General features: G+C 72.5%; 97 protein-coding genes, 1 rRNA gene and 4 pseudogenes. 38 read left to right on the plus strand and 64 right to left on the minus strand.

Features of this window, described 5'->3' with window-relative positions:
• Positions 1-226: 226 nt before the first annotated feature.
• The 7 genes from ACWCRJ_RS24885 to ACWCRJ_RS24915 all read right to left on the minus strand — a co-directional run bounded on the left by ACWCRJ_RS24885 (position 227) and on the right by ACWCRJ_RS24915 (position 8589).
• Positions 227-694 carry a DUF3574 domain-containing protein gene (locus ACWCRJ_RS24885; RefSeq protein ID WP_450941353.1) on the minus strand — a complete coding sequence of 156 codons (468 nt, stop codon included), beginning with the start codon at positions 692-694 and terminating at the stop codon, positions 227-229.
• Positions 695-898: 204 nt separating this feature from the next.
• Entirely contained in the window at positions 899-1732 is an 834-nt protein-coding gene (locus tag ACWCRJ_RS24890; RefSeq protein WP_450941354.1) for a class F sortase, read from the minus strand.
• 58 nt (positions 1733-1790) lie between these two features.
• Complete coding sequence (locus ACWCRJ_RS24895) at positions 1791-2384, minus strand: hypothetical protein (RefSeq protein ID WP_450941435.1); 594 nt, start codon at positions 2382-2384, stop codon at positions 1791-1793.
• 202 nt (positions 2385-2586) lie between these two features.
• Complete coding sequence (locus ACWCRJ_RS24900) at positions 2587-3786, minus strand: MFS transporter (protein ID WP_450941355.1); 1200 nt, start codon at positions 3784-3786, stop codon at positions 2587-2589.
• A gap of 94 nt (positions 3787-3880) precedes the next feature.
• Positions 3881-5359: a CitMHS family transporter gene (locus ACWCRJ_RS24905; RefSeq protein WP_450941356.1), complete on the minus strand. Its 1479-nt coding sequence runs from the start codon at positions 5357-5359 to the stop codon at positions 3881-3883.
• Positions 5360-5480: 121 nt separating this feature from the next.
• Positions 5481-7736, minus strand: a complete 2256-nt coding sequence (locus ACWCRJ_RS24910) for a molybdopterin oxidoreductase family protein (RefSeq protein ID WP_450941357.1) — start codon at positions 7734-7736, stop codon at positions 5481-5483.
• 235 nt (positions 7737-7971) lie between these two features.
• Positions 7972-8589: a TetR family transcriptional regulator gene (locus ACWCRJ_RS24915; protein WP_450941358.1), complete on the minus strand. Its 618-nt coding sequence runs from the start codon at positions 8587-8589 to the stop codon at positions 7972-7974.
• 311 nt (positions 8590-8900) lie between these two features.
• Between ACWCRJ_RS24915 and hmgA the strand changes: the two genes are divergently transcribed.
• Genes hmgA through ACWCRJ_RS24930 form a run of 3 tightly spaced genes read left to right on the plus strand, consistent with a single transcriptional unit; the run spans position 8901 to position 12210 of the window.
• Complete coding sequence (hmgA, locus tag ACWCRJ_RS24920) at positions 8901-10217, plus strand: homogentisate 1,2-dioxygenase (protein WP_450941359.1); 1317 nt, start codon at positions 8901-8903, stop codon at positions 10215-10217.
• Positions 10218-10245: 28 nt separating this feature from the next.
• Positions 10246-10995 (plus strand): GntR family transcriptional regulator, encoded by a 750-nt coding sequence (locus tag ACWCRJ_RS24925; protein ID WP_450941360.1) that lies wholly within the window; start codon positions 10246-10248, stop codon positions 10993-10995.
• 21 nt (positions 10996-11016) lie between these two features.
• On the plus strand, positions 11017-12210 hold the full coding sequence (locus ACWCRJ_RS24930) for a type ISP restriction/modification enzyme (RefSeq protein WP_450941361.1): 1194 nt from the start codon (positions 11017-11019) through the stop codon (positions 12208-12210).
• Positions 12211-12216: 6 nt separating this feature from the next.
• Here ACWCRJ_RS24930 and ACWCRJ_RS24935 read toward each other — a convergent pair whose 3' ends face one another.
• Positions 12217-12924 carry a TetR/AcrR family transcriptional regulator gene (locus tag ACWCRJ_RS24935; protein WP_450941362.1) on the minus strand — a complete coding sequence of 236 codons (708 nt, stop codon included), beginning with the start codon at positions 12922-12924 and terminating at the stop codon, positions 12217-12219.
• 63 nt (positions 12925-12987) lie between these two features.
• On the opposite strand from ACWCRJ_RS24935, the gene ACWCRJ_RS24940 reads away from it, so the two are divergent.
• The 3 genes from ACWCRJ_RS24940 (at position 12988) to ACWCRJ_RS24950 (ending at position 16067) form a co-directional block, all read left to right on the plus strand.
• Positions 12988-13956: an ATP-binding cassette domain-containing protein gene (locus ACWCRJ_RS24940; protein ID WP_450941363.1), complete on the plus strand. Its 969-nt coding sequence runs from the start codon at positions 12988-12990 to the stop codon at positions 13954-13956.
• Complete coding sequence (locus ACWCRJ_RS24945) at positions 13953-14735, plus strand: ABC transporter permease (protein ID WP_334657798.1); 783 nt, start codon at positions 13953-13955, stop codon at positions 14733-14735. Before ACWCRJ_RS24940 ends, ACWCRJ_RS24945 begins: the two co-directional genes overlap by 4 nt.
• A gap of 108 nt (positions 14736-14843) precedes the next feature.
• Positions 14844-16067, plus strand: a complete 1224-nt coding sequence (locus ACWCRJ_RS24950; protein ID WP_450941364.1) for a CaiB/BaiF CoA transferase family protein — start codon at positions 14844-14846, stop codon at positions 16065-16067.
• A 56-nt stretch (positions 16068-16123) separates the two neighbouring features.
• Here ACWCRJ_RS24950 and ACWCRJ_RS24955 read toward each other — a convergent pair whose 3' ends face one another.
• From ACWCRJ_RS24955 to ACWCRJ_RS24965, 3 genes are all read right to left on the minus strand, one after another.
• Entirely contained in the window at positions 16124-16390 is a 267-nt protein-coding gene (locus tag ACWCRJ_RS24955; protein ID WP_450941365.1) for a hypothetical protein, read from the minus strand.
• A gap of 115 nt (positions 16391-16505) precedes the next feature.
• The gene (locus ACWCRJ_RS24960; protein WP_450941366.1) at positions 16506-17318 is read right to left on the minus strand and encodes an anti-sigma factor; all 813 of its coding nucleotides are present in this window, start codon (positions 17316-17318) and stop codon (positions 16506-16508) included.
• Between the two features lie 82 nt (positions 17319-17400).
• Positions 17401-17943, minus strand: a complete 543-nt coding sequence (locus tag ACWCRJ_RS24965) for a sigma-70 family RNA polymerase sigma factor (RefSeq protein WP_005485063.1) — start codon at positions 17941-17943, stop codon at positions 17401-17403.
• A 265-nt stretch (positions 17944-18208) separates the two neighbouring features.
• Between ACWCRJ_RS24965 and ACWCRJ_RS24970 the strand changes: the two genes are divergently transcribed.
• The 4 genes from ACWCRJ_RS24970 (at position 18209) to ACWCRJ_RS24985 (ending at position 25153) form a co-directional block, all read left to right on the plus strand.
• On the plus strand, positions 18209-19729 hold the full coding sequence (locus ACWCRJ_RS24970; RefSeq protein WP_450941367.1) for a DUF4331 domain-containing protein: 1521 nt from the start codon (positions 18209-18211) through the stop codon (positions 19727-19729).
• 136 nt (positions 19730-19865) lie between these two features.
• Entirely contained in the window at positions 19866-21494 is a 1629-nt protein-coding gene (locus ACWCRJ_RS24975) for a tetratricopeptide repeat protein (protein ID WP_450941368.1), read from the plus strand.
• Positions 21491-23335 (plus strand): HoxN/HupN/NixA family nickel/cobalt transporter, encoded by a 1845-nt coding sequence (locus ACWCRJ_RS24980; protein WP_450941369.1) that lies wholly within the window; start codon positions 21491-21493, stop codon positions 23333-23335. The genes ACWCRJ_RS24975 and ACWCRJ_RS24980 overlap by 4 nt, the downstream gene beginning before the upstream one ends.
• Positions 23336-23395: 60 nt before the next feature.
• The gene (locus ACWCRJ_RS24985; RefSeq protein WP_450941370.1) at positions 23396-25153 is read left to right on the plus strand and encodes a protein kinase domain-containing protein; all 1758 of its coding nucleotides are present in this window, start codon (positions 23396-23398) and stop codon (positions 25151-25153) included.
• On the opposite strand, the gene ACWCRJ_RS24990 is transcribed toward ACWCRJ_RS24985, so the two are convergent.
• Positions 25137-25943, minus strand: a complete 807-nt coding sequence (locus ACWCRJ_RS24990) for an SGNH/GDSL hydrolase family protein (protein ID WP_450941371.1) — start codon at positions 25941-25943, stop codon at positions 25137-25139. The genes ACWCRJ_RS24985 and ACWCRJ_RS24990 overlap by 17 nt on opposite strands.
• Positions 25944-26259: 316 nt before the next feature.
• Here ACWCRJ_RS24990 and ACWCRJ_RS24995 point away from each other — a divergent pair, with 316 nt between their 5' ends.
• The 3 genes from ACWCRJ_RS24995 to ACWCRJ_RS25005 all read left to right on the plus strand — a co-directional run bounded on the left by ACWCRJ_RS24995 (position 26260) and on the right by ACWCRJ_RS25005 (position 29569).
• Positions 26260-27465, plus strand: coding sequence for a S8 family peptidase (locus ACWCRJ_RS24995; protein WP_450941372.1), 1206 nt, complete (start codon positions 26260-26262; stop codon positions 27463-27465).
• Positions 27466-27595: 130 nt separating this feature from the next.
• On the plus strand, positions 27596-28690 hold the full coding sequence (locus tag ACWCRJ_RS25000) for a DUF5925 domain-containing protein (RefSeq protein WP_450941373.1): 1095 nt from the start codon (positions 27596-27598) through the stop codon (positions 28688-28690).
• A gap of 102 nt (positions 28691-28792) precedes the next feature.
• A complete protein-coding gene (locus ACWCRJ_RS25005) occupies positions 28793-29569 on the plus strand; it encodes a DUF72 domain-containing protein (protein WP_450941374.1) in 777 nt (258 codons plus the stop codon).
• A 34-nt stretch (positions 29570-29603) separates the two neighbouring features.
• Here the strand turns inward: ACWCRJ_RS25005 and ACWCRJ_RS25010 are convergent, their stop codons facing one another.
• The gene (locus ACWCRJ_RS25010; protein ID WP_020114391.1) at positions 29604-29972 is read right to left on the minus strand and encodes a GntR family transcriptional regulator; all 369 of its coding nucleotides are present in this window, start codon (positions 29970-29972) and stop codon (positions 29604-29606) included.
• A 71-nt stretch (positions 29973-30043) separates the two neighbouring features.
• Here ACWCRJ_RS25010 and ACWCRJ_RS25015 point away from each other — a divergent pair, with 71 nt between their 5' ends.
• Both ACWCRJ_RS25015 and ACWCRJ_RS25020 read left to right on the plus strand, forming a co-directional pair.
• Positions 30044-30973: a GNAT family N-acetyltransferase gene (locus tag ACWCRJ_RS25015; RefSeq protein ID WP_450941375.1), complete on the plus strand. Its 930-nt coding sequence runs from the start codon at positions 30044-30046 to the stop codon at positions 30971-30973.
• On the plus strand, positions 30954-31466 hold the full coding sequence (locus tag ACWCRJ_RS25020; protein ID WP_450941376.1) for a DUF402 domain-containing protein: 513 nt from the start codon (positions 30954-30956) through the stop codon (positions 31464-31466). Before ACWCRJ_RS25015 ends, ACWCRJ_RS25020 begins: the two co-directional genes overlap by 20 nt.
• Positions 31467-31524: 58 nt before the next feature.
• Here the strand turns inward: ACWCRJ_RS25020 and ACWCRJ_RS25025 are convergent, their stop codons facing one another.
• On the minus strand, positions 31525-32184 hold the full coding sequence (locus ACWCRJ_RS25025) for a class I SAM-dependent methyltransferase (protein WP_450941377.1): 660 nt from the start codon (positions 32182-32184) through the stop codon (positions 31525-31527).
• A 137-nt stretch (positions 32185-32321) separates the two neighbouring features.
• Here ACWCRJ_RS25025 and ACWCRJ_RS25030 point away from each other — a divergent pair, with 137 nt between their 5' ends.
• Complete coding sequence (locus ACWCRJ_RS25030; protein WP_267893159.1) at positions 32322-32456, plus strand: hypothetical protein; 135 nt, start codon at positions 32322-32324, stop codon at positions 32454-32456.
• 224 nt (positions 32457-32680) lie between these two features.
• Here the strand turns inward: ACWCRJ_RS25030 and ACWCRJ_RS25035 are convergent, their stop codons facing one another.
• Entirely contained in the window at positions 32681-33445 is a 765-nt protein-coding gene (locus ACWCRJ_RS25035) for a dienelactone hydrolase family protein (RefSeq protein ID WP_450941378.1), read from the minus strand.
• Between the two features lie 279 nt (positions 33446-33724).
• Here ACWCRJ_RS25035 and ACWCRJ_RS25040 point away from each other — a divergent pair, with 279 nt between their 5' ends.
• On the plus strand, positions 33725-34771 hold the full coding sequence (locus ACWCRJ_RS25040) for a lytic polysaccharide monooxygenase (RefSeq protein ID WP_450941379.1): 1047 nt from the start codon (positions 33725-33727) through the stop codon (positions 34769-34771).
• A gap of 96 nt (positions 34772-34867) precedes the next feature.
• Here the strand turns inward: ACWCRJ_RS25040 and ACWCRJ_RS25045 are convergent, their stop codons facing one another.
• Complete coding sequence (locus ACWCRJ_RS25045) at positions 34868-35737, minus strand: esterase/lipase family protein (protein ID WP_450941380.1); 870 nt, start codon at positions 35735-35737, stop codon at positions 34868-34870.
• Between the two features lie 173 nt (positions 35738-35910).
• Entirely contained in the window at positions 35911-36357 is a 447-nt protein-coding gene (locus ACWCRJ_RS25050) for a MarR family winged helix-turn-helix transcriptional regulator (RefSeq protein ID WP_450941381.1), read from the minus strand.
• A 135-nt stretch (positions 36358-36492) separates the two neighbouring features.
• On the opposite strand from ACWCRJ_RS25050, the gene ACWCRJ_RS25055 reads away from it, so the two are divergent.
• Positions 36493-36867, plus strand: coding sequence for a cupin domain-containing protein (locus ACWCRJ_RS25055; RefSeq protein ID WP_450941382.1), 375 nt, complete (start codon positions 36493-36495; stop codon positions 36865-36867).
• A gap of 15 nt (positions 36868-36882) precedes the next feature.
• Here the strand turns inward: ACWCRJ_RS25055 and ACWCRJ_RS25060 are convergent, their stop codons facing one another.
• Together ACWCRJ_RS25060 and ACWCRJ_RS25065 are read right to left on the minus strand one after the other, a co-directional pair.
• The gene (locus ACWCRJ_RS25060) at positions 36883-37851 is read right to left on the minus strand and encodes a DNA polymerase Y family protein (protein WP_450941383.1); all 969 of its coding nucleotides are present in this window, start codon (positions 37849-37851) and stop codon (positions 36883-36885) included.
• The gene (locus ACWCRJ_RS25065; protein WP_450941384.1) at positions 37848-41372 is read right to left on the minus strand and encodes a DNA polymerase III subunit alpha; all 3525 of its coding nucleotides are present in this window, start codon (positions 41370-41372) and stop codon (positions 37848-37850) included. Before ACWCRJ_RS25065 ends, ACWCRJ_RS25060 begins: the two co-directional genes overlap by 4 nt.
• A gap of 211 nt (positions 41373-41583) precedes the next feature.
• Here ACWCRJ_RS25065 and ACWCRJ_RS25070 point away from each other — a divergent pair, with 211 nt between their 5' ends.
• The gene (locus tag ACWCRJ_RS25070; protein ID WP_450941385.1) at positions 41584-42624 is read left to right on the plus strand and encodes a DUF3533 domain-containing protein; all 1041 of its coding nucleotides are present in this window, start codon (positions 41584-41586) and stop codon (positions 42622-42624) included.
• A 33-nt stretch (positions 42625-42657) separates the two neighbouring features.
• On the opposite strand, the gene ACWCRJ_RS25075 is transcribed toward ACWCRJ_RS25070, so the two are convergent.
• Positions 42658-43737 (minus strand): S1 family peptidase, encoded by a 1080-nt coding sequence (locus tag ACWCRJ_RS25075; protein ID WP_450941386.1) that lies wholly within the window; start codon positions 43735-43737, stop codon positions 42658-42660.
• Between the two features lie 973 nt (positions 43738-44710).
• Here ACWCRJ_RS25075 and ACWCRJ_RS25080 point away from each other — a divergent pair.
• Positions 44711-44992 (plus strand): annotated as a pseudogene (locus ACWCRJ_RS25080) (transposase); the annotation flags it as partial.
• A gap of 185 nt (positions 44993-45177) precedes the next feature.
• Here the strand turns inward: ACWCRJ_RS25080 and ACWCRJ_RS25085 are convergent.
• From ACWCRJ_RS25085 to ACWCRJ_RS25100, 4 genes are all read right to left on the minus strand, one after another.
• Positions 45178-46080, minus strand: coding sequence for a S1 family peptidase (locus ACWCRJ_RS25085; RefSeq protein ID WP_450941387.1), 903 nt, complete (start codon positions 46078-46080; stop codon positions 45178-45180).
• A gap of 487 nt (positions 46081-46567) precedes the next feature.
• Positions 46568-47770: an LLM class flavin-dependent oxidoreductase gene (locus ACWCRJ_RS25090; RefSeq protein WP_450941388.1), complete on the minus strand. Its 1203-nt coding sequence runs from the start codon at positions 47768-47770 to the stop codon at positions 46568-46570.
• A 76-nt stretch (positions 47771-47846) separates the two neighbouring features.
• Positions 47847-49613, minus strand: coding sequence for an FAD/NAD(P)-binding protein (locus ACWCRJ_RS25095; RefSeq protein WP_450941389.1), 1767 nt, complete (start codon positions 49611-49613; stop codon positions 47847-47849).
• A gap of 501 nt (positions 49614-50114) precedes the next feature.
• Complete coding sequence (locus ACWCRJ_RS25100) at positions 50115-51341, minus strand: DUF5685 family protein (RefSeq protein ID WP_450941390.1); 1227 nt, start codon at positions 51339-51341, stop codon at positions 50115-50117.
• Between the two features lie 303 nt (positions 51342-51644).
• Here ACWCRJ_RS25100 and ACWCRJ_RS25105 point away from each other — a divergent pair, with 303 nt between their 5' ends.
• A complete protein-coding gene (locus ACWCRJ_RS25105; protein WP_450941391.1) occupies positions 51645-52088 on the plus strand; it encodes a cell division protein SepF in 444 nt (147 codons plus the stop codon).
• A 51-nt stretch (positions 52089-52139) separates the two neighbouring features.
• Here ACWCRJ_RS25105 and ACWCRJ_RS25110 read toward each other — a convergent pair whose 3' ends face one another.
• Complete coding sequence (locus ACWCRJ_RS25110; protein ID WP_450941392.1) at positions 52140-53330, minus strand: acyl-CoA dehydrogenase family protein; 1191 nt, start codon at positions 53328-53330, stop codon at positions 52140-52142.
• Between the two features lie 102 nt (positions 53331-53432).
• Positions 53433-55043 carry an MFS transporter gene (locus tag ACWCRJ_RS25115; protein WP_450941393.1) on the minus strand — a complete coding sequence of 537 codons (1611 nt, stop codon included), beginning with the start codon at positions 55041-55043 and terminating at the stop codon, positions 53433-53435.
• Positions 55044-55379: 336 nt separating this feature from the next.
• Between ACWCRJ_RS25115 and ACWCRJ_RS25120 the strand changes: the two genes are divergently transcribed.
• Both ACWCRJ_RS25120 and ACWCRJ_RS25125 read left to right on the plus strand, forming a co-directional pair.
• A complete protein-coding gene (locus ACWCRJ_RS25120; protein ID WP_450941394.1) occupies positions 55380-56573 on the plus strand; it encodes a hypothetical protein in 1194 nt (397 codons plus the stop codon).
• Between the two features lie 239 nt (positions 56574-56812).
• Positions 56813-57853 carry a phosphatase PAP2 family protein gene (locus ACWCRJ_RS25125; protein ID WP_450941395.1) on the plus strand — a complete coding sequence of 347 codons (1041 nt, stop codon included), beginning with the start codon at positions 56813-56815 and terminating at the stop codon, positions 57851-57853.
• Between the two features lie 150 nt (positions 57854-58003).
• On the opposite strand, the gene ACWCRJ_RS25130 is transcribed toward ACWCRJ_RS25125, so the two are convergent.
• Positions 58004-58219, minus strand: coding sequence for an I78 family peptidase inhibitor (locus tag ACWCRJ_RS25130; RefSeq protein ID WP_046914709.1), 216 nt, complete (start codon positions 58217-58219; stop codon positions 58004-58006).
• 377 nt (positions 58220-58596) lie between these two features.
• Here ACWCRJ_RS25130 and ctaD point away from each other — a divergent pair, with 377 nt between their 5' ends.
• Entirely contained in the window at positions 58597-60327 is a 1731-nt protein-coding gene (gene ctaD / locus ACWCRJ_RS25135) for an aa3-type cytochrome oxidase subunit I (RefSeq protein ID WP_450941396.1), read from the plus strand.
• Here the strand turns inward: ctaD and ACWCRJ_RS25140 are convergent.
• From ACWCRJ_RS25140 to ACWCRJ_RS25160, 5 genes are all read right to left on the minus strand, one after another.
• Positions 60236-61246, minus strand: a complete 1011-nt coding sequence (locus ACWCRJ_RS25140; RefSeq protein ID WP_450941397.1) for a helix-turn-helix transcriptional regulator — start codon at positions 61244-61246, stop codon at positions 60236-60238. The genes ctaD and ACWCRJ_RS25140 overlap by 92 nt on opposite strands.
• Before the next feature lie 73 nt (positions 61247-61319).
• Positions 61320-62174 (minus strand): hypothetical protein, encoded by an 855-nt coding sequence (locus ACWCRJ_RS25145; protein WP_450941436.1) that lies wholly within the window; start codon positions 62172-62174, stop codon positions 61320-61322.
• Positions 62174-63445: a glycosyltransferase family 4 protein gene (locus tag ACWCRJ_RS25150; RefSeq protein ID WP_450941398.1), complete on the minus strand. Its 1272-nt coding sequence runs from the start codon at positions 63443-63445 to the stop codon at positions 62174-62176. The genes ACWCRJ_RS25145 and ACWCRJ_RS25150 overlap by 1 nt, the downstream gene beginning before the upstream one ends.
• A gap of 192 nt (positions 63446-63637) precedes the next feature.
• Positions 63638-64930 (minus strand): ABC transporter substrate-binding protein, encoded by a 1293-nt coding sequence (locus ACWCRJ_RS25155; RefSeq protein ID WP_450941399.1) that lies wholly within the window; start codon positions 64928-64930, stop codon positions 63638-63640.
• On the minus strand, positions 64905-65483 hold the full coding sequence (locus ACWCRJ_RS25160; protein WP_450941400.1) for a hypothetical protein: 579 nt from the start codon (positions 65481-65483) through the stop codon (positions 64905-64907). Before ACWCRJ_RS25160 ends, ACWCRJ_RS25155 begins: the two co-directional genes overlap by 26 nt.
• A gap of 122 nt (positions 65484-65605) precedes the next feature.
• Between ACWCRJ_RS25160 and ACWCRJ_RS25165 the strand changes: the two genes are divergently transcribed.
• The 3 genes from ACWCRJ_RS25165 to ACWCRJ_RS25175 are packed head-to-tail and all read left to right on the plus strand — an operon-like array spanning position 65606 to position 69542.
• Positions 65606-66112, plus strand: a complete 507-nt coding sequence (locus ACWCRJ_RS25165; protein WP_450941401.1) for a hypothetical protein — start codon at positions 65606-65608, stop codon at positions 66110-66112.
• Positions 66112-68904: an ABC transporter permease subunit gene (locus ACWCRJ_RS25170; RefSeq protein WP_450941402.1), complete on the plus strand. Its 2793-nt coding sequence runs from the start codon at positions 66112-66114 to the stop codon at positions 68902-68904. Before ACWCRJ_RS25165 ends, ACWCRJ_RS25170 begins: the two co-directional genes overlap by 1 nt.
• A complete protein-coding gene (locus ACWCRJ_RS25175) occupies positions 68901-69542 on the plus strand; it encodes an ABC transporter ATP-binding protein (protein WP_450941403.1) in 642 nt (213 codons plus the stop codon). The genes ACWCRJ_RS25170 and ACWCRJ_RS25175 overlap by 4 nt, the downstream gene beginning before the upstream one ends.
• 28 nt (positions 69543-69570) lie before the next feature.
• On the opposite strand, the gene ACWCRJ_RS25180 is transcribed toward ACWCRJ_RS25175, so the two are convergent.
• The gene (locus tag ACWCRJ_RS25180; protein ID WP_450941404.1) at positions 69571-70227 is read right to left on the minus strand and encodes a transglycosylase family protein; all 657 of its coding nucleotides are present in this window, start codon (positions 70225-70227) and stop codon (positions 69571-69573) included.
• 535 nt (positions 70228-70762) lie between these two features.
• Between ACWCRJ_RS25180 and ACWCRJ_RS25185 the strand changes: the two genes are divergently transcribed.
• Together ACWCRJ_RS25185 and ACWCRJ_RS25190 are read left to right on the plus strand one after the other, a co-directional pair.
• Positions 70763-71533, plus strand: a complete 771-nt coding sequence (locus tag ACWCRJ_RS25185) for a hypothetical protein (RefSeq protein WP_020114366.1) — start codon at positions 70763-70765, stop codon at positions 71531-71533.
• Positions 71534-71696: 163 nt separating this feature from the next.
• Entirely contained in the window at positions 71697-72053 is a 357-nt protein-coding gene (locus ACWCRJ_RS25190; RefSeq protein WP_046919877.1) for a hypothetical protein, read from the plus strand.
• A gap of 113 nt (positions 72054-72166) precedes the next feature.
• On the opposite strand, the gene der is transcribed toward ACWCRJ_RS25190, so the two are convergent.
• The 7 genes and pseudogenes from der to aroH all read right to left on the minus strand — a co-directional run bounded on the left by der (position 72167) and on the right by aroH (position 77095).
• Positions 72167-73627: a ribosome biogenesis GTPase Der gene (der, locus tag ACWCRJ_RS25195; protein WP_046919878.1), complete on the minus strand. Its 1461-nt coding sequence runs from the start codon at positions 73625-73627 to the stop codon at positions 72167-72169.
• Between the two features lie 107 nt (positions 73628-73734).
• The gene (locus ACWCRJ_RS25200) at positions 73735-74415 is read right to left on the minus strand and encodes a lysophospholipid acyltransferase family protein (protein ID WP_450941405.1); all 681 of its coding nucleotides are present in this window, start codon (positions 74413-74415) and stop codon (positions 73735-73737) included.
• Positions 74412-75089, minus strand: a complete 678-nt coding sequence (gene cmk / locus ACWCRJ_RS25205; protein WP_450941406.1) for a (d)CMP kinase — start codon at positions 75087-75089, stop codon at positions 74412-74414. Before cmk ends, ACWCRJ_RS25200 begins: the two co-directional genes overlap by 4 nt.
• Before the next feature lie 126 nt (positions 75090-75215).
• Positions 75216-75335: pseudogene (locus ACWCRJ_RS25210) on the minus strand (prephenate dehydrogenase); the annotation flags it as partial.
• A gap of 98 nt (positions 75336-75433) precedes the next feature.
• A pseudogene (locus ACWCRJ_RS25215) lies at positions 75434-75553 on the minus strand (prephenate dehydrogenase); the annotation flags it as partial.
• Between the two features lie 97 nt (positions 75554-75650).
• Positions 75651-76736, minus strand: a complete 1086-nt coding sequence (locus ACWCRJ_RS25220; RefSeq protein WP_450941407.1) for a prephenate dehydrogenase — start codon at positions 76734-76736, stop codon at positions 75651-75653.
• Complete coding sequence (gene aroH / locus ACWCRJ_RS25225) at positions 76733-77095, minus strand: chorismate mutase (RefSeq protein ID WP_450941408.1); 363 nt, start codon at positions 77093-77095, stop codon at positions 76733-76735. The genes ACWCRJ_RS25220 and aroH overlap by 4 nt, the downstream gene beginning before the upstream one ends.
• A 266-nt stretch (positions 77096-77361) precedes the next feature.
• On the opposite strand from aroH, the gene ACWCRJ_RS25230 reads away from it, so the two are divergent.
• Genes ACWCRJ_RS25230 through ACWCRJ_RS25245 form a run of 4 tightly spaced genes read left to right on the plus strand, consistent with a single transcriptional unit; the run spans position 77362 to position 79780 of the window.
• Complete coding sequence (locus tag ACWCRJ_RS25230) at positions 77362-78045, plus strand: hypothetical protein (RefSeq protein ID WP_450941409.1); 684 nt, start codon at positions 77362-77364, stop codon at positions 78043-78045.
• Positions 78042-78629: a DUF6529 family protein gene (locus ACWCRJ_RS25235; RefSeq protein ID WP_450941410.1), complete on the plus strand. Its 588-nt coding sequence runs from the start codon at positions 78042-78044 to the stop codon at positions 78627-78629. The genes ACWCRJ_RS25230 and ACWCRJ_RS25235 overlap by 4 nt, the downstream gene beginning before the upstream one ends.
• Positions 78626-79051, plus strand: a complete 426-nt coding sequence (locus ACWCRJ_RS25240; protein ID WP_450941411.1) for a Rieske (2Fe-2S) protein — start codon at positions 78626-78628, stop codon at positions 79049-79051. Before ACWCRJ_RS25235 ends, ACWCRJ_RS25240 begins: the two co-directional genes overlap by 4 nt.
• 21 nt (positions 79052-79072) lie before the next feature.
• Positions 79073-79780, plus strand: a complete 708-nt coding sequence (locus ACWCRJ_RS25245) for a nucleotidyltransferase domain-containing protein (protein WP_450941412.1) — start codon at positions 79073-79075, stop codon at positions 79778-79780.
• A gap of 121 nt (positions 79781-79901) precedes the next feature.
• Here the strand turns inward: ACWCRJ_RS25245 and ACWCRJ_RS25250 are convergent, their stop codons facing one another.
• The 12 genes from ACWCRJ_RS25250 to ACWCRJ_RS25305 all read right to left on the minus strand — a co-directional run bounded on the left by ACWCRJ_RS25250 (position 79902) and on the right by ACWCRJ_RS25305 (position 93590).
• The gene (locus ACWCRJ_RS25250) at positions 79902-80663 is read right to left on the minus strand and encodes a nucleotidyltransferase domain-containing protein (RefSeq protein WP_450941413.1); all 762 of its coding nucleotides are present in this window, start codon (positions 80661-80663) and stop codon (positions 79902-79904) included.
• Positions 80664-80666: 3 nt separating this feature from the next.
• The gene (locus tag ACWCRJ_RS25255; protein WP_450941414.1) at positions 80667-81689 is read right to left on the minus strand and encodes an ADP-ribosylglycohydrolase family protein; all 1023 of its coding nucleotides are present in this window, start codon (positions 81687-81689) and stop codon (positions 80667-80669) included.
• Positions 81689-82414, minus strand: coding sequence for an NUDIX hydrolase (locus ACWCRJ_RS25260; protein WP_020114365.1), 726 nt, complete (start codon positions 82412-82414; stop codon positions 81689-81691). Before ACWCRJ_RS25260 ends, ACWCRJ_RS25255 begins: the two co-directional genes overlap by 1 nt.
• Positions 82415-82594: 180 nt before the next feature.
• Positions 82595-83737, minus strand: coding sequence for a pseudouridine synthase (locus tag ACWCRJ_RS25265; protein ID WP_450941415.1), 1143 nt, complete (start codon positions 83735-83737; stop codon positions 82595-82597).
• Positions 83737-84390 (minus strand): SMC-Scp complex subunit ScpB, encoded by a 654-nt coding sequence (scpB, locus tag ACWCRJ_RS25270; protein WP_046916263.1) that lies wholly within the window; start codon positions 84388-84390, stop codon positions 83737-83739. The genes ACWCRJ_RS25265 and scpB overlap by 1 nt, the downstream gene beginning before the upstream one ends.
• Entirely contained in the window at positions 84387-85478 is a 1092-nt protein-coding gene (locus ACWCRJ_RS25275; RefSeq protein WP_450941416.1) for a segregation and condensation protein A, read from the minus strand. The genes scpB and ACWCRJ_RS25275 overlap by 4 nt, the downstream gene beginning before the upstream one ends.
• Positions 85479-85496: 18 nt before the next feature.
• A complete protein-coding gene (locus ACWCRJ_RS25280; protein ID WP_450941417.1) occupies positions 85497-86072 on the minus strand; it encodes a hypothetical protein in 576 nt (191 codons plus the stop codon).
• On the minus strand, positions 86057-87193 hold the full coding sequence (locus ACWCRJ_RS25285) for a ParA family protein (protein ID WP_450941418.1): 1137 nt from the start codon (positions 87191-87193) through the stop codon (positions 86057-86059). The genes ACWCRJ_RS25280 and ACWCRJ_RS25285 overlap by 16 nt, the downstream gene beginning before the upstream one ends.
• Positions 87194-87652: 459 nt before the next feature.
• Entirely contained in the window at positions 87653-88777 is a 1125-nt protein-coding gene (gene ald / locus ACWCRJ_RS25290; protein ID WP_005484924.1) for an alanine dehydrogenase, read from the minus strand.
• A 166-nt stretch (positions 88778-88943) separates the two neighbouring features.
• Complete coding sequence (locus ACWCRJ_RS25295; protein ID WP_450941419.1) at positions 88944-91034, minus strand: tetratricopeptide repeat protein; 2091 nt, start codon at positions 91032-91034, stop codon at positions 88944-88946.
• A gap of 171 nt (positions 91035-91205) precedes the next feature.
• Positions 91206-91832 carry an NUDIX domain-containing protein gene (locus ACWCRJ_RS25300; protein WP_450941420.1) on the minus strand — a complete coding sequence of 209 codons (627 nt, stop codon included), beginning with the start codon at positions 91830-91832 and terminating at the stop codon, positions 91206-91208.
• A gap of 99 nt (positions 91833-91931) precedes the next feature.
• Complete coding sequence (locus ACWCRJ_RS25305; protein ID WP_005484920.1) at positions 91932-93590, minus strand: CTP synthase; 1659 nt, start codon at positions 93588-93590, stop codon at positions 91932-91934.
• A 578-nt stretch (positions 93591-94168) separates the two neighbouring features.
• Here ACWCRJ_RS25305 and ACWCRJ_RS25310 point away from each other — a divergent pair.
• The 3 genes from ACWCRJ_RS25310 (at position 94169) to ACWCRJ_RS25320 (ending at position 99221) form a co-directional block, all read left to right on the plus strand.
• The gene (locus tag ACWCRJ_RS25310; RefSeq protein ID WP_450941437.1) at positions 94169-95971 is read left to right on the plus strand and encodes a glycoside hydrolase family 15 protein; all 1803 of its coding nucleotides are present in this window, start codon (positions 94169-94171) and stop codon (positions 95969-95971) included.
• Positions 95972-96164: 193 nt separating this feature from the next.
• Complete coding sequence (locus ACWCRJ_RS25315) at positions 96165-97547, plus strand: FAD-binding oxidoreductase (protein WP_450941421.1); 1383 nt, start codon at positions 96165-96167, stop codon at positions 97545-97547.
• 21 nt (positions 97548-97568) lie between these two features.
• Complete coding sequence (locus ACWCRJ_RS25320) at positions 97569-99221, plus strand: PucR family transcriptional regulator (protein ID WP_450941422.1); 1653 nt, start codon at positions 97569-97571, stop codon at positions 99219-99221.
• Between the two features lie 36 nt (positions 99222-99257).
• Here ACWCRJ_RS25320 and ACWCRJ_RS25325 read toward each other — a convergent pair whose 3' ends face one another.
• The 5 genes from ACWCRJ_RS25325 to ACWCRJ_RS25345 all read right to left on the minus strand — a co-directional run bounded on the left by ACWCRJ_RS25325 (position 99258) and on the right by ACWCRJ_RS25345 (position 104750).
• A complete protein-coding gene (locus ACWCRJ_RS25325) occupies positions 99258-100394 on the minus strand; it encodes a glycosyltransferase family 4 protein (protein ID WP_450941423.1) in 1137 nt (378 codons plus the stop codon).
• A 334-nt stretch (positions 100395-100728) separates the two neighbouring features.
• Positions 100729-102471, minus strand: coding sequence for a DNA repair protein RecN (gene recN / locus ACWCRJ_RS25330; RefSeq protein ID WP_450941424.1), 1743 nt, complete (start codon positions 102469-102471; stop codon positions 100729-100731).
• A gap of 173 nt (positions 102472-102644) precedes the next feature.
• Positions 102645-103550 carry an NAD kinase gene (locus ACWCRJ_RS25335; protein ID WP_152167785.1) on the minus strand — a complete coding sequence of 302 codons (906 nt, stop codon included), beginning with the start codon at positions 103548-103550 and terminating at the stop codon, positions 102645-102647.
• The gene (locus ACWCRJ_RS25340) at positions 103547-104362 is read right to left on the minus strand and encodes a TlyA family RNA methyltransferase (protein ID WP_450941425.1); all 816 of its coding nucleotides are present in this window, start codon (positions 104360-104362) and stop codon (positions 103547-103549) included. Before ACWCRJ_RS25340 ends, ACWCRJ_RS25335 begins: the two co-directional genes overlap by 4 nt.
• Before the next feature lie 55 nt (positions 104363-104417).
• Positions 104418-104750, minus strand: a complete 333-nt coding sequence (locus ACWCRJ_RS25345) for a hypothetical protein (protein WP_450941426.1) — start codon at positions 104748-104750, stop codon at positions 104418-104420.
• A 42-nt stretch (positions 104751-104792) separates the two neighbouring features.
• Between ACWCRJ_RS25345 and ACWCRJ_RS25350 the strand changes: the two genes are divergently transcribed.
• Entirely contained in the window at positions 104793-105140 is a 348-nt protein-coding gene (locus ACWCRJ_RS25350) for an SCP2 sterol-binding domain-containing protein (RefSeq protein WP_450941427.1), read from the plus strand.
• Here ACWCRJ_RS25350 and ACWCRJ_RS25355 read toward each other — a convergent pair.
• From ACWCRJ_RS25355 to ACWCRJ_RS25370, 4 genes are all read right to left on the minus strand, one after another.
• Positions 105124-106092 carry an ABC transporter ATP-binding protein gene (locus tag ACWCRJ_RS25355; RefSeq protein ID WP_450941428.1) on the minus strand — a complete coding sequence of 323 codons (969 nt, stop codon included), beginning with the start codon at positions 106090-106092 and terminating at the stop codon, positions 105124-105126. The two genes, ACWCRJ_RS25350 and ACWCRJ_RS25355, sit on opposite strands and share 17 nt — an antisense overlap.
• Positions 106089-107156 (minus strand): FecCD family ABC transporter permease, encoded by a 1068-nt coding sequence (locus tag ACWCRJ_RS25360; protein ID WP_450941438.1) that lies wholly within the window; start codon positions 107154-107156, stop codon positions 106089-106091. Before ACWCRJ_RS25360 ends, ACWCRJ_RS25355 begins: the two co-directional genes overlap by 4 nt.
• A gap of 50 nt (positions 107157-107206) precedes the next feature.
• Positions 107207-108250, minus strand: a complete 1044-nt coding sequence (locus ACWCRJ_RS25365) for a FecCD family ABC transporter permease (RefSeq protein ID WP_450941429.1) — start codon at positions 108248-108250, stop codon at positions 107207-107209.
• Between the two features lie 66 nt (positions 108251-108316).
• Positions 108317-109345 (minus strand): HAD hydrolase-like protein, encoded by a 1029-nt coding sequence (locus ACWCRJ_RS25370; RefSeq protein WP_450941430.1) that lies wholly within the window; start codon positions 109343-109345, stop codon positions 108317-108319.
• Between the two features lie 220 nt (positions 109346-109565).
• On the opposite strand from ACWCRJ_RS25370, the gene ACWCRJ_RS25375 reads away from it, so the two are divergent.
• Complete coding sequence (locus ACWCRJ_RS25375; RefSeq protein WP_450941431.1) at positions 109566-110858, plus strand: DUF1015 family protein; 1293 nt, start codon at positions 109566-109568, stop codon at positions 110856-110858.
• An 88-nt stretch (positions 110859-110946) separates the two neighbouring features.
• Here the strand turns inward: ACWCRJ_RS25375 and ACWCRJ_RS25380 are convergent, their stop codons facing one another.
• The 3 genes and pseudogenes from ACWCRJ_RS25380 to rrf all read right to left on the minus strand — a co-directional run.
• On the minus strand, positions 110947-111885 hold the full coding sequence (locus ACWCRJ_RS25380) for a hypothetical protein (protein ID WP_450941439.1): 939 nt from the start codon (positions 111883-111885) through the stop codon (positions 110947-110949).
• 255 nt (positions 111886-112140) lie between these two features.
• Positions 112141-112854: pseudogene (locus ACWCRJ_RS25385) on the minus strand (tetratricopeptide repeat protein); the annotation flags it as partial.
• 506 nt (positions 112855-113360) lie between these two features.
• Positions 113361-113453 (minus strand): 5S ribosomal RNA (gene rrf, locus ACWCRJ_RS25390); the annotation flags it as partial.

Here is a 113453-nt window from a genome sequence, read left to right on the forward strand (position 1 = left end):
CGCGCTGCCTCCCGATCGGGCGTGGTCGTCCGCCCCAAAAACTAGCCCTGATAGTTTTCCGGCACCAGGGCCTTGAGCAGTGAGGCAGGACTCGTCGGTGGTCGGGGGGTTCGACCCGGGGGGTGGAGAGGCGGGCCGGGTCGCGCCGGACGCCCTGGTGCGTCCGGTGTCCTGGTGCGTCCGGTGTCCTGGTCCGCCGACGTTCCTGCTCCGCCGAGGTTCCGGCTCAGAAGTCCACCCGGGTCCGGTCGTCCACCCGGGCCACCGCCTCCTGGGCGAACTCCTTCCGGTAGTCGCCGCGGATCTTCTCGATCTTGTGGTCGTTGGTGGTGGCCGCCGTCACCGGATACAGCAGCATCAGCTCGTACGACCGCTCTTTCTCGATCGTGCCGCCCGCGTCCCGCCACTGCCCGCGCCCCTCCCGCACGGTCAGGCCCTCCGGGAACCCGGGGGTGACCCGGCGGTCGACGAACGCCGTGAACTGCTCCTCGGTGACGGCCGGACCCCCGCCCGGGCGTTCGGTGCCGAAGAGCAGCCGCGTCTCGATGTACGGCGTCCCGCGCGCCGGGGCCACCACGGGACCGCTGGGGGCGTCGGCGAGGGTGGCGTACGCGGTCGGGGCGCCGGCGGTCAGCAGGCAGGCGGCGGCCCCGAGCGCGACGCGCGTACGGGTGAGGGTGGGGAGTCGGGTCATGTGATCAGCTCTAGTGGAGCCGCCCGCTCCGGATCAGTCGGCCGCGCCGGTACCGGTCCGCGCGTGCGCCCGTACGCCCCCGGGGCTCGCCAGGGGCGTACGGCAAGCACCGCGCGCTCCGAATTCACGGCTGGCGCTCCGAATTCACGGCTGGCGCGCCGGATTCACGGCTTGCGCGCCCCATTCACGGCTGGCGCGGCGGATTCACGGCTTGCGCGCGGGTTCCCGGGTCGCGGTGAGATGGGCGAAGACGACGACGTTGCTCGCGTAGCCCTTGCGCCGGTCGTACGTCCCGCCACAGGTGATCAGGCGCAGCTCGGGGCGGCCGCGGTGCCCGTACACCTTCTTGTTGGGGAAGCGGCTCTTCTCGTACGTCCGCACGGCGTCCACCGTGTAGACGGCGGTGCGGCCGTCGGCCCGCAGGACCTCCACGATCCGGCCGGGCTTGATCACGTCCAGCGCGGCGAACACGGCGGGGCCGGTCCTGGTGTCCCGGTGGCCGACGACGACCGCCGTGCCGGGCCCGCCGGGCGCGGGACCCTCCGCGTACCAGCCGACCAGCTCGGGCTTGTCGTCCGGCGGTGCGGGAAGCCGCCGCCCGCTGTCGAGGCGGAGCGCGGTCACCGGTGCCTCGATACCGAGGTAGCGGATGGTGACGGTCTTCGCCGGGGACGGCGGCAGCGTACGGGGCCGGGCGGTCCGCTTCGGCTCGGCGGTCCGCTTCGGCTCGGCGGGGGCGGAGGCGGGGCCGGTGGCGGTGGCGGGGGCGGACCGCGCGGGCTCGGTGGGAGTCGGGCTCACCGGCCCTGCCGCGGCCGTACGCCCGGCCGGCGCTCCCCGGTCAGGCGCCTCGGTCGAGGGCGGGGTGCGTACGGGCTCGTCGGGGGGCGGGGGCGTGAAGTACAGGGAGGCCTGTGCGCCGGGCGCCCCCGCACCGCGTGCTCCGGAGTCGGCCCAGGCGGAGGGGGCGTCGGCGGCCGCGGTCCGCTCCCGGTGCTCCGCCAGGTGGACGCCGCCCACCACCAGCGCGACGGTCATCACGACCGTCCGCGTCAGGCGGTAGGCGCGCGTCCGGTACCAGGGCCTCGGCCTGCGTCTACGCGGCGCCATCGGCGCGGCGACGGCGCAGCCGCAGGTAGGCCACCCCGCCGACCGCGGCGAGGCCCACGGCGGCCGCGCCCGCGACGGGCGCGAAGTCCTGGGTCATGGCGAGACCGCCGGCACCGGCCGGGACGGCACCCTCGGGACCGGCGAGACCGGCGGGCGGGCAGTTGACGTTGATGCTCCTGCGCCCTTCCTCCAGCGTCCCGCCCACGGTCCTCCAGGTCAGCACGTACTCCCCGTCGGGAAGCCGTGCCGCGTTCTCGGGCGCCACGGGCGTGCTGTGCCCGGTGCCGTCGGCCGCGAGGGTGATCTCGCCCGTGGCGACGGGGTCGGTCCGCGGCGCGGGGGGCTCGTTGTCGATGGTCCAGCTGATGCGCTGCGAGGGCGTGGGGTCCTCGGGGAAGTTGAAGGCGGAGAGGTAGAAGTCGCAGACCAGGGGCTGGTTGCGCTGGTTGTCGAACGGGAAGCCCACCTTGTGGATCACGACGTCGGGGTCGCCCGGGGCGGCGACGGCGGCCGGTGCCGTGAACAGGCTGGCTCCCGTGACGGTGAGTGCCGCGAGGACGGTGGCGGCACTCACGCGCACTCCGGCGGGGCGCGGGCGGGACGAGGTGGACATGCAGAACCTCCGAGTCAGACGATTTTCACACAAATCGCTCTTTCGCCTGACTCTCTGTCACATCACACCGGGCGCGGGGGGAGCCGCGCCCGACACCCCGTCAGATGTCCCTCTTCCGGCCCAGGCGGACCCCCGGCCGGAACGGCCCTCCCCTTTCCCCGTCCCCGCCCTACGCGGTCTCCGGCCCGCCGCTCCCCCGCCCCGGCTGCGCCGGTGAGCGCAGGGCGATGCCCGCCGACACCAGCAGCAGCGCGCCGAGCATCACGAACGGCGCGGCCACACCCGCGACACCGGCGATCAGCCCGGCGGCGGCGGGTGCCCCGGCCTGCCCCAGCCGGTTCCCCGTCAGCCGAAGCGCGAGGGCGGTGGACCGCGCCTCGTCCGGCGCCGCCTGCACCACCGTCGTCATGGACAGCGGCTGTCCGACCCCGAGACAGAACCCGAGGGCGGCAAGGATCAGGGCCAGTCCCCACACCGGCACCGGCGCCGCGATCCCGGCGCACAGCACGGCCCCGAGCACACAGGTGACGGTGAGCAGCGCGGTCCGGCCCAGCAGGCGCAGCATCGGTGTCATCACCAGACGGCACGCGATGGTCGCCGCCGCCCGCAGACTCAGCAGGACACCGATCACCGAGGGCGCGATGCCCCGGTGTTCACCGACCACCGGCAGATACGCGGTGAGAATGTCGGTCGCCGACAGCACGGCAAGGCTGATGAAGATGCCGCCGGGCACGCCGCGGGTGCGCAGGATGCGGTGCACGGGCACCCGATCGCCCTGCCCTGTACGGGACTTGGGCTCGAAGGGGCGCTCTATCCGCCACAGCGAGGTGAACGCGACCGCGGCCCCGGCGCCCGCGACCACCAGGGCCAGGGCGCTCGTGCGGGCCATGTCCGGACCGCCGATCAGGGCGCCCGCGGCGATCGGGCCGACCAACTGACCGAGGGAGGCGCCGATGGTGAAGTGGCCGAAGTTGCGGTCGTGTTCGTGCGGCGCGGACTGGCGGGCCACCAGCGACTGGGCGCCGATCACGAAGGAGAGATGACCGAGGCCCATCACACCGCTCCATACGGCCATCGCCACCAGCGAGTCGGCCAGGCCGCTCAGGACACAGCCGCCGGATATGAGGACGACGCCGACCGGCAGCAGGGGCGCGCACCGGCCGTGGTCGGTCCGGCGGCCGAGCGGGACGGCGGCGAACAGCGGGAGCAGGGCGTAGACCCCCGCGATCACACCGATGGCGCGCTCGTCGGCGCCCAGCGCGAGGGCCCGGTAGGACACGGCGGGCCGGGCCATCGACACCGCCCCCTGCGCGAAGCCGAAGGCGATGACGAGGCGGAGCAGCCAGCCGCGGTTCCTACCGGGCCTCACGATGCGGGTCCTCCTTGGGGACGTTCACGCCGGTGCGGGCGAACGTCGCACCGGCGCGGGGGAGTCGGGCTGCGGGGAGTCGGACCGGCGGGGTTCAGATGATGCCGAACAGCACACCGGCGCCGAGGATGATGAGCGAGGTCGCCGCCGCCCACTTCACCACGAACTTCGTGTGGTCGCCGAACTCGACCTTCGCCATGCCGACGAGCACGTACACGGCCGGCACCAGCGGGCTGGACATGTGCAGCGGCTGGCCGACCAGGGAGGCGCGGGCGATCTCCAGCGGCGAGACACCGTGGGCGGCGCCGGCCTCGGCGAGGACCGGGAGGACACCGAAGTAGAAGCCGTCGTTGGACATGAAGTAGGTGAGCGGCAGGCTCAGGAAGCCGGTGACGAGGGCCATGTGCGGGCCCATGCCGCCCGGGATGCCGTCGACGATCCACTTGGCCATCGAGTCGACCATGCCGGTGCCCTGGAGGACGCCCGTGAAGACGGCGGCGGCGAAGACCATGCCGGAGACGTTGAGGACGTTGTCCGCGTGTGCGGCCAGCCGCTCCTTCTGGTCGGGGATGTGGGGGAAGTTGACGGTCAGCGCGAGCGCGGCGCCGATGATGAACAGCACCGGGATCGGCAGCCACTCCATGATCATGGCGGTGAGCAGCGCGACCGTGAGCAGCGCGTTGAACCAGTACAGCTTGGGGCGCAGCGTCGGACGGTTGGGGTCCAGGCCCTGGAGGCGGACGTCGTCCTCGGCGTCGTCCTCGGCGTCGGCGTCGGTGCCGGAGCCCGCGCCGCCGGTGGTCTTCGTCGTACGGACCTTGTCGTCGCCGGAGTGGGACCCGGCGGCGGACGCGGCGCCCGCGCCGACGAGGACGGTCTCCTCGGAGCCGGTGGTCTCCCCGTCCTCGGCACCGTCCTTGACGATCTTCTCCTGCTCCAGCACCTCGTCGAGGCTCAGCACACCGAGGCGCTTGCGCTCCCGCAGGCCGAGGAAGTAGGCCAGGATGAAGACGAAGAGCAGGCCGACGAGGAGCGCGGGGATCATCGGGACGAAGATGTCCGCGGCGTCGAGCTTGAGCGCGGTGGCGGCGCGGGCGGTCGGACCGCCCCAGGGCAGCGTGTTCATCACGCCGTTGGCGGTGGCGGCGACACCCGTCATCACGACCAGGCTCATCTTCAGCCGCTTGTACAGCGGGTACATCGCCGAGACGGTGATCATGAAGGTCGTCGAGCCGTCGCCGTCCAGGGAGACGATCGCGGCGAGCAGGGCCGTGCCGACGACGATGCGCAGCGGGTCGGCCTTGCAGAACTTCAGGATGCCTCGGACGATCGGGTCGAAGAGACCGACGTCGATCATCAGGCCGAAGTAGACGATGGCGAACATCAGCATCGCGGCGGTGGGCGCGAGGTTGCCCACCCCCTCGATGACGTAGTCGCCGAGATGGGCTCCCTTTCCGACGAACACACAGAAGAGCGCGGGGATCAGTACGAGCGCCGCGATCGGCGACATCTTCTTCATCATGATCAGGACCAGGAAGGTCGCGATCATGGCGAAGCCGAGGATGGTCAACATGTGGATACCTAACGTTCGCCCTTGAACTCCCACCAGGGCACCGGCGGTGCGACGAAGTTAGGTCCCGTCCACAAGGATTAACAAGGAGTTGACATGCGAGCAATAAGAGCAGAACTCCTGGTCACAGCGTTGCGCCTGCTCGGGACAGCTCCACGGGGATGCCGTTGAGGACCGCGTTGCCCGACAGGGGGTCCAGGAGGGAGCCGTCGAGAAGCTGGTTGACGTTCACGCCGGGGTCGATCGCGGCGTGCCGCATCCGGGTGCCCGGACGGTCGTGTCCCCAGCCGTGCGGAAGGCTGACGACACCGCGTCGTACGACGTCGGTGACCTCCGCGGGTGCGGTGACCTCTCCCCCGGCGCCCTTGATCCGCACAGCGTCTCCGTCGGCGATCCCGAGGCGGTCGGCGTCCTCGGGGTGGAGGTGCAGCGTGCAGCGGTTGGTGCCGCCGGTGAGGGCGGGGATGTTGTGCAGCCAGCTGTTGTTGGACCGCAGATGGCGGCGGCCGATGAGGACGAGGCCGGCCCCGCGCTCCCGCAGGGCGGCGCGGAGCCTCGGCAGGTCGTCGGCGATCGGGCCGGGCAGCAGTTCGATGCGGCCGCTGACCGTCTTCAGTGGCTGCGGCAGGCGCGGTCGCAGCGGGCCGAGGTCGATGCCGTGCGGGTGGGCGAGGAGCTTCGCGAGGGTGAGCCCGTCCGGGGCGGCGCCGAAACCCTCTCCGTACGGGCCGAGGCGCAGCATCATGTCGAGGCGGCGCTCGGGGCCGGTGTCGCCCGTGAGCAGACCGGCGAGTTCCTTCGGGTCCCGGCCGTGGACGGGTGAGTGGGCCTCCTTGACGGCCTTGCCCAGGGTCTGGCCGATGACCAGGTCGTCGACGGCGGAGGGGTCGGCGCCGTGCATGCCGGTGGCGGCGAGGACGAGGCGCGCGAGGATCTCCGTCTCGGCCATGCGCCCGTCCTCCAGGGGAACGGCGGCGGGGTTGTAGCGGACCTGGTTGTGCACGGCGAAGGAGTTGAAGGCGAAGTCGTAGTGCGGGGCCTGGGAGGGCGGCGGCGGGGGCAGGACGACGTCGGCGTGGCGGGCGGTCTCGCCCAGATAGGGGTCGACGCTGACCATGAAGTCCAGGGAGTCGAGCGCCTTGTCGAGGCGGTCGCCGTCGGGGGCGGAGAGCACGGGGTTGGCGGCGATCGTGATGAGCGCGCGGACCGGGCTGCCCTCGGGGGTGGCGGTGTCGATCTCCTCGGCGAGCGCGGACAGCGGCAGTTCGCCCTTGGCCTCCGGGTGGCCGCTGACCCGGCTGTGCCAGCGACCGAGCGCGAAGCCGTGGCCGGGGCCCGCGGGCCGGGGAGTCCTGTCGGTCGCGGACTGCGGGAAGAGGGCGCCGCCGGGCCGGTCGAGGTTGCCGGTGAGGATGTTGAGCACGTCGACGAGCCAGCTGGCGAGGGTGCCGTGCGGGACGGTGCAGCTGCCGATGCGGCCGTACACGGCGGCGGTGGGCGCGGCGGCCAGCTCGCGGGCGAGCGCGCGGATGGTCCCGGCGTCGACGTCACAGGCCTCCGTGACGGCCTCGGGTGTGAACTCCGCTACGGCGGCGGCCAGTTCCTCGGTCCCCAGCACCAGCGGGGCGAGGTCGCCGAGGTCGACGAGGTTCTCCTCGAAGAGGACCTGCGCCATCGCGGCGAGCAGCAGTGCGTCCGCGCCGGGGCGGATCGCCACATGCCGGTCGGCGAGCTTGGCCGTACGGGTCGTGCGCGGGTCGACGACGGTGAGGGTGCCGCCGCGCGCCTTGAGGGCCTTGAGCCTGCCGGGGAAGTCGGGGGCGGTGCACAGACTGCCGTTGGACTCCAGGGGGTTGGCGCCGAGGAGCAGCAGGTGGTCGGTGCGGTCGAGGTCGGGGACGGGGATGGCGTTGGCGTCGCCGTAGAGCAGTCCGCTGGAGACGTGCTTGGGCATCTGGTCGACGGTGGAGGCGCTGAACAGGCTGCGGGTGCCGAGGCCCGCGAGGAGGGCGGGCGGGTAGAGGGCGCCGGCCATGGTGTGGACGTTCGGGTTGCCGAGGACGACGCCGACGGCGTTCGGGCCGTGGGCCTCGACGACGGGCCGGAGCCCCGCCGCGACGGCGTCGAACGCCTCCTGCCAGGTGGCCTCCCGCAGTTCGCCGTCCCTGCGGACCAGCGGGGTGCGCAGCCGGTCGGGGTCGCCGTCGGCGGCACCGAACGAGGCGCCCTTCGGGCAGATGAACCCCTTGCTGAACACATCGTCCCGGTCGCCGCGCGCCTTGGTCACCCGGGTGCCCTCGATGGTGAGGGTGAGGCCGCAGGTGGCCTCGCAGAGTGGGCAGACGCGCAGGGCGGTGCGGGAGTCGGTGGTGGTGGACACGGGTCCTCCCGGAGGGGCGGCGGCGACGGTGACGCTCGGACGGGGGCCGCGGGCGGTGAAGCGCGCGGCACCGAGGCCGAGCATACCGACCGGTATGCAGCGAGGGGAGGGGCTGCCGGGGTCTTGTCGGGAATTCGCGGGACCGTCACCGGGCGGGTCCGGTCGCCCCCGGCCGGGCGGGCCGCTCATCCCCGCGCCGCGGCCCGCCCCCGGCCGGTCCGAGCCGGCCCCGTGGTCAGTCCAGCACGCGGGCCAGATAGGCCCGCAACAGCTCCCGCATCTCCTGGATGATCCGCGCGTCACCCTCCGGGGAGACCCGGAAGGCGAGGTGGACGAGGGTGTCGGCGGTTTCGACGGCGATGAGGAAGGTGCGGCGGAGGTCGTCGTCGGGGGTGCGGTCGATGAAGGCGGAGAGCAGTTCGGACAGCCGGTCGGCGACCCGGTGGTTGGGCTCCTGCCGGCTGCCGCCCACGGGGATCTGGTTGCCGAAGTCGATGAGGGCGAAGCCGGGGGCGTTGCGTTTCATGTCGAGGTACTCGTCGAGGACGGCGTCCATCGCGGTGCGCCACTCCCGGCCGCCCATCGCCCGGAGGCGGCGGGTGACCCGGTCGGTGAAGCGGTCCAGGTTGCGTTCGGCCAGCGCGTCGGCCATCGCGCGCTTGTTGCCGAAGAAGCGGTAGACGGAGCCGATGGGCACACCCGCACGCAAGGCCACGGCACGGGTGCTCAACGCGTCGTAGCCCACCTCGTCGAGGAGGTCGGCGCAGGCGTCGAGGATCCTGGTCAGTCGTTCGGCACTGCGCCGCTGCACGGGTGCGCGGCGCAGGGAGGTCGCCTGGGACACGGGCTTCATGATGCCTTTCCGCCGAGGTCCGATGAGCTGTCCGAATATCAGTACGGCCGTTGCCACTGCTCCCGCTCAGCCGTGGGCCACGACCGGCCGCGGACATCCGCACGTCGCACGCCGCACGTCCACAGCCTGCCGGGAGACTAGAGCACCGCACTGACAGGACGGATCCCCCCTCGATCCGGTTCTCCCCCTCGGCCCGATGCACCCGATCTGTCGACGTGCGCCCGCGTCCGGTTGCCGCCCTGTCCCCTTGCGTCCGCCTCGACCGAATCCTACGGTGAAGCATAGGAATCGAGAACGGCGAGGGAGCGGGCATGAGCGGGGACGCGAGGAAGACGGCCGAGGGACTGGAGTACCTCTCCGGTTTCGGCAACGAGCACGCCTCGGAGGCGGTCCCCGGCGCACTGCCGCACGGCCGCAACTCACCGCAGCGCGCCCCGCTCGGGCTCTACGCGGAGCAGCTCAGCGGCACCGCGTTCACCGAGCCGAGGTCCCACAACCGCCGCTCCTGGCTCTACCGGATCCGCCCCTCGGCCGCCCACCCGGCCTTCACGCGCACCGGCAACGGCGCCCTGCGCACGGCCCCCTTCACCGAGACGGTGCCCGACCCCAACCGCCTGCGCTGGAACCCCCTCCCCGAGCCCCCGGCCGGCACCGACTTCCTCGGCGGCCTGTGGACGCTCGGCGGCAACGGCGACGCGGCCCAACGCTCGGGCATGGCCGTGCACCTGTATCACGCCGATACGGCGATGGAGCGGGTCTTCAGCGACGCGGACGGCGAACTCCTGATCGTCCCGGAGCGCGGCGGCCTGCTGCTGCGCACCGAGTTCGGTCTGCTCCACGCCGAGCCCGGCGAGATCGCCCTGATCCCGCGGGGCGTCCGTTTCCGCGTCGACCTCCTCGACGGCTCCGCCCGCGGCTACGTCTGCGAGAACTACGGCGCCCCCTTCCGCCTCCCCGACCTCGGCCCGATCGGCGCCAACGGCCTGGCGAACGCCCGCGACTTCCGGGCGCCGGCGGCCGCGTACGAGGACGTCGACGGCCCGGTGGAGGTGGTGAACAAGTACTGCGGCAACCTCTGGACGGCCACCTACGACCACTCCCCCCTCGACGTGGTCGCCTGGCACGGCAACTACACGCCGTACGTCTACGACCTGCGCCGGTTCAACGTCATCGGGAGCATCTCGTACGACCACCCGGACCCGTCGATCTTCACGGTCCTGACGTCGCCGAGCGACACCCCCGGTCTGGCCGGGGTGGACTTCGTCGTGTTCGCGCCGCGCTGGCTGGTCGGCGAGGACACGTTCCGGCCGCCGTACTTCCACCGGAACGTGATGAGCGAGTACATGGGTCTGATCGAGGGCGCGTACGACGCGAAGGCGGAGGGCTTCGTGCCCGGTGGCGGCTCGCTGCACTCCATGATGTCGGCGCACGGACCGGACCGGGAGACCTTCGACCGGGCGAGCGCGGCGGAGCTGCGGCCGCAGCGGGTCGACGACGGCCTCGCCTTCATGTTCGAGACGCGCTGGCCGATCCTCATGACCGCGCAGGCGGCCCGCGCGGAGCACCTGCAACAGGGGTACGACGAGGTGTGGTCCGGGCTCCAGCGCCACTTCGGCCCGTTGCACTGAACGTGTCGCGCCGGGTACGGATAGCGTCGTGACCTCATTCGCTCCGGACTCGATCGTCCTGAACCGCAAACTGCCGCTCTGGTATCAGGTGTCGCAGTCCCTGCGTGCCTCGATACTCGGCCGGTCGCCCCAGGACCCCCTGCGGCTGCCGACCGAGGAGCAGTTGGCCGGGCACTACGGCGTGAGCGTGCTGACCATGCGGCAGGCGCTGAAGGAGCTGGAGGACGAGGGGCTGATCACCCGGCACCGCCGGCGCGGCACGTTCATCGAGCCGAGCGCCCGGCGGGGCTCGCCGGTCCGCCTGCTGGGCTCGGTGGACGCGATCGTGGCCCAGCAGTCGGGTATGACGACCGAGCTGCTGGAGCAGGGCAGCACTCCCCTGTCGGGTGAACTCATCGAGTACTTCCCGGACTTGACCGAGGTCGCCACGTACCACCGGCTGCGTGGCGACGAGAAGACGGGCGAGCCGACCAACCACGCCCGCAACTACGTGCGCCCCGAGCTGGCCGCGCTCATCGACCGCGACGATCTGCTCCGCTGGCCGATGACGAAGGTGCTGCGCGATGTCGTGGGTGTGGCCATCGGCCGGATCACCGACACCGTCGAGGCCCGTCTCGCCGACCCGGAGACGGCCCGCCTCCTCCAGGTCCCGCTGCTCAGCCCGATCCTGCACTACACGGGTGTCACCTACGACGACACCGGCCGCGTCCTCGACGTGGCGGTCATCCACTACCGCGGCGACCGCTTCTCGTTCACGGTCACCCTCGACGCCCACTGACCCGGAGGACCAGGTCGTACGATGCCCAGCGTGACGCTCGACGACGCTCCGCTCCTCGCGGACCTCATGCCGTGGTCGGTCGCACCGCCACGGCTGGGGCGGGGGTGGCCGGCGGCCCCCGACGCGGCCTCCCTGAGGGCCCGCTGGGACGCGCTGATGAAGACCGAGGGCCCGGACCGCGAGGCCCTGTTCGCGCCCACCCGCTCCCGTACCCCCTCCTCGGCGGTGGCCCAGCTGCCGGGCCGGTCCGGCGGCACCGGCCGGCTGGCCCGTGAGTCGGGCCCCTGCGCCGAGCCGGTCCGCGTCCTGGCCGCCCCGTTCGACGAGCAGTGGCTCATCCCCGACCACCGCCTGATCGACGCCGCCCGTCCGGAGCTGTGGCGGGTGGCGGACGAGCACCAGGTCTTCGTGGTCGAGCAGACGGTCGCCCCGGACGCGCCCGGCCCCCTGCTCCTCGCGTCGGCCGTGCTTCCGCTCGCCCCGCCGCACGGCCCCCGCGCCGGCCGTGTCCACCCGCTGTACCGCCGCCCGGGGGCCGTCGAGCCGAACCTCGCACCGGGCCTGCCGGAGTACCTCGGCGAGCGTCTGGGCACCGGTCCCGTCGATGCCGTCGACGTCCTCGCCTGGATCCTGGTCGCCGCGCGTCCCGGCCCCCGCGGCACCCGGGTTCCACTGCCCGCCGAGGCGGACGTCTGGGCCGAGGGCGTGGAGCTGGGCCGCCGGACCCTGTGGCTGATGCGCCGCGACGGCGACCGTCCCAAGCTTCCCGGTGGCCGCCGCCCGTACGTGCGCGCCCCGCTTCCCTCCCGGCCCGTGGAGATCCTTTACGACCGCGACGAGGAGACCCTCCTCATCGACGAGGGCCGTATCTCCCCCGTCCCGTCCGAGGCATGGGACCTCCACGTCGGCGGTGTCCGTGTACTGGAGGAGTGGCTGGCCCGCAGAACGGAACAGGCGGAGCCGGGCACGCTGGAGGCGATCCGCCCGACGACCTGGCCGCAGACCTGGACGTCGGAGCTGCTGGAACTGGTCACGGTGCTGGCGCTGCTGGCGGAACTGCGTCCCGGGCAGGCCGAGCCGGCGGTCGGCCCGCCGATCACGGTGGCGGAGTTGCGTGGGGCGGGTGTGCTCCCGGTCCCGGAGTCCGCCCGCAGGCCCGCGTCGGTCCTGGACCATCAGGAGGAGGGGCCGGAGGGCCAGTTCACGCTGCTGTAGGGCCGGCTACGGCGCGAACGAGTCCAGCACCCTTCCCACCATCCACTCGAACACGGCTTCCAGATCGATCGGCCCCGCGTCCTCCATGAAGGCAGCGGCCAGCCGGGGATAGGCCCCGCTCGCGATCTGCGCCCCGAGATACGCGATCCGGACCTCGTTCTCGCGCCCCTCCGACCAGGGCAGTGACCGCACCCGCTCGGCCGTCGCCAGCTCGTTGGCCACATAGGTCGTCACGCAGCCGTTCAGCATGCCCAGGAGCTGCATCTTGGACCCGTAGGGCGCGTCGAGCGGATCCATGCAGGCGAGGCAGTGCTCCAGGTAGCGCATCGCGTGGGGGCTGAACCCGTAGACCGGCGACATGAGCCGAGGCATCCACGGGTGGCGGCGCAGCAGGTCACGCGTCTGGTACGCCACCCGTCGCAGCTCGGCCCGCCAGTCCTCGCCGGGTTCCCACAGCTCGTGCTCCCCGGCGACCGCGTCGACCATCAGTTCGTACAGGTCCTCCTTGCGGGGCACGTAGTTGTACAGCGACATGGTGCCGCAGCCCAGCTCGGCCGCGACGTGCCGCATGGAGACCGCGTCGAGACCCCCCGCGTCGGCGAGCCGCACGGCCACCGCCGCGATGTCCGCGCGACTGAACGCGGGCCTGGGGCCCCGGCCGGTGCGCTCGGGACGCGCCCAGATCACTGCGGGTTCGGCCGCTCGGCCAGCCATCGGTCATCACCTCGATCACCATCGTAGTTACGTACAGCGTACGTAGTGCGCTATGGTCGACCCATGACAACTACGTACGCTGTACTTAGTGAGGGTCTGGAGAAGCGTTTCGGAGACGTCCACGCCGTGCGCGGGCTCGATCTGGCCGTCGCGCAGGGCACGGTGGTCGGGATGCTCGGCCCGAACGGGGCGGGCAAGACGACGGCCGTACGGCTGTTGGCGACGCTGCTGCGGCCGGACGCGGGCTCGGCGCGGATCGCGGGTCACGACCTGCTGCGGGAGCCGGGCGCGGTCCGGCGGGCGATCGGCGTGACGGGGCAGTACGCGTCGGTGGACGGCGATCTGACCGGGCGCCAGAACCTGCGGCTGTTCGCGCGGCTGCACCACGTCCGCGACACGGCTGGCCGCGCGGGCGAACTCCTCGACCGCTTCGGACTGACCGAGGCCGCCGACCGGCCCGCCTCCACCTACTCGGGCGGCATGCGCCGCCGGCTCGATCTGGCCGCCAGCCTGATCCGGCGCCCGGCGGTGCTCTTCCTCGACGAGCCCACCACCGGGCTGGACCCGGTCAGCCGCAACCAGATCCGGGACGCCGTGCGCGCTCTGAAGGAGGACGGGACGACCGTGCTGCTGACCACGCAGTATCTGGAGGAGGCCGACCAGCTCGCCGACCGGATCGTGCTGATGGACCGGGGCCGGATCGCGCACAGCGGCTCACCGCCCGAGCTCAAGGCGCTCATCGGCTCCTACGCGGAGGCCGTCGTCGCCCACGCGGACGCGATGACCGGGGCCGCGGCCGTCCTCGACCGACTGACCGGCGCGCGGCCCTCGTTCGACGACGAGCGGCACGCGGTCGGCGCGGTCACCCTCGACCCGACGCTCACCCTCCCCCGGCTGGTGCGCGAACTCGACGCGGCGGGCGTGCCGTTGCTCGACGCCAGCCTGCGCCCGCCGACCCTCGACGACGTGTTCCTCCGCCTCACCGGGGGCACCGGCCCGGACCTCTCCGACCTCAAGGAGCCTGCGGCATGAGCGCGTTGGCGTACGACGGCACGGCGATGCTGGGCCGGCAGCTGCGACGGCTGCGGAACAACCCCGGACTGCTGATCCTGACGCAGACCATGCCCGTGTCGATGCTGCTGTTCTTCGGGTACGTCTTCGGCAGCGCCCTCGCGGTACCGGGCGAGGAGTACCGGCGGTTCCTGGTGCCCGGTCTGCTGGTGGCGACGGCCGCCGGCGGGATCATGACCGGCATGTTCGAGGCCGCGCGGGACACGCACCGGGGCGTGATGGACCGCTTCCGCGCCCTGCCGATGAGCCGGGCGGCCGTGCCGCTCGGGCAGGCGCTGGCGGACGTGCTCGTCACGGCCGCGGGAGCGGTGCTGTTCCTGCTGGTCGGGCTCGCGGTGGGCTGGCGCGTCGAAGGGGGCGCGCCGGAGGCGGCCGGCGCGTTCGGGCTGTTGCTGCTGTTCCGGTTCGCGGCCGTGTGGACGGGCATCTACCTGGGCCTGCTGACCCGCAACGAGGAGGCGGCGGGACAGCTGGGCGGCGCGACGTTCCTGCTGCCTCTGCTGTCCAACGCGTACATCCCGGCGGAGGGCCTGCCCGGCTGGCTGCGCACGGCCGCCGAGTGGAATCCGATCAGCGCGCTCGCCACGGCCCTGCGCGACCTCTTCGGCAACGCGCCCGTCCCCGAGGGCGCCGCCTGGCCGGTGGCCCATCCCGTCGCCGGGTCGCTGCTGTGGTGCGCCGTCCTGCTCGCGGTGTTCGTGCCGCTCGCGGTCCGCACCTACGCCGCGGGGCCCCGGTGACCGCCGTCTCCCGTGGAGGGCGGACCGGAACCGGGGTGTGAGCGGGGGCGGACGCCGGGGCACGTGACGCTCGGCACGCCCTGATGACAACGGCGTCCCGGCGGGGACATGATCCACGGCATGCGTCCACTCCCCCGCACCGGCGAACCGCTGCCCCTGGACGGCGTCACCGTCGTCGCCGTCGAGCAGGCCGTCGCCGCGCCCTTCGCCACCCGGCAGCTCGCCGACCTGGGCGCACGCGTGATCAAGGTCGAGCGGGTGGACGGCGGTGACTTCGCCCGCGGCTACGACACGGCGGCCCGGGGCCTGGCCTCGCACTTCGTGTGGTGCAACCGGGGCAAGGAGTCCCTGGCGCTGGACCTGAAGGACCCGCGCGGCCTGGCCGTCGTCACGCGGCTGGTGGCGGACGCGGACGTGTTCGTGCAGAACCTCGCGCACGGCGCGGCGGCCCGGCTCGGCCTGGACGCGGCCACGCTGTGCGCCGCGCACCCCCGGCTGATCGCGGTGGACATCTCGGGCTACGGGGCGTCGGGACCGTACGCGGACAAGCGGGCGTACGACATGCTCGTGCAGTGCGAGGCCGGTCTGGTGTCGGTCACGGGGACGCCGGAGCAGCCGGTGAAGGCCGGCATCCCGGCGGCGGACATCGCCGCCGGGATGTACGCGTTCTCGGGGGTGCTGGCGGCGCTGGTGCGGCGGGGCACGACCGGGCGGGGCGGGCCGGTGGAGGTGTCGATGCTGGAGGCGCTGGCCGAGTGGATGGGGCACCCGCTGCACCACACGTTGCACGGCGGGACCGCGCCGGCGCGCACGGGGCTCGGGCACGCGGTGATCGCGCCGTACGACGCCTACGCGACGGCGGACGGCGGACGGGTGCTGCTGTCGGTGCAGAACGACCGGGAGTGGCGACGGCTCGCCGAACAGGTACTGGGGCGGCCGGAGTTGGCGGACGATCCGGCGTTCGCGACGAACCCCGCCCGGGTCGAGCGCCGGGAGCGGACCGACGAGCTGGTCGCGTCGGCGCTCGGGATGCTGGGCACCGACGCGGCGCTGGAACGGCTGGAGGCGGCGGGGATCGCCTGTGCGCGGCTGAGGGACGTCACGGAGGTGGCGGAGCATCCGCAGTTGGCGGCGCGGGACCGGTGGCGGGAAGTGGAATCACCGGTGGGGCCGCTCAGGACGCTGCTGCCGCCCATCACGCTGCCCGGCGGGGACGAGGCGCGGATGGGAGCGGTGCCCGCGCTCGGGGAGCACACCGGTTCGCTGCTCCGTGCCGCGGGGATGACGGACGAGGAGATCGCAGCGCTGCGCCGGGACGGTGTGGTCGCCTGAAACGCGGGCCTCCTGCGGAAGCCCTTGATGCCCTGGTGCCTTGATGCGGCTAGCGGCTAGCGGCCGCCGAACAGCGAGCGGCGCAGCCTCTTCAGGGGTGCGAACAGCGAGACCCGGCCGAGGCGCGTGTCCTTGCGGCTGCTGCGCTCCTGCGGGGAACGTGACGTTATCTCGCGCATCAGCGAGGTCGCCTCGGCCGCCTCGCGCTGCGGCACGGCGGGGCCGCTCAGCACCGAGAGATGGCGGTCGAGCCGCGAACTGGTCGCGGTGCTCCCGCACGTGATCGCAGGGACTCGCGCCCTGCGTACTGCTATCTGTTCCATGTCACTCCCCACCCGTACGAGTCCACCCGGCCCGGGCAGCGTAACCATATCGCCCCGTTGGAGCACTCGGGAATCACGGGCCCGCTATTCCTCTACCCCGCAAGGGGGTTGTTGACTACTCTCCGAATCCGACCGATTCCAGGGCGAGTTGGACAACTGGCTGGCCGGTGGGCTGTGCTGAGCCGCCGTCGGGTTCGACGGTCACCGCGAGTGACGTCGCGTCGGTGTTCATTCCGTCGGCGACCAAGGGCGTGTCGCCGTCGAAGAGACCCAGGGAGCGTGGTTGCACGTCGGGGCGCATGAGCCAGAGCTGGTGCACCCGGTTCTTCGGGAGGTCCTCGAATCCGCTGAGGGTCACGATCGCGCTCCCCTCCTCGGCGGAAGCGATCACTCCGATCACATGACCCTCCGTGTCCCGGTCGTTGCTCGCTCGCGCGTCCGGTGCGGCGAGAACGTGGGCGATCTCACTGGCCCGTGTCCGTTCGGCGGCCAGTTCGTCCCGGGTGCGGTCGGCCTGGACGGCGAAGAGGGACGCCACCACGAGTGCGGCGGCGGCCGTGACGGTGGCCAGCGGAACGAGCCAAGAGCGCAGACGGGGCGCACGGGCGCGCGACTTCGGCGGCGGCTCGGTGCCCCACACATGCCGCGGCAGATGCTGCTGCCGCGAGGGCTGGGCGCTCCAGGAACGGTTTTCCTGGGGCGTGTCGCGTACGGCGGCGAAGACCCGGTCGCGCATCGCCGCCGGCGCCGGGGCGGCCGTCGACCAGGCGAGGCGGACGGCGTCCTCGGACAGGGCCCGCACCTCGGCGGGACAGCGGTCGCAGCCCTCCAGGTGCTTCTCGAACCGGCGCCGCTCGTCGGGTTCCAGGGCGTCGAGCGCGTAGGGAGCGGCGAGCGAGTGGAGGTCCTCGCGGCGGAAGAGGCTCATGCCACGCCTCCCGCCGGCGCACACGCCCCGCGGGGCGCGCGAGCGCGTGGACCCCCGGGTTCCACGCGGTGGATCAGGGCGCTCATGCGACTCCTCCCAGGCATTCGCGCAGCCGTGTGAGTCCGTCGCGCATACGGGTCTTGACCGTGCCGAGGGGGCAGGAGAGCCGCTCGGCCACTTCACGGTAGGTATAGCCGTCGTAGTAGGCGAGGGTGACGGACTCGCGCTGGAGGGTGGTCAGCTTGTCCAGGCAGTGGCGCACCCACTGGCGTTCGAGGCCGGCCTCGACCTCCTCGGCGACCTGGTCGAAGGCCGGGTGGTGGTAGCGGCGTCCCTCACGCTGTTCGCGCTCGGTGGCGGCGCGGGCGCTGCGCACCCGGTCCACCGCGCGCCGGTGCGCGAGGGTGAGTATCCAGGACAGGGCGCTGCCCCGGGCCGGATCGAAGCGGCCCGCGGAACGCCAGAGTTCGAGCAGCACCTCCTGAGCCACCTCCTCCGACTGCGCGGGGTCGCGTACGACCCGGCGCACCAGTCCGAAGACCGGGCCGGACACCACCGCGTACAGCTCCTCGAACGCCCGTTGATCGCCTCCGGCCACCCGGACCAGAAGCTTGTCCGCCTCCACACGCTCCCCCTCGTCTCCGGCCGAGCACGGCCATCCCCGCGCGTAAGGCATTCGCAACAGACCCACCTCCGGATGGGGTTACGGATCAGGCTGCCCGAAACGCGGGTCTTCGGTCGACCGATCCGAACATCGGATCAACGAATCGTGCTCTCCGCTGAGTCAACCTCTCAAACGCGCCGTAAGAACGTTTGGGATTCGACCAATCCACCCTGCCGACCGCTCCGAATGGCGTTCGTCAGGCAAGTTGGGACAGAGGACGGACGGCATGACACCTACTTCCAGGAGCGGCTCGGGACGCAGGAGCGTCGCGTCCCTCATCTGTGCTTCGCTGGCCGCCGGCGGGCTCGCCGCCGCCGGCGTGACCGTGCTGGAGCCGGGGGCGGCCTCCGCCTCCAGCCACCGGGAGGCCCCGCTGATCTCGGGGGACCCCCAGTTCGACAACACCGATGTCTACGCCTTCGTCAGCCCGGACAAGCCGGACACGACCACGGTCATCGCGAACTGGATCCCCTTCGAGGAGCCCGCGGGCGGACCGAACTTCTTCACCTTCTCCGAGGACGCGCAGTACGACATCCGCGTCGACCAGGACGGCGACGCGCAGGAAGACCTGATCTTCCGGTACACGTTCGACACGAAGACGAAGAACGACAAGACCTTCCTGTACAACACGGGCGTCGTGGAGAGCCTCGACGACCCGGACCTCAACATCACGCAGACCTACGACATCGAGCTCATCAAGCTGAAGAACCGCCGCGCGGTCTCCAAGACGCAGCTCGCGGACGATGTGTGGGTGGCCCCGTCGAACGTCGGCAAGGCGTCGATGCCGAACTTCAAGAAGCTGCGCGACGAGGCGGTCTACAAGACGGCGAGCGGGGTGACGACGTACGCCGGTCAGGCCGACGACCCGTTCTTCCTGGACCTGCGCGTCTTCGACCTGCTGTACGGCGGTGACCTCTCCGAGGTCGGGCGGGACACGCTCAAGGGCTACAACGTCAACTCGATCGCGCTCCAGGTCCCGAGCGAGGCGCTCGTGCAGTCCAAGGACCAGCCGATCGTCGGTATCTGGTCCACGACCCAGCGTGCGGGCGCCGACGGCCAGTACCGCCAGGTGTCGCGCCTCGGCATGCCGCTGGTGAACGAGGTCGTCAACCCCATCGGGGACAAGGACAAGTTCAACGCGTCCTCACCGGCGGACGACGCCCAGTTCCTGAAGAACGTCACCGAGCCGGAGCTGCCCAAGCTCATCGAGGCGATCTACAAGATCCCGGCGCCGAAGGAGCCGCGCAACGACCTCGTCGACGTCTTCCTCAAGGGCGTCGAGGGCCTCAACCAGCCGCCGCACGTGACCCCGTCGGAGCAGCTGCGCCTCAACACCTCCATCGAGCCCACCAAGAAGCCGAAGCGGCTCGGTGTGCTGGACGGCGACAACCAGGGCTTCCCGAACGGCCGCCGGCTCACCGACGACGTGCTCGACATCGCGCTGCAGGTCGTCGAGGGCGAACTCGTCGACGCGCCCAACGACCTGGGTGACGCGGTGAACAAGAACGACAAGAAGTTCGGCAAGTACTTCCCGTACGTCGGTCTGCCGACGGCCGGTTCGCGTGGCAAGACCGTCAAGGGCAACACCACGAACAGCGTCCGCAGCGCGATCGGCACCGGCGTCGAGAGCGGCACCGACGACACCACGCTGATCGCCGCATCGGCCGGCGCCGGCGCGGCCGGTGTCCTGCTCATCGGCGGTGGCCTGCTGTGGTGGCGCCGTCGGAACGACCGCGCCTACTACTAGGCCGCCCCGACCGGGCCCTCCCCCATCGGGCCCGGTCACCGAGACCGGCGCGGCCCGCCCGTATCCATCCCCCACGGCGCGGGCCGCGCCCCACGATCACCACCATCGCGCTCGGCAAGGATGTTGAGGAGAGGGCATGTCCCCGCGTACGAACGACAGCGCGTCGCAGGACGGACGCCGGCGTCCCGGCGAGGGGACTCCCGCGACCGAGGCCGCCGAGCGCGACCAGGCCGGCCCCGCCCCCGCCCCCGCCCCCGCCCCCGCCCCCGCCCCCGCCTGCGAGGACGACACCGCCTCGTCCGACGTCACCGCGGCCGAGCCCGCGTCGAAAACCGGGTCCGAACCCGAGCCCGTACCCGCGGCCGAACCCGAGCCCGTACCCGCGGCCGAGCCCGAGTCCGTAACCGGGGCCGACGGCCGTCGGCCCGCCTCCGAGTCCGGGCGGCGCCGGCTGGTGCGGCTCACCGCGTGCGCGGCCGCGCTGGCCGTCGCGTTCACCGGGTTCGCCGTGGCGCTCGGGGCCAGGGACGACGACCGGACGACGGTGGCGGCCTCCACCTCCCAGGGAGTCTCGGCGGCCCAGCTCGCCCACGGCGACCTCGACACGGGGGTCAAGCTGCTCCAGGCCCATCTCCGGCAGCAGCCCAAGGACTTCGGCTCCTGGTCCACGCTCGGCCTCGCCTATGTCGAGCAGGCCCGGGTCAAGGGCGACTCCTCGCGCTACCCGCAGGCCGAGAAGGCCCTGCGGCGCTCGCTGAAGCTGCGGCCGGACAACGACCCGGCGCTCGCGGGCCTCGCCGCCCTCGCCGCCGCCCGCCACGAGTTCGGCGACGCGCTGCGGTACGCGGACCGGGCACTCGAGGAGAACCCCTACAGCGAACGAGCGTTGTGCAGCCGCGTCGACGCCCTGGTCGAACTCGGCCGCTACGACGACGCGTCGAAGGCGGTGAAGCTCGCCGACAGCCGCCGCCCCGGCATCCCGGTGTTCACGCGGTACGCCTACGTCCACGAGCTGCGCGGCGACGTGAAGACCGCCCGCCGTGTCCTGAACATGGCCCTGAGGTCGGCGGCCACGCGGGGCGACATCGCCTACGTGGCCACCCAGCTCGGCCAACTCGCCTGGCGGCAGGGCGACTACAAGACCGCGCTCACCCACTACGCGCGCGCCCTCGGCGCCGACGACACCTACCTCCCCGCGCTGGAGGGCCGCGCCCGCGCCCAGGCCGCGAGCGGCGACCGCGCGGAGGCGATCCGCGGCCTGGAGCAGGTCGTGGCCTCCTATCCGCTGCCCGGACCGCTCGTCGTGCTCGGCGAGCTGTACGAGGCCAAGGGCGACAAGGCCAAGGCCCGCGACCAGTACGCGCTGGTGGACGCCTACACCGCCATCGCCCGGTCCTACGGCGTCAACGCCGACCTCGACACCGCGCTCGCCGCCGCCGACCACGGTGACCGCAAGGCCGCGCTCAAGGCCGCCGAGGCCGAGTGGAAGCGCCGGGAGACGGTCCACACGGCGGACGCCCTCGCCTGGGCGCTGCACGTCAACGGCCGCGACGACGAGGCCCTGCCGTACGCCCGCCGCGCCACCGCCACCGGCTACCGGGACGCGACCTTCCTGTACCACCGGGGCATGGTCGAGAACGCGGCCGGCGACAAGAAGAAGGCGAGGGCCTCGCTGAAGGGGGCGCTCGACCTCAACGCCGGTTTCTCGCCGCTCGGCGCGGCACGGGCCCGTACGACCCTGAAGTCTCTGGAGACCGCCAAGTGAGCACTCCCCGGCGCGCGTTCGCCTCCGGCACGGCCGTGTTCCTGGCCGCCTGCGCACTCGTCCTGGTCCCCACCGGGACGGCGAGCGCGCACCCGCTGGGCAACTTCACCGTCAACCGGTACGACGGTCTGGTCGCCGCCCCCGGGCAGCTGAGGATCCTCCATGTCGAGGACCTGGCGGAGATCCCGGCCACCCAGGCCGCGCCCGCCATCGAGCGGCAGGGCGTGGGCGACTGGGCCCGGGATCGGTGCGAGAAGGCCGCCGAGGGCAGTGAGGTCACGGTCGACGGGAGCGCCGTCGAGGTGGCGCTCGGGTCGAGCCGGGCCGAGGAACGGCCGGGCCAGGCGGGGCTGAAGACGCTGCGCGTGGAGTGCCGGCTGACGGCCGCCCTGCCCGACCGGGCCGCCGACGTACGCTTCCACGCGGCCGTCGACTCGGGGCCCGGCTGGCGTGAGGTGACCGCCCAGGGCGACCGGACGACCCTGGCCGGGTCGGACGTGCCCGAGGAGTCGGTCTCGAAGCGGCTCACGAGCTACCCCGAGGAGTTGCTGCAGTCGCCGGAGGACACGGCGACGGCGTCCCTCCAGGTCGAGCCGGGCGGCCCGGCGCTGGCCGAGCAGCGGAGCGACGCGCCCGGCGCCTCGATTCTGCCGCGGGGCGCCGACCGCTGGACCAGGGCCCTCGACGACCTGGTCTCCAGCCACGACCTCACCCTCGGCTTCGGCGCCCTGGCCTTCGGCATCGCCATGTTCCTGGGGGCCATGCACGCGCTCGGCCCGGGTCACGGCAAGACCCTGATGGCCGCGACGGCCGCCGCCCGCGACCGGGCCCGGATGCGCGACGTGCTGCCCATGGCCGCGTCCGTGACGGTCACCCACACCCTGGGCGTGGTCGCCCTCGGCCTCCTCGTCCTCGCCGGCTCCGCCGCCGCCCCGTCCGTCATCACCTGGCTGGGCATCGCGAGCGGCCTGTTCGTGATGGGCGCGGGGCTGACGCTCGCACGACGTGCCTGGCTGAACCGCAAACTGACACTCACGCACGCGAAGGCCCACGACCAGGGCCACACGCACGACCACGACGACGACCACAGTCACCCGCACGACCACCGTCACGATCACGGTCATGAGCACCACCACGACCACGACCACGGTCACTCCCACAGCCACGGCGACGGCCACTCCCACACACACGACCACGCGCCCGCGCCCGAACCCGCCCGTGAACTGGTCCTCGCCCAGGCCAGCCCCTCCCCCACCCGCGCGCACGGCGAGACCCGCGCGCACACCCACGCGTCGGTCGCGACCCACACCCACGACCACCGGCACGGTGACGACCACAAGCACGACCACGGTCACGGTCACCGGCACGACCACGACCACCCGCACAGCCACGACCACGAGCACGACCACCACCACGCCCCCGACCAGAAGCGCTCCCTCTTCGGCGGCGGCGTCACGCACACCCACGGCGGCTTCACCCACACGCACCCCACCGCCCCCACCCTGCGCGGCACGATCCTGCTCGGCTTCGCGGGCGGCATGGTGCCGAGCCCGTCGGCCGTGGTCGTCCTGGTCGGCGCGGCGGCGCTGGGCAAGGCGTGGTTCGGGCTGCTGCTCGTGGTGGCGTACGGCATCGGGCTGGCGCTCACGTTGACGGCGGCCGGGTACGCCGTCGTGAAGGCGGGCGGCTGGGTGACGCGGGTGATGGACCGGGGCGAGGGCCGGCTCGGCGGGCCGACGGCCGCGCTGGTGCGCAGGACCGTGCCGTTGATGTCGGCCCTGTTGGTTGTCGCCCTGGGGGCTGGTTTGGTGTTCAGGGGGGCAACATCCGCACTCGGCTGAGCTACTTTTGTGGGGAAATCGCACGGAGTGGAGATTTCAGGCGGATGCGAGTGACGGGGGATGGCCGTGTCCGAAGAACCGGGCAGTGAACGGGTGATCGCGGGCCGGTACCGGCTGCTGACCCCGCTGGGCGAAGGCGGCATGGGGACCGTGTGGCGGGCCCGTGACGAGGTGCTGCACCGCGAGGTCGCCGTCAAGGAGGTGAAGGCGCCGGGCGGGATCCCGGTGTCCGACGTCGAGCGGATGTACGCCCGGCTGGAGCGGGAGGCGTGGGCGGCCGCGCGGGTCGCCAACCGCAATGTCGTCACCGTGTACGACGTGGCCATGGAGGACGGCCGCCCGTGGATCGTGATGGAGCTGGTGCGCGGTGTGTCGCTCGCCGACCTCCTGGACGCCGAGGGCCCGATCGACCCCCAGCGCGCCGCGCACATCGGCGCCGAGGTGCTGTCCGCGCTGCGCGCCGCGCACGAGGCCGGGGTGCTGCACCGGGACGTGAAGCCGGCGAACGTGCTGATGTCCAACGACGGCCGGGTCGTCCTCACCGACTTCGGTATCGCGACGGTCGAGGGCAGCTCCGCGCTGACCATGACCGGCGAGGTCATCGGCTCCCCCGAGTTCCTCGCCCCCGAGCGCGCCCTCGGCCGGGCCTTCGGCCCCGAGTCGGACCTGTGGTCGCTCGGCGTGCTGCTGTACGCGGCCGTCGAGGGCAACTCCCCCTTCCGGCAGAACACCCCGCTGAGCACCTTGCGCGCGGTCGTCGACGAGGAGCTTCCGCCGCCGCACCGGGCCGGTCCGCTGACCCCGGTGATCGAGGGGCTGCTGCGCAAGGACCCGGCCGACCGGCTCCCCGCCGAACAGGCCGAGCGGGACCTGCGGATCGTCGGCGCCGGAGGTACGCCCTCCGGCACGGGCACCCCGCGCTCCGACACGCTCGCGTCGGCGTCGTACGACCCGACGGTGGCCGCCTTCCCCGCCGCGGGCGCGGGGCGGGGCACGAACCAGTACGGCGCGCCGACTCCGCCGCGCCCCGTCCCGGCCGCCGCGACGCACCCCTCCCCGGTGCCGGCCGGCGGGCGGGACCGCAACCGCCGTGCCCTCGTCTTCCTGGTCGCCGGTATCGCGGCGATCGCCCTCGCCGTCGCGGGGCTGACGTACGCCCTGGTCAACCGTGACGACGGCGGTAAGGACAACAATCCCACCAACGGCGCGGGCACGGTGGGCGGGACCGACGGCGGGACGGCCGACGGCGGTACGGGCGAGGAGGAACCCGGCGGCGGCGCCACGGAGGACGACAGCGAGACCCCCTCCGGGACACCCGAGGAGAAGCCGACCACCAAGCCGCCCGCGCAGTCGGTCGACGTGACGGTGACGGGCGCGAACACCGACTACTCCGGCGCCTGTCCGCCGCCGGACGACCAGGTGCCCAACTTCACCGCGACGTTCACCGTGGGCAGCGTCCCCGTGGATGTCCAGTACCGCTGGGTGGCGAAGAACGGGCAGATCGACGACACCGGCTGGAAGACGCTGTCCTTCTCCGCCGGCGGCGAGAAGACCAAGCGGGACCAGGTCGTGGTCTCGACGAACGGCAGTCACACGGACGAGATCAGCGTCGAGGTCCGGGGACCGGTGAGCAAGAAGTCCAACGCGGTCGGGTTCTCGGTGACGTGCGAGACGGAGGCCCCGACCACGGGCGGGACCTCCCCCGGCGACGACCAGGAGAACCCCGGCGAGTACAGCGACTCCGACGCCGACTACGACGACGAGGCCGGGGTCCTCACCGGGGTGGCTCCCTACGGAGCCGTCAGGCCGCGTTCCTGAGGACCGGGAGATAGCCGCCGGACTGTCCGGCGGCCTTCGGGTGGTAGGACTCGCCCGTGTTCAGCAGGTTGAGGCTGTGCAGCCACGCGCTGCCCGAGCACAGTTCGTGCCCGGTGAACGTCGGACGGACGTCGCCGAAGGTGAAGCCGTGGTCGGCGGCGCGTTTGGCGATCGCGGTGTTCAGATGGTCGGCCGCGTTGTTGATGGCGGACCGCTTGGCCTGGGAGAGGCCGGGGCAGGTGCCGCCGAGCTGGTAGAAGCGGGGGTAGCCGAGCACCACCACATGGGCGGCCGGTGCCTTCGCGCTGATCGCCGAGTAGACCTTGTCGAGTTGGCCGGGGAGCGTGGAGTCGACGTACGCCTTGGCCGTGTTGATGCGCGAGACGCAGGAGCTGTCGGACTGCAGGACGCACGTGGTCATGACGTCGGCGAAGCCGGCGTCGTTGCCGCCGACGCTCACCGAGACCAGCCCCGTGCCCGTGCCGAGCGGTCCCAGCTGACGCGCCAGAACATCACCCGTTCGGGCGCCCGAGCAGGCCGTGAAGTCGAAGGACGAGGGTGAGTTGGCGGCCGCCCAGAGGTACGGGTAGGCCTTCGTGCTGCGCTTGCAGTCGCCGCTGGAGGAGATGTAGCTACCGGCGCCGACGCCCGAGGAGTAGGAGTCGCCGAGCGCCACATAGCCGGTGGCGGCGGCCTGTTGGGACGCCTCGGCCGTCGTGGCCCCGGTGAGGGCGACGCCGACGGCGAGCAGGAGTGAGGTCATGTATGCCGCAAGTCGGGAACGTCTCATGGAACCTCCCTATAGCAGGATCTCTGCCTCAACCGTCGTACCAACTACGCGGGTTGATCGGAAGTGTTCATGTCAATACTTTCCCGCCCCCAACGGAACACACCCACCGCGTTCCACCCCTGTTCGATTTCGCTCATGTGACAGAAACATGACAACACGTCAACTCCCTTGAGCTACGCCCGTAGATCACCCAATCTGCTTATCAGCCGCGAGCGGAACGCGACGCTCCCCGGCCGTGAGTGCGATCCCGCACGCACCCCCCACAGACGCGCGCCCCACCCAGGCGTGCGCCGCCTATGAGGAGGAACACCTCGTAATGGCACATCTGCGTATCAAGAACATCCGTGTCGCCGCCGTCACCACCATGGCGACCGCCGCCCTGCTCGGCGGCCTGACCGCGCTCCCCGCCCAGGCCGCCCCGGCCGAGGGCAAGGTGCTCGCGGCCGGCTCCCCCACCGCGATCAAGGGCAGTTACATCGTCACGCTCAAGAAGAGCGCGGGCCTCAAGGCCGCGTCGAGCGCGGGCAAGGACCTGGTCGAGGAGTACGGCGGCTCGGTGAAGCGGACCTTCAAGTCCGCGCTCAACGGCTACGCGGCCGAGCTGTCCGCCGCCGAGGCCAGACAACTGGCGGCCGACCCGGCGATCGCCTCCGTGGAGCAGAACCAGGTCTTCACCGCCGACGCCACGCAGTCCAACGCCCCCTGGGGCCTGGACCGCTCCGACCAGGCGTCGCTGCCGCTCTCCGGCACGTACACCTACCCGGACACCGCGGGCAGCGGCGTGACCGCTTACGTCATCGACACCGGCGTGCGCATCTCGCACTCCCAGTTCGGCGGCCGGGCGTTCAACGGCTACGACGCGGTCTCCGGCGACAACGTGGCGCAGGACGGCAACGGCCACGGCACGCACGTGGCGTCCACCATCGCGGGCTCGACCTACGGCATCGCCAAGCAGGCGAAGATCGTGGCGGTGCGCGTGCTGGACAACGCCGGCTCGGGCACCACGGCGGGTGTCGTGGCGGGCATCGACTGGGTGACCGCGAACCACAGCGGACCCTCGGTCGCCAACATGTCGCTCGGCGGCGGCGCCTCCACCGCGCTCGACACGGCCGTGGCGAACTCCATAGCCAGCGGAGTGACCTACGCGGTCGCGGCGGGCAACAGCAGCGCCAACGCCTCCTCGTACTCCCCGGCCCGCGTCGCCTCGGCGATCACGGTCGGCGCCACCACCAGCACGGACGCCCGGGCCAGCTACTCCAACTACGGCTCGGTCCTGGACATCTTCGCCCCCGGTTCGTCGATCACGGCCGGCTGGTACACCAGCGACACCGCGACGAACACCATCTCGGGCACCTCGATGGCCACCCCGCACGTCGCGGGCGCGGCCGCGGTCTACCTGGCCGGTCACACCTCGGCCACCCCGGCCCAGGTCGCCTCGGCCCTGACCGCCGGAGCCGTCACCGGCAAGGTCACCGGCCCGGGAACCGGTTCCCCGAACCGTCTGCTGCAGATCGTCCCGTGACGACAACCACCACCGCGTGAACAGGAGTTCCCCGGAGGAGGCACACGCCTCCTCCGGGGAACTCCCGTGCCCGGCGGCGCGCCGCGGAAAGCGGGTGCACGGGGCGCCCCCGGTGACGGATCATGGCGCCATGTCTGCCAACCCACACGACGCACTGCCGATCCGGCTCAACGTCGACGACAGCGACTCGCCGTCCGATGTCGTCGACGCGCTGTTCCTCGGCCGTTTCGCGACGGGCGAGCAGCCGTACGCGCACGCGGCGAACATCGACCGGGTACGGTCCGGCGCCACCCTGCTGCCGCCGGACGCCCGGGTGCTGCGGGCCGCGCGGGACGACGACCGCAGCGCGACCCTCGCCGAGGGGGACGGCTGGACCGTGCTGATCTCCCGCTGGAACCGGGGCGCCGACGTCACCGTCACCGCGACCACCGCCGAGCTGGCCCAGAAGGTGCTCGGCCAGGCCACCGACGGCGCGGCCGACGAGCCAGAGCCGCAGCCGGAGAACGTGACGATGGGTTTCTGGTACGTCTCGCCGCGCCGGGGCCCGCACCGCACGACCCGTCAGATCTCGGCGGGCACCTGGGAAGAGGTACGGCCGAACTACACGGCACCCGTGGCGAACGCGATGGACCACCTGATGAAGACGACCCCCGAGAACATCGCGGGCCGCCTCCTGCTGCTGCACGGCCCGCCCGGCACCGGCAAGACCTCCGCCCTGCGCACGCTGGCCCGTTCCTGGCGGGACTGGTGTCAGGTCGACTGCGTCCTGGACCCCGAGCGGCTCTTCTCCGACGTCGGCTATCTGATGGACATCGCGATCGGCGAGGACGACTCCACCGGCAAGGGCCGCTGGCGGCTGCTGCTCCTGGAGGACTGCGACGAACTGATCCGCGGCGAGGCCAAGCACACGGCGGGCCAGGCGCTCTCCCGGCTGCTGAACCTCACGGACGGCCTGCTCGGCCAGGGGCGCAACGTCCTGGTCGGCGTCACCACCAACGAGGACCTGGAGCGCCTGCACCCCGCCGTGGTGCGCCCCGGCCGCTGTCTCGCCCGGATCGAGGTGGGCGCCCTGACCCGCGCGGAGGCCGTGGGCTGGCTCGGCACGGACGAGGGTGTCGGCCGTGAGGGCGCGACCCTGGCCGAGCTGTACGCGCTGCGCCGCGGCACGTCACCGACGTCGCTGCCGGAGCCGAGGGACGGGGCCGACGCGGGCCTGTACCTGTAGGCGGTCACCTGCGGGCGGTCACCTGCGGGCGGTCACTCGTGGACGGTCACCCTGTGGGCGGTCACCCTGTGGGCGGTCGCGCTTCGGTGTTCTCATGGATGTATGACCTTGTTCGTCGGCACGTCGGGGTGGCAGTACAAGGACTGGCGCGGCGCCCTCTACCCGCAGGGCTGCCCCACCCGGCTGTGGCTGGAGGAGTACGCGGCCCGCTTCGCCACGGTCGAGCTCAACAACGCGTTCTACCGGCTGCCGACGCGGGAGAACTTCGAGGCGTGGCGGGAGAGGGTGCCGGCGGACTTCGTGGTCGCGGTCAAGGCGAGCCGGTACCTGACCCATATCAAGCGGCTGCGGGACCCCCAGGAGCCGGTGCACCGCCTGATGAGCCACGCGGAGGGCCTCGGCGACCGGCTGGGCCCGATCCTGCTCCAGCTGCCACCGACCCTGCGGGCCGACGCGGACCTCCTGAGTGCCTGCCTGGACCGCTTCCCCTCCGGCACCCGGATCGCGGTCGAGCCCCGCCACGACTCCTGGTGGACCCCCGACGTCCGTGAGGTCCTGGAGTCCCGCGGCGCGGCCCTGTGCTGGGCCGACACCCGGTCCCGCCCGGCGACCCCGCTCTGGCGCACCACCGACTGGTGCTACCTCCGCCTCCACCAGGGCCGGGCCCGCCCCTGGCCCCACTACGGCCGCCAGGCCCTGACGACCTGGGCCCACCGCATCGCCGACACCTGGCCCGCCGACGCCGACTCCTACGTGTACTTCAACAACGACCCCCACGCGGCGGCGGTGAGGGACGCGACGACGTTCGCGAGCGCGGCGCGCGGCGCGGGCCTGCGACCGACCCGCACACCGGAACCGCGAAGGGCGGCGCGGACCTGAGCCCCCGTCGCCGGCCCCGCCCCGGGTTCTGTTCCTACTCCGCGTAGGCGGCCCGCAGGGCGTCCCGGGCCACCGCCAGCGCCTCCGCCTCGCCGAGGCCGAGCCGGCGCACCCGCTCCGCGTACGCCCCCGCGGCCGCCGCGGCCTCGCGCTCCGCGGCCGAGCCGGCGGCCGCCACGAACGTCCCGTTGCGCCCGCGCGTCTCGATCACCCCGTCCGTCTCCAGCGCCCGGTACGCCTTGGCGACGGTGTTGGCCGCGAGCCCGAGCTGCTCGGCGAGCCCCCGTACGGTCGGCAGCCGGTACCCCACGGGCAGCGCGCCGGAGTGGGCCTGTTCCGAGATCTGGGCGCGCACCTGCTCGTAGGGCGCGCCCCCCTCCACGATGCGAATCTTCAAGGTCACGCGGCGATTGTCCCGTACCCGGCGGAAATTCGGAGGCAGCCCACCGTGCGGCCCCCGTACCGTGCGCACCCATGACAGTGATCGTGCGCGCCCTGCGCGCCGCCGACCCCGGGGACGCCGAGGCCTTCGTGGCGGTACGGCGCCTGGCCCTGCCCTTCATGGTCGGCACCGCCGAGTCCGTGCTCCACGACGCCGCCCACGCGCCTGACGGGGCGCACCACCGGCAGCTGGTCGCCGAGGCGGACGGCGAGGTGATCGGCACCGTGCAGCTGGGCATCGCCGACGACAGCCCCGTACCGGGCCAGGGCTTTCTGAACGTCTATGTGCACCCGGGCCATGTGCGGCGGGGGGCAGGCGGCCTGCTGGTGCGCGCGGCCGAGGAGCGGCTGACGGCGGTGGGGGCGAAGCGGCTGCTGTCGTGGGTGCTGGACACCCCGGAGAACCGGGCGTTCGCCGAGCGCCGCGGCTACACCCCGAGCCGCTCCGCCCACTTCCTGCGCCTGGACCTGGCCCACGGCACCCTCCCCCCGCTCGGGACACCGCCCCCGGGTGCGGAGCTGCGCACGGCCGCCGACTTCGCCGACGACCCACGCCCCCTGTTCGACCTGGACGCGGAGGTGTCGGCGGACGAACCCGGAGATCTGGGCTCGGAGTTCGACGACTACGAGCGGTGGCTCGCCGAGACCTACCGCCACCCGCTGCTGGACCACGCCCTGAGCACGGTGGTCGTCGTGGACGGCACGCCCGCCGCGTTCACCGCGGTCCGCACGGACGGCCGGGACCGCTACTTCACGGGGATGACGGGCACCGCCCGCGCCTTCCGCGGCCGGGGCCTGGCCAAGCTCGCCAAGAACGACTCCCTGCACCGCGCCCGTGCCGCCGGCTGCACGGAGGCCTTCACGGGCAACGACGCCGGCAACGGCCCGATGCTGGCGGTCAACAAGTGGTTCGGGTACGAGATCTGCGCGACGGAGGTGCGGTATGTCCGTGAACTCGGCTGAATCCGGAGGCGAGGCGTACGAGGTGGACGTCGTCCTGCTCAAGGCGGGCCGTACGAAGATCCGTTACCCCGCGCGGCTGTTGAGCGACGACGGCGTCCGGGTGGCGGTGCGGGCCGCGTGGGCGAGCGAGGGCGTCCGGGACTTCGGGTTCGTTCGGTTCGAGCCGGGTGACGTCTTCACCGAGTACTACTGGCGCGACCGGTGGTACGCCGTGAAGGAGGTCCGTGACGCGCGGGGCGCGCTGAAGGGCTGGTACTGCGACGTCACCCGGCCCGCCACGTTCGCCGGCGGGGAACTCGTCGTCGAGGATCTCGATCTGGACCTGTGGCGCTCGGCCGACGGCACGGCCGTACTGCGGCTGGACGAGGACGAGTTCGAGGAGAGCGGGCTCGCGGAGAGCGATCCGGCGGCCGCGACGGCCGCCGTGGCCGCCCTGGACGAACTGGAGGCGCTCGCCACCGCCGAAGGGGGCCTGGAGTCGCTGCTGGCGTGAACGGCATCGGCGTCGGCGGGGGCGTGGGCCGGGCGGCGGCTCCGGCCCGGGACGACGGTCAGAGGCGGGCCACCATCGCGTACCGCTCGTCCTGGACCGTCCGGCCCCACAGCAGCGCGTCGCCCTCCAGCCGCACCACCTCGGCGTCGGCCACGAGGGGCGCGACCATCCCGTACAGCCGCTCGGCGGAGATGCCGACCGGGCTGAGAGCGCCCCACACCCCCTCGACCAGCACGAGCCGGCCGCCGGGCCGCAGCAGGCCGCACCAGTGGCGCAGGACGCGGGCCGGGTCGGGCAGGGTCCACAGCACATGGCGGACGAGGACGACGTCGAACCGCTCCTCCCCCACGGGCGGGGCCGCCGCGTCGCCGACGAGGAACACCGCGGGGCGCCCGGCGAGTTTGGCGCGGGCGAGGGCGACCATGGCCGGGGAGGAGTCGATCCCGGTCACCCGGTGTCCCTGCTCGGCCGCGAGGAGTGACAGGCTGCCGGTGCCGCAGCCGAGGTCGAGCACATCGCGGGCGGGAGGCGGCAGCCAGTCCCGCAGGCGGGCCGCCCAGGCCTCCCGGACGGCGGGTTCCCGCAGGCCATGATCGGGTTCGTCGTCGAAACCGGGCGCTTCCGCGTCCCAGTCGACAGCCTCCGGAGGGTCATCTGCCGCCGGGACGTCCGGTGTTCGAAGGTCCGGGGAGGTTTCGCCGCCGTCGATGTTGGTCATGCCGCCAGAGTGACACCTGCCACTGACAGTCCAGATGGTGACAGCCGCCACTGACAGAGCACGAACGATGAGTAACGCTCCCGGAAAAGGTCTACCCCCGTGAAAACGCGGAACCCGGTAGACGCAAGGAGGCAGCCATGCGCCGTACGACCGTGCAGAAGCCCCTGAGGAAGTCCACGTCCCGCCAGGTGCGGGACGAGGCCGACGAACGCCCCGTCGAGCGCCGGGAAGTGCGCAAGGACATCGCGCGCACCTGGTGGCCGGACGGCTGACCGCTCGCGCCCCGGCCCACCGACCATCCGACCACGCCGTCCGGCGGACGGCCCTCCACGACCTCGTACCCGGCCCCTGGGCCGCGCCGCGGGGCGAATTTCCGGTTCTCCGCGTCACCGCATCACAGCGTCACCACGTCACCGCGTCGTGCAGGAGCGTGCCCTCGGCCCGGCCGAGGGCACGCTCGTGTACCGGGCCCCGTACCGGGCCGTACCGGGCCGGGTCAGCGCCGCGTCAGGTTGCGGTCCAGCAGGTCCAGCAGCGCGGTCCAGTGGCGTTCCGTCGCCTCGGCGTCGTAGGAGGCGGTGTCGGCCTGGGTGTAGCCGTGCGAGGCGCCCGTGTAGACCTCGGTGCGGTGGCGGACGCCCGCCCCGGTGAGCGCCTTGTCGAGCAGGTCGATCTGCTCCGGCGGCAGGGACGGGTCCTCGTCGGCGTGGCCGAGGTACACCTCGCCGGTGATCCGGGCCACCGCCAGGTGCGGGCTGTCCGGGGCGTCGGTGGCCAGCCGCCCGCCGTGGAAGCCGGCCGCGGCGGCGACCCGCTCCGGGAAGGCACCGGCGGTGTGCAGGGCGAGCCGGGTGCCCATGCAGTACCCGGTGATCCCGACGGGCCCGGCGGCGGCGTGCGGGCTGCCGGCCAGCGTGTCCAGGTAGGCCGCCGCGTCCCGCAGCGCGAGTTCCGGCGTCAGCGCCTGCATGGCGGGGAGGATCTGGCCCCATATCTCCGGGCGCGCGGCCGGGTCGATGAACTCGGGCAGGTCGAACACCGGGGTCCGCCCCGACCGGTGGAAGACATTGGGCACGAGCACCGTGTACCCGGCGCCGGCCAGCCGGTCGGCCATCGCCCGCAGATGCGGCCGCAGCCCGAAGGCGTCCATGTAGAAGAGGACCGCCGGGTGCGCGGCGTCGTCGTCGGGGTGGACGAGGTAGGCGTCGGCGGTGCCGTCCTGGGTGGCGATGTCCACGGTGGTTCCGCGTACGGCGGTCATGGGCGCTCCTCATTCTTCTGGGCGACTGGTCCTCGACCTGTCGGCAACTGACCCGGGCGACCGCATTGTTCCGCGCCCGGGTAAGAAACCGATCATCGGCCGTACGGGAACGCCCGTTCCTGAGCCCTCGGTTAGCCCCTCCTTAACGCCACCATAAGGATCTCCCGCACCGCCCCTCAGCGGGCGTTCGCACGGTTCTCCGGGGCTAGCTTGCTGATCGCCCCCGGCACCCGGGACCGACCCCGGAGCCGTCCAGGACCGCGTGAGGAGTGCCCCGCCATGCCCGCTGCACGTCGCCGTCGCACGGCCGCCGCGTTCGCCACCGCGGGTGTCGTCGGTGCCGCCCCGCTCGCCCTGACCGCCCTCGCCGCGGGGCCGGCCATGGCACACGGCTCGCTGGGCGACCCGGTGAGCCGGGTGGCGCAGTGTCACGCGGAGGGCCCCGAGAGCCCACGGTCGGCCGCCTGCGCGGCGGCGGTCTCGGCCGGTGGCACCCAGGCGCTCTACGACTGGAACGGCGTACGGATCGGCGACGCGGCCGGCCGCCACCGGGAGCTGATCCCGGACGGTGAGCTGTGCGGTGCGGGCGACGAGGCGTTCAAGGGCCTCGACCTGGCCCGCGCCGACTGGCCGGCGACGAGCGTGCGCGCCGGGTCGTACACCTTCCGGTACCGGGTGACGGCCCCGCACAAGGGCACCTTCGAGGTGTACGTCACCAAGCCCGGCCACGATCCGTCCCGGCCGCTCGGCTGGGACGACCTCGATCTCGCGCACCCGGTCGCGAAGGCCACCGACCCGGCCGCGTCCGGCGGCTTCTACACGTTCTCCGGCACCCTCCCGCAGCGCTCCGGCAGGCACGTGCTGTACGCGGTGTGGCAGCGCTCGGACAGCCCGGAGGCGTTCTACTCCTGTTCGGACGTCACCTTCGGCGGCACCTCCTCCGGTCCGAGCGCGTCGGCGCCCTCCGAGGAGCAGATCGAGGACGGCACCGACGAATCGACGGTCGGCCACGACGGCCACGACGCGCACACGACGACGGACCCGACACCGTCGCCGAAGGCGTCGGCGGCGAAGACCGGCAGGGCCGCCTCCGACGACGCCTCGCCGACCGCGAAGTCGACGACGGACACCGGAGCGGCGAAGGCAGAGGGCACCGCCGGTCTCGCGGAGCCCGCCGGCGGTGAGGAGGGTCTCGCCGACACCGGCGGCGAGGGCATGACGCCCTATGTGGCCCTCGGCGGCGCGGCCGTCCTGGCCCTCGGCTCCGCCCTGCTCTTCGCCGCGGCCCGCCGCCGCGCGACGACCGGCGGCCGGCACGGCCGCTGACGACCTCCGGGGCCTGTCGGGCGGCTCAGGCCGGACAGGCCCCGGCAGCATGCGTACGCACCGCCGGGCGGCCCCGGCGGTGCGTACGCACACGTGTCAGCCGACGGCCGAGAGGCAGGTCGTCGGGGTGGCGTGAGCCGGGTCGAGGGCGTTGACGACCTCGTGGAACGCGATGCGGTCGAGGAGTCCGATCGCCGCGTGCTCGGAGAGGTCGAGGGCGCAGAGGTCCTGGATGACGATGTTGCGCACGTTCGGTCCGCTGAGGAACTGGGAGCGGTAGGGGGTGACCACCTCGTCGTACTTGGTGGCGAGGACGGTGTACGTGACGCCGGGGACGGTGTCGCCGCCCGCGTTGAGCTTGGTCAGGAAGGGGGAGCCGGCCACCTGGTCGGCGAGGGCGGGGGTGGCGGTGGACAGCAGGTCACCGGCGCCGGGGAAGTACTGGAGGAGGCCGGTGAGACCGTTCAGGGTGGTGCCGTGGTTGGAGGGGGCGATGCCGACGAGGGCGTTCACCTCTGCGGCTCCGCCGAGGAACTTGAGGTAGTAGCGGGGCATCATGCCGCCCTGCGAGTGACCGACGAGGTCGGCCTCGGCGGCGCCGGTCGCGGCGAGCACCCGGTCGACGAAAGCGTCGAGCTGCTCCGCCGACCTGTCGATGGGGCCGAGCCCGTTGAAGAAGGCGACACCGGGGAGTTGGCCGTAGTCGAGGGAGTAGACGCAGTAGCCCCTGTTCACGAGGTACGGAGCGAGACCGAGCCAGTTGTCGACGGAGTTCGCGAGCGTTCCGTGGACGAGGACGACGGGGCGGGGGTGGGCGTTGGAGGGTTTGCAGGAGTAGTCGTTCCAGCCATGGCCGGGTGCGGCGGCCGTGTCGGCGGCCTCGGCGGCGGTGGCGGGGACGACGGTCGCCGCGGCGGCCAGGCACAGGGCGGCCAGCGGTCTGATCAGGCGCTTCCAGGGCAGCATCGAGTGATCTCCTTGCGGCTCAAGGGATGTGCGACGGCGTACGCCCTGTGATCCGGATCACGAGGATGCTGTTCTGATCCGCCAAGTTACGGGCGGGTAGAAAAAGTGGGAAGTTACGCGTCAGTAAAAACTTCAAGTGGTGATCGTGGGCACTGACACGTGACGTCGAACCGTCACCAGGCGGGCCTGATGGGACCATTGGGAGCGATACGCGACAACCGATCACGCAACGCCCGCATCTCACTCTCCCCGCCGACCACGTCGACCCATCCGGCGACCACCTCGGCCGCCACCTCCTCGGCCGCCCGGGCGCAGGCCCACCCGCGTCCGGTCATCACGACCAGCCGGGCCCGGGCGTCGGTGGGGTGCGGCCGCCGCTCGACGTACCCCTTGCGCACCAGCTCGTCGACGAGCTGACTGGCGGCCTGTTTGGTCACTCCGAGATGGACGGCGAGGTCGGTGACCGTGGCGCCGTCCGGGGCGAGCCGGGTGAACGCGTAGCCGTACGAGGGCCGCCCGTCGAAGCCCCGCGCGGAGACGCCCTCGTCGATGCGCCGCGTCAGATCACCCGCGGCGGCGAGCAGGGCGGCGGTCAGGGCGAGGGCTTCGGAGTTCTGCACGTCTGCATTGAAACACCGTTGACGGATCGGTCAAGCTGCTTGACCATATGCAGAATGGTCAAGCAGCTTGACCATTCGTTCGCATCGATCGAGCTTCCGAGGACCTCGGAAGCTCTGAAGACCAGGGAGACCCGTATGCCAGTCGTCCGCTCGTCCGAAGCCGTCACGCACGAGATCCACGGCGCCCGTTTCGTCTCGCACGCCACTCCCCGCACCGGCAGCAGGGAACTGGCCGCCTGGCGGGGCGAGATCCCCGCCGGAACCAAGGCGCCCGCGCACACGGTCACCAAGGAGGAGATCCTGCATCTGCTCAGCGGCGAGCTGGTGGTCACGCTGGACGGCCGCACCGAGCAGCTCTACGCCGGCGACACGCTGATCATCAACGCGGGGGCCACCCTCGCCGTCGAGAACCCGACGACGCGGACCGCCGTCACCTGGGTCGCCACCTCTCTCGGCCTGGAGGCGGAGCTTGCCGACGGCACGCGGATCGTGCCCCCGTGGGCCAACTGAGCCGCACGAGGGCGGTCACGCGGCCAGCGTCCCCGGCATCACCGCGTGGGGGCCGAACTTCGCGCGGGCGCGGTCGGCGACCTCCTCGATACGGCGGACCTTCTCGTCGACGGGGTCGAAGGCGAGCTGGTGGGAGGCCTGGCCGGCGGGGGTGAGGCCCTCGGCGCGCAGGGAGATCGCGCGGACACGGGCCCGCTGGAGGCCGAGGGCTTCGTACAGGGCGTAGGCCACCGAGGTCAGCGCCGGGGAGTGCGCGGTCGGCTCCTGGAGGGTGCGGGTGCGGGTCGTCGAGGACCGGTCGGCGTAGCGGACCGTGAGGGTCAGGGTGCGGCAGACCTTCTCCAGGGCGCGCAGCCGGGAGCCCAGTTCGGCGGTGCCGGCGAGCAGGGCGCGGCGGTGCCGGTCCGGGTTCAACTCGTCCAGGGAGAAGGTCTGTTCGGTGGCGAGCGAGCGTGCGACGGCGTTCGGTACGACCCGGCCCCGGTCGACGCCGTTGGCCTTCTCGTGCAGGTCGCGGCCGGTCCTCGCCCCGACCAGGCGCTGGAGCGTGGACAGGGGGGCGCAGGCGACGCCGCCGAGGGTCTCCAGGCCGTACTCGCCCAGGGTGCGGGCGGTCGCGGTGCCGACGCCGGGCAGCGCGGCCACGGGCAGTTCGGCGAGGAAGTCCACGACGAGGTCCTCGGGCACCGCGCACGGCGATCCGGGCGCCGCCGCCGCCAGCGCGAGCCGCGCCGTCAGCGGTCCGGGCCCGGCGCCGATCAGACAGTCGACGCCGTACAGGGCGAGGGCGCGGACCCGGATCAGCCGGGCCAGTTCCTCGGCGTCCCGGCCGAAGTACCGTTCGGCGCCCCGCAGATCGGCCAGCGCCCCGTCCGGCGGCAGCGCCTCCACGACCGGGGCGAAGTCCTCGACCACACCGAGGAGGCCGGGCAGGGCGGCCTCGTACTTCGGCGGCAGCTGGAAACGTACGCAGAGGATGGTCATCCCGCACTCCCTGGACTCTGGTGCCACAACTTCCGTACCTGAGAAGGACCTTGTGAGGGCTCGTCGCCCGCGGGCCGCAGGTCGGCCCATGGGTGCATCCGGTAGCCGGTGGACATACGGATCCGGCGGCCGGTGTCCCCGCGCCGTCGTCCGCCGTCAAAGGCCGCGTCGTCGGGGGCGCTCCCGGTGTCCACGGGCTCCGCCAGCCGGGGTGCCACCGCGTCGAGGCCTCCCTCGCGCCGCAGCTCCACCAGCTCGGCGAGGTTCCAGGCGGCCGCGCCCACCACGCTGAGGCTGCGCGGGCCGCGCCGCTGCACCACTCCGCGCACCAGCAGCAGCCAGGAGTGGAAGACGGTGTGGGCGCAGGCGTCGTGGGAGTCGTCGAAGAAGGCGAGGTCGACCAGGCCGGTGCCGTCGTCGAGGGTGGTGAAGACGACCCGCTTGCCCGAGCGGATCGGCGGGGTCTGGGTCGCCGCCTTGGCGCCCGCGACCAGGACCGTCTCCCCGTGCCGCGCCTCGCGCAGCCGCCGCGCCGACACCACGCCCAGCTCGTCGAGGAACACCCGGTGGTCGTCCATCAGATTGCGCGAGACGTCCATCGACAGCACGCCCAGCTCGGCACTGAGCCGCTCGGCGGAGGACAGGTCCGGCAGTCCGGCCGACGCGGTCCGCCGCCCGCCCGCCAACGGGAGCTGACCGCCGCCCGCGCCCCGGCCGGCCCGGTGCAGCTCGGTCAGGTGCAGTTGCAGATCACGCCGGTTGGCCCCGAAGGCGTCCAACGCGCCGACCTGGGCCAGTCTTCGGGCCAGCGGCCTGCTCGGCCGCGCCCGCTCCCAGAAGTCCAGCAGCGAGGCGTACGGCTGTCCGTCCGCGATCCGCGCCGCCTCGGCCTCGCTGATGCCGTGGACGTCGCGGAGAGCGAGCCGGATCCCCCAGGCCTTCTCCTCCCCCGACCCCCTTGATTCAGACACCAGTTCGATACGGTGGGCGACCGCCGACCGGTTCACGTCCAACGGCAGGACCGGTACCCCCCGCCGCCGCGCGTCCGCCAGCAGCAGCCGCTTGGGGTACATCCCGGGGTCGTGCGTGAGCAGCCCCGCGTAGAACGCCGCCGGATGATGCGCCTTCAGCCACGCCGACTGGTACGTCGGCACCGCGAACGCCACCGCGTGGGCCTTGCAGAAGCCGTACGACCCGAAGGCCTCGACGATCTCCCAGGTCCGCTGGATCGTCTCGGCGCCGTATCCCTTCGCCGCCGCGTGCTGGGCGAACCAGACCCGGATCCGCCCCTGCGACTCGGGGTCGGACAGCCCGCGCCGCACCCGGTCCGCCTCGTCCCGGCCGCAGCCGGTCATGAGGTGCACGATGTCGATGATCTGCTCGTGGAAGACGACCACGCCGTACGTCTCCCGCAGCGGCTCCGCCAGATCGTCGTGCGGGTAGCGGACCGGCGCCCGCCCGTGCCGGGCCGCGATGAACGGCCGCACCATGTCGGCGGCGACCGGACCGGGCCGGAACAGCGAGATGTCCACCACGAGGTCGTGGAAGGTGGCCGGCTGGAGCCGCCCCACCAGGTCCCGCTGCCCCGGCGACTCGATCTGGAAGCAGCCCAGCGTCTCGGTGGAACGGATGAGTTCGTACGTCGCCGGATCGCCCGCGCCCCGCTCGAAGTCGAGCGCGTCCAGGTCGACCCGCTCCCCCGTCGCCCGCGCCACCTCCGCCACCGCGTGCGCCATCGCCGACTGCATCCGCACGCCCAGCACATCGAGCTTGAGCAGCCCGAGATCCTCGACGTCGTCCTTGTCGAACTGGGACATGGGCAGCCCCTCGCCGCTGGTCGGCATCACCGGCGTACGGCTCAGCAGGGACGCGTCGGACAGGAGCACCCCGCACGGGTGCATGGCGACTCCGCGCGGGAGGGCGTCGAGCGCCTCGACCAGCTCCCACATCCGGCCGTATTTCGCCCCTTCCCGCTCAAGCTCCCCTGCCAGCTTCCTGAGTTCGGGCAGTTCTTCGAGCGCGGCCCGGGCGTCGCGGGCCCGGATGTGCGGGAAGGACTTGGCGATCCGGTCGATGTCGGCGGGGTCCAGGGAGAGGGCCGCGCCCACGTCCCGCACGGCGTGGCGGACGCGGTACGTCTCCGGCATCGCGACGGTCGCGACCCGCTCGGTGCCGAAGCGGCCGATGATCGCGCGGTAGACCTCCAGGCGGCGCGCGGACTCCACGTCGATGTCGATGTCGGGCAGCGCGACCCGCCGCTTGGACAGGAACCGCTCCATCAGCAGGCCGTGTTCGACGGGGTCGGCGTGCGCGATGTCCAGGAGGTGGTTCACCAGGGAGCCCGCGCCCGAGCCGCGCGCGGCGACCCTGATGCCCATCTTCCGTACGTCGTCCACGACCTGGGCGACCGTGAGGAAGTAGGAGGCGAAGCCGTGGTGGGCGATCACGTCCAGCTCCCGGTGCATCCGCTCCCAGTACGCGCGCCGGCCGTCGTAGCCGTGCCGCACCATCCCGGCCGCCGCCCGCGAGGCCAGCGTCCGCTGGGCGGTGCGGCGGGCCGCGCCGACGAGGCGCGGCTCGGGGAAGTGGACGGTGCCGAGGCCGAGGTCGTCCTCCGGGTCGACCAGGCACTCGGCGGCCGTGGCCCGGGTCTGCTCCAGCAGGCGGTGCGCGGTGTCGCGGCGGAACCCGGCGGCCTCGACGACCCGCTCGGCGACGCCCAGCATGGCGTCCGCGCCCTTGAGCCAGGCCTCACCGGAGTCCAGCTCGCCTTGGGGGTCGACGGGGACGAGCCGCCGGGCCGCGTCCAGGACGTCGGCGACCGGGCCCATGCCGGGGTCGGCGTACCGGACGGCGTTGCTGAGCACGGGCCGTACGCGCTGCTCGGCGGCGAAGCCGACGGTCCGGGCGGCCAGCCGCAGCGACCCGGGGCCGGTGCCCTCGCGGCCGTGCCACACCGCCTCCAGCCGCAGGGCGTCGCCGTACCTCTCCCGCCAGGGCATGAGGAGCTTCGCGGCGCGGTCGGGGCGCCCGGCGGCCAGCGCGCGCCCCACGTCGGAGGCGGGACCCAGGAGCACGGTCAGGCCCTCGGCGGCGGACTCCGACCAGGGCAGCAGCGGCGGGACCTCGCTCCTGCCCCCGCCCGGGCCGCTGCCCAAATGCGCCGCCGAAACGATTCTGCATAGCTCGGCCCAGCCGGTCGCGCCCTCGCGCGCGAGGAAGGTCACCCGGGGGGTCGACTCGTCGATGAAGGCACCCCCGCGCACGGGAGCGCGTCGTCGCGCCTGACGCACGGCGGCGGCGGGCACCTCCACCGCCAGGTCCACCCCGAACAGCGGACGGACCCCGGCCCCGGCACAGGCCTTGGCGAACCGGACGGCGCCCGCGAGGGTGTCCCGGTCGGTGAGCGCGAGGGCGTCCATGCCCCGTTCGCCGGCGCGCTCGGCCAGCCGCTCCGGATGCGAGGCCCCGTAGCGCAACGAGAACCCGGAGGCGGTGCGCAGATGCGTGAACCCCGGCACACACACCTCCCGCACTCGATCCACCACACGACCGGGCCACCGCCCCGGCCGCAGACCGAGCCACCGGCCCGGTCACTCGTCAGCCACTCGGCTCGAACATCAGTTCACAGCCTCCTCGCCTCCACCATAGACCACTTTTCGAACTTCTGTGCGATCACCATTCGGCCCCATCCCACCTGCGCAAACGTCGCCCGCCCCAGACCGTGGGGACATGACACAGACGTCCGGTCCCGCCCCCCGATCCTTCGCCGACGAACTCAGGGACGGGATCACACCGCGGGCCACCCTGCTCGTCGTCGGGGTGCTCGCCCTGCAGCTGCTCTTCATCGCCTCGTACGTGGGGGCGCTGCACAGTCCGAGGCTCAGGGACGTGCCGTTCGGCGTGGTCGCGCCGCGGGCGGCGGCCGACCAGGCGGTGGACCGGCTGGAGCGGCTGCCGGGAGAGCCGCTGGACCCGCGCGCGGTCGCCGACCGGGCGGCGGCGCGCGAGCAGATCGTGGGCCGGGAGATCGACGGCGCCCTGCTGATCGACCCGGCCGGCACCACCGACACCCTGTTGGTCGCCTCCGGCGGCGGCCGCACCCTCGCCACCGCGCTGGCCACGCTCGTCACCGCGCTGGAGCGGTCCGAGGGCCGCACGCTGCGCACGGTGGACGTGGCGCCGGCCGAGACCGGGGACGCCAACGGGCTCACGTCCTTCTATCTGGTCGTGGGCTGGTGCGTGGGCGGCTATCTGTGCGCGTCGGCGCTGGCGATGAGCGCCGGGGCGCGGCCCACCAACATCCGGCGCGGGATCATCCGGCTGGGCGCCCTGGCCTTGTTCTCGATCGTCGGCGGACTCGGCGGCGCGGTGATCGCGGGGCCGGTCCTCGGCGCACTGCCCGGGAGCGTGGCGGCGCTGTGGGGACTGGGGGCGCTGGTCGTCTTCGCGGTGGGCGCGGCCACGCTGGCGCTCCAGTGCGTCTTCGGGATCGCCGGCATCGGCGTGGCCGTCCTGCTGGTGGTGATCGCGGGCAACCCGAGCGCCGGGGGCGCGCTGCCGCCGCCGCTGCTGCCGCCCTTCTGGGCGGCGATCGGCCCGGCACTCCCCCCGGGCGCGGGTGTGTGGGTGGCCCGCTCGATCGCCTACTTCGAGGGCAACGACACCACCGGCCCGCTCCTGGTGCTCTCCGCCTGGGCAGCGGCGGGGGCCGCCATCACCGTGGTGATGGCGGCCCTGAAGAGGAGACCGGCAGAGCGGCCGGCCGACTGATCGGCCGGTCGGGTCAGCCGGTCGGCCGGTCGGTCAGCCGATCTGTGTGCCCGTCGCCGACAGCGCCTCGGTGACGGGCTGGAAGAAGGTCTCGCCGCCCGAGGTGCAGTCGCCGCTGCCGCCGGAGGTGAGGCCGATGGCCTTGTCGCCGGAGAAGAGCGAGCCGCCGCTGTCGCCGGGCTCGGCGCAGACGTCGGTCTGGACGAGGCCGTTGACGATGTCGCCGTTGCCGTAGTTCACGGTGGCGTCGAGTCCGGTGACCGTGCCGCTGTGGACCTGGGTGGTCGAGCCGCTGCGGGTGACCTTCATACCGACGGTGGCCTCGGCGGCCCCGGAGATGGCCTGGGTGGAGCCGTCGTAGAGGTTGACCTCGCTGGGGTGGTCGACGTCCGCCGTGTACTTGACCAGGCCGTAGTCGTCGCCCGGGAAGCTGGAGTCCGCGTTCTCGCCGATGACCCGGCCGCCGGCCGACCAGGTGGAGATGCCCTCGGTGCAGTGACCGGCCGTCAGGAAGAACGGCTCGCCGCCCTTGACCACGTTGAAGCCGAGGGAGCAGCGGCCGGTGCCGCCGGTGATGGCGTCGCCGCCCGCGACGAAGGGCTTGTACTCGCCCTCGGTGCGCTTGAGTTCGGCCCTGGCGCCGAGGCCGTCCACGACCTCGGTGAGTCTCGCCAGTTCGGCCTTGGAGACGGTGCGGTCCGCGGTGACGACCACCTTGTTGGTGGTCGGGTCGGTGGCCCAGGCGGTGCCGGGGATGGTGGCGTCCGACTTGAGGGTCGTCCGGGCGCTCTTCAGCTCGGCGAGGGAGTTCTCGACGAGGCGGGCCTTGGCTCCTGCCGCCTCGACGGTCTCGGCGGCGGACTCGTCGAGCACGTTCACGACGAGGAGCTTGCTCTTCGCGTCGTAGTACGTTCCCGCGGCGTCGGCGCCGAGGTCCGCGTCGAGAGTCCGGGCGAGCTTTCCGGCCGCCATGACGGTGAGCGCTTTCAGCTCGGGGGCCGGCGCGGTCTCACTCGCGTTCGCAGTCTGGAAGGTCACTCCCGCGGCGACCAGCGCGGCGATGCCCGCACCCGTCACGACGGCACGGCGCCTGGGTATGCGTCGGTGCTTCAACTCGCGTCCTCCTGTGGGGGGTTGACCGAGAGGGGCGTGGGGGCCCGGCTCGGCCGCAATTCGTACGGGCAAGAAGGCGGCGGACGAAAGAAAACGCCGCGTCCATGCCAACTCTGCGGCGCCCACTATTCCTAGGCGCACACGGGGCACACAAGGTCGACTTCAGGCCGAGCACACAACGAGGGCGCACGCCCCCTATGCCATTACCGTCCGGTAACGCCCCGCCTCGCGCTCGCAGGAATTCACACTGCAAACACAGGAAGCAACGAACCCCTCCGCAACGAGCGAGGTCTAGTCCTGTCTGAAACTCGCCCCTCGTGGGCCCGAACTCAGGGGCGTGCGTTGTCGGCTGAAGGTCGGTGGGGGCTGGTCGCGCAGTTCCCCGCGGCCCTGAGGACAACGGCTCTGCGGGCCCCTGAAAAGACAGGGGCGCGGCCCCGCCTTTTCAGGGGCGCGGGGAACTGCGCGAGAAGCCCCACCGCCCCACAGCCGAGTCACCGAACGAGGGCGAGCCCCCGCACACATGGTGATGCCGTCGCTTGATTCGGGGGTTCGCGTGACCTCGGCCTTCAAGACCGGGTGGTGGTCTTGAAGGCCGACGTTGTCGTATGGGGTGGATGCGGATGCCGATGCAGCCGAGCGGCCCGAGCGAGGTCCCGGCGGAGACGGTGCGGGTGGCGCGGGCCGCCGTTCCCGAAGGGGAGCCCGGCGATCCGGGTCCGGGACGGGCTGGGACCGATGTCCAGCGACGAGGAGTTCGCGGAGCTGTTCCCCCGGCGGGGGATCGCGGGGGAAACCCGCCTGGTCACCGGGCCGGCCGGCGCTCGTGCCGATGTCGCAGTTCGTGGAGGGGCTCCTGCTGAAGGCCGCCGGCCGGGCCAGGACCGACTCGACTCCACCCATGTGCAGTCCGCGGCCCGCCAGCTGTGCTCGCTGGAGCTGGTCGCCGAGGCCCTGCACCTCCAGCCCCGGCCGCCGCCCGACCCTGCGGCCCCGCGCGGAACACGAAGCACTCCGCCGGGCCCGCACCGAACAGGACACCGACATCTGGAAGGACCGCTACACGACCCGGGCCGGCATCGAGGACACCATCTCCCAGGCCCTCGGGCGCCGCGGCCTGCGCAGAGCCCGCCACCAAGGCCTGGCGAAGACCAGCCTCCGGCACCAGCCCACCGGCGCCGCCCTCAACCTCGCCCGCATCGACGCCCACCTCACCAGCACGCCCCGGTCCCACACCCGCACCAGCCACCTCGCACCAGCCACCTCGCAGCACTCGGCCCCGCCGGGCCGAAGCACAGCGGGGCCGAGAAGAGCGAACCCCCGAACTGACCAACAGCTTCACAAGGTGTACGGGGGCTCGCCTGTTACCGGCTGCTGCCGGGTGGGGGGCCGGCGCCGGGGGGAAGAGCGCCGGTTCCGTTCGGCCTGATCCCGTTCGGCCTAGTAGACGCTGACCCCGTACGCGCTCAGGGCCTCGGTGACCGGCTGGAAGAAGGTCGTACCACCGGAGGTGCAGTTGCCACTGCCGCCGGAGGTCAGACCGTACGCCACGCCGTTGCTGCCGTAGAGCGGGCCGCCGGAGTCGCCGGGCTCGGCGCAGACCGTGGTCTGGATCATGCCGTAGACGATGTCGCCGCCACCGTAGTTCACGGTCGCGTTGAGGGCGGTCACCCGTCCGGTACGGGTACCGGTGGTGGAGCCGGTACGGATGACGTTGGTGCCCACGCTCGGGGTGGCCGCGCTGGTGATGTCGACGCTGCCCGCGGTGCCGTCCTTGGCGATGGACGTGTTGCTGTAGCGCACGAGACCGTAGTCGTTGGTCGGGAAGCTCGACCCGGCGGTCGGGCCGAGGACCGTGGTGCGGCCGGAGTTGGAGTACCAGGTGCCCGCGCCGTCGGTGCAGTGACCGGCCGTCACGAAGTAGTACGTGCTCCCGCTGCGGACGTTGAAGCCGAGGGAGCAGCGCCAGCTACTCGCATAGATGGCGTCGCCGCCCTTGATCAACTTGTTGAACTTGCCCGGGGTCCGCTTGATCGTCAGGGCGCCGGCGTTGTCGCCCGCCGCCTCCTTGATCTGCGCCAGCTCGCCCTGGGAGACGGTGCTGTCGATAGTGACGACGACCTTGTCCGTGGCAGGGTCGATCGCCCAGGCGGTACCCGGGATGTCAGCCTTGAGCACCGATGAGCTGGCACTCTTCAACTCGGACGCGCTGAACGTCTGGGTGCCTGCCGCGTTGGCGGTGGGGACCGTGACGGCGGCCGCGGCGACGAGTCCGGTGGTCACGGCGATCAGCCGGGTCCGTCTCGTTATGCCGCTGCGGGGGGTGGTGCGCTTGATCCTCACTGTTCGTTCCCTCCAAAGGGAAGTCGGGGGCCCGCGTGGGGTCGGGGCCCGTGAGGCGCAGATCAGGGAAGCGGTCCGGATTCCGGACACGCCGTGTCCCTGACAAGGCGCTGGGGGGAAGTATTCGGCCGTACCGCCGACCCACGCAAGGGTGCCTTTCGGCCTCTCGGGAACCCAACCGGCGCGCCCTCCACTCCAGTTGACCCCATCAGGCCATATGTGCGGGTTCTGTGTAAATCCTGATCGGCTCCCGGCGGGGCCGGATGACGGGTCGTCGGAGCAGGCCGCAGGGCCCGGGAGCGTCGATCACCACTATCGTCGGCCGGGGCGCAGGACACCCTCCGAGACGCCCGGTCGGAGTACGGGGGTCCACCGCCCGGGGGTGTCCGGAAGTCATCCGTTGGGCCGTTCAGCCGTTCGGTCCCGCCCAACGGGACCGAACGGCCCGAGGCACGAGCACGGCACCGCCCGCCGCCCCTCCCCACGGTCAGGACGCCGCCCCCGCAGCCTTCCCCCGCGCTCTCGCCGGCAGGGCGCACCCGCCGACGGGACGGGCGAGACCCAGGTGCTCGCGGAGCGTGCTGCCCGGATAGAAGGTGCGGAACAGGCCACGGTGCTGGAGCAGCGCCACCGTCGCGTTGACCAGCCGTTCCAGGTCCCGGCGCGGCTCGACGGGGACGAGGTGGAAGCCGTCCACGACGCCGGCCCGGTGCCAGGCGGCGACCAGTTCGGCGAGGTCGACGGGCCCGCCCCGGTACAGCGGGCCGTCGGCGGTCCGCCGTGGACCTCCCCCGCCGTGTCCCGGCTCGGCCGCGTGCTCCCCACCGCCGAGATCCACTCCGAGACTCGCCAGCACCCGCAGCTCATCGGGGTCCCGCCCGAACCGGGCCGCCGTGTCCCGCAGTTCCTCCCGAACGGCGTCGGCGTGGGCCGGGTCGGTGACCCGCAGGAGGGCCACGTCCGCGTAGCGGGCGGCGGCCCCACGGCTCTCCCCCTCGGTCGCGTCGACGACCCGCACGGGACGACCCTGCGGCGACCGGGGCACGACCACGGGCCCCCGCACAGGAACCCCGGCGGCCTCGACACCCTCGACGCGGTGGCTCTGCTTCCAGCCGCCCCTCTCCCGACCGTCCTTCTCCCGATCGCCCTTCTCCCAGCCGTCCCTCTCCCGACCCTCCCCCTCCCCGCCGCCCTCCTCCCGGCCGTCGGACCACTCGCTCCCGCCGTCACGGACCCCGGCACCGTACTCGCAGCCTGCCCCCGGGCGGGTCGCCGCGTCGTCCTGCCCACCGGCGTCCCGCCCCAGCACATCCCCGGACGCGACGTGCCACCGCCCGAACCGCCGGGCCTCCCCCCGTTCCTGCGGGCCCGGCTCCTCGATCCACCATCCGGCCCGCCCCCGGCTGACCCAGTCGAGCGTCGCCACGGCCGCGCGGGCCCGCGACGGCTCGGCATGCGCCACCGCCATGGCCGGCACCAGCCCGACCCGCCCCGTCTCCGGCGCCACCCGTGCCAGCACCGCGGACGCGTCCGGCCCCGGCCGCCCGGCCGCGTCGCCGAGCGTCACGAAATCCAGCACCCCCCGCTCCGCGAGCCGGGCGAGCTCGACGAACGCCCTCACGTCACCCACCGCCCGCTGATCGATGGCGGCGGCCAGGTGCAACCGCCCCCGACCGTACGACGACCCCATACCGACCGACCTCTCTCCGTTGCTCCGCCGTTCCCGCTTCCGCCCGACCGCCCGCCCCCACAACGACGCCGCCCCCTCACGCGGCCGCGCGGCACTCCAGGTCGCGCAGGACCGCGAGTACGGCCCGAGCCGTCGCGTCGTTCTGCCGGAAGGCGGGGCCACCGGTACGCGGACGGGTGAAGGCCCCCGGTGTACGGCTGTTCGTGTAGGGCCCGAGCGCGAAGCGCCGGGGGTGCGGGCGTCCGGCCCGGTCCAGTACGCGCCCGTCCGCGGGGTCGACGGCGACCAGTCCCTCCGCCGTCTCGACGACACTCCCCTCGTCGTACAGCCCGCGCAGCAGCCCGTCGCGGACCCGGGCCACCGTCGGCTCCGGCAACCGCGCCTCGACCAGCGCCCTCGCCTCGACCGAGCCCCCGGGCACGGTGGGACTGAACGCCCGGAACACCCCGCCCTCGGCGACCACGCCCATGTCCGCGCCGACGAAGTGCAGGACGCCGGCCCGCGACAGGGCGAGCAGCTGCCGCAGCCGGGGACCCGGAGGGCCGGAGGCGAGGAAGCTGAAGAACCCGTGCCACCAGGTCCCGACGTCACCGAGCCGGATCAACTGCCCGTAGACGGACAGCAGCCCGAAGAAGACCCCGAGGTCGGCGCTGAAGGAGTCGTCATGACGGCGGGCCAGGTCGGCCTCGACATAGCCGCGCAGCCCGTCCTGGAACTCCTCGTGCGACCCGTATCTCACGCCCTCCAGCGGACGGTCCAGCGCGGCCAGGTCCAGCCGGTCGGCCTCGTCCGGCACCGCCGAGGCCACCAGCACCGCCCGCTCGCCCGCGTCCGCCGCCGCGTACTTCTCCTCGAAGTCCGCCCAGGCCATGGCCGTCCGCTCGGGATGCGCCGTGAACAGCCGGTGGTAGTGCGCGAACCCCAGCTCCTTCTCCACCAACGGCCACACATCGCCCCGGAAGTCGAACCCGGCCGCCCGTGACAGCAGTGCGTCGACCTCGGCCGGTCCGAAGAACCTGGGCAGGGGCGGTCGTTCGCCGTCCAGGTCGTACCCGATCTTCGAGTGGTAGGGCACCCCGCGCCGCGACCCGACGTACAGCACGGGCTCCCGCCCGGACGGGTGGTACGTCAACTCCTCGTCCCCGTCGCCCTCGTGGCGCTCGTACCACCCGCCGCGCCCCTCCGTCAGCAGCACCAGCAGGTCGACGAAGGCGAGCCCGAAGCCCCGCACGAGTACCGGTTCCCCGGGGGCCAGCGGCGACAGGTCGCTGTCGGCGGTGAAGTCCGGCGGCAGGTGGACGAGCCCATGGGTGCGGGCGTACTCCGCCAGTTCCCGCTGCTCGTCGTCGAGTTCGGCGTCCAGGTGGCCGAGCGCGAGGATGACGAGATCCGCCGGCAGCGGACGTGGGCGGCCCTCCAGCCACACCTGCTGACGCCCTTCGGCCGGTCCGCTCACCCGGAGTGCCCGCCGCGGATGATGGTGGACCGCGACCCCTTCGGGAAGATCGGCGACGGCGTTCTCGTGCACCCAGCGCAGATACTCGCCCTGTACGCGCCGGTCGGAAAAGAGCCGCCCGTCGAGCCCCGCCCACTCGTGCAGCGTGGGCCCCTCCCGTACGGGCCCGTCCATCCGCACCGTCTCGTCGGTGAACATGGTGACGTCCTCGGCCTGCGAGTTCATCCACAGCAGCGGTGACTGGTCCGCACGCCAGATGCGCCCGGCCCCGGGCGGGTGCGGATCGACGAGATGGATGTCGAAACCCGTGCCCGCGTACAGCTCACCGGCGTTGGCGGCGATCCGCTCGACCAGTCCGGTGGCACGCGGCCCGGCCCCGACGATCACCAGGGACGGGCGCGCGGAGAACGTGGCGTGGGGGGAGGAAGCAGAGTGAGAAGAGGAAGGAGAGGAGGGGAAGGAAGAGGCAGACGGCATGCGAAAGGCTCCGTGATGTCCGAGTCGAACACGGGTGCCTTCACACGGAGCGCGTCGGTGGAGACGGACGCGGGGCGACCGAGCCCCTCAGCAGCGGTCTGTGCCGAGAGTACGGCGGCCTTTCCCCTCCCTGTCAAGGCTGTCCGAACTGTGGTCGCTCCGTCTCACGTCGGTTGACTCACTCTCGGATGCCTGTTCCACTTGCTCCATGCATCCGCAGCAGTGGCTGGTCAAGCGCTCCCACATCGACTTCGGTCGAGTGTGGTCCTCCTCCTGTTGAGCTGAGCCGACCCCACCGCGCGCCCCGATTCCGAGGGGCGCCGTTCGCGTTCTCGCCCTTGGCCTTCACACACGCACGCCTCCCCTCGCGTACGCCCGTTCCACGACGTTCCCCGCCGTCCGGCCGCCGTCTCAGCAGTCACAACCACAGCACTCACACGCCTCGCAGCAGTCACAGTCGCAGTCCCGGCAGCAGCCCTCGCGCTTCTCCCGGGACCAGGGGCCCTCGTACTCCTTCGCACAGCACATCCGGCAGGTGCAGCACAGCAGGGTGAACATCCCGCACCCCGCCCAGAACCCCCGCCGCCGCGGCGGCTGCGGCGACGGCACCCCGCCGAAGCCACCACCGCCGCCTCCACCGAAGCCCCCACCACCGGCGAACGGATTGCCACCCCCGCCGGCGTACGGTCCACCGGCGCGGCCCGCATAGGGATTCCCGCCACCCCCGGCGTACGGATCACCCGGCACCGGCGCCCCGCCGCCCCGATGCGCCGCACACACCGGCACCGAGCCGAAGGCCCGGTCCACCGACCTGCGCAACTCGTGCGCCAGCAGCAGATGGGCCAGCCCGCCGTCGACGAAGTCGGCCTCGCGCAGGGCGAGTCGGATGCCGTGCAGGGCGTCGTCGGCGAGCCGCCGGGCCTCGGTGAGCGAGGTCCCGGTGGCGGTCAGCGGGTTCCAGGCGCCCGCGGCGGTGTCGGCGGTACGGTCCTCCACCGCGTCCAGCAGATGGGCGAGCCGTCCGAAGAGCCGTCCGGCCTCGGCGAGTGGTTCGGCGTTGCCCGGTCGTCCGGCCAGGATCGCGGTGTGGGCGAAAGCCGCCGCCGTGGCCGTCTCCGTCGGCTCGGTGACCGTCAGCAACCCAGTGCCCGGCCCGGCGAGTGCCTCGATGCCGAGCTGCCGGTCCACCGCGTCGACCAGCACCGCCGTGTCGAACCCGAGGTCGGATCCCGTACGCGCCCCCGCGCGCCCCCAGTTCGTCGCGATCCGGCGCGCGGCGTGCGCCACCGGCTTGCGCGCGAGCAGTCCGTCCCCGTCGGCGACGTGGTCACGGACCTTCGCGGAGGCGAGCACCAGCGAGACGGCGGCGGCGAGCCGCGCGCCCTCGCCCTGGGCGACGGAGGCGGTGCGCATCCCGCGCAGCGGACAGGGTCCGGCGGTGCGCCGCCGTCCGGTGGTGGGCCCGGCCTGAGCTTCCGTCAGAACCGAGACCAGCAGGCCGTCATAATTGGTGACAACCCGGGCGAACTGCCCATGGTCCGAGCGCAATGCGAGACACAGACCGCACAGATGCGCCATCCATTGCGTACGCAGCCCTTCGCCGAGGCGATGACCGCAGGGCCTCACTATTCCGAACACGACACTCCCCCGTGTCTTCGCGTGCAGCCGCATGCCCGTCGGCGTCGCGGCATCGTAGCCGCCGGAACGTTCACCCGGTCGGCCCCCGACTCACCCAAACGCCGCGAACAATATTATTTCACTCCCTGTCAGCAGGTGTGTACAGCGAAGCCCTTGGGGCACATGGACTCTCGACGAATTCGTTCTGCACCAGTACCGTCACGAAACCCCCGTGCGGCGTCTATCCACTTGGCGAGACATCCGCATCATGGACGACGATAGGGATGCGGAAAGCACGAAAGACCGCTGCGAGAGGAGGCGTCCATGGGATCGGTGCGCAAGGCGAGTGCCTGGCTTGGCCTCGTCGACGACAACGACGACGAGCGTTACTACGACGACGACTACGCCGATGAGCGGGAGTCCGGCTCCGGCGAGGCCTGGGTCACCGACCCTCGCGTCAAGGTGGCGTCCGAGTCCGCGCAGGACCACGGCCGCCGGATCGGCACGGTCACGCCGGACAGCTTCCGCGACGCCCGGCACATCGGCGAGCTCTTCCGGGACGGCGTCCCGGTCATCATGAACCTCACGAACATGGAGGCCGCCGACGCCAAGCGGGTCGTCGACTTCGCGGCCGGCCTGATCTTCGGTCTGCGCGGCTCGATCGAGCGGGTGTCCAACCGCGTGTTCCTGCTGACCCCGGCCGACACGGAGATCGTCAGCGGCGAGGTCGCGAGCCGTCCGGTCGACGGTTTCTTCAACCAGAGCTGAGGCAGGGCCGCTCGCCGGCGCGCCCCCCGGTCCGCGATCGTCCGACGCGGCTCACCGGAAGGCGTCGAAACCGGTGAGCGCCTTGCCCAGCACCAGTTGGTGCATTTCGACGGTGCCCTCGTAGGTGAGCACCGACTCCAGATTCGTCGCGTGCCGCATCACCGGGTACTCCAGGGAGATCCCGTTCGCGCCGAGAATCGTCCGGGCGGTACGGCAGATCTCGATCGCCTCTCGCACGTTGTTCAGCTTGCCGAAACTGATCTGCTCGGGACGGAGCCGTCCCGCGTCCATCCGCCGCCCCAGATGGTGGGCGAGCAGAATCCCTTTGTGCAACTCGACCGCCATGTCGGCGAGTTTGGCCTGGGTGAGCTGGAATCCGCCGATCGGTTTCCCGAACTGCTCCCGGGTCCGCGCGTAGGCCACGGCCGACTCGAAACAGGACCGCGCGGCGCCCATCGAACCCCACACGATTCCGTAGCGGGCGTGCGAAAGACAACTCAAGGGGCCTTTCAGTCCCCTGACCTCCGGCAGTACGGCGTCCTGCGGCAACCTCACGTCGTCCAGGACGAGTTCACTGGTGACGGAGGCACGCAGGGACCACTTGTGCTTGATCTCCGGCGCGGAGAACCCGGCGGTGTCCGTGGGCACGACGAACCCCCGCACGCCCTCCTCGGTCTGCGCCCACACCACGGCGACCCCGGCGACGGACCCGTTCGTGATCCACATCTTCCGCCCGTTCAGGACCCAGTCGCCGCCGTCGCGCTCGGCGTACGTCCGCATCGACGCCGGGTCGGACCCGTGGTCGGGCTCGGTGAGGCCGAAGCATCCGATGACCTCGCCGGAGGCCATGCGCGGCAGCCACTCCCGCTTCTGCTCCTCGCTGCCGAAGCGGTGGACGGCGTACATCGCGAGCGACCCCTGCACGGACACGAGCGACCGGATCCCCGAGTCCGCCGCCTCCAGTTCCAGACAGGCGAGCCCGTACTGCACGGCACTGGCCCCGGCGCACCCGTACCCCTGGAGCGACATCCCGAGCGCCCCGATCGCGCCCAACTCCCGGGCCAGCTCCCGGATCTCGGGCAGCTCCCCCCGCTCGTACCACTCGGCGACCCGCGGCAGCACCCGGTCCGCCGCCCAACTGCGCACGGTGTCCCGCACGGCGAGGTCCTCGGGGTCGAGAGAATCGTCGAGGCCGAGGAAATCGGCGGGATCGAAGGACGGCGACTTCGCGGGCGCGGCCATGGGGAAACCTCCGGCTCATAAAACTAGCGGTGCTCAGCACACTACCCATGGACCGCGCGCCCCGACTCCACCGCACCACGACCGACGGGAGGCCGCGGCGGCTCAGCGCATCGACTCCGCGCGCACGGACGGCGCCGCCTCGGCCTCCCGAGGGCCCGGCAGGTCCGCGGCGGCCCCGCACTCCATCCCCCGGGGCAGCCTGAGGGCCATCACCGCACCGAGGACCAGCAGCGCCGCGCTCACCAGCAGCGTCATGTGCAGCCCATGGACGAAGGAGTCCCGGGCGGCGTGCCGCAACGCCTCCCCCGAGGGGCCGCCGAGCCGGTCCGCGACCTCGTACGCCTCGCCGAGCGAGTGTCCGGCGGCGGCGGAGGCCGACGACGGCACCCCCGGCACGGACGACAGGCCCGGCGTGTACGCCGCGTTCATCACGCTCCCGAGGAGCGCGATCCCGATACCGGCGCCCAGCTGGTACGAGGTCTCGCCGATCGCCGCGGCCCCGCCCGCCGAGGAGGCCGGGGCCTCGCTCAGCATCGACTCGTACGCGCCGAAGAGGGTCGTCTCCAGGCCGAAGCCCAGCAGTACGAATCCGGCGAGCAGCAGGCCCGCGTTGTCGTGGCGTCCCATGGCAGTCAGCAGGACGACCGCGAAGGCGGTGAGGCAGAAGCCGGCGCAGACCATGCGGCGCGGCCCGAAGCGGTGCAGCAGATGGGAGCCGACGAGCCCGGCGGCCATCGCGGCGATGGTCAGCGGCAGCAGGCGCAGCCCGGTCTCCAGGGGGGAGAGCCCGAGGACCAGTTGCAGATACTGGGCGGCGATCAGTTCGAGCCCGACCAGCGCGAGCATCGCGAGGACGATGCAGCCGACCGAGGTGCTGAACGCGGGGCGGGCGAACATCCGCAGGTCGACCAGCGGATGCGTCCGGCGCCGCTGCCGTCGCACGAACGCGGTCAGCAGGCCGGCGCCGCCGAGGAGGGCGAGCGCGGTGCCCGGGTCGAACGGCGGGTGTCCGCCGCCGAGCCGTTTCACCGCGAGGACGACGCCGAAGAGACCGACCGCCGCCATCAGGGCGCCGATCACGTCCCAGGGTCCGTCGCGGTCGCCCGTGGACTCGGGCAGCAGCAGCCGTCCGATCGGCAGGCTCACGAGCATCAGCGGGATGTTGACCAGGAAGACCGAACCCCACCAGAAGTGCTCCAGCAGGAACCCGCCGAGCAGCGGTCCGACGGCCGCGCCGACGGCGGCGACGGCGCTCCAGACGCCGATGGCGAGCGCCCGTTCGCGCCGGTCGGGGAAGACCTGGCGCAGGATCGACAGCGTGGCGGGCATGATCATCGCGCCGCCGACGCCGAGCAGGGCGCGGGCCGCGATCAGGACCTGGGGGTTGTCGGCGAAGGCGGCGAGGCCGGAGGCGACGCCGAAGAGGGTGTATCCGAGAAGGAGGATCCGTCTGCGGCCGACCCGGTCGCCGAGCGTGCCGAAGAGGATCAGCAGCGAGGCGCAGACCAGCGGATAGACGTCGACGATCCAGAGCAGCTCCATGCCGCTCGGCCTGATGTCCTCGGTGACGGCGGGGACCGCCACGTGCAGCACGGTGGCGTCGACCGCGACCAGCAGGAGACTGACGCACAGGACGACGAGGACGACCCAGCGGTTGGCATCGGCCCCGGTGCCCGGACGGCGTCGTGCGGCGGCCGTGGGCGTCCCGGACATGTACGTACCTCCCAGAATGCTCTCGCGTTCGGCGGAACCACGGGGTGGGGACTCCCCTGCGGCCACGGCCCGGGAGGAGCGGCGTCCCGGACCCGCGCAACGAAAGGCGAGCGAGCCGTCAGCGTACGCGAGTCCCGGCCGGTGAAGAGTGGCGGGTGTCTCATGGAACCCTCATGTGAGATGTGGCATACGCCACGCCCCGGGCCGTCCACCGGTCCTCCATGACTCCTTCGTCACTCGTCCGTGGCTCCCCTGCGGCTCGCCCGTCGCCGTCCACCACGGCCCACCACGCGGAGACGTCCCGGCCGGTTCCCGGCTCCGCCGATAATCGAGCGCGTGACCGATCTTGCTACGCGCCCGGCGCCGCCCTCCCCGAGGCGGGCCGCCCCCGCGCTCCTCGGGTACGCCGCCGTGCGCGCCCTGGGCCTCGTCGCCCTCGCCGGGTGGAGCGCGGCACGCGACAAGAGCGCGTGGACGCTGCTGTCGGCCCGCTGGGACTCGCTCTGGTACACGCGCGTCGCCGAACTCGGTTACGGCTACGAGGTGCGCCTGCCCAACGGCGACGTCCACTCGAACCTGGCGTTCTTCCCCCTGCTCCCCTGGCTGGAGCGGGCGGTGTCGGCGGTGACCCCGCTGTCGTACGCCCACGCCGGCCTGGTGGTGGGCACGTCGGCCTCGCTCGCCGCGGCCTGGGGGATCTTCGCGGTCGCCGACCAGGTGTACGGCAGGCGGGTCGGCGTCTGCGCCGTCCTGCTGTGGGCCGTGCTGCCGGTCGGGATCGTGCAGTCGATGGCGTACACCGAGTCGCTGTTCACCGCGCTGGCCGCCTGGTCGCTGTACGCCGTCCTGACCGGCCGCTGGGTGACGGCGGGCACCCTGGCCGCCCTGGCCGGGCTGACCCGCCCGGTGGGGCTCGCGGTGGTCGCGGCACTCTGGGCGGCGGCGATCGCGTCGTATGTACGGGACCGGCGACACGCACCCGCTCCGCCGTCCGGACGGAGCCGGAGTGCCGAGGCGCCGGACGGCGCTCGGCGCTGGCCACGCGCCCTCGGGACGCTCCTCGCACCCCTGGGGGCCGTCGGGTACGTCCTGTGGGTCGGCCTACACACGGGCAAGGGCCCGCTCGGCTACCTCGACGTCCAGGCGGGGTGGCGCAACGGCTTCGACGGCGGCTACGCCTTCGCGCGTTTCGTCACCGACAAGTTCACGTCGTTCCCGTCGGCCCTGGCGGGTGTCGGACTGATCATCGGAGTGGCGTTGATCATTTGGCTGTACGCGGTGTGCGTACGGCAGGGGCAGCCGCTGTCGTTGCTGGTCTACGCGGGGGTCGTCACCGCGCTGGCGCTGTGCGCGTCGAGCTACTTCGGCTCCAAGCCCCGGCTGCTGATGCCGGCCTTCCCGCTGCTGCTGCCCCTCGCCCGGGCCCTCGCCGGAGCGCGTACTGCCAGGTCAGCGGCGATCGTCGGGGCCGTCGGGGTGGTGTCGGCCCTCTACGGGGCGTTCTGGCTGAACGGCTCGGGTCCACCCTGACCGGCCGGCCACGGACCGCGAGCGAACGGGTAATTCCACGCAAGCATTCGGTGAACGAATTCAAAAGGGCCGCAAAACGACCGGTCTGTATTAGGCCATGGAATTGAAGGCCAAGTGGCGCAACGATTCATCATTCAGCAGAAATAAACATCAATATGAGAGGAATCCCACATCACGGCGTCATCACAAAGCCGGTGATTCACGCCGCGTCCGAGCTCACTCGCTGTAACGTCGATTGAGTGCGTACCGAACCAAAGCCGACCCGTCTGGACCGGGTCTTCTCCAGGCTGGACCGTGAGCCGGAACGACCGGCTCACATCGATGTGCCGGGGATGACCCGGCACCGGGTGGTGCTCTTCGCCTCCACCCTGGCCTTCTACGTGGCCATCGTGTGGGCCGTCGTGATCACCTCGTGGCTGGTCCGGCTCGACTGGCAGATCATGTTCTTCCGGCCGTACCAGCAGTGGCAGCAGATCCACGCCTTCCTGGACTACTACGTCGTCCTGGGCCAGCGCGGCCCCACCGCGGTGATGGTCGCCGCCTGGCTGGGCTGGCGCTCCTGGAGACAGCACACCCTGCGCCCGATGCTGGCGCTCGGTGTCTCGCTGCTGCTGCTGAACATCACGGTCGGCGCCGCCAAGATCGGCATGGGCCGGCTCGGCCCGCACTACGCCACCGAGATCGGCGCCAACGAGATGTGGCTCGGCGGCGACATATTTCCTTCGGGACACACCGCCAACGCCGTGGTGACCTGGGGCATCCTGGCCTACCTGGCGTCGACGCCGAGGGCCAGGCGCTGGCTGTCCGCGCTGTCCGCCGTGATCTCGCTCGGGGTCGGCCTCACCACGGTGTATCTCGGTACGCACTGGCTGAGCGACGTCCTGCTGGGCTGGGCCGCCGGTCTGCTGATCATGCTGGCCCTGCCCTGGTTCGAGCCGCTGATCGCCCGCGCCGAGGTCTGGATCTTCTCGCTGCGCGACAGCTGGCGCGACCGTCGTACGGCACCCGTGCCGGCCCCGGCCCCGGCGCCCGCACCCGCACCCGCACCGGTGGGAACGGCCGTGGTGCGAGGGCACGTCGAGGAGCCCGCGACCGTCCGGGAGACCGGCATCGCGGCCCGCGCCGCCCATCCGCCGATCGTGCCGCTGCACCTGTCCACCGGACCTCATCTGACCAGGTCGGAGAGGGCCCCGGTCACCCCGACCGGCTCCCGCCGGCCGCCCCACGCCGACCGCGTCGCGCACAACGCGACCCCGGCCCGCCCGGTCGCGGGCGGCTGACACGAGACGGCGGGGCCCGGTACGCACAGCCCATGCCCCGCACGGTGAAAGGCCCGGCTCGCCATGAGCCGGGCCTTTGTCCGTCCTAGGCCCGAGGGCCTCTCGTCCTGGGCCCGAGGGCCTTTCGTCCTGGGCCCGCGATGGCGGCCCTCAGCCCTTCCAGGCGCGTCTCACCCGGCCGTCCTCGACCTCCAGGTTCAGCCGCCCGAAGCGGTACTCCATGGTGATGATCGCTCCCGGCGGCAGCTTTCTGACGGTGGACCAGCCGTGTTCCACGGCTCGGCGCTCGGCGTCCGGCGCCTGGAGTCCGACGTACGCGTCGGGGTCGTCCCGGGGTTCTTCGGAGGGGGTGGGAATCGGTGCCATGTCCGCCACGGTAGGCGGCCGGAGCTCCGCTGTCCCCCCGCCGTCACGCTTCTGTCACAGAACCACGACACCCGTTTCGGCCCAACGCAGTCACACGTACGAGCGGTTCCTAACACCTTCCTCGTGCTGCCGAACGGAATTCCCGGGCACTTCGGCACCATCGCGAATAGCCCGTCGGAAAGCTGTCCGGGCCGTGTGTGTCCGGTGCATGTCCAGCCTTTTCCCACCGATTACCGGACGGCTGCCGGAAGCTCCCGCCCCATGGGAAATACACGGTTCCCGCACACTTCCCCCGTACGCCCCCTGTCGGCGCGACGGGGGCGCGAGCATCATGGCGTGCGGCACGGGCCCAGGACGCGGCGGCGAAGGGGCGAGCGATGGGGACCGAGACCGTACAGGCGGTGGCACGACCCGTGGAGGCGAGGACGCCGGGGCGGGTGGCGGTCGACTGGCTGACCACGACGGACCACAAGAAGATCGGCCATCTCTACCTGGTCACGTCGTTCCTGTTCTTCCTGGCGGCCGGGCTGATGGCGCTGGTGATGCGGGCCGAACTGGCCCGGCCGGGCACACAGATCGTGGACAACGAACAGTTCAACCAGCTGTTCACCCTGCACGGCACGATCATGCTGCTGCTCTTCGCGACACCGACCTTCGCCGGGTTCGCCAACGAGATCATGCCGCTGCAGATCGGCGCGCCCGACGTGGCCTTCCCCCGGCTGAACATGCTGTCGTACTGGCTGTTCCTGTTCGGCGGGCTCATCGTGATGGGCTCGCTGCTGGTGCCGTCGGGGCCCGCCGACTTCGGGTGGTTCGCCTACGCGCCGCTGAACAGTGCGGAACGGTCGCCGGGGATCGGGGCCGACATGTGGATCATGGGGCTCGCGCTGTCCGGCTTCGGGACGATCCTCGGCGCGGTGAACTTCCTGACCACGATCATCGCGATGCGCGCCCCCGGCATGACCATGTTCCGGATGCCGATCTTCACCTGGAACACGCTGTTCACGTCGATCCTGATCCTCATGGCGTTCCCGGTGCTCGCCGCCGCGCTCCTGGTGCTGGAGGCGGACCGGCGGTTCGGCTCGCAGGTCTTCGACGCCGCCAACGGAGGCGCGCTGCTGTGGCAGCACCTGTTCTGGTTCTTCGGGCACCCCGAGGTCTACATCATCGCCCTCCCCTTCTTCGGGATCATCACGGAGATCATCCCGGTCTTCAGCCGCAAGCCGATCTTCGGCTATCTGACGCTGGTCGGGGCCACGATGGCGATCACCGGGCTCTCGGTGGTGGTGTGGGCGCACCACATGTTCGCCACGGGCGCGGTGCTGCTGCCGTTCTTCTCGTTCATGAGCTTCCTGATCGCCGTGCCGACCGGGGTGAAGTTCTTCAACTGGACGGGCACGATGCTGAAGGGCTCGCTGTCCTTCGAGACACCGATGCTCTGGGCGACCGGCTTCCTGGTGTCGTTCCTGTTCGGCGGGCTGACGGGGGTGATCCTGGCGTCACCGCCGATGGACTTCCACGTCACGGACTCGTACTTCGTGGTCGCGCACTTCCACTACGTCGTCTTCGGCACGGTCGTCTTCGCCACCTTCGCGGGGTTCTACTTCTGGTGGCCGAAGTTCACCGGGAAGATGCTCGACGAACGGCTCGGCAAGATCCAGTTCTGGACCCTCTTCGTCGGCTTCCACACCACGTTCCTGGTGCAGCACTGGCTGGGCGCCGAGGGCATGCCACGGCGGTACGCCGACTATCTGGCCGCCGACGGCTTCACGGCCCTGAACACGATCTCGACGATCGGCGCGTTCCTGCTGGGCATGTCCACGCTCCCGTTCCTCTACAACGTCTGGCGGACCTCCCGGTACGGCGTGCGGGTCGACGTCGACGACCCGTGGGGCTACAGCCGGTCGCTGGAGTGGGCGACCTCGTGCCCGCCGCCGCGCCACAACTTCGTGACGCTGCCCCGGGTCCGCTCCGAGGCGCCGGCGTTCGACCTGCACCATCCGAGGTTCGCGGCGATCACGCCGCCCCAGACCCGGAAGGGCCAGGAGCGGACGCCGCATCCCCGGTTCGGTCAAGAGCGGCCGACAGGCGGTCCCGGAGAGTCCTGATGGTGCCGGTCAGCTCCGCCGGTTCGACGACCTCGAAGTCGACGCCGGTCATCATCACGTGAATGGCCATCACATCGAGGTTCGGCGCCCCGGTGCGCAACAGACAGCTGTGCTCGTCGTAGGCCTCCAGGGTGCCCGCCGAGGGCGAGATCAGTTCGGCGGCCTCATGCAGGGGCACCAGCAGCCGTACGACGGCGTGCGCGGCGTACACCGTCGTGGAGACCCCTCGGGAGACGTACGCGGCGAGGTCCTCGGCCGGTGGCTCGCGCGGGGTGAAGCGCGGGCCGTGCGGCGGCGTGGGCGTGACCCGGTCCACGCGGAAGGTGCGCCAGCCGGCCCGGTCGACGTCCCAGGCGACCAGGTACCAGCGGCGCTCCGTGCACACCAGGCGGTGCGGCTCGACGGTACGGCGGGTGGCGGCGCCCGAGTGGTCGCGGTACTCGAAGCGCAGCCGCTCGGCGTCCCGGCAGGCGTTGGCGAGTTCGGTGAGCACCCCGGGGTCGATCGCGGAGAGCCGGGGGCCGCGCAGCAGCGGCACGGTGAAGGCGTTCAGGGCGCCCACCCGGCGGCGCAGCCGGTGCGGCAGCACCTGTTCGAGCTTGGCGAGGGCGCGTACGGAGGACTCGCCGATGCCGTCGATGCCCTGCCCGGCGGCCGAGCGCAGCCCGACGGCCACCGCGACGGCCTCCTCGTCGTCGAGGAGCAGCGGCGGCAGTTCCGCCCCGGCGCCGAGCTGGTAGCCGCCGCCCGTGCCGGGGCTGGCGTTGACGGGGTAGCCCAGCTCGCGCAGCCGGTCCACGTCGCGGCGGACCGTGCGCGCGGTGACCCCGAGGCGGTCGGCCAGGTCCGAGCCGGACCATTCGCGGTGGGCCTGCAGGAGCGAGAGCAGTCGTAGCAGTCGTGCCGATGTCTCCAACATGGGGCGAGTCTGTCAGCGGTCGAGGACAGGTCGTGTCCTCGACCGCTGAAGACCGCTGAACCACCCCGCTCGATCAGCTCGGCATGCGCTCGGTTCGGCTCACGGCGACGACCGTGACGGACAGGTCGTTGTCGGCCGTGTAGGACGGCACGGCCTCCACCGGGCCGTGCCCGGTCTCGACCCGCTTCCCGGGGTAGACGAGGACAGGTGTCTTCTCGACGATGTCGTCGAGCAGCCGCGCCACGCGCACCCGCGGGCCGGACTCCCCCTGCGGGCACAGCCACAGGTCCCAGGTGCCGGGCCGCAGCTCGCCGTAGGCCACGGTGAAACGGAGGCCACCCCGGTCGTCCGGTACGAGGCCGGCCCGTACGGGGGGCGCTGCCCCCGCCCGGTCGGTGACCTCGGCGTACGCCTCGGGCGCGGGCTCGGCACCGTACGTCCGGACCGTCACCTCCAGCCCGTCGTCGCCGATGTGGAGGGCGCCCGCCTCGGCGTGGGGGGAGCGCTCCCAGCTGCGGATGCTGAGGTTGCCGTGCCTGGTGCCGTACGGGATGCGGACCGCGACCCGGCCGGTGGTGGCCGCGGGGGCGCGGTCGACGAGCGAGCGCAGGTCGTTGAGGCCGGGGAAGAGCCGGAACGGCTCGTCGTCGGCGACCTGGAGGTAGACGTCCCAGCGGCCCTCGGGGACGTCCATGCTGCTGGGGAGCGCGGCCCGCAGGCGGCCGTCGCCGGCCGGGGTGAGCGGCAGGCGCACCTTCCGGTCGCTGTCGCGCAGGAGGAGGACGAGGTGGGCGGCGTCCGTCACGTCCTGCCCTGCCAGGTCGAAGGTCAGGCCGCCGGCGAAGTCGGCGACGCAGTCGGCGCGCGGGGGCACGGCCCTGTCGTCCTGGTCGTCGCGGTGTGCGGGCCGCCGCGGAGCCAGCGTCATCATGCGGTGCGGGCCTTCCTGATCGCGGAGCGGGCGGACCGTCCGGCACCCCGAACGGCGTACGCGCTGCCGAGCAGAGCACCGCGGGTGCGGTGCAGTGAGCCGCGCACCCGGCCCCACGGCGAGGCACCTCCCCGGGCCAGGAGGTCGCCGAAGAGCGTCTCGTAGCGTTCGGCGATGCGCGACGGGTCGAAGCGCTCGGAGTCCTGCAGCGCGGCGTGCGCCATCTGCCGCCGCTTGTCGTCGTCGTTGATGAGTTCCAGCAGACCGTCGGCGATGGCCGGGACGCTGCCGACCTCGACCAGACGGCCGTCGACGCCGTCCTCGATGATCTCGCCGGGGCCGTGCGGGCAGTTGGTGGAGACGACCGGCAGTCCGCAGCGCATGGCCTCGACGATCGTCATGCCGAACGACTCCAGGCTGGAGGTGACGGCCGCGATGGAACCCTTGGCCCACTCGGGCTCGATGGGGGTGGCGGGGCCCATCAGATACACGTGGTTGTAGAGGTCCAACTTGTCCACGAGGGAACGGAGTTTGTCCTTCTGCTTGCCGCCGCCGTAGATCCTCAGGCGCCAGTCGGGCCGCTCCTGACGGACCGTGTCGAAGGCCTTGACGAGCAGGTCGTAGCGTTTGACGGGCGCGAGCCGACCGGCGGCGACGACCCACTTGCCGGAGCCGTCGGCCGGGTCGATGCCCGGCGCCGGCACCGGGTTGGGCACGGCCTCCAGACGGACGCCGGGCAGCCGCATCTTCGCGCCGTACGCGCGCGCGTCGGCCTCGGTGGTCGTGGTGAACGCGTCGAGCCGCGGGTAGGCGCCGCGCAGCGTGGCGCGCAGGGCCGGCGAGTGGCTGTCGAGCGTGAGGTGCTCCTGGCCGACACGGACGGGCCCGCGTCGGGTCTGCCGGGCCATGTGCACGTTCAGCCCGGGGCGGGTGCCGACCAGGACGTCGGCGTCGACCGAGGCGAGGTGCTCGGCGATGCGCCGGTCGGTCAGGGCGCTGTACTGGCCGTAACGGCCCTCGGCACGCGGGAAGACCTTGGCGGGGCGCTGCAGGTCGGCGTGCCCCTTGTCCGCGCCGCCCGCCCGGATGTCGACGAGGCCCCGCAGCCGCACCCTCGGATCGACGTCGAACACCGGCTCGTCACGATGGCGGAAGACGGAGACGATCTCCACGTCGTGCTGTTCGGCCAGAGTGTTCGCGAGGTTGTACGTCGTCCGGATCGTTCCCCCGATGCCGTACGCGTTGTGTATGAGGAATGAAATGTGCATGCGTCCCCCGAACCCCCTGATTTCCCTGGTCATCCGTTGATTTCCCCGGTCATCCGTTCATGGCGGTGCTGGTCCACCACCACCCGCTTAGACCCGGCATCCCTGGGAATGGTTGGAAGGCATCATCAACTTGTGCTGGAACGGTTGCCCGATCGATAGCGGGATGAGGGAACCTGTTCGCCGCTCAACGCATCAGGGGCTGTAGGGCAGTTGTGGAACGTCGAAGCAGGTGTCGTTCATGTCCCCCTGGCCCACCCACCCCTTCCCGTCCTGCCAGCGGGCCACGGAGACACAGGTCCGGCGGGTCCTCGGCGGCTCGGTGAGCCGCTCGAAGCGGACGGGCACGAGAAGCCCGTCGGCGCTGTAGGGCTCGTCGCGGTGCATGAAGCGGTCGACGCACGCGCGCGTGACGCCTTCCCCGCTCCCGGCGCACGAGCGCGCCGCGTCCGTGAACCACATCGCGGCGGCCCAGCCCTCCAGCTGCCACTGGGAGTGCGTCCCGAGACTCTTCGTCGCGTCGCGGAACTCCCGTACGGCCCGGTCCTCGCCGTCCGCGTGGTTGCGGCTGGAGCCGGTGGCCCACAGGGCGTTGCGGCAGTGCGGGGCGTCCGCGTAGTCCTCGGCGATCGTCGAGGTCCAGTTCTGCACGTTGGTGACCTTGGCGGTGAGTTCGACGCCCGCGGCGTCCAGCGCCGCGCACAGCCGGGCGTTGCCGTGGCCGTCGATGGCGTCGAACACCAGGTCCACGTCCCGCTCCTTGATGTCGGCGGCCACCGCGCGGAAGTTGGGCAGCGCGAAGTCGACCTGCTCGGTGACCACCTCGTATCCCTCGGCCCTGAGCCCCCGCACGACCAGGCGCGCGTACGCGGCCGACGCGGACTGGTTGTACGAGACCACGGCGGCGGTGCGGGCGCCCTGCTCGCGCGCGAAGTAGCGATAGACCTCGGTGCCGCCGTACTGCTTCCCGTCCCAGCCGGTCGTGCCGTTCCGGGGCGCGAGGCTGCCGTAGACGCTGTAGAGGTAGGGATAGGTGTCGTAGGCCGGGCCGATGGGCTGGCCGCCGATGTCGGGCACGCGCGCGCGGGCGACGCGGGAGGCGCCCGCGTAGTCGAGGGCGGTGGTGGCGACGAGCGCCACCACGCCGTCCTCCTCGACGAGCCGGTGCACGCACTCGTTGTTGCCGACGCCGCTGCCCCCGTCGTCGCACTCCCGCACCTCGACCCGGCGGCCGTCGATGCCCCCGCGCGCGTTGAGCGCGGCGAAGTAGGCCTTCGCCCCGTCGCGCGGACCGGTGAACGCGGTGCCGCCCACCGGGCTGGTGACGCTGGTGATGATCCCGACGCGCAACGGCTCCGCGCCCGCCGACGCCGTGGTGCCGTCCCGGCGTTCGAAGTCGCTCTCCGGGAGCCGGCTGCCGCATGCCGTCACCAGCAGGAGCAGCAGGCCCGCGGCGGCCGTCTCAGCAGCCCGGACCCGGTGTCGCATTACCGCTCAGCGCGACCAGCCCGCACAGCGTCTTGACGGAGATCTTCCAGGTGCCGTCCTGCTCGACGGCCGTGCCCGCCGCGTCCGGCAGGGCCGTGGCGCCCTCCAGCAGCAGCGTGTACGTCACGTCGGCGCCGGTCGCCGAGGTGAACGTGACCTTCTGGACCTCGGCCTCCACCTGCCCGCCGCGTTCGTCCCCGCCGAAGGCCGCGAGGACCGGGCCCATCTCGTCGCCGTTCTCCAGCACGGCCTGCTTCTCCTTGGTGGAGGTGGCCGGGTCGAAGAACGTCTTCCAGTTCTCCTTGATCTGCTTCTCGGCCGCCGCCGTGTCCGCGGGCCCGCTCGCGGAGACGGTCGCTTCGCCGGGCTCCTCGGTCGTCCGTTCCACGGTCGGCGTGGGCGGCGCCGAGTCACCACCGCCACCGCTGTCGTCGCTGCACGCCGCGAGGGCCGGGGCGAGGAGGAGGACCAGGGCGGCCGCCAAAGCCGTACCCCGTCCCGCCGCTGCGGGCCCGCGCCCGTATCCCCGCCTGAGGTCGCTCCCGAGAACCATCTGGCTCACCACCGGGTGTCGGTCCGGGCGGTCGACGCCCGGTGCTTTCAGGGTCAGGTTGCAGGGGGCATAGTGCAAGCCATCGGCTGAGATGGACAGACACACGACGTGTGGAGGCCCGGATGCGGACAGCCCGACCTCGGAGCGTGCGGCCCTTTCCGTGGGCCGCCTGGGCCGGCTGGGCCGCGCTCGCCGGCGGGGCGGTGCTGTGCGTCGTCGGCTGGTACGGCATCTCCGGCGAACGCTTCGCCGAACGGCAGCTCCCCTACCTGGCCTCCTGCACGGTCCCCGGCGCCGCGCTGATCATCGCGGGCGCGGTCCTCCTCGCCCACGGCGAAAGCGCCCTGGCCGCCTCGCGGGTCGAGGAGCTGTACGGCCTCCTGGTCGCCGCCGAGCCGTCCGGCGCCGACGCGTCCGGGCAGGCGGCCACCGCCCCGCTCGCCGTCAGCGGCAGGCTGCTGATGGTGCCCGGCGGCACCCTGTGGCACCGCGCGGACTGCCCGCTGGTGGCCGGCAAGGCGGAGGCGGTGCCGGTGGACTCGCGCGTCCTGACCGGCGGTGAACTGCGCCCCTGCCCCGTCTGCGAGGCACCCGCCGGCAGCGACCCCGCCGGGCCCGCGGAGGGCTGATGGCCTCACTGACGTACGACCTCACGTCGGCCGGACTGTCGGTCGGCAGCGCCGCCGCCCTCACCGGCATCGGCCTGATCGTGACGTACCGGGCCACGGGCGTGCTCAATTTCGCGCACGGGGCGATCGCCATGGTGTGCGCGTATCTGCTGCGCCAGTTCACCGTGGAGTGGGGACGGCCGCTCTGGCTCGGCACCCTCCTGACCCTGTTCCTGGTCGCCCCCGCCCTCGGCCTGGCCCTGGAGCGCCTCGTCTTCCGCCCGCTCGCCGTGCTCGGCGGCGACCCGGCACAGACGCTGGTCGCCTCGATCGGCGTCTTCGTCCTCCTCGTCGGCGGGGCCGTGCTGGTGTGGGGGCAGGGGGCGCGGGACGACGTGCCGACCGTGCTGTCCGCCGACCCCTGGGACCGGCTGGCGGTGGCCGTGGCCGTCGTGGCGGCCGTCGGCGCGGTCACCCGCTGGACGCGCTTCGGCCGTGAGCTGCGCGCCGTCGTCGACGACCGGTCCCTCGCCGTCCTCGGCGGTGTGGACGCCGACCGGGTGGCCGCCGCGGGCTGGGCGTTCGGCTCCTTCACGGCGGGCCTGACGGGCGTGCTGCTGGCCCCTTACGTCCGCCTCGACCCGTACGGCCTGCCGCTGCTGGTGATGGAGGTGGTCGCCGTGGCGGTCGCCGCCCGGATGCGCGGTCTGGTGGTGGCCGTGCTGGTCGCGCTGGGGATCGGGGTCGCCCAGAGCCAGCTGACCCGGTTCCACCCGTCGGGCCGGGCGGAACCGCTGGTCCAGGCCGTGGGCGCGAACCTCTTCGTGGTCGCCCTGCTGGTCGCGGCCCTCGTCCTGCCCGGCGTGGGGACCCGAGACGCTCTGCCCCGCACGGCGACCGCGCGGGTCCGCACCCCCGCCGGCGCGTGGATCGTGGCGCTCGCGCTGTTCCTGATCCCTCTGGGCTTCGCGGGCGAGGACCTGCACACGGCCGTCCAGGTGCCGGCGCTGGGCGTGGTCCTGCTCTCCCTGGTGGTGGTGACGGGCCGGGGCGGCCAGATCTCCCTGGGCCAGGCGGCGTACGCGGGTCTGGGCGCGCTCTTCACGGCACTCCTGTCGAGCGGCCGCCTCCCCCTCCTTCCCGCTCTCCCCGAACTGACCGCCCTCCTGGTCGCCGTCCTCCTGGTGGCCCCGCTCGGCCTGCTGACCGGTTGGCCCGCCATCCGCCGCCACGGTCTGGCGCTGGCCCTCGCCACGTTCGCCGTGGGCGTCGGCGTGAGCCGCTTCGTCTTCGCCCAGCCGTACGCGACCTCGGGCCTGACCCCGACCCGCCCCCCGGGGTTCGAGGACGACCGGGCGTACTACGTCCTGGAACTGGGGCTGCTGTCCCTGGCCCTGCTGGCCACCCACGCCCTGCGCCGGGGCCGCGCCGGCCGGGCCCTCGCCGCCCTGCGGGACCACGAGTCGGGCGCGTCGGCCGCGGGCGTGCCTGTCCCGTCGCTGAAGCTGGCGGCGTTCGTGACGGGCGCCGCCCTGGCCGCCCTCGGCGGCGGCATGCTCACCATGGGCGTCCGCGCCTTCGACCCCGGCGCCTACGACCCCGTCCGCGGCCTCCTCTGGTTCGCCGCGATCGTCGTCCTGGGCGCCGACAGCACACTCGGCGCCCTCGCGGCGGCCGCCCTCCTGGTGGGCCTGGACGCGGGCACTAAGGGTGGCGTCGCGGCGGCACTCATCGGCGTCCTGGCCGTCCTGACAGGCCGCTTCCCGGGCGGCCCCCACGAGGTGGTACGAGCGGCGGTCGCCCGACTTTGGCCGGGGCCGGACCACCGTCACGAGCTGACGCCGACGGGAGCACGGGCCCGGGAGCGGGTACGCGCGGGCATGGCGGTCGGCGGGAGCGCCGCGAGGGACGGGCGGGGCGAGAACGGGGCATCGGCGCCCCTCTCCGAAAGTGCCGCGAGCGGCGGGCCGGGGACGGGCGAGGCGTTCACGAGCCCCTCGGCAGACGGTCCGGTGAAGGCGGACCAGGGCGGGTCCGCGACCCCCCGCGCGGAGGTGCGCGAGGCACAGCCCACAGCCCTCTCAGGCACCCCTCCCCCGCCCCCTGTCCTGCGGGCCCGCCGCCTCCGTCTCGTCCACGGCGGCCTCGCGGCCCTCGACGGTGTCGATCTGGACGTGCCGCCGGGGCGGGTCAGCGCGGTGGTGGGGCCCAACGGTGCCGGGAAGAGCACCCTCCTGCACTGTCTCGCCGGGACGCTGCGGCCGGGGCAGGGGCGGGTGCGGCTCGGCGGACGGGACATCACGAGGCTGCCGGCACACGCCCGCACCCGGCTCGGCATCGCCCGGACGTTTCAACAGCCGGCCGTCTTCCCGTCGTTGACCGTGACGGAGAACGTACGGGTGGGCGCCGAGCAGGGACGGCGCGCCGATCCGGCAGCCGTGGAGCGGGCGTTGCGGCTGTTCGGGCTGGACGGGGCGGTGCGGACGGCGCCGGCGGCCGGACTGCCGACCGGGACACTGCGGCGGGTCGAGTTGGCGCGGGCGCTCGCCGGCGGCCCGCGTACGCTGCTGCTCGACGAACCCGCCGCCGGGCTCGACACGGCCGAGGTGGCCGCCCTGGCCCGGGTGCTACGGGCCCTCGCGGACGACGGCATGGCCCTGCTGGTCGTCGAGCACGACCTCGACCTCGTCGCGGACCTCGCGGACGTCGTGCACGTCATGACGGCGGGCCGGATCGTGACCTCCGGCCCCGCCGGCCACGTCCTGCGCACACCGGGCACGCGCGACCCGCTCGACCCGGCGGTGGACCGATGACCCTCCTCGCCCTCCGCCACGCCCGCGTCCGCTACGGCCCTCTGGAGGCCCTGCACGGCCTCACCCTCGCCGCCCCGGGCCCCGGTCTCACCGTGCTGCTCGGCCGCAACGGCTCCGGCCGTACGACGGCGCTGCGGGCCCTCGCCGGCACGGTCCCGCTATCCGGCGGCGCCGTCGTGTGGGACGGGGCCGACGTCACGCAGACGCCGGCGTACGAGCGGGCCCGGCGGGGCCTCGTCCTCGTGCCCGAGCGCCGGGCCGTCTTCGGTTCGCTCACCGTGCGTGAGAACCTCGAACTGGCCGCGCCGGACCTCTCGTACGCCCTGGACGCCTACCCACGGCTGGAAGCCCTGCTCCCCCGCCGCGCCGGCACCCTCTCCGGGGGAGAGCAGCGCATGCTCGCCCTCGCCCGTGCCCTGTCGGCCCCCGCGCGGGTCGTCCTCGTCGACGAACCCACCCAGGGCATGTCACCGGCCGTCGCGGCCCGCACGTACGCGCTGCTGAGCCGCCTCGACGCCTGTGTGGTCGTCGCCGAACAGCGCCTGCCGCCGGGGCTGCGCGGTGTGCCGGGTGTCCTGGTGTACGAACTGCGGCGCGGGACACTGGCGTTCGGCGGCGAGGCGGCCGAACTCGCCTGACGGGAGGGCGGACCGGCGGGCGGCGGGGTCAGAGGTCGAGGCGCCGGCCCGGCACGATCATGTCGGGGTCGCCGCCGATGACGGCCTTGTTGGCCGCGTAGATCTGCCGCCAGGTGGTCCCGTGCCGGGCGGCGATCCCGCTCAGCGTGTCGCCCTGCCGGACGGTGTAGTCGCCGCGGGACGAACCTCGGTCCGCGTGTCCGACGGGCCGCGACGGGGCCGCCTGGACGGACTTCTCCGGGCGCGCGGGGGTGACCCGCGGGGTCGATCCGGTCGCGGCCGCGTCGGCGGAGGGCGCGCCGGGCGCGCTGCCGGTCGCGCCGGCGCGACGGGAGCAGGTGGGCCACGCTCCCCAGCCCTGGGCACGCTGGACCTTGGTGGCGACGGCGATCTGCTGGGCCCGGGAGGCCCGGTCCGCGGTCGCCGCGTAGGCGGTTCCGCCGTAGGCGCGCCAGGTGGAGGCGGCGAACTGGAGTCCGCCGTAGTAGCCGTTGCCGGTGTTGATGTGCCAGTCACCGCCGCTCTCGCACTTGGCGATGCGGTCCCACACTCCGCTGTCGGCCGCCGAGGCGGTGCCGGTGAGGGCCAGGAGACCCAGCGGGGCGAGCAGCGCCGCCCCGGCGAGGACCGCCGTCGTACGCGTCTTCCGGGCGCTGCCGCGCGTGGTGTCGGCACATTCGGACATGAAGATCCCTCTCCACGGACCCGGGGTCCCCCAGGGCGGGGCGCTTCCCGCGCATGGACGCGGGTGTCGCGCTCCACCCCGTCCGCCGCGGTGGTGCTGCGCGCCGTCCTGCTCTGCGCGACCGGCGGACGTACCCGAGCGGTGCTCGTTGCACACGGCCGGGAATGTAGGGAGGTTGACGAGCTGTCAGCAAGCAATCGTCCGTCGTGCGAGGCCAGTTCGCCGTTACCGTGAGTAGCAGCCAAATCTGGCCACCCATTTCATTCCCTGATTTCCGGATATGTCGACCAAGGAGCCCCGTAGCCTGTGACCCACCTCACCGGATCAACTTCCCCGGACCTCGGCGAAGTTGGCGCGGAGTAACCGATTCCACCCATGAGTTCACCCTGCGCTGCGGTTGGTTCGATTCCGTTCGTCCTCGGGCGTGACTCCGGCCACAGATCGTCCGTTGTCTTCTGCATGAGCCGGAACCTCCGCGCTCATGGGGCCGGGCGCCACCCGGCACCGACACGCACCGCATCCCGAGGAGCCACCCGTGCCGCGCATGCTCGAGGTCAGCGACGAGGTACGCGCCGAGATCGGCGACGAAGAGGCCGACCGGCTGCTCGCCGGAGAGAACGCCCCCGGCGGCTACGACTGCACGTCGTGCCGCACTCCCGGCGACTCCGAGCAGGAGCGCACCAGCACCGTCCTCTTCGTCGGCGACGAGACAGCCGTGCTCGCCTTCGCCCACTCCACCTGTCTGCCCTCCCAGGTCGTCCAGGTCACCGAGGAGCAGTTGCAGGGCGCCGCCCGTTCCATCGCCGGGGACAGCCCGGCCCAGGCCGCGCCCGAGCAGGCCGTGCTCGGCGTCACCAGCGGACTGATCCTGCTCAGCGGCGAGCTGCACCCGGCGCTGGTCGTCGAGCCGACCGCCCCCATCGCCCGCCCCGGCACGACCGGCGCCGGCGACGACTTCCTGCCGCTGCTCATCGAGCAGGGCTTCATGCCGCTCCCCCAGATCGACTCCGTACCGCCCGTGCTGCACGGCTGGTCGGTCCTGCTCGCCATGGGTCAGCTGCACGCCATTCTGCAGCCGGGCACCACCGGTGGTTCACCGGTCGCATGGTGGCAGGCCCACCAGGCGCTGCAGGTCGCCGACGCGTGGCGGGCCGCCGCCAACAAGCACCAGCAGGTGCTGATGTTCGCGGCGCCGGTGGGCTCGATCGGGCGGCAGCCGCGGGAGGACCTGCTGCGGGACGCGCTCGACAAGGCCGCGGCGAACGGGAAGCTGGTGGCGGCGACCCTGCCGCTGGCCGGCACCTGAGCGTCCACCCGCCGAAGCCGTGACGACCCGCCCCCTCGGGGCGCGATCCCTTCCCGGAGGCTGAATGGTTGAGGCAGCGCATCCCTTCCGGGGCGGGGTCGTTGGCACAGGCGTGCACGCATACGAGGTTCCCCGCCGCCAGTCCTATCAGTCGATCCCGTCCATGCGGCCGACCCAGGACCCTTCGTCCACGCCCATCTACGACACGCTCTACGCGGAGTGGGTCAGGACCTACCGGACCCTGCCGGGTGACCGGCACGGGGAGGAGGACATGGGGTTCACGGGCTTCGGCAACCTGTCGCACGGCTCGGGCGGACCGCGCGCCACCGGGTCGTACACCTCCGCCTCGTACGCCGCCCGGCACGCGGCGGGTCACCTCGCCACCCAGCGCGAGAACCAGCCCGGCCACACGTCCGGCACGGCGGCCGTGTGGCAGCCGGTCGGGCGGATCCCCACCGGACACACCGGGATGCACCACATCCCGTCGCCCCTGCCCCCGAACCCGCGCCGAGGTCTCTGACCACGAGGAGACGCGAAGCGGCGCGCAGGGACACCTGAGGAGGGCGGCTGCCCGAGGTCACGAGACCTTCGGACGGCCGCCCTCCTCACGCGTGTGCGCCGGCGACGGTGGGACTACTTCTTCTTGCCGCGCTTCTCGCGCACCCGCACCGAGATGTGGATCGGGGTGCCCTCGAAGCCGAACTCCTCACGCAGCCGGCGCTCGATGAAGCGGCGGTAGCCCGCCTCGATGAAGCCGGAGGCGAAGAGGACGAAGCGCGGAGGCTTGGTGCCGGCCTGGGTGCCGAACAGGATGCGGGGCTGCTTGCCGCCCCGGATCGGGTGCGGGTGGGCGGCGACCAGCTCGCCGAGGAAGGCGTTCAGACGGCCCGTCGGGACGCGGGTCTCCCAGCCGGCCAGCGCCGTCTCGATCGCCGGGACCAGCTTCTCCATGTGCCGGCCGGTGCGCGCCGAGACATTGACCCGGGGCGCCCAGGCGACCTGGCCGAACTCGGTCTCGATCTCCCGCTCCAGGTAGTAGCGGCGCTCCTCGTCGAGGGTGTCCCACTTGTTGTACGCGATGACCATCGCCCGGCCGGCCTCGACCGCCATCGTCACGATGCGCTGGTCCTGGACCGAGATGGTCTCGGAGGCGTCGATGAGGATGACCGCCACCTCCGCCTTCTCGACGGCCGCCGCGGTGCGCAGCGAGGCGTAGTAGTCGGCGCCCTGCTGGAGGTGGACGCGCTTGCGGATGCCCGCCGTGTCGACGAACTTCCAGACGACACCGCCGAGTTCGATCAGCTCGTCGACCGGGTCACGGGTGGTGCCCGCGATCTCGTTGACGACGACGCGCTCCTCGTTCGCCACCTTGTTCAGGAGGGAGGACTTGCCGACGTTCGGGCGGCCGATCAGGGCGATACGGCGCGGACCGCCGACCGCCGTGCCGAAGCTCTGCTCGGGCGCCTCGGGAAGTGCCTCCAGTACGGCGTCCAGCATGTCGCCGGTGCCGCGGCCGTGCAGCGAGGAGACCGGGTGCGGTTCGCCGATGCCGAGGGACCACAGAGCGGTCGCGTCGGCCTCGCCGCTCGGACCGTCGACCTTGTTGGCGCATAGCACCACGGGCTTGTTGGCCTTGCGGAGCAGCCGGACGACGGCCTCGTCGGTGTCGGTGACGCCGACCTTGGCGTCGACGACGAACACGACGGCGTCGGCGGCCTCGATGGCGTACTCGGCCTGGGCGGCGACGGACGCGTCGATGCCGAGGACGTCCTGCTCCCAGCCGCCGGTGTCGACGACCTTGAAGCGGCGGCCCGCCCACTCGGCCTCGTAGGTGACGCGGTCGCGGGTGACGCCGGGCTTGTCCTCGACGACCGCCTCACGGCGGCCGATGATGCGGTTCACGAGCGTCGACTTGCCGACGTTCGGACGGCCGACGACGGCGAGGACGGGCAGCGGTCCGTGGCCCGCCTCGTCGATCGCGCCCTCGACGTCCTCGATGTCGAAGCCCTCTTCCGCGGCGAGCTCCATGAACTGCGCGTACTCGGCGTCGCCAAGCTCTCCGTGCTCGTGCTCGGAGGGAAACTGGTCGTTCATGAAGTCCGTACCTCGTAGTTCATCGTGGTGATCGGTGGAGCGACCGGCTCGTAGTCGGCTGATCCACTACTCAGTGTCGCCCAGCGCCCGACCGGACGCCCGGCGTTTTACCGGCGGCCGGTGAGCCGTCGGGCATGCTCCAGGTGCGCGCCGAGCTGCTGCTGGATGCGCACGGTCGCCTCGTCGAGGGCCTTGCGCGTACGCCGTCCGCTGCCGTCGCCCGCCTCGAACGGGTCACCGAAGACCACGTCGACGCGGGAGCGCAGCGGGGGCAGCCCCTTGACCAACCGTCCGCGCCGCTCGGTGCTTCCCAGCACCGCCACCGGCACGATCGGCGCTCCGCTGCGCACGGCGAAGTAGGAGAGCCCGGCGCGCAGCGAGGCGAAGTCGCCCTCGCCCCGGGTGCCCTCCGGGAAGATGCCCAGCACACCGCCGCCCGCCAGGACGGCGAGGGCGCGGGTGATGGCGGTGCGGTCGGCGGTCGAGCGGTCGACCTCCACCTGACCGACGGCGCGCATGAACGGGCCGAGCGGACCGACGAACGCCTCCTTCTTGACCAGGAAGTGCGAGGGCCGGGGCGCCACGCCGATGACCATGGGGCCGTCGACGATGTGGGAGTGGTTGGGGGCGAGGATCACCGGGCCGGTCGCGGGGACCCGCCAGGCGCCCAGCACGCGCGGCTTCCACAGCCCGTACATCAGGCCCACGCCGATACGCCGGCCCACCTCGGCGCCGAGCGGCGAGGGAGCCTCGGGCGACGCGGCCCGGCCCGTGGCGGCTTCGCTCACTTGCCCGCCCGCTTCTCCTCGACGAGGGTGACCACGCACTCGATGACCTGCTGGAGCGTGAGGTCCGAGGTGTCCACCTCGACCGCGTCGTCCGCCTTGGCGAGCGGCGAGGTCTTGCGGCTGGAGTCGGCCGCGTCGCGCTTGAGGAGTGCCTCGCGGGTCGCCTGGACGTCGGCGCCCTTCAGCTCGCCGCTGCGGCGGGCGGCGCGGGCCTCGGGGGAGGCGGTCAGGAAGATCTTCAGGTCGGCGTCCGGCAGTACGGTCGTGCCGATGTCGCGGCCCTCGACGACGATGCCGTTCTCGGCGTCCGCCGCGATGGTCCGCTGCAGTTCGGTGATCCGCGCCCGCACCTCGGGGACGGCGCTGACCGCGCTGACCCGGGAGGTGACCTCCTGGGTACGGATCGGCCCGGCGACATCCGTGCCGTCGACGGTGATGGTCGGCCCGGACGGGTCCGTCCCCGACACGATGTCCGGCTTGCCGGCCACGGCCGCGATCGCCGTGGGGTCTTCTATGTCGATGCCGTTGTTGACCATCCACCAGGTGATCGCCCGGTACTGGGCGCCCGTGTCCAGGTAGCTCAGCCCGAGCTGCGCGGCCACGGCCTTCGAGGTGCTCGACTTGCCCGTGCCGGAGGGGCCGTCGATGGCAACGATCACTGTGGCGCGTTCCACTGGGGAGCACCTTTCCTGGTCCGAGGTGGTGGGGCGGGACGGAAGGCGCCCCGGACAAGGGTACTGGGTGCGGATGACCCGTCCGGCCCTCCCTACCACCGCCCCGACCCCCACGGCCACCGGGCCCTACTGCCGGATCGCCCAGCCCCGCTCCCGCAACGCCCCCGTCAACACCACCGCCGCCTTCGGCTCCACCATCAACTGCACCAGACCAGCCTGCTGCCCGGTGGCGTGCTCGATGCGGACGACCGACCCCCGACGCCACCCTCGCACCACTCGGCGCCAAGGCGCCTCCCGGGCAGCGGGACGGCTGCGCCGGCCTCCGACCGCCGACCCACCGCCCCCTACTGCCGGATCGCCCAGCCCCGCTCCCGCAACGCCCCCGTCAACACCACCGCCGCCTTCGGCTCCACCATCAACTGCACCAGACCGGCCTGCTGCCCGGTGGCGTGCTCGATGCGGACGACCGACCCCCGACGCCACCCTCGCACCACTCGGCGCCAAGGCGCCTCCCGGGCAGCGGGACGGCTGCGCCGGCCTCCGACCGCCGACCCACCGCCCCTACTGCCGGATCGCCCAGCCCCGCTCCCGCAACGCCCCCGTCAACACCACCGCCGCCTTCGGCTCCACCATCAACTGCACCAGACCGGCCTGCTGCCCGGTGGCGTGCTCGATGCGGACGTCCTCGACGTTGATGCCGGCGGCGCCCGCGTCGGCGAAGATGCGGGCCAGCTGGCCCGGCTGGTCGTCGATCAGTACCGCCACCACCTCGTAGACCCGTGGCGCGGACCCGTGCTTGCCGGGGACGCGGACCTGGCCCGCGTTGCCGCGGCGCAGGACGTCCTCGATGCCGGTGATGCCCTCGCGGCGCTTGGCCTCGTCGCCGGCCTGGAGGGCGCGCAGGGCCTGGACGGTCTCGTCGAGGTCGGCGGAGACGTCGGTGAGGAGATCGGCGACCGGGCCGGGGTTGGCGGAGAGGATGTCGATCCACATGCGCGGGTCGGAGGCCGCGATCCGGGTCACGTCCCGGATGCCCTGCCCGCACAGCCGTACCGCCGACTCGTCCGCGTGCTCCAGCCGCGCGGCGACCAGGCTGGACACCAGGTGCGGCATGTGCGAGACCAGGGCCACGGCCCGGTCGTGGGTGTCCGCGTCCATGACCACCGGGACGGCCCGGCAGTGCGAGACCAGCTCCAGGGCGAGGTTCAGGACCTCGGTGTCGGTGTCCCGGGTGGGGGTGAGCACCCAGGGCCGGCCCTCGAACAGGTCACCGGTGGCGGCCAGCGGACCGGACTTCTCCCGGCCCGACATGGGGTGCGAGCCGATGTAGCAGGTGAGGTCGAGGCCCAGCTCCTCCAGCTCACGGCGGGGGCCGCCCTTGACGGAGGCCACGTCGAGGTAGCCGCGCGCGAGACCCCGGCGCATGGCGTCGGCGAGGGTCGCGGCCACGTGCGCGGGCGGGGCCGCGATGATCGCGAGGTCCACCGGGCCCCCGGGCGCCTCGTCGGTGCCGGCGCCCAGCGCGGCGGCCGTACGGGCCTGCTCGGGGTCGTGGTCGGCGAGGTGGACGGTGACACCGCGCTGGGCCAGGGCGAGGGCGGCGGAGGTGCCGATCAGCCCGGTGCCGATGACGAGTGCGGTTCTCACTGGGCGATGTCCTTGCGGAGCGTGGCCGCGGCCCCCAGGTACACGTGCGCGATGTCCGAGCGCGGCCGGTCCGACTCTATGTGCGCGAGGATGCGTACGACCCGGGGCAGAGCGCCCTCTATGTCCAGCTCCTGCGCGCAGATCAGCGGGACGTCGACGATGCCGAGCTTGCGCGCGGCGGCGGCCGGGAAGTCGCTGTGCAGGTCGGGGGTGGCCGTGAACCAGATGCTGATCAGGTCGTCCGGGGTGAGCCCGTTGCGCTCCAGGACCGCGGTGAGCAGCTCGCCCACCTGCTCGTCCATGTGCCCCGCCTCGTCCCGTTCGAGTTGGACGGCGCCCCGGACCGCTCGTACCGCCACGGCTCTGCTCCTCACTGCTGTACATCCCGGCCTAGTACGACCAGCCTAGTCACCCGCCCCGGGCCGGTGCGCGACGCCCGCCTGCCGAAAAGCCTGGCCGAAAGACGACCACGAGGGCGGATCACCGCCGCAGACCCGGACAATGTCATGCGAACGTCACTGTCCCGCCACTTGGGTCGAAACACCCCGGTACGCCCCTGGACGGCGTCCCGTGCGTCCGCTTCCATGAAGGAGGCCGTCCGCGCCACGCCTCGGGGGAGGCTCCCATGAAGCGCTCCGGACCACTTCTCACCCTTCTCGGCGGGCTGTTGCTGGCCCTGTTCATGCTGTCGCTCAACGCGACGACGGGGACCCGCGCCGGCTCGGCGTCCACCACGAACGACCCACCGCCCGCCTCGGCGTCCCCGAGCCCGCCACCGAGCCCGCCGCCGAGCCCATCGACGAAGACCTCGCCGTCACCGGCCCCCGCCCCGCCGGCCGACGCCGACTACGCGGGCCGCACCGACGACGACTCGGCCGCCGTCGCGGTGACCCTGCGCGACGGCAGGGCGGTCGCCTACTTCTGCGACGGCCGCGACAAGGAGGCATGGCTCAAGGGCGACGTACGGGACGACGGCGGCATGCGGCTCACGGGCGGGGACGGCGCCGAGCTGAACGGCACCCTGAAGGGCGGGAGGGTCACCGGCACGGTCGACATCGCCGGTCACGAGTACGGGTTCACGGCACCGAGGACCGCCGAGCCCTCGGGGCTGTACCGCGCGACCGGCAACGTACGCGGGGCCAGGGTCGACGGCGGCTGGATCGTGCTGCCGGACGGCCGTCAGGTCGGCATCCTCAAACGCGACGGCAAGCCCGCCGCGGCTCCGAAGATCGACCCCGAAACCGGCACGGTGACGGTCGACGGAGAACAGCTCACGGCCCGCCCCGTCACCCCGAAGGGCAGCTCATGACCGTCGATCCGAACGCCGCGACCCAGGACTTCCCCTCCCCGCCCACCCCGGCGCGCACCCCCGCCGGCGCCTCCCGCTACCTGGTGCCGGCGGGGGTGGCCTGCGCGGTGGCGGTCGCCCTCGGGGCCTACGGCAGGGCGCACGACCCGGCGGGCACCGCGTTCAACCTCGCGGGCTTCAGCAGCACGGGCGCGGTGAAGTCATGGCTGGCGACGGCCGCGTTCGGCTTCGCGCTGGTGCAGCTGACGTCGGCGCTGGTGATGTACGGCAGGCTGCCGGGCCCGAGGTGGTCGGGGGTGCTGCACCGCTGGTCGGGGCGGGCGGCGTTCCTGCTCGCGGTGCCGGTGGCGGTGCACTGTCTGTACGCCCTCGGCTTCCAGACGTACGAAACACGCGTTTTGTGGCACTCTCTCCTGGGTTGCTTCTTCTTCGGTGGATTCAGTGCGAAGATGCTGCTGCTCCGTTCGGAGCGACTCCCCGGCTGGCTCCTGCCGATCGTCGGCGGTCTCGTCTTCACCGCGCTCACGGTCGTCTGGCTGTCCTCCGCCCTCTGGTTCTTCCGCACGTTCGGAGTGACGACATGACGATGGGTTCCACGCGGCGCACGGTGCTGGCCACCGGCGCGGCGGGCACGGCGGCGCTGCTCATGGGGTGCGGCGGGGACGAAGGCGGCGACACCGCGGAGCGGTCCTCCCCCGGGGACACCGCCGCGGACGGCGGCGAGGAACTGGCGAAGACGGCTGACATCCCGGTGGGCGGCGGCAAGATCTTCGACGAGCAGAAGATCGTCGTGACGCAGCCCGCGGAGGGCGACTTCAAGGCCTTCTCGGCGGTCTGCACCCACATGGGCTGCATCGTCAGCAGCGTCTCGGACGGCACGATCGACTGCGCGTGCCACGGCAGCAAGTTCAAGGTCGCGGACGGGGCCGTGGTCCACGGACCGGCCACCGAGCCGCTGCCCGCGGAGAAGATCACCGTCGCGGGAAATTCGATTCTGCGGCCTTGATCCACCCCGTACGCTCCGGGCATGCAGCCCCCGCACCCGCACGATCTGGTCCGCGACCACACGATCTACGCCTGCGTGATGGGGTCGCGGGCCTTCGGTCTCGCGACGGACGACAGCGACACGGACCGGCGGGGCGTCTTCCTGGCCCCCACCGAGCTGTTCTGGCGCTTCGAGAAGCCGCCCACACACGTGGAGGGCCCCGCGGAGGAGCAGTTCGGCTGGGAGCTGGAGCGCTTCTGCCATCTGGCCCTGCGCGCCAACCCCAACATCCTGGAGTGCCTGCACTCCCCCCTGGTGGAGCACGTCGACGCCACGGGCCGTGAACTGCTCGCCCTGCGTGGGGCGTTCCTGTCCCGCAGGGCCCACGAGACGTTCGCCCGCTACGCCCTCGGCCAGCGCAAGAAGCTCGACGCGGACGCCCGCACCCACGGCGCCCCCCGCTGGAAGCACGCGATGCATCTGCTCCGCCTGCTGATGAGCTGCCGGGACCTGCTGCGCACGGGCGAGCTGACCGTGGACGTGGGCGATCAGCGCGAGCCCCTGCTGGCGGTGAAACGCGGCGAGGTGCCGTGGGCCCGGGTCGAGACCTGGATGGCCCGGCTGGCCACGGAGGCCGCCGACGCGGCGGACCGCAGCCCCCTGCCGGCGGACCCGGACCTGGCCAGGGTCGAGGACTTCGTCGTACGGACCCGGCGCGCGTCGGCCCTGCGCACCGCACGGGATCGTTGAGCCGCGCGGGATCGTCGAGCCACGCGGGATCGTCGAGCCGCGCGGGATCGTCGAGCCGCGCGAAATCCTTGCGCCGGGGCGGCATCCCGTGGCGCGCGGGGCCTCGGCCCCGCGGATCACCTCAGCCCTTCAGGCCCTCCAGCCGGACGCGGACGACGAAGTCGTGCAGGGCGTCGTACGCGGCCGGGTGCTCGGGCAGCACCGACAGGGCCTGTTCCTCCTCCAGCACCCCCTGGAGCCGCTCCACGTCCGCCGCCACGCGCTCCTGGTCGACGTCCGCCTTGCCGTGCTCCTCGGCCGCCTTCGCCGCGACGAGGTCCGGCAGATAGGCGGGGGCCTCGTCGATCTCCGGCACCAGGGTGGGCAGATGGGCCTGCACCTCGCCGCTGCGCATGAGGTGGATGCCGGTGAGCAGCACCCGGAACGTGTAGAGCAGCGGCTTGAGTTCGCCGGTCTTCTCGAAGAGCCGCCACTGCGTGGTGGCGAACCCCCGGTAGTGGTGGGCGTGGTGCCGGGTGAGGACCCCGGGGGCGAGCGCGACGAGTTCGCGGTGTGTCTCGCCGGTGTGCACGACGAGCGGGGAGAGCAGCTGCTCCAGCACATAGCCGTTGCGGCGCAGCATCAGCCGGGCGAACTTGCGCAGGTCGTGCGTGACGAGGTCCAGCTCGACGCCGTCCCGGTCCCACATCCGCGACCGGGTCTCCTCCGGCTCGCGCAGCCCGACCAGTTCGGCCGCGGGCAGCAGATGCACACCGCGCAGGTCGACGTCCGAGTCGCGCGAGGGGAAGCCGTACAGGTGGGCTCCGGAGACGGTCGCGAAGAGCAGCGGGTGGGGCTGCTCGGCGACCACGGGGGCCAGGTCGATGTCGAGGGCGTCGGTCATCCCTCAAGCGTCCCAGAGAGCCCCCAGCGACACGAGATCGCCCTGGTACTCGATCCGGTCGGCCCACTCGGCGGGCCAGACGTCCGGACCGTGGTAGGCGCCCGCGAAGGCCCCGGCGAGACAGGCGATGGAGTCGGAGTCGCCCGAGGTGCAGGCGGCGCGGCGCAGCGCGGTGACGGGCTCGTCGACGAAGAGCAGGAAGCACAGCAGCCCGGTGGTGAGGGCCTCCTCGGCGATCCAGCCCTCCCCCGTGGCCGCGCACGGGTCGGTCTCGGGCGAGGGGAGCCGCAGGGCCTGCTGGAGACGGTCCAGGGCCTCCAGGCACTCGTCCCAGCCCCGGGAGATGTAGTGCTCGGGCGAGGGGTCCTGGCTGTAGGTCCACAGGTCGCCGAGCCAGCGCGCGTGGTAGTGGGCGCGGTTCTCGTAGGCGTACGACCGCAGCCGGCCGACGAGGCCCATCGGGTCGGCGCCCTGGGACAGCAGGCGTATCGCGTGGGCGGTGAGGTCGGACGCGGCGAGGGCGGTGGGGTGGCCGTGGGTGAGGGCGGCCTGCAACTGGGCGGCGCCCGCGCGCTGTTCGTCACTGAGCGGGCCGATCAGACCGAGCGGGGCGACCCGCATGTTGGCGCCGCAGCCCTTGGAGTGGATCTGGCTGGCGAACTGCCAGGGGTGACGCTCGACCGCGAGGAGGTCGCAGGCGACCAGGCAGGTGTGACCGGGGGCGCGGTTGTTCTCCGGGGAGCGGGACCACTCCACGAACTCCTTGCGGACGGCGCGTTCCAGGGTCTCGGGGCCGAGCGACCCCCGGTCCATGGCCGCGCGCAGCCCGTGCCCGAGGGCCAGCGTCATCTGGGTGTCGTCGGTGACGATCGCGGGCTTCGGCAGCGCCATCTTCCGCCAGGGCCCGCACTTGGCGAGGATCGAGGGGACGTCGCTGAACTCCGTCGGGAAACCGAGGGCGTCTCCGAGGGCGAGACCGAGCAGGGATCCGGTGGCGGAGCGCTTCGTACGCAGCGTCATGGTCATCAGGGCCGTCCTTCCGTGGTGGGTCGCAGCAGGGGCGGGTGCAGGGCGGTGGCCCCGCCCGCTCGGTACAGCGCGGCGGGCTTGCCGCGACCGCCGGTCAGGCGGGCGGCGCCGGGCACCTGTTCGACGAAGCCCGGCGTGGCCAGCACCTTGCGCCGGAAGTTGGGCCGGTCGATCGGAGTGCCCCACACGGTCTCGTAGACCTGCTGCAGCTCGCCGAGGGTGAACTCGGGCGGACAGAAGGAGGTGGCGAGACAGGTGTACTCCAGCTTGGCGCCGACGCGTTCGTGGGCGTCGGCGAGGATGCGGTCGTGGTCGAAGGCGAGCGGACCGATGGCGTTGAACCTCAGCCACTGGGCCTGGGCCGCGTCGCCGCCGCCGTGCGGGACGGGCGGGTCCGGGAACAGCGCGGCGAACGCGACGGTGACGACCCGCATCCGCGGGTCCCTCCCCGGTTCGCTGTAGGTCCGCAGCTGCTCCAGGTGGAGGCCGGGCACGTCCGAGACCCCGGTCTCCTCCGCGAGTTCGCGCCAGGCGGCCTCCTCCGCGGACTCGCCCGGCAGCACGAACCCGCCCGGCAGCGCCCAGCGGCCCTCGTACGGTTCCTGCCCGCGTTCGACGAGCAGCACCTGGAGGGTGCCCGCGCGGACGGTGAAGACGGCCAGGTCGACGGTGACGGCGAAGGGTTCGTACGCGTGCTTGTCGTAGCCCGCCGGTGAGGTCATGTCCACCACCCTCTTTATGGTCACCGTGACTAATAGTCAGAACGACTATAAAAGGACGGGGCGTGACGGCACAACCCTTTTACGGGGAAAGGAACGCCAAGACCGGCACCGGGAACGGCAAAGGGCCGCCCCCGAAGGCAAACCCGGGACCGGCCCCACTGCTCGTACGCGGCGGTGGACCTAGAGGTCGACCTCCTGCATCAGCATCCCGACCTCGGTGTTCGACAGCCGGCGCAGCCAGCCGGACTTCTGGTCGCCGAGGGTGATCGGCCCGAAGGCCACGCGCACCAGCTTGTCGACCGGGAAACCGGCCTCCGCCAGCATCCGGCGCACGATGTGCTTGCGCCCCTCGTGCAGGGTGACCTCGACGAGGTAGTTCTTGCCGGTCTGCTGCACGACCCGGAAGTGGTCCGCGCGCGCGTACCCGTCCTCCAGCTGGATGCCGTCCTTGAGCTGCTTGCCCAGGTCACGCGGGATCGGGCCCACGATGTGCGCGAGGTAGACCTTCTTCACGCCGTACTTGGGGTGCGTCAGGCGGTGCGCCAGTTCACCGTGGTTGGTGAGCAGGATGACGCCCTCGGTCTCGGTGTCGAGCCGTCCGACGTGGAAGAGCCGGGTCTCGCGGTTGGTCACGTAGTCGCCGAGGCACTGACGGCCCTCGTTGTCCTCCATCGTGGACACGACACCGGCCGGCTTGTTCAGCGAGAAGAACTGGTACGACTGGGTCGCGACCGTCAGCCCGTCGACCTTGACCTCGTCCTTCTCCGGGTCGACACGCTTTCCCTGCTCCAGCACGATCTCGCCGTTGACCTCGACCCGCGCCTGCTCGATCAGCTCCTCGCAGGCGCGCCGGGAGCCGTAGCCCGCGCGCGCGAGGATCTTCTGCAGCCGCTCGCCCTCCTGCTCGGCGCCGGGGAAGGTCTTGGGCAGCTTGACGTCCTTCTTGCCCGCGTACCGCTCCCGGTTGCGCTCCTCCGCCCGCGCGTCGTACTCGCGGGAGGTCGCCGGGGCCCACCGGCCCCGCCCGCTGCCCGGGGACTGCTTGGGGCCGCCCTTGGCGCCACCGCGCGCGGACGCGCCGCGGCCCGACTTCGGCCCCTCCGGGGAGGCGCCGGGGCCCACGTCGTAGCGCCGCTCCTCCGGGCGCGGGTTCTTCGGCCTGCCGCCCTGCCTGTCGTCGCGGTCGTTCCCGGCACCGCGGTTGTTACCACGGCCACCGCTGCTCCCGCCGCGGCCACCGCTGCTCCCGCCGCGGCCGCCGCTGTTGCCACCACGGCTCCCGCCGTTGTTTCCGCTGCTGTTCCTGCCGCTGCTGCTTCGCATCAAAGTTCCGTCTTGTCGTCTGCGTCCTCGGAATCCGGGGCGTCCGGATCGAACGACGGGACCCCCTCCAGTGTCTCGGCCTCGATCGCCTCAGCCTCCGGGAGGAAGGGCGCGAGCTCCGGGAGCTCGTCCAGGCCGCGCAGGCCCATCCGCTCCAGAAAGTAGTTCGTCGTCCTGTACAGGATCGCACCTGTTTCGGGTTCCGCGCCCGCCTCCTCGACCAGACCCCGTTGGAGGAGGGTGCGCATGACCCCGTCGCAGTTCACTCCGCGCACGGCGGAGACCCTGCTCCGGCTCACCGGCTGCCGGTACGCGACCACGGCCAGCGTCTCCAGCGCGGCCTGGGTCAGCCGGGCCTGCTGACCGTCCAGCACGAACCGCTCGACGGCGGCGGCGTACTCGGGCCGGGTGTAGTACCGCCAGCCCCCGGCGATCAGCCGCAGCTCGAAACCACGCCCCTGTACCGCGTAGTCGTCGGCCAGTTCCCTGAGCGCCTTGGCGATCTGCCGCTTGGGGCGCTCCAGGATCTTCGACAGGTGCTCCACCGTCGCGGGCTCGTCCACGACCATGAGGACGGCCTCCAGGGCGGGCTTGAGGTCGAGGTCGGCGACGGTGCGCGGGCCCCCGGGCCCGCCGGCTCTCTCCTCGCTCACGCCTTCTCCTCCTCGGGCGACTCCGGCGACTTTGGCGACTTTGGCGGCTCCGGCGGCTCGGGCGGCCGGTCGAACTCGTCGGTGACCACGGGCTCCGCGCCCCCGTCCCCACCGGTCCACCGCACGAGCAGATCCCCGAGTGCCGTCTCCTGGTCGAGGGCCACGGCCTTCTCCCGGTACAGCTCCAGCAGCGCGAGGAAGCGGGCGACGACGGTGAGGGTGTCGTCGGTGTCCTCGACGAGCACCCGGAACGACGCCTCCCCCAGCACCCGCAGCCGGGCGACGACGATCCCAGCCTGTTCCTGCACGCTCACCAGCGGCGCGTGGATGTGGTCGACGTACACCTGCGGCTTGGGCTTCGGCTGCATCGCCTTCACGGCCAGCCTGGCGAATCCTTCCGCCCCGATACTGATGACCACCTCGGGCAGCAGCTCCGCGTACTGCGCCTCCAGCCCGACGGTCCGCGGATACCGCCGCGCCTCCTCGTCCAGCCGCCGGTTGAAGATCTCCGCGATCTGTTTGTACGCGCGGTACTGCAGCAGCCGGGCGAAGAGGAGGTCCCGGGCTTCGAGGAGCGCGAGATCCGCCTCGTCCTCGACCTCGGCGGCGGGCAGCAGCCGCGCCGCCTTCAGGTCCAGGAGGGTGGCGGCGACGACGAGGAACTCGGTCGTCTCGTCCAGGTCCCAGTCCGGCCCCATCGCCCGGATGTGCGCCATGAACTCGTCGGTGACCTTGGAGAGCGCGACCTCGGTGACGTCCAGCTTGTGCTTGGAGATCAGCTGGAGGAGGAGATCGAAGGGACCCTCGAAATTGGCCAGCCGGACCTTGAAGACCCCGTCGTCGGGCTCGTCCGGCTCCTGGGGCTCGACGGCGGTGAGTGCCTCCTCGGCGGAGAACGCCTCTTCCGCTTCCACCGCGTGCGACCCACCGTCGTCGGCCGACGACGAAGCCTCTACCGGCTCAGCCTGCTCAACCGGCTCAACCGGCTCAACCTGCTCGACCGGCGGAGCCGACGGCCCCCGACCCAGCGCACGGCGACGACCGGCAGAACCACCGGAAGCCGGGCCAGAGGAGTCGAACGAGGTCATAGCCCCCGCAGGCTACCCCTACCGCCCACGAAGCCGTCGGACGAGGATGCTCGCGTCTCCCCGGGACTCCAGATCCGCCAGCACCACGGCGACGGCCTCCCGCACGATCCGCCCGCGGTCCACGGCCAGCCCGTGCTCCCCGCGCAGCACCAGCCGCGCGTGTTCGAGATCCATGAGCTCCTCGGCGGAGACGTACACGGTGATCTTCTCGTCGTGCCGCTCCCGCCCGCTGGGCCGGCGCCCGGAGGCCCGCCCCTTCTTGCGGGGCGCGGCGGCTGAACCTTCCTGCGGCTTCGGCAGACGTCCGGCCGCGGCGGCCCGCTCGGCACCGGCGGCGGCGGAGCGGCTGCGCGGCTGTTCGCCGTCGGACTCGGCGTCCGCGGCCACATGCTCGGCCCCCTCGCCGTCACCGCCCCGTACGGGCACGGACGGTGGAGCGTCCTCCGCGGCGGCGGCCCCGTCGCTGTCCCCGGCGGGAGCGGGCACACGGGCTTCTCCGTTGGCCCCCCGCCGGGGAGTGGACGGCTGCAGCGCCATTCCCCCTGTCGTACGGAAGAGTTCGTCGGCCCCCGGCAGACTCACTCGGCGTGACACCGGGCGAGCACCTCCCTGGCGAGCTGGCGGTAGGCGGCGGCGCCGACGGAGTTGGAGGCGTACGTGGTGATCGGCTCACCGGCGACCGTGGTCTCCGGGAAGCGGACCGTGCGCCCGATGACCGTGTGGTAGACGTGCTCGTCGAACGCCTCGACGACGCGCGCGAGAACCTCACGGCTGTGCACGGTGCGAGAGTCGTACATGGTGGCCAGGATGCCGTCGAGCTCCAGGTCGGGGTTGAGCCGCTCCTGGACCTTCTCGATGGTCTCCGTCAGCAGCGCGACCCCGCGCAGTGCGAAGAACTCGCACTCCAGGGGAACTATCACCTTGTGGGCGGCCGTCAGGGCGTTCACGGTGAGCAGGCCGAGCGAGGGCTGACAGTCGATCACGATGTAGTCGTAGTCGGCCAGCAGCGGCTTGAGCGCCCGCTGCAGCGTGGACTCGCGCGCGACCTCGGAGACCAGCTGGACCTCGGCCGCCGACAGGTCGATGTTGCTCGGCAGCAGGTCCATGTTGGGAACCGCGGTCTTCAGCAGGACCTCGTCCGCCGACATGCCCCGCTCCATGAGCAGGTTGTAGACCGTGAGGTCGAGCTCCATCGGGTTCACACCGAGGCCGACCGAGAGGGCGCCCTGCGGGTCGAAGTCGACGAGCAGGACCCGGCGGCCGTACTCCGCGAGCGCGGCCCCCAGGTTGATGGTCGACGTCGTCTTGCCGACGCCGCCCTTCTGGTTGCACATCGCGATGATCTTCGCGGGACCGTGGTCGGTCAGCGGGCCCGGGATCGGGAAGTACGGCAGCGGGCGACCGGTCGGACCGATGCGCTCGCGGCGCTGGCGGGCCGCGTCGGGCGCGAGCGTGGCCGCGTACTCCGGATCGGGCTCGTACTCGGCGTCGGGGTCGTAGAAGTGCCCGTCGGGCAGCTCGTCGTAGTCGGCGAAGTGGTTGTGGACACCGCCACTTCCGTCGCCGGCCATGGCGTTCACGTGTTGGCCATCCATGCTCTGGTGTGCTGGCGGAGTTAGCCCGGCCGGCTGCTGACTCTGGTGGGCCGCGAAGGTGCGGACAGCGACCGAGCCGACAGCCGCGAACCCCATGGGACCCGAGACCGGCGCAGGCATTCCTGGTTGACCACCCCCGGGAGTAAATGTCGACTCATTCACAAGTCGTCTTACCTCCTTGGTGACCAGGAAACTTCTAGATAGGTCAGCGTGGCACCATGCCGACAGCTGGCGACTCTATGGCGTGTCGGCGGTCCGCAGCAACACAATCCGCCGGACCCGGCCCGATGTGTCGGCAATGAAACATGCGGCTGTCAAGGGCGTAGGGCCGTCGCACGGCAGGATTCACCGGTGCGCGAAACAGCCGAACGGTTACGTTCGAGGCGAGTTGCGCGAGTGTCGCAAAGTGACCATACACACATCCGGCCGGACCTTGTCGGGCAAGATCCGGCCGGGAAGGTGCTGTTGACGACCTGTGTTGACGTATCGCCTTTTACCGAAAGGTGACTTGAAGCAGCCGGTCGGGAGCCGCCCCGCGCCCCGTCACCGGCGGGTCGGCGGCCTGCGCCGGGCGGCGGGTCAGACGAGCAGCGACGCCAGCTCGACGTGCTCCAGGCCGTGCGCCTCGGCGACCTCGCGGTAGACGACCCTGCCGTCATGGGTGTTGAGGCCCCTGGCCAGCGCGGGGTCGCGGCGCGACGCCTCGGCCCAGCCGTGATCGGCGAGTTCCACGATGTAGGGCAGCGTGGCGTTGGTCAGCGCGTAGGTGGAGGTGTTGGGCACCGCGCCGGGCATGTTGGCGACGCAGTAGAAGACCGATCCGTGGACCGGGAAGGTCGGCTCGGCGTGAGTGGTGGGCCTGGAGTCCTCGAAGCAGCCGCCCTGGTCGATCGCGATGTCGACAAGGACACTTCCGGGCTTCATCCGCGACACCAGCTCGTTGGTGACCAGCTTCGGGGCCTTGGCGCCCGGGATGAGGACGGCGCCGATGACGAGGTCGGCCTCCAGGCAGGCCTTCTCCAGTTCGAAGGCGTTGGAGACGACCGTCTGGATCCTCGTGCCGAAGATCTTGTCGGCTTCCTTGAGCTTGTTGATGTCCTTGTCGAGCAGGGTCACGTGGAAGCCCATGCCGATGGCGATCTGCGCCGCGTTCCAGCCCGACACGCCACCGCCGATGACGACGGCCCGGCCGGCCAGCACCCCTGGCACACCGCCGGGCAGCACCCCGCGGCCGCCGTTGGCGCGCATCAGGTGGTAGGCGCCGACCTGCGGGGCGAGCCGGCCGGCGACCTCGGACATCGGCGCCAGCAGCGGCAGCGCGCGGCTCGGCAGCTCGACGGTCTCGTACGCGATCGCGGTCGTGCCCGACTCGACGAGGGCGTCCGTGCACTCCTTGGAGGCGGCCAGGTGCAGGTAGGTGAAGAGCGTCTGGTCCTTGCGGAGGCGGTGGTACTCCTCGGCGATGGGCTCCTTGACCTTGAGCAGCAGGTCGGCGGTGGCCCACACCTCGTCGGCCGTGGCCAGGATCTCGGCGCCGGCGGCGACGTACTCGGCGTCCGGGATCGACGAGCCGACACCGGCGCCCTGCTCGATGACGACCTGATGGCCGTGGCGCACCAGCTCGTGCACACCGGCGGGGGTGATGGCCACCCGGAACTCGTTGTTCTTGACCTCGCGGGGGATGCCGACCTTCACGTCGATCACGGTCCTTGACTCGGAGGGTGTGTGGGGGCTCGCCCGTACAGCGGCACATGCCCACGCAGTGCAGGACATACCCGTACGCATCGGAGCGCACCGGGAGACACCGCAGGAGAACCGGCGGCGTAGCCAGTTTAATGAAGGTGTCCCCGCTGTCTAGCCTTTCAATGCATCAATCTTTCGCGGATGCACTACGGATTTCGCAGGCGTTAGCGTCCTGTTCCGGCTCGATCTCATGGGTTTCGGGGTCCGGGGCCCCGTCGCCGAGGAGCCGCTCGGCGGCCGCCCGGTGCAGCCGGGCCGCCGCCGGATCGCCGAGCCGCTCCAGGGTGTCGGCGGTCCGCAGCTGGATCGCGGCCTGCAACCGGGTGTCGTCGGCACGCCGGGCCCACTGAGCCGCCTCCTCACACGTCCGCAGCGCCTCCTCGGGCCGCCCCGCGTACTCCTGGACGCGCGCCATCTCGCTCAACGCCCGTGCCTGGCCGCCCACATCACCGAGTCTGCGGTGGCCGGTGAGCGCCGAGCTCCAGTTGCGCAGCGCCTCGCCGTAGCGGCCCGCGTAGGTGTGCGCGGTGGCGATCCGGCCGTACAGCCGGGCGGCGTCCTCGCGCTCGTCCCGGGCGAGCCGCTGGGCGAGCGCGCGCCCGTACCAGTCGGCGGCCCGGTCGTAGTCCTCCAGCTCCTGGTGCGCACCGCCTACGGATTCCATCGCGCGGCCGGTCGCGTACGGGTCGTTCGCCCGCCGTCCGGCGTCGAGCGCGGCCCGGTAGCGGGCCAGCGCCGCCCTCGTACGGCCGGTGCGGGCGTCCAGGTCGCCGAGGTTCAGCAGGGCCGCCGCCGCCTCGCGGGGCAGGGCGCGGCGCTCGGCGACATCGAGGACGAGGCCGTGGATGCCGTACAGGTCGGGGGCCGCGGCCTGGGTGCCGAAGTGCGCGACCATGGCCCGGACCAGCTGGGACATCAGCCGCCGGGCGAGGGTGTCCAGCTCCCCGTCGGCGACCGCGAGCCGGGCCGCGGCCAGCAGCGCGGGCCGCCGGGCGCGCAGCCACTCCTCGGCGGCCCGGGGGGTCGGGAACCGCAGCGCCTTGGGCATGGCGAGGAGCTTCTCGCGGGCGAGCGGGCTGTCGGTCTCGGTGACGGCCCGGCAGGACTGCAGCAGCCGTACCGTCCGCTCCAGCATCCGCGCGCGGGCGAGCCGCAGCTCACCCGGCCGCTCCTGGCTCTCGGCGAGGGACCACAGCAGCGGCTGGATGCAGCCCGGGACCTCGTACTGCGGGAGCGCCGTGTCGGCCTGGTGCAGGAAGCCGAGGGCCACGAAGTCGTCCAGCGTGGTGCGGGCCGCGCCGACCGAGCAGCCGGCGAGTCCGGAGGCGATGTGCGGGTCGACCAGGCCCGCCGGGGCGAGGGCGAGCAGACGCAGTATCCGGGCGGCGGCGGGCGGCAGCGAGGCGTACGCCAGCTTGAGCACCCGGGCGAGGGGCGGACTGTCGTCGTCCTCGGCGCGCAGCTGCTTGGCCAGGTCGGAGACGGCCACGGTCGGCCGGGCGGCCAGCCAGCCGCCGGCGAGCCGCAGTGCGGCGGGCTGGGACCCGCACACCTCGGCGAGCCCCTCGGCCGAGCGGGGGTCCACGGTGATGCGCACCGAGCCGCTGAAGCGTTCCAGCAGCTCCACGGCGGACTTGGTGTCCAGTCCGCCCAGGGTGCAGGGGCGGACGTCGGAGATGCCCGTCAGCGGCCCCCCGGAGACCGCCACGACCAGGGAGTCGGGGGTGTCCGGCAGCAGCGCGTCGACCTGTTCGGCGTCGGCCGCGTCGTCCAGCAGGAGCACCACCCGGCGGTCGGCGAGCGCCTCCCGCAGGGCTTCGCCGAGGTCGTCCTCGTCGGCGCCGGCCGGCGCCGGCAGCCCCAGCTCCCCGAGCAGTTGCCGCGCCGCGCGCTCGACGGGCACGCGGGTGCCGTCGGGCTCGGTGAGCCGGGCCCGCAGTACCCCGTCGGGGTAACCATCGGTAACCTGCCGGACGAGTTCCTCGGCGAGCGCGGTGCGGCCGAAGCCGGGCCGGCCGGCGATGAGCAGCACGCGCGCGTGGGGCGCCTTGCGGCCGGCGAGGGTGTTGAGCCCCGCGCGGTCGATGTCGGCCCGCAGTTCTTTCAACTCGCGTGTCCGGCCGAGGAACTGACTGTCCGTGGGGGCGGCCTCGACAGCCGGGGGCCGCCCTGTTCCGGACACCCGGGCACCCCCGAGGTCCACCGCCTGATCCGCCACGGGCCACTCTCCCGTCCCACCGCACGAGCAAGCCCGCCGGGACTCCGGTGCGGGCGATTCCCGAGCCTAGTTCACGCTCTGCGACGATCCGGGCGGAGCGGGGCGGTGAGGTCGCTCGATCGGATCAGCGGATCGTACGACTGGTGGTGTGCGGCTGCGGTGACGGCGCACTCAGGACTCGAACGGCCGCGCGGGCCACGGTGCCTCGGCCGCCCGCAGCGACTCCACACCGTCCCCGCTCCGCGCCGCCACCAGCGAAAGCACGCCCACCACCAGGCAGTTGTTGTGCAGCTCCCCCGCGAGCACCCCCCGCACCAGCTCGTCCAGCGGCACCCGGGCCAACTCCATGTCGGCCTCCTCGTCCTCCACCTCGAACCGCTGCCCCTCGGCCTCGGAGAGATCCCGGGCCAGGAAGATCCGCACGGCCTCGTCGCAGCCGCCGGGCGTGGTGTAGACGTCGGTCAGGACCCGCCACTCCTCCGCCTTGACGTGCGCCTCCTCGTACAGCTCGCGCTGGGCGGCGTGCAGCGGGTTCTCGCCGGGCACGTCCAGCAGCCCCGCCGGGATCTCCCACAGCTTCTCGCGGACGGGGTGGCGGTACTGCCGGATGACCAGCACCCGGTCCTCGTCGTCGACGGCGAGGACGGCGACGGACCCGGGGTGCACCTGGTAGTCGCGGCGGACGACCGACCCGTCGGGCATGACCACGTCGTCCGTGCGCACGGAGGTCTTCTTGCCGACGAACGGCGTCTCGCTCGCCCGGACCTCCCACTGCTCGGCGATGTCCTTGATCGTCATGTCGACTCGTCCTCCCACACCTACACAAAAGAAACCGGGGCACACGTCCCGAAAGACGCGTACCCCGGTCACCGTACAAGCTCCGGCGCCGCCCGGTTTCTACTTACCGGTCTTGCGCTCCACGGCCGCCTTCACCAGCCCCGCGAACAGCGGGTGCGGGCGGGTCGGACGGGAGCGCAGTTCGGGGTGCGCCTGGGTCGCGACCAGGTACGGGTGGACCTCGCGCGGGTACTCGACGTACTCGACGAGCTTGCCGTCGGGCGAGGTTCCCGTGAACTGCAGGCCGGCTTTCTTCTCCAGTTCCCCGCGGTAGGCGTTGTTCACCTCGTAGCGGTGACGGTGGCGCTCCTCGACGTACTCCTTGCCGTCGTACACCTCGCGCACGATCGAGCCCTCGGCCAGCTTGGCCGGGTACATGCCGAGCCGCATGGTGCCGCCCATGTCGCCCTCACCGGCGACGATGTCGAGCTGCTCGGCCATCGTGGAGATGACCGGGTGCGCGGTGGCGGAGTCGAACTCGGTGGAGTTGGCGTCCGGGATGTCGGCCAGGTTGCGCGCGGCCTCGATCACGATGCACTGCAGGCCGAGACAGAGGCCGAGCAGCGGGATCCTGTTCTCGCGGGCGTACCGGATGGCGCCGACCTTGCCGGAGACGCCCCGGTCGCCGAAGCCGCCGGGGATGCAGATGGCGTCGACGTCGGCGAGCTGGGCCGCGGCGCCGGCCGGGGTGCGGCAGTCGTCCGAGGTGACCCACTTGATCTTCACGCGGGCCTTGTTGGCGAAGCCGCCCGCGCGCAGGGCCTCGGTGACCGAGAGGTAGGCGTCGGGCAGGTCGATGTACTTGCCGACCAGCGCGAGGTTGATCTCGTGGAGCGGGTTGTGGACGCGGTCGAGCAGATCGTCCCAGGTCGTCCAGTCCACGTCACGGAACGGCAGGTCCAGCTTGCGGACCACGTAGGCGTCCAGGCCCTCGCGATGCACGGTCTTCGGGATGTCGTAGATCGACCGGGCGTCGGGGCACGCGACCACGGCGTCCTCGTCGACGTCGCACATCAGGGAGATCTTGCGCTTGATCGCGGCCGGCACCTCACGGTCGCAGCGCAGCACGATCGCGTCCGGCTGGATACCGATGTTGCGCAGGGCCGCAACCGAGTGCTGGGTCGGCTTCGTCTTCAGCTCTCCCGACGGCCCGATGTACGGCAGGAGCGAGATGTGGACGACGAAGACGTTGTCACGGCCGACCTCGTGGCGGACCTGCCGGACGGTCTCCAGGAACGGCAGCGACTCGATGTCGCCGACCGTGCCGCCGACCTCGGTGATGACGACGTCCACCTCGTCGGAGGCCATGCGCCGGATGCGGTGCTTGATCTCGTTGGTGATGTGCGGGATGACCTGCACGGTGTCGCCGAGGTACTCGCCGCGCCGCTCCTTGGCGATGACCGTGTTGTAGACCTGGCCGGTGGTGACGTTGGCCGAGCCGTCGAGGTCGCGGTCGAGGAAGCGCTCGTAGTGGCCGATGTCCAGGTCGGTCTCGGCGCCGTCGTTGGTGACGAACACCTCACCGTGCTGGAAGGGGTTCATCGTGCCCGGGTCGACGTTCAGGTAGGGATCGAGCTTCTGCATCACGACGCGCAGGCCGCGGGCCTTGAGCAGCATGCCGAGGCTGGAGGCGGTCAGACCCTTGCCGAGCGAGGAGGCGACACCCCCGGTGACGAAGATGTGCTTGGTCGTCGTGTTTCGAAAAGCAGCGGGCGGCATGGCCAAGAGGGGGCTCCCGTGGTCGCGGTTCGGTGTGCGGGTCGGCCGCCGCCCGAACTCATCCGTCGGGGGTGCCTTCGCTGCGGTTCGGGGGTCCCTCGTGCGAATTTTTCGACTGGGGCGCCCACCGGGGTCCACGGGCTACCAGGGTATCAGCGACAGGACACGATCGCTTCCGGCCACGCTCCGCGCACGGGCCGACACGGACGTCGTACGACCATCGGCGAATCCCGGACCGCCTTCACCCCCTGCTCACCCGTTCGGCTCACTCGCGTTGCCCGGAGCGGGACGCGGAGCCCTCCGCTGCGTCGTATCCTCTTCGGACACTCGCTGCCGAGCGCGGCCGGCGCGACGGCACCACCCCCGCCCGTCTCCGGCAATCATGAGAGCTCGTCAGTCCGTTGAGCAACGATCGCCTCATTTGCGTTGAGGATCGTTGAGCGACATCGCACGACACCGTCCCTTGGATCACTCTGGAAACATGGTTCCTTTGTCGATCCCATGGGTCCCTTGACCGCACACCGCACAGCGACCGCCCCTCGGGGGGCGACGACGTGGCCGTTCGACTGGAGTTGCACGTGGCCGGGCGCATCGAAGACTACGCACTCATCGGAGACATGCAGACAGCGGCGCTGGTCTGCCGGGACGGCACGGTCGATTGGCTGTGCCTGCCCCGCTTCGACTCCCACGCCGTCTTCGCGGGACTGCTCGGCACCGAGGAACACGGATTCTGGAGACTGGGCCCCGCACACGCCGCGGACGCCGAACCGCCGACGGCCTCCCGCCGCCGGTACCGCGGCGACTCGCTGATCCTGGAATCCGAGTGGGACACCCCGCGCGGCACGGTCCGTGTGACGGACTTCATGCCGCCCCGTGACGGCGCCCCGCAGCTGATCCGGATCGTGGAGGGCGTCAGCGGCCGGGTGCCGATGCGCTCGGCGCTGCGCATGCGGTTCTCGTACGGCCGGGTGGTGCCCTGGGTGCACAAGCACGAGGGGCGCACGGTGGCCGTCGCCGGACCGGACTCTGTGTGGTTCGACACCGAGTGCGAGACGTACGGCAAGGCGCTGACCACCTACGCCGACTTCACGGTGACGCCCGGCGACCGGATCGCCTTCACCATCTCCTGGGAGCCCTCGCACAAGCAGCCCCCGGCGCTCCCCGAGCCCGAGCCCTCGCTCGTCGCCACGGAGGAGTTCTGGCGCGACTGGGTGGACCAGTGCACGTACCACGGCCCGTACCGCGAGGCCGTGGTCCGCTCGCTGATCACGCTGAAGGCCCTGACGTACGCGCCCACCGGCGGCATCGTCGCCGCGCCGACCACCTCGCTCCCGGAGCACATCGGCGGCGTCCGCAACTGGGACTACCGCTACACCTGGCTGCGGGACGCGGCCATCACCCTCTCCTCGCTGCTGCGCACCGGCTACCGCGACGAGGCCCGCGCCTGGCGCGAGTGGCTGCTGCGGGCCGTCGCCGGTGACCCGGAGAACCTGCAGATCATGTACGGCATCGCCGGCGAGCGGGAGCTGGGCGAGGCCGAGCTGGAATGGCTGCCCGGGTACGAGAACTCCGGCCCGGTCCGGGTCGGCAACGGCGCCGCGCACCAGCTCCAGCTGGACGTGTACGGCGAGGTCACCGAGGCCCTGCACCTGGCCCACATGACGGGCCTGGCCCGCAACGACTACGCCTCCCTCCTGCAGCTGAAGCTGATCCGCTACCTGGAGGACCACTGGGACGAGCCGGACGAGGGCATCTGGGAGGTGCGCGGTCCGCGCCGCCACTTCGTGCACTCCAAGGTCATGGCCTGGGTCGCCGTGGACCGCACGATCAAGCTCATCGAGTCCGGTGACGCGGACGGCCCGCTGGAGAAGTGGCGCGAGCTGCGCGACGACATCCACCGGGACGTGTGCGAGAAGGGGTACGACAAGGAGCGCAACACCTTCACCCAGTCGTACGGCTCGAAGGAACTGGACGCCTCGCTGCTGCTGATCCCGCAGATGGGGTTCCTGCCGCCGGACGACAAGCGGGTCATCGGCACCATCGAGGCGATCCAGCGCGAGCTGTCGACCCCGGACGGCTTCATCCTGCGCTACCCGACCTCCGGCGCGCAGGAGGGCGTGGACGGGCTGCCCGGCGACGAGGGCGCGTTCCTCGCCTGCTCGTTCTGGATGGCCGACGACCTGGCGATGATCGGCCGCGTGGACGAGGCCCGCAAGCTCTTCGAGAAGCTGCTGTCCCTCCGCAACGACCTGGGCCTCCTCGCCGAGGAGTGGGACCCGGTCCTCCAGCGCCAGGTCGGCAACTTCCCGCAGGCCTTCAGTCACGTGCCCCTCATCGACACGGCCCTGCGGCTGACCGCTTCGGGGGCGTACGGCGGCTGAACGCGCCCTCCGGTCCGGCGCGCACGGCGGCGGACCGGGGCGCGCGGCAGCGGTCCCGTGCGCGGGCGGGCGCGTACGGCCACCGTTCGCGCTCGGCGGTACAGGTGGCTCCCAGCACCGAACAGGACCGATCCACCGCCCCCGCCTAGCCTGGAAGGAGCCCAGTCCCCCGAGTGAAAGGGGGCGGCTCACCATGGCTCCCCTCTCGAAGGCGCGCGCGGCTCTCACCGCGCTGCGTGAGGACCTGACCGGCGACGTGTTCGCGCCGGAGGATCCGGGGTACGACGACGCCCGTACGGTCTTCAACGCCATGATCGACCGGCGTCCGGCCGTGATCGCGCAGTGCGCGGACGAGACCGACGTCGTCCGTTCCGTGCGCTTCGCCCGTGACCTGGACCTGCCGATCGCGGTGCGCGGCGGCGGTCACAGCGTGGCCGGCATGGCCCTCAACGACAACGGGCTCGTCATCGACCTGCGCCGGATGCACGCCGTCACGGTCGATCCCGGCTCCCTGAGCGCCCGCGTCGAGGGCGGCGCCACCATGAGCCATCTCGACCGCGCCACCGAGCCCCACCGCCTGGCGACCACGGGCGGCCGGGCGTCGACCACGGGCGTCGGCGGTTTCGTCCTCGGCGGCGGCAGCGGCTGGCTGGACCGCACCTTCGGGCTCGCCGTCGACAACCTGATCGGCGTCGACCTGGTGACCGCCGACGGTCAGGCTCTCCACGCGAGCGCCGAGGAGAACCCGGACCTGTTCTGGGCGCTGCACGGCGGCGGCGGGAACTTCGGCGTGGCCACCACGCTCACCCTGCGGCTGCACGAACTGCCCGCGTTCGCCATCGCGCTGCTGCTCTACCTCCCGGAACACGGCCCCGAGGTGATGCGTGTCTACCGCGAGGTGATCGAGACGGGCCCGCGGGAGGCGAGCGGCGGTGTCCTGTACTTCACCGGCCCACCCGAGGATTTCGTGCCCGAACACCTGGTGGGCAGGCTGGTCTGCGGCGTCCTGCTGACGTACGCGGGCACCGAGGACGACATGCGCAAGACCGCCCAGCCGCTGCTGGCGATGGGGCACGAGGCCGAGATCGTCGGCGCGATGCCGTACGCGGACGTGCAGTGCATGATCGACGACCCGCCGGGGATGCGGAACTACTGGTCGGCGGAGCATCTGACCGGTCTGCCCGACGCGGTGGTGGACGTCTTCACCACCCGCGCCTGGACGATGCCCGTGCCGACCGGCACCCAGCACGTGCTCTTCCCACTGGGCGGCGCCATCGCCGACGGCCCCCGCGAGTACCCCGTGCCGTACCGCGACGCCCCCTGGGTCGTGCATCCGTTCGGCGTCTGGTCGGATCCGGCGGACGACGAGCGGTGCGTGCGGTGGGTACGGGACGTGCGTGCCGACGTACGGCCGTGGAGCACCGGCGCGGTCTACCTCAACTTCGTCGGCGACGAGGGCGCCGACCGTGTGGTGGCCGGTGTCGGTGTCGACAACCACCGGCGGCTGACGGCGGTGAAGACCCGGTACGACCCCGACAACGTCTTCCGCTACAACCACAACATCCCGCCGGCCTGACGAGCGGGTACCGTCCGCTGCATGGACACCCGTGACACCCGCGCACCAGGTGACGGCCGCGAGGCGCAGGGCGGTATCACCGTGCGGCGAGCCCTGGAGCTGCCCGGTCTGCGCGGCGGGCTGCCGGAGGTCCTGGCGGGCGCCGACCGGCTGGACCGGACCGTGCGCTGGGTGCACGCGGGCGAGGTCCCGAACATCGCCTCGCTCCTCAAGGGCGGCGAGCTGCTGCTGACCACGGGGTACGGGCTCGGCACCCGCCCCGCCGACCAGCGCGCGTTCGTACGGACCCTCGCCGAGCGCGGCATCTCGGCCCTGGTCGTCGAACTGGGCCCGCGCTTCGCCCGGCTCCCGGCGGCCCTGGTGGAGACGGCGCGCTCGGCCGGCCTGCCCCTCGTCCAGCTGCACCGCGAGGTGGCCTTCGTGACGGTCACCGAGGAGATCCACACCGAGATCGTCAACGGCCACTACGCGCTCCTCCAGCAGGCCGAGGAGGTGCACCGCCGCTGCACCGAGGCCCTGCTCGGCGGGGGCGGCATCCCCCAGGTCCTCGACATCCTGGCCGCCTTCAGCGGCAACCCGGTCTTCCTGGAGACCGCCGACGGCCAGCTCCTGTACGCCGCCGGGGCCGGTCCGGCGGACACCGATCCGCTCCAGGTGTGGGAGGGGGTGCGCGACCGGCACCAGGACGCGCCGCCGGCCGGGACGACCCTCGTCGACGTGCCCGGCGGCGGTCCGGGCACGGGCTCGGTCCGGGCCCGCCTGGTCCTCCTCCCGGTCGTCGGCCCCCTGGCCCCCGTGCACCGGATGGCGGCCGAGCGCGCGGCCGGGGTCCTCGCCGTCGTCCTGATGCAGGCCCGGCAGGAGGAGGAACTGGCGGCGCGCGGACGCGGCGACTTCCTCACCGATCTCGCCGAGGGCCGGGTCCGGGCCGAGGACGCGCCCGCGCAGGCCCGCGTCCTCGGCTTCCGGCCGGGCTCCGGCCCTCTGCTCCCGGTCGTCATGAAGCTCGCCGACGGTCTCTCCCCCGACGGGGGCGGCTGGGCCGTCCTGGCCCGCGCGGTCACCGAGGAGCTGGCCTGCGTGGGTGCGCCCCTCCTGCTCGGTGTACGCCCCGTGGAGGGCCGCGTCCCGCTGCTGCTGGGCCTGCGCGCGGAGTCGGAGCGCCCGGCGATCGCCGACCGGGCCGCGGCGGCGCTGCGGGCCGGGGCGGAGCGGGCCGGGATGCGGCGGCCGGGCGGGCGGCCGCCCGTGGTGGTCGTGGGCGTGCCCGGCGGCTGGGCGGCCGCCTCGGCGGGCCTGCGGCACGCGGCGGAGACCGCGACGGCCGCGCAGGGCCTGGCCGACCGCCCCTGGTACGACGCCCGGCGCCTGGACATCGACCTGCTGCTGTGGCGGCTGCGCGACCACCCTGACCTCGCCGCCTTCGTGGAGCGCGCGATCGGTCCGCTGCGCGACCACGACGACCGCGCCAGGCCCCCGCTGCTGCCGACCCTGGAGACCTATCTGGCGCACGCCGGCCGGAAGGCGGAGACGGCCCGTGAACTGCACCTCAACCGCCAGACGCTCTACAACCGCCTCGCCCGCATCGGCGAGCTCCTCGGCACCGACCTGGACGACCCCCAGGCCGTCCTGGCCCTGAGCCTGGCCCTGCGGGCACGCCGGCACGTCTCCTGAGGGCACGCCCCTCGGGTGCGGGCCGGCCGGTGTGCGTCAGCCGAGGGGCCGCGGCCGGGTCAACTCGTCGTAGACGCTGAGCACCTGGGCCACCGTCTCGTCCTCGGTCGGCCAGGTGGCGGCCTGCCGCGTGCCCCGCTCGCGCAGCCCCGCACAGTGGGCCGGGTCGCCGAGCAGGCGCGTGACGGCCGCGGCGAGCGCCCCCGCGTCGCCGTACGGGACGAGTTCGGCGCCGTCGCCGACCAGGTCGGTCACCGATCCGACGGCGGCGGCGACGAGCGGCACGCGCGCGCGGAGCGCCTCCTGGGCGAGGACGGGGCGGGCCTCGGGGCCGCCGGGCAGCAGCGCGAGGTCGGCGGCCGCGATCAGCTCGGACACGTCGTCGCGCGGCCCGGCCAGCCGTACGGGAAGCTCCTCCTGCGCGATACGGCGCTGCAGGACGCTCCGCAGCGGCCCCTCGCCCACGACGACGAGCAGCGGCGCCGGGTCGAGGCCGCGCCAGGCCCGGGCGGCGTCGAGCAGGGTGTCGTATCCCCGGTGGCGGTCGAGCGCGCCGACGGCCATGAGCAACGGGCGTGCCGTGGCGCCCAGTTCGGCCCGGACCTTGCAGGCGGGCCGGTCCTGGTCGTCACCGGTGGCCGTCCGGCCCGGCGCGGGCAGGGCGACGGCGGCGAGCCGGGCGTCGCGGGCGCCCCGGCTGCGGGCCCGGTCGACCAGGTCGGAGGAGGTGCCGAGGACCACGGCCGCGGCCTTGGCGACCCGGCGCTCCAGCAGCCGCAGCAGATGCGCCCGCGCCCCCTCCGCGTACGAACGCGTGTGCCAGGTGACGACGAGCGGGGTGGTGCGCCGGCCGAGCGCGAGGGTGGCGCGGAAGCCGGCGTGCAGGCCGTGCGCGTGCACCAGGTCGGCGTCCGCGCAGGCGCTGCGCAGGCTGGCCACCGAGGCGGGGTCACTGCTGCGGGGCACGTGGACGTGGTGGGCACCGACGCCGGTGAAGTCGTACTGGCCGTCGGCGTCACTGGGGGCGCACACCGTGACCCGCACGCCCCGGGCGACCAGTCCCGAGGCCAGCGACCGCACATGCGCACTGCTCACCGCGCTGCCACCGCCGAGCACTTGTACGGTTCGCAGCGGCGACTGGCCGTGCGGTGAGTGGCTGCTCACGTGGCTCACGTGGCCGGGGCTCCTGGCTCGGGGTCGGACGGTCACGAAGAAACGTACCGAAGGACCGGCCGGTGGGGATGGACCGTTCGGGGCACTTCCGCACGGTCCACGCGGCACGTCCTGCTACGTCGCTCCTGTCCAAGGATGCCAGGCCGCAAGGGTGTTCCGGCACAGCCGGACGGAGCAAGAACCGGAGGGGCGGGCAACCTCGGACCCAGGGTCACCCACACGAGTGAACTCCCGTACGAGGTTGCCCCTCCGCGCCCCTCCCGCCCCGCTCCTTCCCGCCCTGTCCACGGCCCTGTTCGCTCAGGGCCGACGAAGCGGCGGCCGGGGTCCGGCCCTACGCGTCCGCGCGGGCCGCCGCCAGCAGCTCCTCCGCGTGTGCGCGCGCCGTCTGGGAGTCCTCCAGGCCGGCGAGCATGCGCGACAGCTCCCGCACCCGCTCCTCGCCCTCCAGGACCTTCACTCCGGACCGGGTCACGGACCCGTCGTTGGTCTTCTCCACCAGCAGCTGCCGGTCGGCGAAGGCGGCCACCTGGGGCAGGTGGGTGACGACCACGACCTGCGCCGACCGGGCGAGCCGGGCGAGGCGCCGGCCGATCTCGACCGCGGCCTTCCCGCCGACACCGGCGTCGACCTCGTCGAAGAGGTACGTCGGCACGGGGTCGGTCCCCGCGAAGACGACCTCGACGGCCAGCATCACCCGCGACAGCTCACCGCCGGACGCGCCCTTGGCGATGGGCCGGGGCGGCGCCCCCGGGTGCGGGGCGAGCAGCAGCTCGACCTCGTCGACGCCCGACGGCCCGTACGCGACCGTACGCCCGTCCACCTCGACGCCCTCGGGATCGTCGCTCTGCCGGATCTCGAACGACACGCGCGCGTGTGGCATCGCGAGCGAGGCCAGCTCCGCGGTGACGGCGGCGGCGAACCGGTCGGCGGCCTCCGTCCGCGCGTCGGTCAGGGCCTGCGCGAGTCCGCCCAGTTCCCCCCGCAGCGCGTCCCGCTCGGCGGTCAGCTCCTCGATCCGCTCGTCGTCGCCGTCGAGTTCGGTGAGCCGCTGGGCGCCCTCCTCGGCCCACGACAGCACGGCGGTCATGTCCTGGCCGTACTTCCGTGTCAGCGCGGTGAGGGCGGCCCGCCGCTCCTCCACGGCGGCCAGCCGCAGCGGGTCGGCGTCCAGGTCGTCGGCGTATCCCGCCAGCTCCCCCGCCACGTCACCCAGCAGGATCCCGATCTCCCCGATCCGCTCGGCGAGCGCCGCGAGCGCCGGGTCGTGCGACCGCACGGCCTCCAGCGCCCGGTTCGCGCCCGCGACGAGTGTGGCGGCGTCCACGCCCTCCGGGTCCTCGGGGTTGCCCGCGAGCGCGGCGTGCGCGGCCGTGGCGGCGGACGCCAGCGCCTCCGCGTGCCCGAGCCGCTCGGCCTCCTCGGCCAGCTCCACGTCCTCACCCGCCCGCGGCTCGACCCCGGCGATCTCGTCGAGGCCGTAGCGCAGCATGTCGGCCTCCTGGGCCCGTTCACGCGCGCGGGTGACGATCTCGTCGAGTTCGCCGGCCACGGCCCGCAGCCGGCGGTAGGCCTCGCCGTACTTGGTGAGCGGCACGGCGACCGCGTCCCCCGCGTACCGGTCGAGCGCCGCCCGCTGCCGGGACAGCTTCAGCAGCCCCTGCTGATCGGTCTGCCCGTGCACGGCGACCAGTTCGTCGGCCAGCTCGGCGAGCACGCCCACCGGCACCGAACGCCCGCCCAGGTGCGCCCGCGACCGTCCCTCGGCGGAGACGGTACGGCTGATCAACAGCGCCCCGTCGTCGAGTTCGGCCCCGGCCTCCTCGGCCCGCAGAATCGCCGACCCGCCCTCGGGCACGGTGATCCGGCCCTCCACGACGGCGTTCTTCGCGCCGATCCGCACGAGCGCCGCATCCGCCCGCCCGCCGAGCAGCAGGCCGAGGCTGGTGACCACCATGGTCTTGCCCGCGCCCGTCTCACCCGTCACGGCGGTGAAGCCGGGCGACAACTCGACGACAGCGTCGTCGATGACTCCGAGCGACCGTATCCGCATCTCCTCCAACACGGACACGACCATACGAGGTCGGGGAGGCGGACCGCGACGCACCCCGGCACCTATGTCACCCCGGAGAGCTACAGCGCGCCCTGAAGGGGCGCGGGGCCGTGCCGATGTTGCGGCTCCGCCGCGCGGGCGCGAGTCACCACGACGAACCCGCGTCCCCGACGGTCCGCGCCACCCCTGACCTCGCGCTAGTGCCGAGCCCCCCGCCATCCGGAGACCGGCAGCGCGAACTTGGCCACCAGCCGGTCCGTGAACGACGCGTGATGCAGCCGGGCCAGCCGCACCGGCACAGCCCCCCGCCGCACCTCGACACGCGCCCCCGGCGGCAGCTCCACGGTCCGCCGCCCGTCGCACCACAACACCCCCGGCGGGATGTGCGGCAGCACCTCCACCGCCAGAACGGAATCCGGTGACGTCACCAACGGCTTCGCGAACAGCGCGTGCGCGCTGATCGGCACCATCAGCAGCGCCTCCACCTCGGGCCACACCACGGGCCCGCCCGCCGAGAACGCGTACGCCGTGGACCCGGTCGGCGTCGACAGGACGATCCCGTCGCACCCGAACCCGGTGACCGGCCGGCCGTCGATCTCCAGGACGACTTCCAGCAGCTTCTCGGCGCCCGCCTTCTGCACGGCCGCCTCGTTGAGCGCCCAGTCCGTGTGGACGATGTCCCCGTTCTGATGAACGACGACATCGACGGTCATCCGCTCCTCGACCTCGTACGCCCTGGTCACCACCCGGTCGACGACCTTGTCCAGGTCGTCCCGCTCGGCCTCCGCGAGGAAGCCGACGCTGCCGAGGTTGACGCCGAGCATCGGCACCCCGGACGCACGGGCGAACTCGGCGCCGCGCAGCAGCGTGCCGTCACCGCCGAGGACGATCAGCAGCTCGCACCCGTCGAGGCACTGCGGGGTGGCCTCCTTGACGAGCTCCACCTCCTCCGGCACCGGGATGTCCTCGGCCTCGTGCTCCAGGACGCGCACCGTGATGCCGTGGTGCAGCAGCCCCTTGACGACGAGTTCGGCACTGCGGATCGCCGCCGGCCGCCCGGTGTGGGTGAGCAGGAAAACGGTTCGCGATCGGTCCTGAGTCAACGCGGCCCCTCCGCCACTGCTCGGTCGACGTCGGCCGGGTCCAGCGCGGGAGCCCCGGCACGCAGCCACAGAAAGTACTCGACATTGCCCGAGGGTCCGGGCAGCGGACTGGCCGTCACACCCTTCACCCCGAGCCCCAGCTCCCCCGCCCGCCGGGCCACTGCGCGCACCGTCTCGGCGCGCAGCTCCGGACTCCGTACGACTCCCCCACTGCCCAGCCGCTCCTTACCCACCTCGAACTGCGGCTTGACCATCATCACCAGATCGGCGTCCGGCTTCACGCACCGCACCAGTGCGGGCAGTACCAGGCCGAGCGGGATGAAGGACAGATCCCCCACGACAAGATCCACAGGCTCCCCATCGATCGCTTCGAGCGTCAACTCGCGTACGTTCGTACGGTCCTTGACGGTGACGCGTTCATCGCTGCGCAGAGTCCACGCGAGTTGTCCGTATCCGACGTCCACGGCGACGACATGCGCGGCCCCGGCCCGCAGCAGGACGTCGGTGAAGCCCCCGGTGGAGGCGCCGGCGTCCAGCGCGCGGCGGCCCTCGACGGCCAGGCCCCGCGGCACGAAGGCGGCGAGGGCGCCCGCGAGCTTGTGGCCGCCTCTGGACACGTACTCCGGGTCGCCGTCGTCGGACACGACCACGATCGCGGCGGCGGTCTCCACCTGGGTGGCGGACTTCGTCGCGACGGTCCTGCCGACGGTGACCCGCCCGGCGGCGATCAGCTGGCTCGCGTGCTCACGCGAGCGCGCGAGCTTCCGCCGGACCAGTTCGGCGTCCAGACGGCGGCGTGCGACTCCTGCCACGGTGGGTTCAGCTCCTGCTCTCGTATGTCAATCGATAGGTGCGACCCGAAGGGTCTTAATGAGGGGCAGCGGTCGGGTGACGGGTGGGACCCGGAGGTCCCGGGCGGGCGTCGAGCGCGGTGAGCGCGTCGCGCAGCCCCCGGTGTACATCCTCGTACACCTCCACATGGCCGTCGGTCGCGAGGTGGTCGGCGTCGGCCAGCCGGTCGAGGGCGGCGTCGACCTCGGGGTGGCCGGTGGGGGCGCGGGGCACGTTCAGCGGGGCCGGGCCGGCGGGGTCGTCCCCGGGTTCGGCGACCCGGGGCTCCGACGGGGGGACGGACTCGCCGGCCGCCGCCGGAACCACTGCTTCCACCCCGGCCTGGACCTCGGGCAAAGAGTCGCTCATGCCCAGACGCTACCGCGAAGCTCTGGGGTACCGTCGACCGCGATGGCAACGATTGAGGAGTGCCGCGCCGCACTCGAAAAGCTTTCGGACACCATGGCAGGCGCCCGGGGACACGTGGGCGAGGCGACGGCCCTCGACCGCTCGGTGAGCTGCCATGTCAGGGACCTCGACGTCACCTTCGTGGGCCGCATGCGCGACGGGCGCATCGAGGTGCACGACACCCTCCAGGGACCGCCCGCCGAGAAGGCCCAGATCCGGCTCGCCATGACGGGCGACGACCTGGTGGCCCTCGTCGGCGGCGAACTGAACTTCGCCAAGGCCTGGGGTTCGGGCCGGGTGAAGCTGGAGGCGGGCTTCCGGGACCTGCTCCAGCTCAGGAAGCTGCTGTAGCGGCCGACTCCACCATCCGCCCGGTGCCGGTCCGTGCCGCGCGGGCCGCCGGCACGACCAACGGCGTCCCCGTCTCCGGGTCGTCGATGACCTGACAGCGCAACCCGAAGACCTCCTCGACCAGCTCGGCCGTGACGATCTCCGAAGGGGCACCCTCCGCGATCACCGAGCCGCCGCGCAGGGCGATGAGGTGGGTGGCGTAGCGGGCGGCGTGATTGAGGTCGTGCAGCACGGCGACCAGCGTGCGGCCCTGTTCCTCGTGGAGCTCGGCGCACAGGTCGAGCACGTCGATCTGGTGCTGGATGTCCAGGAAGGTGGTCGGCTCGTCGAGCAGCAGCAGCGGCGTCTGCTGGGCCAGCGCCATGGCGATCCAGACACGCTGGCGCTGACCGCCGGACAGTTCGTCGACGTAACGGTCGGCCAGCTCGGCGACCCCGGTCGACTCCATCGACTCGCGCACGATCCGCTCGTCCTCGGGGGACCACTGCCGCAGCAGCCCCTGGTGCGGGTACCGGCCCCGGCCCACCAGGTCGCCGACGGTGATCCCGTCGGGCGCGATCGAGGACTGCGGCAGCAGACCGAGCGTCCGCGCGACCTTCTTGGCGGGCATCGACTGGATGACCTGCCCGTCGAGCAGCACCCGACCCCGCGACGGCTTCAGCATCCGGGACAGGGCCCGCAGCAGTGTGGACTTGCCGCAGGCGTTGGGGCCGACGATCACGGTGAAGGAGTTGTCGGGTATCTCCACCGACAGCTGCTCGGCGATGACCCGCTGGTCATAGGCGAGGGTGACGTCCTCGGCGGACAGGCGGTTCACGGTGCTCCTCTTGTCGTTCTCGTACGCCGGTGCGCTGCCGTTCTCGTTCGCAGGCGCGCTGCCGTTCTCGTTCGCAGGCGCGGTGCTGTTCTGGTTCGCCGGTGGGCTGCCGTTCTCGTTCGCCGGCGCGCTCATATCCGCCCGGCCTTCCGCTCGGTGACCAGCAGCCACAGCAGGTAGACACCGCCCAGCACGCCGGTGACGACGCCGACGGGCAGCTGGTCGGCGCCGAAGGCCCGTTGGGAGGCCCAGTCGGCCACGATCAGCAGGGTCGCGCCCATGCACATGGCGGGCACCAGGTTCGGGCCCGGCGAGCGGGTCAGCCGCTTCGCGAGCTGGGGCGCGGTGAGGGCGACGAAGCTCACCGGCCCGGCTGCCGCGGTGGCCCCGGCGGTGAGGAGCACGGCCGAGACCATCAGCAGCAGCCGCACCCGCTCGACGCGCACTCCGAGGGCGTACGACACGTCGTCGCCCATCTCCGTCATCCGCAGCCCGCGCGCGTTGCCGAGCACCAGCGGCACGAGGATCACGCACATGATCAGCAGCGGCCAGACCTGGGCCCAGTCACGGCCGCCCAGGGAACCGGTCATCCAGACGACCGCGCGGGCCGCGTCGACGAGATCGGCCTTGGTGATCAGATAGCCGTTGACGGCGGTGACGATCGCGGAGACGCCGATGCCGACCAGCACGAGCCGGTACCCGTGCACGCCCTGCTTCCACGCCAGCGCGTAGATCGCGAACCCGGTGACCAGACCGCCGGCGAGCGCCCCCAGGGCCACCTGGTTCGCGCTCCCGGAGAACAGCACGATGACGACCAGCGCGCCGGCGGTGGCGCCCTGCGAGAGGCCGAGCACGTCCGGACTGCCCAGCGGATTGCGGGAGATGGACTGGAACAGCGCTCCGCCGAGCCCGAGCGAGGCCCCGACGAGGAGTCCGACCAGGACCCTGGGCAGCCGCAGTTCGTTGACGATGAACTCCTGGCCGGCGTCGCCGTTGCCGAGCAGCGTCCTGAGGACGTCACCGGCCGGGATGGGGAAGTCACCGGTACCGATCAGTACGACGCTCGCGGTGAGCGCCGCCACCAGCAGCAGGGCGACGACGGCGCACGCCCGTACGTCCAGCCGGAACGACAGCCCGCCGGGGGTGCGCACCACACGGTTGCGTGCGCCCTGCCCTCCCGCGCCCGGGGTCTTCCCCACGTCCCGCGTCTTCCTGAAGGTGTCCGGTGTCTCCCTCGTGACCTGCGTCTTCACAGCTGCGCCGTCCTTCGCCGTCGTACGAGAAAGATGAAGACCGGCCCGCCCAGGATCGCGGTGACGATGCCGACCTGCAGCTCCGCGGGCCGTACCACCATGCGGCCGACGACGTCGGCGCCGAGCAGCAGCACGGGCGACAGGACGGTCGCGTACGGGAGGATCCAGCGCAGGTCGGGCCCGGTGAAGGACCGTACGACGTGCGGGACCATCAGCCCGACGAACACGATCGGCCCGCAGGCGGCGGTCGCGGCACCGCACAGCACGGTGGCGGCGCCCATCGAGAGCGCGCGGGTGCGGTTGAGGTCGGCGCCCAGCGCGCGGGCGGTGTCGTCACCCATGGCCATCGCGTTCAGCGGCCGGGCGAGCAGCAGCGCGACGACCGTGCCGACGGCGAGGAACGGCAGCACCTGCGTGATCGTCTCGTCGGTCGCCGACGCGAGCGAACCGACCGTCCAGAAGCGCATCTTGGAGAGCGCCGCGCCGTCCATGATCATGACGGCCTGCAGATAGCCGTAGAGGGCGGCGCTGACGGCGGTGCCCGCGAGGGCGAGCCGCACGGGTGTCGCGCCCCGGCTGCCGCCGAGGAACCAGACCAGCGCCCCGACCGCGGCGGCACCGGCGAACGCGAACCACACGTACCCGCTCAGCGAGGTGACGCCGAAGTAGGTGATGGCGGTGACCACCGCGGCGGACGCGCCCGCGTTGATACCGAGCAGGCCCGGGTCGGCCAGCGGGTTGCGGGTGAGCGCCTGGAGCACGGCTCCCGCGAGACCCAGCGCGGATCCCGCGAGCAGGCCGAGGAGGGTGCGCGAGACCCGTTCCCCGACGACGGCGTCACCGTACGTCCCCGTGTCCTCGAACAACCCGTGCCAGACCTGCGCGAAGGACAGTTCCTTCGCGCCGATCGCGATACTCGCCAGGGCGACCAGGACGAGGATCAGGACGGCCGCGAGGAGCCCGACGGCTCGTACCGCCCGGCGGTTCGGAGGCGCGGGGGCGGTCTCCGCGCTCGGTTCAGGAGGACTGTCGACCAACACCCGGTTAGGTTAGCCTACCCTCCCTTACGGGCTCGATCGCGGCCCCCTCCAGGGGGCACCGCACGCTCACAGCCCCAGCCGGGCCAGCGCCTTCCCCCCGTCCAGCTCGCACGAGCCCTCCCCGGCAGCCGTCCAGGCGGCCGCGCACAGAGCTCGCAGCCCGTCCAGCGCCGAGCCCTCGCCGTCCAGTTCCAGCCGCTCCGCTCCGGCGGTCGCCGTCCAGCCTCCGCAGCGGAAGCCCGCGCCCGCCTCGACGACCTCCGGCTGCCCGGTGAGCATGCCCCGCAGATCGGCGTCGACATACGTCGGCCGGTGCTGCGGGGGCGCGGCCAGCAGCTGCGCGCCGTCGGTCACGCCGGTCAGCACGAGCAGCGAGTCGACCTCGCCGTTGAACGCGCCCTCGATGTCCGTGTCCAGCCGGTCCCCGACCACCAACGGCCGCTCGGCACCGGTCCGCAGGATCGTCTCCCGGTGCATCGGCGGCAATGGCTTGCCCGCCACCTGCGGCTCGGCGCCGGTCGCGATCCGCACGACCTGCACCGCCGCCCCGTTGCCGGGCGCGATGCCCCGCGCACTCGGGATCGTCAGGTCGGTGTTGGACGCGTACCACGGCACGCCGCGAGCGATGGCGTAGCAGGCCTCCGCGAACCGCCCCCACGGCAGGTCGGGGCCGCCGAATCCCTGCACCACGGCCGCCGGATCGTCGTCCGCCGACTCGACCGGTTCGAGACCCCGCTCGCGCAGGGCCACCCGCAGCCCCTCCCCGCCGATGACCAGCACCCGCGCGCCGGCGGGCAGCTGCTCACTGATCAGCCGGGCGACGGCCTGCGCCGAGGTGATGACGTCCCCCGCCTCGGTCGGTATACCCAGCGCGGTGAGATGCGCGGCCACCGTGTCGGGGGTCCGCAGCGCGTTGTTGGTGACGTACGCGAGGTGCATACCGCCCGCGCGCGCCGTGCCCAGGGACTCCACGGCGTACGCGATCGCACTGCCACCCGCGTACACCACCCCGTCGAGATCGAGCAGCGCCGTGTCGTACGCCTCGCTCAGGGCCTGCCCACTGCCGTCGGGCCGTGTCCTGACTGCCTGGCTCATTGCACTCCGCTCCTCGCTCGGTCCACCGGTCGGCCGATCGGCTGGTCACCCGGTCACCCGGTCACCCGCCGACGGCCCGGCGATCGGGCCCTGATCGGGTCGGTGATCGGGCCTGGGATCGGCCCGGTGATCGGCCTGGTGATCGCCCGGTGGGTCAACAATCGGTTAGGTCACTTTCCCCGATCATCCCTCACAGCACCGGCACCCATACGATGCATCAATGAACTACGCAGGTCCCGCGGAGGAGATCCCGGCGCGCAGCGGCCTCGAACTGACCCCGTTCCGGGGGCTTCGCTACGACCCCGACCGGGTCGGCAGCCTGGCCGCCGTGACATCACCGCCGTACGACGTCGTCGTACGGCCGGACGGTCTGCTCCACCTCGAATCCGCCGATCCGCACAACATCGTCCGCCTGATACTCCCCCAGGCCAGAACACCCACCGCCCGCGACGAACAGGCGGCCGACACCCTGCGCCGCTGGCTCGCCGACGGCGTCCTCGCCGCCGACAGGGAGCCCGGCCTCTATGTCTACGAACAGGCGGACGGCAGCATCCTCCAGCGCGGCCTCATCGGCGCCCTGCGCCTCTCGGAGCCGTCCGCCGGGGTGGTCCTCCCGCACGAGGACGTCATCCCCCACGTGATCACGGACCGCGCGGCCCTGATGCGCGCCACCTCCACCAACATGGAGCCCCTGCTCCTCACCTACCGCGGCGACGGCGCAACGGCCGGGGCGACGGCCGTGGTCGAGCGGACCACGGAACGGGCCCCACTCCTCGCCACGACCACGGAGGACGGCTTCAGCCACCGCCTGTGGGCCGTCACCGACCCCGCCGACCTGGCCGAGATCCAGGCCGACCTCGCCCGCCACCAGGCCCTGATAGCCGACGGCCACCACCGCTGGGCCACCTACCTCCGGCTCCGCACGGAACACCCGTCCCCCAGCCCCTGGGACTACGGCCTGGTCCTCCTCGTGGACACCGCCCGCTACCCCCTCCGGGTCCGCGCGATCCACCGCCTCCTCCACCGGCTCGCGGTCCCGGACGCTCTCGCGGCCCTGGACGGCCGGTTCCGCGTACGCCGCCTGGACGTCCCGCTCCCCGAGGCCCTGGAAGCCCTGGCCGAAGCGGCCGCCTCCGGCAACGCCTTCCTCCTCGCGGGCGACGGCTCCTTCCACCTCGTCGACCGCCCGGACCCGGATCTTCTCGCCCGCACGATCCCCACCGACCGCCCGGCCGAGTGGCGCACCCTCGACGCGACCGTGCTGCACGCCACCCTCCTCGACCACGTCTGGCGCATCCCCGAGGACTCACCGGCCCACGTGGCCTACATCCACGACACGGCGGCGACCGTCGAGAAGGCCGAACGCGACGGCGGCACGGCCGTCCTGATGCACCCGGTCCGCGAGGAAGTCGTACGCGATCTCGCCCGCCAGGGCGTCACCATGCCCCGCAAGTCCACGTCGTTCGGCCCGAAACCGGCGTCGGGGCTGGTGCTGCGCGCGCTGAACCTTTGAGGGATCCCCCCGGGAGCGGGCATGCAAAAGGGCGGGACCCCGTCGTACGGGATCCCGCCCTGACACGGCCTTCGCCGGTTCGCCGGGGTCAGTCCTTGTCGTCCCGGACGTCGACGGCATCGACGACATCGACGCTGTCGGGGGACGCCTCGTCCGTCACGTCCACGTCCACGTCCACGTCCACGTCGGCAGCGTCCTCGTCGGTGACGTCGTCCTCGTCGGAGGTGTCGTCCTCGTCGGTGTCGCCGTCCGGGCCGTCCTGCTCGTCGTGGCTGTCATCGACGGCCGGTTCGTCCGTGACCGACACGCTCAGCGGCGCCTCGTCACCCTCGTGCCCGCCCTCTTCGTCGCCGAGGGCGTCGACGAACTCGACGCCGTCCATCTCCGCGAGCCGGTCCGACGCGTCGGTGCTGCCGTCCTTGTCGGCCTCGACGGCCTTGGCGAACCACTCCCGCGCCTCGCCCTCACGCCCGGCCGCGAGCAACGCGTCGGCGTACGCGTACCGCAGACGCGCGGTCCACGGCTGTACGGAGCTGGAGGCCAGCTCCGGGCTCTGCAGGGTCACGATGGCCGCGTCGAGCTGGTCCATGTCGCGCCGCGCGCCGGCCGCCACGAGCCGCATCTCGACCTGACCGGCCTTGTCCAGCTTGTGCACCTCGGGGGCACCGGCCATGTCCAGCGCCTTCTCGGGCCGCCCGAGACCACGCTCGCAGTCCGCCATGACGGGCCACAGGTCGACATTGCCGGTCATCCGCCGAGCCGCCCGGAACTCCGCGAGCGCCTCGCTGTACTTCTGGTTGGCGTACGCGGCGAAGCCGGCCGCCTCACGCACGGCGGCGACGCGCGACGCCAGCCGCAGCGCGACCCTGGAATAGCCGTACGCGCCCTCGGGGTCCTCGTCGATGAGTCGCGCGACCATCACCAGGTTCTTGGCGACATCGTCGGCGAGCGTCTTGGGCAGGCTCTGCAGCTCCTGCCGTACGTCCTTGTCGATCTCCTCGCCGGTGACGTCCTCGGGGATCGGCAGCCGCTTGATCGGCTCCCGGTCCCGGTCCCGCTCGTCGCGGAAACGCCCGCCGCCGCGCCGGTCGTCGCCACCACGCCGGTCGTCCCGGTCACGGAACCCACCGGGGCGGCCACCACGATCGTCCCGACGGGGGCCACGGCTCCGGTCGTCGCGTCCTCGGTCGTCTCCACGCCGGTCGTCACGGCCACGGTCGTCGCGGCCGCGGAACCCGCCGGTGCGCTCCCCACCGCCACGGTTGTCGTCACGACGGAACCCACCACCGCGCTCACCGCCACGGCTGTCATCACGACGGAACCCACCACGGTCGTCATCACGACGGAAGGAGGGACGGTCACCCTCACGACGCTCAGGACGGGCCGGACGGTCGTCACGCCGGTCATCGCGGCGGTCGTCACGGCGGAATGCGGGCCGGTCTCCGCTTCCGCGGTCGTCACGCCGGAAGTCGTCACGCCGGTCGTCACGCCGGAACGGCGGACGCCCACCTCGGTCGTCTCCACGCCGGTCGTCACGGCCACGGTCGTCGCGGCCGCGGAACCCGCCGGTGCGCTCCCCACCGCCACGGTTGTCGTCACGACGGAACCCACCACCGCGCTCACCGCCACGGCTGTCATCACGACGGAACCCACCACGGTCGTCATCACGACGGAAGGAGGGACGGTCACCCTCACGACGCTCAGGACGGGCCGGACGGTCGTCACGCCGGAACCCACGGTCCCGATCGCCGCCCCGGTCACGGTCGTCCCGACGGAAGCCTCCACGGTCTCCGCCGTCCCGACGGTCGTCACGGCGCGGACCCGCACCCGCGGGGCGGTCGTCGCGCCGGAACGCGGGACGGTCGTCGCGGCGGGCGAAGCCCCCACGGTCGTCACCACGTCGGTCATCCCTGCGCTCGTCCCGCCGGAAGGCCGGCCGGTCGCCGTCGCGGCGGAAGCCACCACGGTCCCCGCCGTCCCGACGGTCGTCACGACGCGGACCCGCACCCGCGGGGCGGTCGTCGCGCCGGAACGCGGGACGAGGCCCACGATCGCCCTCGCGACGGTCGTCCCGCCCCCGGAAGCCACCGCCGCCGCGCTGCTCACCGCGGTTGTCGTCACGTCGGAAGCCACCACGGTCGTCACGACGGTCATCGCGCCGGAACCCGCCACGGTCGTCACTTCGACGGTCGTCACCACGGCGGTCATCGGGACGGCGGTCGTCCCGCCGGCCGTAGCCACCGCGGTCGTTGTCCCGACGGTCGTTGTTCGGACGGTCGTTGTTCGGACGCGGCCCACCGCGATAACCACCACGGTCACCACTGTCCCGTCGCCGCTGGTCGCGCTCCGGTCGATCGTCGGGAGAGTTGGTGGACATGGTGACTCCTGTCTTCGGTACCGCAAGTCATTCTCGCGCAGCCGGATACCCGGCGCGCTCCGGAAAAACAAAAAAGGACCCCTGGTCCCAGCTGTACGCTGGTGACCAGGGGTCCTTCAAAGATTGTTCGGCGGCGTCCTACTCTCCCACAGGGTCCCCCCTGCAGTACCATCGGCGCTGTAAGGCTTAGCTTCCGGGTTCGGAATGTAACCGGGCGT

This window comes from Streptomyces sp. NPDC002324 (assembly GCF_053593335.1).

What these genes read in the sequence shown, in the direction of transcription:
- ACWCRJ_RS24885 (WP_450941353.1), bottom strand. Translation starts at nt 694, where the DNA reads ATGACCCGACTCCCCACCCTCACCCGTACGCGCGTCGCGCTCGGGGCC.
- ACWCRJ_RS24890 (WP_450941354.1), bottom strand. Translation starts at nt 1,732, where the DNA reads ATGACCGTCGCGCTGGTGGTGGGCGGCGTCCACCTGGCGGAGCACCGG.
- ACWCRJ_RS24905 (WP_450941356.1), bottom strand. Translation starts at nt 5,359, where the DNA reads ATGTTGACCATCCTCGGCTTCGCCATGATCGCGACCTTCCTGGTCCTG.
- ACWCRJ_RS24915 (WP_450941358.1), bottom strand. Translation starts at nt 8,589, where the DNA reads ATGAAGCCCGTGTCCCAGGCGACCTCCCTGCGCCGCGCACCCGTGCAG.
- hmgA (WP_450941359.1), top strand. Translation starts at nt 8,901, where the DNA reads ATGAGCGGGGACGCGAGGAAGACGGCCGAGGGACTGGAGTACCTCTCC.
- ACWCRJ_RS24930 (WP_450941361.1), top strand. Translation starts at nt 11,017, where the DNA reads ATGCCCAGCGTGACGCTCGACGACGCTCCGCTCCTCGCGGACCTCATG.
- ACWCRJ_RS24935 (WP_450941362.1), bottom strand. Translation starts at nt 12,924, where the DNA reads ATGGCTGGCCGAGCGGCCGAACCCGCAGTGATCTGGGCGCGTCCCGAG.
- ACWCRJ_RS24940 (WP_450941363.1), top strand. Translation starts at nt 12,988, where the DNA reads ATGACAACTACGTACGCTGTACTTAGTGAGGGTCTGGAGAAGCGTTTC.
- ACWCRJ_RS24945 (WP_334657798.1), top strand. Translation starts at nt 13,953, where the DNA reads ATGAGCGCGTTGGCGTACGACGGCACGGCGATGCTGGGCCGGCAGCTG.
- ACWCRJ_RS24950 (WP_450941364.1), top strand. Translation starts at nt 14,844, where the DNA reads ATGATCCACGGCATGCGTCCACTCCCCCGCACCGGCGAACCGCTGCCC.
- ACWCRJ_RS24955 (WP_450941365.1), bottom strand. Translation starts at nt 16,390, where the DNA reads ATGGAACAGATAGCAGTACGCAGGGCGCGAGTCCCTGCGATCACGTGC.
- ACWCRJ_RS24960 (WP_450941366.1), bottom strand. Translation starts at nt 17,318, where the DNA reads ATGAGCCTCTTCCGCCGCGAGGACCTCCACTCGCTCGCCGCTCCCTAC.
- ACWCRJ_RS24970 (WP_450941367.1), top strand. Translation starts at nt 18,209, where the DNA reads ATGACACCTACTTCCAGGAGCGGCTCGGGACGCAGGAGCGTCGCGTCC.
- ACWCRJ_RS24975 (WP_450941368.1), top strand. Translation starts at nt 19,866, where the DNA reads ATGTCCCCGCGTACGAACGACAGCGCGTCGCAGGACGGACGCCGGCGT.
- ACWCRJ_RS24985 (WP_450941370.1), top strand. Translation starts at nt 23,396, where the DNA reads ATGGCCGTGTCCGAAGAACCGGGCAGTGAACGGGTGATCGCGGGCCGG.
- ACWCRJ_RS24990 (WP_450941371.1), bottom strand. Translation starts at nt 25,943, where the DNA reads ATGAGACGTTCCCGACTTGCGGCATACATGACCTCACTCCTGCTCGCC.
- ACWCRJ_RS24995 (WP_450941372.1), top strand. Translation starts at nt 26,260, where the DNA reads ATGGCACATCTGCGTATCAAGAACATCCGTGTCGCCGCCGTCACCACC.
- ACWCRJ_RS25000 (WP_450941373.1), top strand. Translation starts at nt 27,596, where the DNA reads ATGTCTGCCAACCCACACGACGCACTGCCGATCCGGCTCAACGTCGAC.
- ACWCRJ_RS25005 (WP_450941374.1), top strand. Translation starts at nt 28,793, where the DNA reads ATGACCTTGTTCGTCGGCACGTCGGGGTGGCAGTACAAGGACTGGCGC.
- ACWCRJ_RS25015 (WP_450941375.1), top strand. Translation starts at nt 30,044, where the DNA reads ATGACAGTGATCGTGCGCGCCCTGCGCGCCGCCGACCCCGGGGACGCC.
- ACWCRJ_RS25020 (WP_450941376.1), top strand. Translation starts at nt 30,954, where the DNA reads ATGTCCGTGAACTCGGCTGAATCCGGAGGCGAGGCGTACGAGGTGGAC.
- ACWCRJ_RS25025 (WP_450941377.1), bottom strand. Translation starts at nt 32,184, where the DNA reads ATGACCAACATCGACGGCGGCGAAACCTCCCCGGACCTTCGAACACCG.
- ACWCRJ_RS25030 (WP_267893159.1), top strand. Translation starts at nt 32,322, where the DNA reads ATGCGCCGTACGACCGTGCAGAAGCCCCTGAGGAAGTCCACGTCCCGC.
- ACWCRJ_RS25035 (WP_450941378.1), bottom strand. Translation starts at nt 33,445, where the DNA reads ATGACCGCCGTACGCGGAACCACCGTGGACATCGCCACCCAGGACGGC.
- ACWCRJ_RS25040 (WP_450941379.1), top strand. Translation starts at nt 33,725, where the DNA reads ATGCCCGCTGCACGTCGCCGTCGCACGGCCGCCGCGTTCGCCACCGCG.
- ACWCRJ_RS25045 (WP_450941380.1), bottom strand. Translation starts at nt 35,737, where the DNA reads ATGCTGCCCTGGAAGCGCCTGATCAGACCGCTGGCCGCCCTGTGCCTG.
- ACWCRJ_RS25055 (WP_450941382.1), top strand. Translation starts at nt 36,493, where the DNA reads ATGCCAGTCGTCCGCTCGTCCGAAGCCGTCACGCACGAGATCCACGGC.
- ACWCRJ_RS25060 (WP_450941383.1), bottom strand. Translation starts at nt 37,851, where the DNA reads ATGACCATCCTCTGCGTACGTTTCCAGCTGCCGCCGAAGTACGAGGCC.
- ACWCRJ_RS25070 (WP_450941385.1), top strand. Translation starts at nt 41,584, where the DNA reads ATGACACAGACGTCCGGTCCCGCCCCCCGATCCTTCGCCGACGAACTC.
- ACWCRJ_RS25090 (WP_450941388.1), bottom strand. Translation starts at nt 47,770, where the DNA reads ATGGGGTCGTCGTACGGTCGGGGGCGGTTGCACCTGGCCGCCGCCATC.
- ACWCRJ_RS25105 (WP_450941391.1), top strand. Translation starts at nt 51,645, where the DNA reads ATGGGATCGGTGCGCAAGGCGAGTGCCTGGCTTGGCCTCGTCGACGAC.
- ACWCRJ_RS25110 (WP_450941392.1), bottom strand. Translation starts at nt 53,330, where the DNA reads ATGGCCGCGCCCGCGAAGTCGCCGTCCTTCGATCCCGCCGATTTCCTC.
- ACWCRJ_RS25115 (WP_450941393.1), bottom strand. Translation starts at nt 55,043, where the DNA reads ATGTCCGGGACGCCCACGGCCGCCGCACGACGCCGTCCGGGCACCGGG.
- ACWCRJ_RS25130 (WP_046914709.1), bottom strand. Translation starts at nt 58,219, where the DNA reads ATGGCACCGATTCCCACCCCCTCCGAAGAACCCCGGGACGACCCCGAC.
- ctaD (WP_450941396.1), top strand. Translation starts at nt 58,597, where the DNA reads ATGGGGACCGAGACCGTACAGGCGGTGGCACGACCCGTGGAGGCGAGG.
- ACWCRJ_RS25140 (WP_450941397.1), bottom strand. Translation starts at nt 61,246, where the DNA reads ATGTTGGAGACATCGGCACGACTGCTACGACTGCTCTCGCTCCTGCAG.
- ACWCRJ_RS25145 (WP_450941436.1), bottom strand. Translation starts at nt 62,174, where the DNA reads ATGACGCTGGCTCCGCGGCGGCCCGCACACCGCGACGACCAGGACGAC.
- ACWCRJ_RS25150 (WP_450941398.1), bottom strand. Translation starts at nt 63,445, where the DNA reads ATGCACATTTCATTCCTCATACACAACGCGTACGGCATCGGGGGAACG.
- ACWCRJ_RS25155 (WP_450941399.1), bottom strand. Translation starts at nt 64,930, where the DNA reads ATGCGACACCGGGTCCGGGCTGCTGAGACGGCCGCCGCGGGCCTGCTG.
- ACWCRJ_RS25160 (WP_450941400.1), bottom strand. Translation starts at nt 65,483, where the DNA reads ATGGTTCTCGGGAGCGACCTCAGGCGGGGATACGGGCGCGGGCCCGCA.
- ACWCRJ_RS25165 (WP_450941401.1), top strand. Translation starts at nt 65,606, where the DNA reads ATGCGGACAGCCCGACCTCGGAGCGTGCGGCCCTTTCCGTGGGCCGCC.
- ACWCRJ_RS25170 (WP_450941402.1), top strand. Translation starts at nt 66,112, where the DNA reads ATGGCCTCACTGACGTACGACCTCACGTCGGCCGGACTGTCGGTCGGC.
- ACWCRJ_RS25175 (WP_450941403.1), top strand. Translation starts at nt 68,901, where the DNA reads ATGACCCTCCTCGCCCTCCGCCACGCCCGCGTCCGCTACGGCCCTCTG.
- ACWCRJ_RS25180 (WP_450941404.1), bottom strand. Translation starts at nt 70,227, where the DNA reads ATGTCCGAATGTGCCGACACCACGCGCGGCAGCGCCCGGAAGACGCGT.
- ACWCRJ_RS25190 (WP_046919877.1), top strand. Translation starts at nt 71,697, where the DNA reads ATGCGGCCGACCCAGGACCCTTCGTCCACGCCCATCTACGACACGCTC.
- der (WP_046919878.1), bottom strand. Translation starts at nt 73,627, where the DNA reads ATGAACGACCAGTTTCCCTCCGAGCACGAGCACGGAGAGCTTGGCGAC.
- ACWCRJ_RS25230 (WP_450941409.1), top strand. Translation starts at nt 77,362, where the DNA reads ATGAAGCGCTCCGGACCACTTCTCACCCTTCTCGGCGGGCTGTTGCTG.
- ACWCRJ_RS25235 (WP_450941410.1), top strand. Translation starts at nt 78,042, where the DNA reads ATGACCGTCGATCCGAACGCCGCGACCCAGGACTTCCCCTCCCCGCCC.
- ACWCRJ_RS25240 (WP_450941411.1), top strand. Translation starts at nt 78,626, where the DNA reads ATGACGATGGGTTCCACGCGGCGCACGGTGCTGGCCACCGGCGCGGCG.
- ACWCRJ_RS25245 (WP_450941412.1), top strand. Translation starts at nt 79,073, where the DNA reads ATGCAGCCCCCGCACCCGCACGATCTGGTCCGCGACCACACGATCTAC.
- ACWCRJ_RS25250 (WP_450941413.1), bottom strand. Translation starts at nt 80,663, where the DNA reads ATGACCGACGCCCTCGACATCGACCTGGCCCCCGTGGTCGCCGAGCAG.
- ACWCRJ_RS25255 (WP_450941414.1), bottom strand. Translation starts at nt 81,689, where the DNA reads ATGACCATGACGCTGCGTACGAAGCGCTCCGCCACCGGATCCCTGCTC.
- ACWCRJ_RS25260 (WP_020114365.1), bottom strand. Translation starts at nt 82,414, where the DNA reads ATGACCTCACCGGCGGGCTACGACAAGCACGCGTACGAACCCTTCGCC.
- ACWCRJ_RS25265 (WP_450941415.1), bottom strand. Translation starts at nt 83,737, where the DNA reads ATGCGAAGCAGCAGCGGCAGGAACAGCAGCGGAAACAACGGCGGGAGC.
- ACWCRJ_RS25275 (WP_450941416.1), bottom strand. Translation starts at nt 85,478, where the DNA reads ATGACCTCGTTCGACTCCTCTGGCCCGGCTTCCGGTGGTTCTGCCGGT.
- ACWCRJ_RS25285 (WP_450941418.1), bottom strand. Translation starts at nt 87,193, where the DNA reads ATGCCTGCGCCGGTCTCGGGTCCCATGGGGTTCGCGGCTGTCGGCTCG.
- ACWCRJ_RS25300 (WP_450941420.1), bottom strand. Translation starts at nt 91,832, where the DNA reads ATGACGATCAAGGACATCGCCGAGCAGTGGGAGGTCCGGGCGAGCGAG.
- ACWCRJ_RS25305 (WP_005484920.1), bottom strand. Translation starts at nt 93,590, where the DNA reads ATGCCGCCCGCTGCTTTTCGAAACACGACGACCAAGCACATCTTCGTC.
- ACWCRJ_RS25315 (WP_450941421.1), top strand. Translation starts at nt 96,165, where the DNA reads ATGGCTCCCCTCTCGAAGGCGCGCGCGGCTCTCACCGCGCTGCGTGAG.
- ACWCRJ_RS25320 (WP_450941422.1), top strand. Translation starts at nt 97,569, where the DNA reads ATGGACACCCGTGACACCCGCGCACCAGGTGACGGCCGCGAGGCGCAG.
- recN (WP_450941424.1), bottom strand. Translation starts at nt 102,471, where the DNA reads ATGGTCGTGTCCGTGTTGGAGGAGATGCGGATACGGTCGCTCGGAGTC.
- ACWCRJ_RS25345 (WP_450941426.1), bottom strand. Translation starts at nt 104,750, where the DNA reads ATGAGCGACTCTTTGCCCGAGGTCCAGGCCGGGGTGGAAGCAGTGGTT.
- ACWCRJ_RS25350 (WP_450941427.1), top strand. Translation starts at nt 104,793, where the DNA reads ATGGCAACGATTGAGGAGTGCCGCGCCGCACTCGAAAAGCTTTCGGAC.
- ACWCRJ_RS25355 (WP_450941428.1), bottom strand. Translation starts at nt 106,092, where the DNA reads ATGAGCGCGCCGGCGAACGAGAACGGCAGCCCACCGGCGAACCAGAAC.
- ACWCRJ_RS25370 (WP_450941430.1), bottom strand. Translation starts at nt 109,345, where the DNA reads ATGAGCCAGGCAGTCAGGACACGGCCCGACGGCAGTGGGCAGGCCCTG.
- ACWCRJ_RS25375 (WP_450941431.1), top strand. Translation starts at nt 109,566, where the DNA reads ATGAACTACGCAGGTCCCGCGGAGGAGATCCCGGCGCGCAGCGGCCTC.